104 protein-coding genes, 1 tRNA gene and 3 pseudogenes (2 of these 108 running past the window's edge) are annotated in these 114,055 nt (G+C 73.0%); 44 read left to right on the top strand and 64 right to left on the bottom strand.

Features of this window, described 5'->3' with window-relative positions:
* Window positions 1–211, bottom strand: partial view of an alpha/beta fold hydrolase gene (locus tag H958_RS0117780; protein ID WP_028059654.1) — the 5' end (the start) only. The gene continues 464 nt to the left of window position 1, outside the view; the window shows 211 of its 675 coding nt (coding positions 1–211); the start codon lies at window positions 209–211; its stop codon lies off the left edge, out of view.
* A 45-nt stretch (window positions 212–256) separates the two neighbouring features.
* Here H958_RS0117780 and H958_RS0117785 point away from each other — a divergent pair, with 45 nt between their 5' ends.
* Entirely contained in the window at window positions 257–1,195 is a 939-nt protein-coding gene (locus tag H958_RS0117785; RefSeq protein ID WP_028059655.1) for a helix-turn-helix transcriptional regulator, read from the top strand.
* 732 nt (window positions 1,196–1,927) lie between these two features.
* Here the strand turns inward: H958_RS0117785 and H958_RS38275 are convergent.
* From H958_RS38275 to H958_RS0117810, 5 genes are all read right to left on the bottom strand, one after another.
* Entirely contained in the window at window positions 1,928–2,224 is a 297-nt protein-coding gene (locus H958_RS38275; protein ID WP_037410537.1) for a hypothetical protein, read from the bottom strand.
* On the bottom strand, window positions 2,221–2,625 hold the full coding sequence (locus tag H958_RS0117795; RefSeq protein WP_081686006.1) for an acyl-CoA thioesterase: 405 nt from the start codon (window positions 2,623–2,625) through the stop codon (window positions 2,221–2,223). The genes H958_RS38275 and H958_RS0117795 overlap by 4 nt, the downstream gene beginning before the upstream one ends.
* A gap of 73 nt (window positions 2,626–2,698) precedes the next feature.
* Entirely contained in the window at window positions 2,699–3,019 is a 321-nt protein-coding gene (locus H958_RS0117800) for a translation initiation factor (RefSeq protein ID WP_028059657.1), read from the bottom strand.
* On the bottom strand, window positions 3,016–3,384 hold the full coding sequence (locus tag H958_RS0117805) for an FKBP-type peptidyl-prolyl cis-trans isomerase (protein WP_028059658.1): 369 nt from the start codon (window positions 3,382–3,384) through the stop codon (window positions 3,016–3,018). Before H958_RS0117805 ends, H958_RS0117800 begins: the two co-directional genes overlap by 4 nt.
* 10 nt (window positions 3,385–3,394) lie before the next feature.
* Window positions 3,395–4,294, bottom strand: coding sequence for an aldo/keto reductase (locus H958_RS0117810; protein ID WP_028059659.1), 900 nt, complete (start codon window positions 4,292–4,294; stop codon window positions 3,395–3,397).
* 40 nt (window positions 4,295–4,334) lie between these two features.
* On the opposite strand from H958_RS0117810, the gene H958_RS38280 reads away from it, so the two are divergent.
* From H958_RS38280 to msrA, 3 genes are read left to right on the top strand one after another with little or no spacing between them, the layout of a single operon-like run.
* Window positions 4,335–6,017 (top strand): CocE/NonD family hydrolase, encoded by a 1,683-nt coding sequence (locus H958_RS38280; protein WP_051324452.1) that lies wholly within the window; start codon window positions 4,335–4,337, stop codon window positions 6,015–6,017.
* A gap of 19 nt (window positions 6,018–6,036) precedes the next feature.
* Complete coding sequence (locus tag H958_RS0117825) at window positions 6,037–6,414, top strand: hypothetical protein (RefSeq protein ID WP_028059660.1); 378 nt, start codon at window positions 6,037–6,039, stop codon at window positions 6,412–6,414.
* 43 nt (window positions 6,415–6,457) lie between these two features.
* Window positions 6,458–7,105, top strand: coding sequence for a peptide-methionine (S)-S-oxide reductase MsrA (gene msrA, locus H958_RS0117830; RefSeq protein ID WP_028059661.1), 648 nt, complete (start codon window positions 6,458–6,460; stop codon window positions 7,103–7,105).
* Here the strand turns inward: msrA and H958_RS0117835 are convergent.
* On the bottom strand, window positions 7,102–7,983 hold the full coding sequence (locus H958_RS0117835; RefSeq protein WP_028059662.1) for an alpha/beta fold hydrolase: 882 nt from the start codon (window positions 7,981–7,983) through the stop codon (window positions 7,102–7,104). The genes msrA and H958_RS0117835 overlap by 4 nt on opposite strands.
* A 23-nt stretch (window positions 7,984–8,006) precedes the next feature.
* Here H958_RS0117835 and H958_RS0117840 point away from each other — a divergent pair, with 23 nt between their 5' ends.
* Window positions 8,007–8,906, top strand: a complete 900-nt coding sequence (locus H958_RS0117840) for an alpha/beta fold hydrolase (protein WP_028059663.1) — start codon at window positions 8,007–8,009, stop codon at window positions 8,904–8,906.
* Here H958_RS0117840 and H958_RS46385 read toward each other — a convergent pair.
* Window positions 8,887–9,051 (bottom strand): hypothetical protein, encoded by a 165-nt coding sequence (locus tag H958_RS46385; protein ID WP_156028044.1) that lies wholly within the window; start codon window positions 9,049–9,051, stop codon window positions 8,887–8,889. The two genes, H958_RS0117840 and H958_RS46385, sit on opposite strands and share 20 nt — an antisense overlap.
* Window positions 9,051–9,983, bottom strand: coding sequence for a TIGR03560 family F420-dependent LLM class oxidoreductase (locus H958_RS0117850; protein ID WP_028059664.1), 933 nt, complete (start codon window positions 9,981–9,983; stop codon window positions 9,051–9,053). The genes H958_RS46385 and H958_RS0117850 overlap by 1 nt, the downstream gene beginning before the upstream one ends.
* A 26-nt stretch (window positions 9,984–10,009) precedes the next feature.
* On the opposite strand from H958_RS0117850, the gene H958_RS0117855 reads away from it, so the two are divergent.
* Both H958_RS0117855 and H958_RS0117860 read left to right on the top strand, forming a co-directional pair.
* Window positions 10,010–10,894, top strand: coding sequence for a DMT family transporter (locus tag H958_RS0117855; protein WP_028059665.1), 885 nt, complete (start codon window positions 10,010–10,012; stop codon window positions 10,892–10,894).
* Between the two features lie 13 nt (window positions 10,895–10,907).
* A complete protein-coding gene (locus H958_RS0117860) occupies window positions 10,908–11,741 on the top strand; it encodes a DUF427 domain-containing protein (protein ID WP_028059666.1) in 834 nt (277 codons plus the stop codon).
* Here H958_RS0117860 and H958_RS43590 read toward each other — a convergent pair.
* Window positions 11,731–12,072, bottom strand: coding sequence for an STAS domain-containing protein (locus H958_RS43590; protein WP_051324454.1), 342 nt, complete (start codon window positions 12,070–12,072; stop codon window positions 11,731–11,733). The genes H958_RS0117860 and H958_RS43590 overlap by 11 nt on opposite strands.
* 87 nt (window positions 12,073–12,159) lie before the next feature.
* On the opposite strand from H958_RS43590, the gene H958_RS0117870 reads away from it, so the two are divergent.
* The 5 genes from H958_RS0117870 (at window position 12,160) to H958_RS0117890 (ending at window position 17,540) form a co-directional block, all read left to right on the top strand.
* On the top strand, window positions 12,160–12,567 hold the full coding sequence (locus H958_RS0117870) for a VOC family protein (protein WP_028059667.1): 408 nt from the start codon (window positions 12,160–12,162) through the stop codon (window positions 12,565–12,567).
* A gap of 124 nt (window positions 12,568–12,691) precedes the next feature.
* Window positions 12,692–12,934 (top strand): Ada metal-binding domain-containing protein, encoded by a 243-nt coding sequence (locus tag H958_RS48745; protein ID WP_255325432.1) that lies wholly within the window; start codon window positions 12,692–12,694, stop codon window positions 12,932–12,934.
* A gap of 16 nt (window positions 12,935–12,950) precedes the next feature.
* A complete protein-coding gene (locus H958_RS38290) occupies window positions 12,951–14,132 on the top strand; it encodes a glycoside hydrolase family 3 N-terminal domain-containing protein (protein ID WP_081686009.1) in 1,182 nt (393 codons plus the stop codon).
* Window positions 14,133–14,226: 94 nt separating this feature from the next.
* Window positions 14,227–16,617: an AAA family ATPase gene (locus H958_RS0117885; protein ID WP_028059669.1), complete on the top strand. Its 2,391-nt coding sequence runs from the start codon at window positions 14,227–14,229 to the stop codon at window positions 16,615–16,617.
* Complete coding sequence (locus tag H958_RS0117890; protein WP_028059670.1) at window positions 16,602–17,540, top strand: hypothetical protein; 939 nt, start codon at window positions 16,602–16,604, stop codon at window positions 17,538–17,540. The genes H958_RS0117885 and H958_RS0117890 overlap by 16 nt, the downstream gene beginning before the upstream one ends.
* A 174-nt stretch (window positions 17,541–17,714) precedes the next feature.
* Here the strand turns inward: H958_RS0117890 and H958_RS0117895 are convergent, their stop codons facing one another.
* Window positions 17,715–18,011, bottom strand: a complete 297-nt coding sequence (locus H958_RS0117895; RefSeq protein ID WP_028059671.1) for a hypothetical protein — start codon at window positions 18,009–18,011, stop codon at window positions 17,715–17,717.
* A gap of 80 nt (window positions 18,012–18,091) precedes the next feature.
* Here H958_RS0117895 and H958_RS38295 point away from each other — a divergent pair, with 80 nt between their 5' ends.
* The 3 genes from H958_RS38295 to H958_RS38305 are packed head-to-tail and all read left to right on the top strand — an operon-like array spanning window position 18,092 to window position 23,359.
* Window positions 18,092–19,855 (top strand): ABC transporter ATP-binding protein, encoded by a 1,764-nt coding sequence (locus H958_RS38295; RefSeq protein WP_081686011.1) that lies wholly within the window; start codon window positions 18,092–18,094, stop codon window positions 19,853–19,855.
* Entirely contained in the window at window positions 19,852–21,648 is a 1,797-nt protein-coding gene (locus H958_RS38300; RefSeq protein WP_037410539.1) for an ABC transporter ATP-binding protein, read from the top strand. The genes H958_RS38295 and H958_RS38300 overlap by 4 nt, the downstream gene beginning before the upstream one ends.
* A 25-nt stretch (window positions 21,649–21,673) precedes the next feature.
* Window positions 21,674–23,359 (top strand): DEAD/DEAH box helicase, encoded by a 1,686-nt coding sequence (locus H958_RS38305; RefSeq protein ID WP_081686012.1) that lies wholly within the window; start codon window positions 21,674–21,676, stop codon window positions 23,357–23,359.
* 8 nt (window positions 23,360–23,367) lie between these two features.
* On the opposite strand, the gene H958_RS43595 is transcribed toward H958_RS38305, so the two are convergent.
* The 3 genes from H958_RS43595 to H958_RS0117925 are packed head-to-tail and all read right to left on the bottom strand — an operon-like array spanning window position 23,368 to window position 27,873.
* Window positions 23,368–24,060 carry a class I SAM-dependent methyltransferase gene (locus H958_RS43595; RefSeq protein ID WP_051324456.1) on the bottom strand — a complete coding sequence of 231 codons (693 nt, stop codon included), beginning with the start codon at window positions 24,058–24,060 and terminating at the stop codon, window positions 23,368–23,370.
* Between the two features lie 4 nt (window positions 24,061–24,064).
* Complete coding sequence (locus H958_RS0117920; protein ID WP_028059672.1) at window positions 24,065–26,530, bottom strand: polynucleotide kinase-phosphatase; 2,466 nt, start codon at window positions 26,528–26,530, stop codon at window positions 24,065–24,067.
* Window positions 26,527–27,873 (bottom strand): 3' terminal RNA ribose 2'-O-methyltransferase Hen1, encoded by a 1,347-nt coding sequence (locus tag H958_RS0117925; RefSeq protein ID WP_028059673.1) that lies wholly within the window; start codon window positions 27,871–27,873, stop codon window positions 26,527–26,529. Before H958_RS0117925 ends, H958_RS0117920 begins: the two co-directional genes overlap by 4 nt.
* 59 nt (window positions 27,874–27,932) lie before the next feature.
* Between H958_RS0117925 and H958_RS49110 the strand changes: the two are divergent.
* Window positions 27,933–28,454, top strand: a pseudogene (locus H958_RS49110) (class I SAM-dependent methyltransferase); the annotation flags it as partial.
* A 1,390-nt stretch (window positions 28,455–29,844) separates the two neighbouring features.
* Here H958_RS49110 and H958_RS0117940 read toward each other — a convergent pair.
* Window positions 29,845–29,916 (bottom strand) — tRNA-Gln (locus H958_RS0117940).
* A gap of 338 nt (window positions 29,917–30,254) precedes the next feature.
* Here H958_RS0117940 and H958_RS47645 point away from each other — a divergent pair.
* Entirely contained in the window at window positions 30,255–30,833 is a 579-nt protein-coding gene (locus H958_RS47645) for a helix-turn-helix domain-containing protein (protein WP_037410540.1), read from the top strand.
* Window positions 30,834–31,089: 256 nt separating this feature from the next.
* Here H958_RS47645 and H958_RS38315 read toward each other — a convergent pair whose 3' ends face one another.
* From H958_RS38315 to H958_RS0117975, 6 genes are all read right to left on the bottom strand, one after another.
* A complete protein-coding gene (locus H958_RS38315) occupies window positions 31,090–31,770 on the bottom strand; it encodes a potassium channel family protein (protein WP_051324457.1) in 681 nt (226 codons plus the stop codon).
* Window positions 31,770–32,195: a potassium channel family protein gene (locus tag H958_RS0117955; RefSeq protein WP_028059675.1), complete on the bottom strand. Its 426-nt coding sequence runs from the start codon at window positions 32,193–32,195 to the stop codon at window positions 31,770–31,772. Before H958_RS0117955 ends, H958_RS38315 begins: the two co-directional genes overlap by 1 nt.
* A gap of 10 nt (window positions 32,196–32,205) precedes the next feature.
* Window positions 32,206–34,248 (bottom strand): amino acid permease, encoded by a 2,043-nt coding sequence (locus tag H958_RS0117960; RefSeq protein WP_028059676.1) that lies wholly within the window; start codon window positions 34,246–34,248, stop codon window positions 32,206–32,208.
* The gene (locus tag H958_RS47650) at window positions 34,245–34,403 is read right to left on the bottom strand and encodes a hypothetical protein (protein WP_196807415.1); all 159 of its coding nucleotides are present in this window, start codon (window positions 34,401–34,403) and stop codon (window positions 34,245–34,247) included. The genes H958_RS0117960 and H958_RS47650 overlap by 4 nt, the downstream gene beginning before the upstream one ends.
* Complete coding sequence (locus H958_RS38320) at window positions 34,400–36,313, bottom strand: amino acid permease (protein WP_051324458.1); 1,914 nt, start codon at window positions 36,311–36,313, stop codon at window positions 34,400–34,402. Before H958_RS38320 ends, H958_RS47650 begins: the two co-directional genes overlap by 4 nt.
* Window positions 36,314–36,379: 66 nt before the next feature.
* Window positions 36,380–36,862, bottom strand: coding sequence for a carboxymuconolactone decarboxylase family protein (locus H958_RS0117975; RefSeq protein ID WP_028059677.1), 483 nt, complete (start codon window positions 36,860–36,862; stop codon window positions 36,380–36,382).
* Between the two features lie 47 nt (window positions 36,863–36,909).
* Between H958_RS0117975 and pdxR the strand changes: the two genes are divergently transcribed.
* Entirely contained in the window at window positions 36,910–38,283 is a 1,374-nt protein-coding gene (gene pdxR, locus H958_RS0117980; RefSeq protein ID WP_028059678.1) for a MocR-like pyridoxine biosynthesis transcription factor PdxR, read from the top strand.
* Between the two features lie 375 nt (window positions 38,284–38,658).
* On the opposite strand, the pseudogene H958_RS49115 reads toward pdxR, so the two are convergent.
* The 12 genes and pseudogenes from H958_RS49115 to H958_RS48310 form a co-directional block, all read right to left on the bottom strand.
* Window positions 38,659–38,913 (bottom strand): annotated as a pseudogene (locus H958_RS49115) (alcohol dehydrogenase catalytic domain-containing protein); the annotation flags it as partial.
* A gap of 102 nt (window positions 38,914–39,015) precedes the next feature.
* The gene (locus tag H958_RS0117990) at window positions 39,016–41,058 is read right to left on the bottom strand and encodes a sodium-translocating pyrophosphatase (protein ID WP_028059680.1); all 2,043 of its coding nucleotides are present in this window, start codon (window positions 41,056–41,058) and stop codon (window positions 39,016–39,018) included.
* 87 nt (window positions 41,059–41,145) lie between these two features.
* Entirely contained in the window at window positions 41,146–41,547 is a 402-nt protein-coding gene (locus H958_RS0117995) for a hypothetical protein (RefSeq protein ID WP_028059681.1), read from the bottom strand.
* On the bottom strand, window positions 41,544–42,674 hold the full coding sequence (locus H958_RS0118000; RefSeq protein WP_028059682.1) for a carboxylate-amine ligase: 1,131 nt from the start codon (window positions 42,672–42,674) through the stop codon (window positions 41,544–41,546). Before H958_RS0118000 ends, H958_RS0117995 begins: the two co-directional genes overlap by 4 nt.
* A gap of 6 nt (window positions 42,675–42,680) precedes the next feature.
* Window positions 42,681–43,373, bottom strand: a complete 693-nt coding sequence (locus H958_RS38325; RefSeq protein ID WP_081686015.1) for a redox-sensing transcriptional repressor Rex — start codon at window positions 43,371–43,373, stop codon at window positions 42,681–42,683.
* Complete coding sequence (locus tag H958_RS0118010; RefSeq protein ID WP_028059683.1) at window positions 43,370–43,618, bottom strand: glutaredoxin family protein; 249 nt, start codon at window positions 43,616–43,618, stop codon at window positions 43,370–43,372. Before H958_RS0118010 ends, H958_RS38325 begins: the two co-directional genes overlap by 4 nt.
* Window positions 43,615–46,035, bottom strand: a complete 2,421-nt coding sequence (locus H958_RS0118015; RefSeq protein WP_028059684.1) for a S8 family serine peptidase — start codon at window positions 46,033–46,035, stop codon at window positions 43,615–43,617. Before H958_RS0118015 ends, H958_RS0118010 begins: the two co-directional genes overlap by 4 nt.
* Window position 46,036: 1 nt before the next feature.
* Window positions 46,037–47,020, bottom strand: a complete 984-nt coding sequence (gene tsaD / locus H958_RS0118020) for a tRNA (adenosine(37)-N6)-threonylcarbamoyltransferase complex transferase subunit TsaD (protein ID WP_028059685.1) — start codon at window positions 47,018–47,020, stop codon at window positions 46,037–46,039.
* Window positions 47,017–47,511 (bottom strand): ribosomal protein S18-alanine N-acetyltransferase, encoded by a 495-nt coding sequence (gene rimI / locus H958_RS38330; RefSeq protein WP_051324459.1) that lies wholly within the window; start codon window positions 47,509–47,511, stop codon window positions 47,017–47,019. Before rimI ends, tsaD begins: the two co-directional genes overlap by 4 nt.
* A complete protein-coding gene (gene tsaB, locus H958_RS38335; protein ID WP_051324460.1) occupies window positions 47,508–48,140 on the bottom strand; it encodes a tRNA (adenosine(37)-N6)-threonylcarbamoyltransferase complex dimerization subunit type 1 TsaB in 633 nt (210 codons plus the stop codon). Before tsaB ends, rimI begins: the two co-directional genes overlap by 4 nt.
* Window positions 48,137–48,544 (bottom strand): tRNA (adenosine(37)-N6)-threonylcarbamoyltransferase complex ATPase subunit type 1 TsaE, encoded by a 408-nt coding sequence (gene tsaE, locus H958_RS48305; protein WP_028059686.1) that lies wholly within the window; start codon window positions 48,542–48,544, stop codon window positions 48,137–48,139. The genes tsaB and tsaE overlap by 4 nt, the downstream gene beginning before the upstream one ends.
* Window positions 48,537–48,890 carry an LPXTG cell wall anchor domain-containing protein gene (locus tag H958_RS48310; protein WP_028059687.1) on the bottom strand — a complete coding sequence of 118 codons (354 nt, stop codon included), beginning with the start codon at window positions 48,888–48,890 and terminating at the stop codon, window positions 48,537–48,539. The genes tsaE and H958_RS48310 overlap by 8 nt, the downstream gene beginning before the upstream one ends.
* Before the next feature lie 89 nt (window positions 48,891–48,979).
* Here H958_RS48310 and H958_RS43600 point away from each other — a divergent pair, with 89 nt between their 5' ends.
* The gene (locus H958_RS43600) at window positions 48,980–51,337 is read left to right on the top strand and encodes a glycosyltransferase (protein WP_051324461.1); all 2,358 of its coding nucleotides are present in this window, start codon (window positions 48,980–48,982) and stop codon (window positions 51,335–51,337) included.
* On the opposite strand, the gene H958_RS0118050 is transcribed toward H958_RS43600, so the two are convergent.
* Window positions 51,300–55,601 (bottom strand): alpha-(1->3)-arabinofuranosyltransferase domain-containing protein, encoded by a 4,302-nt coding sequence (locus H958_RS0118050; RefSeq protein WP_028059688.1) that lies wholly within the window; start codon window positions 55,599–55,601, stop codon window positions 51,300–51,302. The genes H958_RS43600 and H958_RS0118050 overlap by 38 nt on opposite strands.
* Window positions 55,602–55,647: 46 nt before the next feature.
* Here H958_RS0118050 and H958_RS0118055 point away from each other — a divergent pair, with 46 nt between their 5' ends.
* Window positions 55,648–56,976: an O-antigen ligase family protein gene (locus H958_RS0118055; protein WP_028059689.1), complete on the top strand. Its 1,329-nt coding sequence runs from the start codon at window positions 55,648–55,650 to the stop codon at window positions 56,974–56,976.
* 60 nt (window positions 56,977–57,036) lie between these two features.
* On the opposite strand, the pseudogene H958_RS48315 reads toward H958_RS0118055, so the two are convergent.
* A pseudogene (locus H958_RS48315) lies at window positions 57,037–58,044 on the bottom strand (acyltransferase family protein); the annotation flags it as partial.
* A gap of 11 nt (window positions 58,045–58,055) precedes the next feature.
* Between H958_RS48315 and H958_RS0118065 the strand changes: the two are divergent.
* Complete coding sequence (locus H958_RS0118065) at window positions 58,056–59,429, top strand: ArnT family glycosyltransferase (RefSeq protein ID WP_028059691.1); 1,374 nt, start codon at window positions 58,056–58,058, stop codon at window positions 59,427–59,429.
* Here H958_RS0118065 and H958_RS0118070 read toward each other — a convergent pair.
* The 3 genes from H958_RS0118070 to H958_RS0118080 are packed head-to-tail and all read right to left on the bottom strand — an operon-like array spanning window position 59,354 to window position 62,774.
* Complete coding sequence (locus H958_RS0118070; protein WP_028059692.1) at window positions 59,354–59,755, bottom strand: hypothetical protein; 402 nt, start codon at window positions 59,753–59,755, stop codon at window positions 59,354–59,356. The genes H958_RS0118065 and H958_RS0118070 overlap by 76 nt on opposite strands.
* 26 nt (window positions 59,756–59,781) lie before the next feature.
* Window positions 59,782–61,293: a hypothetical protein gene (locus H958_RS0118075; RefSeq protein WP_028059693.1), complete on the bottom strand. Its 1,512-nt coding sequence runs from the start codon at window positions 61,291–61,293 to the stop codon at window positions 59,782–59,784.
* On the bottom strand, window positions 61,290–62,774 hold the full coding sequence (locus H958_RS0118080; protein WP_028059694.1) for an oligosaccharide flippase family protein: 1,485 nt from the start codon (window positions 62,772–62,774) through the stop codon (window positions 61,290–61,292). Before H958_RS0118080 ends, H958_RS0118075 begins: the two co-directional genes overlap by 4 nt.
* Before the next feature lie 23 nt (window positions 62,775–62,797).
* On the opposite strand from H958_RS0118080, the gene H958_RS0118085 reads away from it, so the two are divergent.
* Together H958_RS0118085 and H958_RS0118090 are read left to right on the top strand one after the other, a co-directional pair.
* Window positions 62,798–63,808 (top strand): glycosyltransferase family 4 protein, encoded by a 1,011-nt coding sequence (locus H958_RS0118085; protein WP_196807416.1) that lies wholly within the window; start codon window positions 62,798–62,800, stop codon window positions 63,806–63,808.
* Complete coding sequence (locus H958_RS0118090; protein WP_028059696.1) at window positions 63,805–64,683, top strand: glycosyltransferase family 2 protein; 879 nt, start codon at window positions 63,805–63,807, stop codon at window positions 64,681–64,683. The genes H958_RS0118085 and H958_RS0118090 overlap by 4 nt, the downstream gene beginning before the upstream one ends.
* A 28-nt stretch (window positions 64,684–64,711) precedes the next feature.
* Here H958_RS0118090 and H958_RS38355 read toward each other — a convergent pair whose 3' ends face one another.
* The gene (locus H958_RS38355) at window positions 64,712–65,611 is read right to left on the bottom strand and encodes a sigma-70 family RNA polymerase sigma factor (RefSeq protein ID WP_051324462.1); all 900 of its coding nucleotides are present in this window, start codon (window positions 65,609–65,611) and stop codon (window positions 64,712–64,714) included.
* Between the two features lie 274 nt (window positions 65,612–65,885).
* The gene (locus tag H958_RS38360) at window positions 65,886–67,058 is read right to left on the bottom strand and encodes a glycosyltransferase (protein WP_051324463.1); all 1,173 of its coding nucleotides are present in this window, start codon (window positions 67,056–67,058) and stop codon (window positions 65,886–65,888) included.
* A 40-nt stretch (window positions 67,059–67,098) separates the two neighbouring features.
* Here H958_RS38360 and H958_RS0118105 point away from each other — a divergent pair, with 40 nt between their 5' ends.
* From H958_RS0118105 to H958_RS43605, 3 genes are all read left to right on the top strand, one after another.
* Window positions 67,099–68,202: a hypothetical protein gene (locus H958_RS0118105; protein WP_156028046.1), complete on the top strand. Its 1,104-nt coding sequence runs from the start codon at window positions 67,099–67,101 to the stop codon at window positions 68,200–68,202.
* A gap of 36 nt (window positions 68,203–68,238) precedes the next feature.
* A complete protein-coding gene (locus H958_RS0118110) occupies window positions 68,239–69,420 on the top strand; it encodes an MFS transporter (RefSeq protein WP_156028047.1) in 1,182 nt (393 codons plus the stop codon).
* Between the two features lie 291 nt (window positions 69,421–69,711).
* Window positions 69,712–70,917 (top strand): HD-GYP domain-containing protein, encoded by a 1,206-nt coding sequence (locus tag H958_RS43605; RefSeq protein ID WP_051324464.1) that lies wholly within the window; start codon window positions 69,712–69,714, stop codon window positions 70,915–70,917.
* A gap of 7 nt (window positions 70,918–70,924) precedes the next feature.
* Here the strand turns inward: H958_RS43605 and H958_RS0118120 are convergent, their stop codons facing one another.
* Entirely contained in the window at window positions 70,925–71,893 is a 969-nt protein-coding gene (locus H958_RS0118120) for a glycosyltransferase family 4 protein (RefSeq protein WP_028059699.1), read from the bottom strand.
* A gap of 220 nt (window positions 71,894–72,113) precedes the next feature.
* Here H958_RS0118120 and H958_RS38370 point away from each other — a divergent pair, with 220 nt between their 5' ends.
* The gene (locus tag H958_RS38370; protein ID WP_081686022.1) at window positions 72,114–72,728 is read left to right on the top strand and encodes a GNAT family N-acetyltransferase; all 615 of its coding nucleotides are present in this window, start codon (window positions 72,114–72,116) and stop codon (window positions 72,726–72,728) included.
* A 39-nt stretch (window positions 72,729–72,767) separates the two neighbouring features.
* Here the strand turns inward: H958_RS38370 and H958_RS0118130 are convergent, their stop codons facing one another.
* Window positions 72,768–74,531: a uracil-DNA glycosylase family protein gene (locus tag H958_RS0118130; RefSeq protein WP_028059700.1), complete on the bottom strand. Its 1,764-nt coding sequence runs from the start codon at window positions 74,529–74,531 to the stop codon at window positions 72,768–72,770.
* 211 nt (window positions 74,532–74,742) lie between these two features.
* On the opposite strand from H958_RS0118130, the gene H958_RS0118135 reads away from it, so the two are divergent.
* The 6 genes from H958_RS0118135 to H958_RS0118160 are packed head-to-tail and all read left to right on the top strand — an operon-like array spanning window position 74,743 to window position 79,107.
* Complete coding sequence (locus H958_RS0118135) at window positions 74,743–75,357, top strand: DUF2520 domain-containing protein (RefSeq protein WP_231379287.1); 615 nt, start codon at window positions 74,743–74,745, stop codon at window positions 75,355–75,357.
* A complete protein-coding gene (panC, locus tag H958_RS0118140; protein WP_028059702.1) occupies window positions 75,354–76,208 on the top strand; it encodes a pantoate--beta-alanine ligase in 855 nt (284 codons plus the stop codon). Before H958_RS0118135 ends, panC begins: the two co-directional genes overlap by 4 nt.
* A 30-nt stretch (window positions 76,209–76,238) precedes the next feature.
* Complete coding sequence (gene panB / locus H958_RS0118145; RefSeq protein ID WP_028059703.1) at window positions 76,239–77,120, top strand: 3-methyl-2-oxobutanoate hydroxymethyltransferase; 882 nt, start codon at window positions 76,239–76,241, stop codon at window positions 77,118–77,120.
* A gap of 27 nt (window positions 77,121–77,147) precedes the next feature.
* Entirely contained in the window at window positions 77,148–77,774 is a 627-nt protein-coding gene (locus tag H958_RS0118150; RefSeq protein ID WP_051324465.1) for a DUF47 domain-containing protein, read from the top strand.
* Window positions 77,774–78,871, top strand: a complete 1,098-nt coding sequence (locus tag H958_RS0118155) for an inorganic phosphate transporter (RefSeq protein WP_028059705.1) — start codon at window positions 77,774–77,776, stop codon at window positions 78,869–78,871. The genes H958_RS0118150 and H958_RS0118155 overlap by 1 nt, the downstream gene beginning before the upstream one ends.
* Window positions 78,871–79,107, top strand: a complete 237-nt coding sequence (locus H958_RS0118160; protein WP_028059706.1) for a hypothetical protein — start codon at window positions 78,871–78,873, stop codon at window positions 79,105–79,107. The genes H958_RS0118155 and H958_RS0118160 overlap by 1 nt, the downstream gene beginning before the upstream one ends.
* Here H958_RS0118160 and H958_RS0118165 read toward each other — a convergent pair.
* Window positions 79,091–79,699 (bottom strand): acyltransferase, encoded by a 609-nt coding sequence (locus H958_RS0118165; RefSeq protein ID WP_028059707.1) that lies wholly within the window; start codon window positions 79,697–79,699, stop codon window positions 79,091–79,093. The genes H958_RS0118160 and H958_RS0118165 overlap by 17 nt on opposite strands.
* Before the next feature lie 183 nt (window positions 79,700–79,882).
* Between H958_RS0118165 and H958_RS46405 the strand changes: the two genes are divergently transcribed.
* Entirely contained in the window at window positions 79,883–80,806 is a 924-nt protein-coding gene (locus H958_RS46405; RefSeq protein ID WP_028059708.1) for a LysM peptidoglycan-binding domain-containing protein, read from the top strand.
* Between the two features lie 40 nt (window positions 80,807–80,846).
* On the opposite strand, the gene larA is transcribed toward H958_RS46405, so the two are convergent.
* Window positions 80,847–82,136, bottom strand: a complete 1,290-nt coding sequence (gene larA, locus H958_RS0118175; RefSeq protein WP_028059709.1) for a nickel-dependent lactate racemase — start codon at window positions 82,134–82,136, stop codon at window positions 80,847–80,849.
* A gap of 50 nt (window positions 82,137–82,186) precedes the next feature.
* On the opposite strand from larA, the gene H958_RS38375 reads away from it, so the two are divergent.
* Window positions 82,187–83,383 (top strand): multidrug effflux MFS transporter, encoded by a 1,197-nt coding sequence (locus H958_RS38375; protein WP_037410543.1) that lies wholly within the window; start codon window positions 82,187–82,189, stop codon window positions 83,381–83,383.
* 1 nt (window position 83,384) lies between these two features.
* Here H958_RS38375 and H958_RS38380 read toward each other — a convergent pair whose 3' ends face one another.
* The 8 genes from H958_RS38380 to uvrB all read right to left on the bottom strand — a co-directional run bounded on the left by H958_RS38380 (window position 83,385) and on the right by uvrB (window position 96,195).
* The gene (locus H958_RS38380) at window positions 83,385–84,080 is read right to left on the bottom strand and encodes a class II aldolase/adducin family protein (protein WP_051324466.1); all 696 of its coding nucleotides are present in this window, start codon (window positions 84,078–84,080) and stop codon (window positions 83,385–83,387) included.
* The gene (gene uvrA / locus H958_RS0118190) at window positions 84,077–86,974 is read right to left on the bottom strand and encodes an excinuclease ABC subunit UvrA (RefSeq protein WP_028059710.1); all 2,898 of its coding nucleotides are present in this window, start codon (window positions 86,972–86,974) and stop codon (window positions 84,077–84,079) included. The genes H958_RS38380 and uvrA overlap by 4 nt, the downstream gene beginning before the upstream one ends.
* A 46-nt stretch (window positions 86,975–87,020) precedes the next feature.
* On the bottom strand, window positions 87,021–88,559 hold the full coding sequence (locus H958_RS38385) for a carboxypeptidase M32 (protein WP_051324467.1): 1,539 nt from the start codon (window positions 88,557–88,559) through the stop codon (window positions 87,021–87,023).
* Window positions 88,556–89,161, bottom strand: a complete 606-nt coding sequence (locus H958_RS0118200; RefSeq protein ID WP_028059711.1) for a DivIVA domain-containing protein — start codon at window positions 89,159–89,161, stop codon at window positions 88,556–88,558. The genes H958_RS38385 and H958_RS0118200 overlap by 4 nt, the downstream gene beginning before the upstream one ends.
* Before the next feature lie 44 nt (window positions 89,162–89,205).
* Window positions 89,206–89,982: an HhH-GPD family protein gene (locus tag H958_RS0118205; protein WP_028059712.1), complete on the bottom strand. Its 777-nt coding sequence runs from the start codon at window positions 89,980–89,982 to the stop codon at window positions 89,206–89,208.
* Window positions 89,983–89,993: 11 nt separating this feature from the next.
* Window positions 89,994–92,609 carry an EAL domain-containing protein gene (locus tag H958_RS43610; protein ID WP_156028050.1) on the bottom strand — a complete coding sequence of 872 codons (2,616 nt, stop codon included), beginning with the start codon at window positions 92,607–92,609 and terminating at the stop codon, window positions 89,994–89,996.
* A gap of 334 nt (window positions 92,610–92,943) precedes the next feature.
* On the bottom strand, window positions 92,944–94,056 hold the full coding sequence (locus tag H958_RS38395; protein WP_051324469.1) for a lysylphosphatidylglycerol synthase domain-containing protein: 1,113 nt from the start codon (window positions 94,054–94,056) through the stop codon (window positions 92,944–92,946).
* A 129-nt stretch (window positions 94,057–94,185) separates the two neighbouring features.
* On the bottom strand, window positions 94,186–96,195 hold the full coding sequence (gene uvrB / locus H958_RS0118220) for an excinuclease ABC subunit UvrB (protein ID WP_028059713.1): 2,010 nt from the start codon (window positions 96,193–96,195) through the stop codon (window positions 94,186–94,188).
* A 78-nt stretch (window positions 96,196–96,273) separates the two neighbouring features.
* Between uvrB and H958_RS38400 the strand changes: the two genes are divergently transcribed.
* Window positions 96,274–96,696 (top strand): universal stress protein, encoded by a 423-nt coding sequence (locus tag H958_RS38400; RefSeq protein ID WP_051324470.1) that lies wholly within the window; start codon window positions 96,274–96,276, stop codon window positions 96,694–96,696.
* A gap of 13 nt (window positions 96,697–96,709) precedes the next feature.
* Window positions 96,710–98,128: an amino acid permease gene (locus H958_RS0118230; protein WP_028059714.1), complete on the top strand. Its 1,419-nt coding sequence runs from the start codon at window positions 96,710–96,712 to the stop codon at window positions 98,126–98,128.
* A 160-nt stretch (window positions 98,129–98,288) separates the two neighbouring features.
* On the opposite strand, the gene H958_RS38405 is transcribed toward H958_RS0118230, so the two are convergent.
* Window positions 98,289–98,900, bottom strand: a complete 612-nt coding sequence (locus H958_RS38405; protein ID WP_037410544.1) for a TetR family transcriptional regulator — start codon at window positions 98,898–98,900, stop codon at window positions 98,289–98,291.
* Between the two features lie 60 nt (window positions 98,901–98,960).
* Here H958_RS38405 and H958_RS0118240 point away from each other — a divergent pair, with 60 nt between their 5' ends.
* Both H958_RS0118240 and H958_RS0118245 read left to right on the top strand, forming a co-directional pair.
* Entirely contained in the window at window positions 98,961–99,950 is a 990-nt protein-coding gene (locus H958_RS0118240; protein WP_028059715.1) for a daunorubicin resistance protein DrrA family ABC transporter ATP-binding protein, read from the top strand.
* Window positions 99,951–100,026: 76 nt separating this feature from the next.
* Complete coding sequence (locus H958_RS0118245) at window positions 100,027–100,887, top strand: ABC transporter permease (protein WP_028059716.1); 861 nt, start codon at window positions 100,027–100,029, stop codon at window positions 100,885–100,887.
* Here H958_RS0118245 and H958_RS0118250 read toward each other — a convergent pair.
* The 5 genes from H958_RS0118250 to H958_RS0118270 are packed head-to-tail and all read right to left on the bottom strand — an operon-like array spanning window position 100,871 to window position 105,591.
* Entirely contained in the window at window positions 100,871–101,368 is a 498-nt protein-coding gene (locus H958_RS0118250; RefSeq protein ID WP_028059717.1) for an ATP-binding protein, read from the bottom strand. The genes H958_RS0118245 and H958_RS0118250 overlap by 17 nt on opposite strands.
* A gap of 14 nt (window positions 101,369–101,382) precedes the next feature.
* The gene (locus H958_RS38410) at window positions 101,383–102,714 is read right to left on the bottom strand and encodes an MFS transporter (RefSeq protein ID WP_051324471.1); all 1,332 of its coding nucleotides are present in this window, start codon (window positions 102,712–102,714) and stop codon (window positions 101,383–101,385) included.
* A gap of 32 nt (window positions 102,715–102,746) precedes the next feature.
* The gene (locus tag H958_RS0118260) at window positions 102,747–103,490 is read right to left on the bottom strand and encodes an ABC transporter permease (protein ID WP_051324472.1); all 744 of its coding nucleotides are present in this window, start codon (window positions 103,488–103,490) and stop codon (window positions 102,747–102,749) included.
* A 50-nt stretch (window positions 103,491–103,540) separates the two neighbouring features.
* Complete coding sequence (locus H958_RS0118265) at window positions 103,541–104,416, bottom strand: ABC transporter ATP-binding protein (protein WP_028059719.1); 876 nt, start codon at window positions 104,414–104,416, stop codon at window positions 103,541–103,543.
* Window positions 104,413–105,591: an amylo-alpha-1,6-glucosidase gene (locus tag H958_RS0118270; RefSeq protein WP_028059720.1), complete on the bottom strand. Its 1,179-nt coding sequence runs from the start codon at window positions 105,589–105,591 to the stop codon at window positions 104,413–104,415. The genes H958_RS0118265 and H958_RS0118270 overlap by 4 nt, the downstream gene beginning before the upstream one ends.
* A gap of 172 nt (window positions 105,592–105,763) precedes the next feature.
* Here H958_RS0118270 and H958_RS38415 point away from each other — a divergent pair, with 172 nt between their 5' ends.
* The 5 genes from H958_RS38415 (at window position 105,764) to H958_RS0118295 (ending at window position 110,438) form a co-directional block, all read left to right on the top strand.
* Window positions 105,764–106,810 (top strand): LacI family DNA-binding transcriptional regulator, encoded by a 1,047-nt coding sequence (locus H958_RS38415; protein ID WP_407641157.1) that lies wholly within the window; start codon window positions 105,764–105,766, stop codon window positions 106,808–106,810.
* Between the two features lie 18 nt (window positions 106,811–106,828).
* Entirely contained in the window at window positions 106,829–108,157 is a 1,329-nt protein-coding gene (locus tag H958_RS38420) for an ABC transporter substrate-binding protein (RefSeq protein ID WP_156028051.1), read from the top strand.
* Window positions 108,158–108,260: 103 nt separating this feature from the next.
* Window positions 108,261–109,088, top strand: a complete 828-nt coding sequence (locus H958_RS0118285; protein WP_196807418.1) for a carbohydrate ABC transporter permease — start codon at window positions 108,261–108,263, stop codon at window positions 109,086–109,088.
* Between the two features lie 3 nt (window positions 109,089–109,091).
* Window positions 109,092–109,982 carry a carbohydrate ABC transporter permease gene (locus H958_RS0118290; RefSeq protein ID WP_028059722.1) on the top strand — a complete coding sequence of 297 codons (891 nt, stop codon included), beginning with the start codon at window positions 109,092–109,094 and terminating at the stop codon, window positions 109,980–109,982.
* A gap of 159 nt (window positions 109,983–110,141) precedes the next feature.
* Window positions 110,142–110,438, top strand: a complete 297-nt coding sequence (locus tag H958_RS0118295; protein WP_028059723.1) for a hypothetical protein — start codon at window positions 110,142–110,144, stop codon at window positions 110,436–110,438.
* Here H958_RS0118295 and H958_RS0118300 read toward each other — a convergent pair.
* The 6 genes from H958_RS0118300 to coaE all read right to left on the bottom strand — a co-directional run.
* Window positions 110,435–110,944: a PaaI family thioesterase gene (locus H958_RS0118300; RefSeq protein WP_028059724.1), complete on the bottom strand. Its 510-nt coding sequence runs from the start codon at window positions 110,942–110,944 to the stop codon at window positions 110,435–110,437. The two genes, H958_RS0118295 and H958_RS0118300, sit on opposite strands and share 4 nt — an antisense overlap.
* A 49-nt stretch (window positions 110,945–110,993) precedes the next feature.
* Window positions 110,994–111,878, bottom strand: a complete 885-nt coding sequence (locus H958_RS38425) for an MFS transporter (protein ID WP_051324474.1) — start codon at window positions 111,876–111,878, stop codon at window positions 110,994–110,996.
* 49 nt (window positions 111,879–111,927) lie between these two features.
* Complete coding sequence (locus H958_RS0118310; RefSeq protein WP_028059725.1) at window positions 111,928–112,494, bottom strand: TetR/AcrR family transcriptional regulator; 567 nt, start codon at window positions 112,492–112,494, stop codon at window positions 111,928–111,930.
* A gap of 134 nt (window positions 112,495–112,628) precedes the next feature.
* Window positions 112,629–113,324, bottom strand: coding sequence for an SDR family oxidoreductase (locus tag H958_RS38430; RefSeq protein ID WP_037410546.1), 696 nt, complete (start codon window positions 113,322–113,324; stop codon window positions 112,629–112,631).
* A gap of 40 nt (window positions 113,325–113,364) precedes the next feature.
* Window positions 113,365–114,021: a lytic transglycosylase domain-containing protein gene (locus H958_RS38435; RefSeq protein WP_028059726.1), complete on the bottom strand. Its 657-nt coding sequence runs from the start codon at window positions 114,019–114,021 to the stop codon at window positions 113,365–113,367.
* Window positions 114,018–114,055: the final stretch of a dephospho-CoA kinase gene (gene coaE, locus H958_RS0118325; protein ID WP_028059727.1), read on the bottom strand. 541 nt of this gene lie beyond the right edge of the window; only the last 38 of its 579 coding nucleotides appear in the window; the start codon falls outside the window, past its right edge — the gene reads right to left on this strand; its stop codon occupies window positions 114,018–114,020. The genes H958_RS38435 and coaE overlap by 4 nt, the downstream gene beginning before the upstream one ends.

The raw sequence follows: 114,055 nt of genomic DNA on the forward strand, positions 1-114,055 counted from the left end.
CGTCGGTCAGGTCGTGGGCGGCGAGCGTCGCGATGACGTCGGTGATGTGGGTGTCCAGGTTCGTCTCGGGCGTCGCGAGGTGCGCGCGCTCGCCGAGCCCGGTGAGCGTGAGGGCGTGCACGTCGTGGCCGCCGGCGCGCAGGAGGGCGGCGACCCGGGACCAGGCGGCGCCGCCGAGGCAGGCGCCGGGGACGAGGGCGAAAGTGGTCATGCGGTTCAAGGTATGCGAGAATGCGGGCGGTTTCGGTCCGCATTCATGTCTCGTCCCGCCACACGCGTCTTCGCCCTGCTCGAGCTGTTGCAGGACCGCGCCGAGGTCTCCGGGGCGGAGCTGGCGGAGCGCCTGGAGGTCGACCCGCGGACGGTCCGCCGCTACGCGACCAAGCTGCAGGAGCTCGGCATCCCGGTCGAGGCGAGGCGCGGCCGCCACGGCGGCTATCGGCTGCGGCCCGGCTACAAGCTCCCGCCCTTGATGCTCACGGACGACGAGGCGACCGCGGTGGTGCTCGGCCTCGTGGCGGCCGAGCGCTTCGGGCTCCCGACCGCCGACGCGGCGCTTGCGAAGATCCGCCGCGTCCTGCCGGTCGCGCTGCGCGACCGCGTCGCCGCGCTCCAGCAGACGCTCGGGTTCACCCGCGCGGAGACGCCGGCGGCGTCACCGGCCACGCCCACGCTGCTCACCCTCGCCGCGGCGGCGCGGAAGCGGCGGCGCGCGCGGATGACGTACACGACGCACGAGGGCTTGGTGAGCGAGCGCGATGTCGACCCGTACGGGATCGTGTTCCACAACGGGCGCTGGTACCTGGCCGCCCTGGCGGGCGAGGACATCCGCACGTTCCGCGTCGACCGGGTCGCGGCCGTGGCGGTGCTCGAGGACCCGGCCGCGCCGGCACCGCCAGGGTTCGACGCGGCCGCGCACGTCGCGCGGTCACTCGCGCGCGTGCCGTGGCGATGGGAGGTCGAGGTCCTGCTCTCGACGACCCTGGACGAGGCGCGCGCCCGGGTGCCGGCGACGATGGCGGAGCTGTCCGGCGAGGACGGCGCGGTCGTGATGGTGTGCCGCGCCGAGCAGCTGGACGGGATGGCGCAGATGCTCGCGGGGCTCGGGTGGCCGTTCGTGATCCGGCGACCGGACGAGCTGCGCGACGCCGTCTCGGCCCTGGCGCGGCAGCTTGATGCGGCGAGCCGGGCGTAGCGGGTCGCGAGCGAGCATCGCCGGGCACGACGCGCCGCGCATACGCCGAAGCTTCGGCGCACACCCCTTCGCCCGGCGCTCGGGCCCCGCGGCCGCCGAGGGCGACCGCGCGGGATCTCGCGGGCCGGCGAACTGCGCGGGGTGAGGGATGCGGGACGATTTGGCCCGCCGGCCGCGATCGACCACTCGCTCGTCGAGCCCGAGGGGCCCGCGCGACCACTCGGCCGCGCGCACCGCGTTCGGCAGCGCAGGCCTCGCGGGCCCGGCAGGACCGGCGAACTGCGCGGGCGAGGGATGCGGGACGAGTTGGCCCGGCGGCGCGGCGGCCACGATCGACCACTCGCTCGACGAGCCCGAGGGCCCGCGCGACCACTCGGCCGCGCGCACCGCGTTCGGCAGCGCAGGCCTCGCGGGCCCGGCAGGACCGGCGAACTGCGCGGGTAAGGGATGCGGGTCTACGTCGCTGGCCGGGAACGCCGCCCACGAACGACCAGTCGGACGGGCCCAATCGCGCACGAGTGATCACCACCGGCACGAGCCGAGGGGTGCCCTACGAACCTTCGAACTATTCGAAGCTTCGTCGTGCACCCCCTGGCCCGGCGCTCCAAACGACCACCCGGCCTCGCAGACCCCGAAGCCAAATGGACGCCCTCCCTTACCAGCGCAGTTCGCCCGAACCCGGCGGAGAGACCCCACGGAGACCCGCGCCGCCCTCGGCGAACTGCGGCTCGGTCAGCTCGGCGAGCGCGCGAAGGCGAGCGCCTCGTGCGCCAACGGGAGCCAGGCGTCGCTCTCCCGGACCACCACCCACTCGCGCAGAGGCTTCCCCTGCCCGCGATCGAACGGCACCGCGCTCGTCTCCGAGACCAGCGCGGCGCACCGGTCCGCCGGCAGCTTGAAGACGACCGCGCCCTCGTAGTCGATCGCGAAGATCTTCCCCTCGCGCTTGAGGACCTCGCGCGCGAACCCGCGGCCGCGCGTCACGTCGGGCTCGCCCTCGAACGCCCGCGCTACGTCCGCGAAAGTCATGCCAGGGCCTCCAGGGCCGAGCGCAGCCGCCCATCGATCGCCACCGGCCGGCGGCTCGCGCGATCGACGAAGACGTGGACGAACCAGCCCTCGGCCGCGGGATCGTCGGAGCCCTCGCGATACAGGGCGAGCTCATAGCGGACGCTCGAGCGTCCCAGCTCGCCGACGCGCAGCGCGCCCTCGACCGCCTCGGGGAACGCGAGCGCGGCGTGGTAGGTGCAGTGCGATTCCGCGCACACGCCGATCACCTGCCCCGCGTGGATGTCGAGCGCGCCCTGCTCGATCAGGTACGCGTTGATGATGGTGTCGAAGAACGCGTAGTACTCGACGTTGTTGACGTGCCCGTAGACGTCGTTGTCGGCCCAGCGTGTCGAGATCAGGCGGCGGTGGGGATAGCTCACCGGGAGCAGTATCGCTCCCAGGTCTCCCACAGGGGTTCGTCGCGACCGCGCGCCGGAGGCGTCCAGCAGCCGTTCAGCCGCCGGCGAGAACGACGTCGTAGCCCTCGGCGCGAAGCAGCTCGACGACGAGGGTCCGGTGATCCCCCTGCAGCTCGATCATCCCGTCCTTGGCGGATCCGCCCACGCCGCAGCGCTTCTTCAGCCGGCCCGCGAGCGCGCGAAGGCCGGCGTCGTCGAGCGGCACGTTGGAGATCGTCGTGACGGGCTTGCCCTTGCGCCCCGCGACCTCGCGCCGGACCTTCACGCGACCGCCGGACGGAGCCTGCCGCGCGGGCTCCTCCGGGCGCCGCTTGCGCTGGTCGCCGCCCGAGCTCGACCAGACGAGATCGCTCACCGCACGCCGATGAGGTCGACGACGAACACGAGCGTCTCGTCGGGCTTGATCACGGGCGGCGCGCCGCGCTTGCCGTAGCCGAGGTTCGGCGGGATCGTGATCCGCCGCCGGCCGCCGACCTTCATGCCGGCGACGCCCTGGTCCCAGCCCTGGATGACCTGGCCCTTGCCGAGGCCGAACTTGAACGTGTCGCCGCGGTCCCACGACGCGTCGAACTGGTCGCCCGTCGACCACGAGTGACCGACGTAGTGGACTTCGACGATCCTCCCAGAGACCGCCTCGTCGCCCTCGCCGACGACGATGTCCTCGAGCTCGAGCTGGTAGGACGGCGGTCCGTCCGGGATCTCGACAGCGGGCTTGTCCATGCCGCTCACCTTAGTTCCAGGGCAGCGCGGATCGGCGCGCCCAGTACTCGCCGCCGTCCTCGCGCAGCTCGGCAAGGTCAGGCACCTCGCCGACCTCCAGCGCGCGCAGGTTGGACCCCAGCGTGTCGATCGTCGCCGCGCCGGAGAGCACGACGCCCGCCCACGGGCGCGTGAGGATCGCGGCCAGCGCGAGCGCGTCCGGCGTCGTGCCCAGCTCCGCCGCGGCGGCGTCCAGGGCGGGCGCGCGGCCGACCGTCGCGAGCCGCCCGTTCGCGAGCCCCTCCTTCACATACACGGTGAGCCCGGCCGCCGCGGCGCGCTCGAGCGCCGGCTCGGCGCTGCGCTCGTGCAGGTTCCACGTGGCCTGCACGGCGCTGAAGATGCCCAGCTCGCGGGCGCGATCGAGCGTCTCCTCCTGGCTCACGCCGCTGACGCTGACGCCGAGCGGCACGCCCGCCTCGACCATCGCCGACAGCACCGCGTCGTTCTCGAGCACGCCGCTATCCGGGGTCGCCGAGTGGATCTGGTAGAGGTCGAGCCGATCGCCGAGCAGCTCGCGCGACTCCGCGAGCTGGCGGCGGAACGTGTCGGCGTCGTGGTGCTTGACCTCCGGTGGATCGGCCGCGACCTCCCAGCCGGCGGTGTACACGTAGCCCCACTTGGAGCTGATCCGCACGCCGGCCGGGTCGCGCGAGCGCAGCCACTCGCCCAGGAACTCCTCCGCGCGCCCGTACGAGCGCGCGGCGTCGAAGTCGCGCACGCCGGCCGCATAGGCCGCGTCCAGCACCGCGTGGGAGCGGGCGCGCAGGGCGGCGACGGAGCGGTCGGCGCCGAGATCGGCGCCGTGGCCGAGGTTCAGGTAGCCGGGGCGGCCGAGGGCGGCGAGCCCGAGTCCGATGCGAGCGCTCATCGCACCGCAAGCTAGCGGCGGTGCGTGCGTTCACGTATCCATGCGCACCCTGCTCGCCCTCGCCGTGGCGCTCTGCTTCCCGGCCGCTGCCTTCGCCGACGCCCCGCCGCCCGGGGCGACGTGGACCCAGGCCACGATCAAGGAGGCCGACGGCACCAGACTGCACGCCGACGTGCTGCGTCCCGCCGGCCTGCCCGCGGACGCCAGGACGCCCGTGATCCTCTCGATCGGCCCGTACTTCAACCACTCGGGCCAGACGGGTCCCGCCGGGCCCGTCGAGGGCACCCCGTACACGCCCACGGGTGAGGCCGGACCGTCCGCGCGGTTCTACGACTTCATCGAAGGCGCGAAGCTGATGGAGCGCGGCTACACGTGGGTGCAGGTCGACCTGCGCGGCTTCGGCGGCTCGACGGGCTGCCTCGACTGGGGCGGCCCGGGCGAGCAGGCGGACGCGAAGGCGGCGGTCGAGTGGGCGGCGGCGCAGCCGTGGTCGACCGGCAAGGTCGGCATGTACGGCAAGTCCTACGACGGCGCGACCGGGCTGATGGGCATCGCGCAGCAGCCCGCGGGACTGGCCGCCGTCGTCTCGCAGGAGCCGGTGTATGACCTCTACCGCTACCTCTACACCAACCGGGTCCGCTTCACGAACTCGCTCGCGACGCCGCTGCTGTACGACGCGATCGCCGGCACGCCGGGCACGACCGGCGACACGCTCGCCTACAACGCCGACTCGCTGAATGACGTCGCGCGTCCCGGCTGCCCGGCGCTGAACTGGCTCGACCAGCAGAGCTCCGACCACGGCTCGGCGTATTGGAGGGCGCGCGACTACATCGCCGCCACCAAGGGCAAGACGACGCCGCTGTTCCTCACGCAGGGCTTCATCGAGGACAACACCAAGCCCGACGGGACGTGGGACCTCTATAACGGCCTCGCCGGCCCGAAGCGGGCGTGGTTCGGCATGTGGGACCACGTGCGCGGCAACGACGCCGACGCGTCCGGCCGGCTGCTGATGGGCCGCCACGGCTGGTTCGACGAGGTGATGCGCTTCTTCGACCGCTATGTGAAGGGCGCGCAGGTCGCCGACGACCCGCCCGTCGCGGTCGAGAGCAGCGACGGCACGTGGCGCGCGGAGGACGCGTGGCCGCCCGCCGACTCCGCCCCCGCCGGCATCACGCTGAACCGTGGCTCCTACACCGACGACGGCCAGAACGACGGCACCGGGTCAGGCGCCGGCACCGGCATCTGGACGATCTCCAAGCCGCTCGCCGCCGGCGCGCATCTGGCCGGCGTCCCGAAGCTCTCCGTCGACGTGGCGAGCGCGCCGAGCCGCGCCAACCTCGTCGCCGACGTGTACGACATCGACGCCGGCAACCAGGCGACGCTGATCTCGCGCGGCGCGGACCTGCTCAATGGCGCCGGCAGCACCACGTTCGACCTCTACGGGGACGACTGGAAGCTGCCCGCGGGGCACCGCGTCGGCGTACTGCTCACCAGCGCCAACGCCGAGTGGTGGCTGCATGTCCCGACGCTCGGGACGGTGGACGTCGCCGCCGCGCGCATCGAGCTGCCGTTCCTGCGCTGCACCCGCACGGCGACGATCGAGGGCGGCCCGTCGGTGAAGCTCGACTCCTACCGCGCCGAGGCCCCGTTCGCGGTCGGAGCGGACACGGTGGCGGCGGCCGAGCGAGCGGACTTCGAGGTGCCCGCAACGAGCGCCTGCTGACGCGCGCCATACTGGGCGTGTGCCCTCACCGGACGATCTGCTGGCCGAGGCCCCGCTCGGGGCCGCGGTCGCCGCGCTCGCCGAGCGCAACCGCCACCACCTAGCCCAGATGACCGACGAGGAGCGAGCCGACGCTCTGCACCACTGGCACGACCTTGCGGTGGCCGTGCTCACGGCCGCCGGCGCCGCGCTCGGCGGTGAGGAGGAGTCCGAGCGCGAGAACGGCGGCCGCGCCGTCATCGTCCTCGAGGACGCCGGCCAGGACGAGGTCGCGGTGCACGCGAGCTTCTTCCCGCAGCTCGAGGACGTCGGCGGCGAGGTCCTCGTCACGCCCGCCCAGGCCGCCGCGCTCGAGCTGCTCGAGGCGATGACCGGCGCCGACGGCGAAGAGGGCTGAAGACGCGGCGTAACGGAACCGTGCCTGCCCGTACTGTGTAGGCATGTTCCTCCTAGGCTCGAAGTCCCGCATGGTGGCGCCGGAGGACGCACTCCCCGGCCGCCGTGACCCGATCCCCGTGCCCGACCGGCATTTCGTGCTGGGGACGCCCATCAAGCCGCCGTTCCCCGAGAACCTCCAGACGGCCGTCGTCGGCATGGGCTGCTTCTGGGGTGCCGAGCGCGTGTTCTGGCAGGCGCCCGGCGTCTACACCACGGCGGTCGGCTACGCCGGCGGCTACACGCCCAACCCCACCTATGAAGAGGTCTGCAGCGGCCGCACCGGGCACACGGAGGCCGTCCTCGTCGTCTTCGACCCCGAGCAGACCGGTTACGAGGAGATCCTCAGGCTCTTCTGGGAGAACCACGACCCGACCCAGGGCATGCGCCAGGGCAACGACGCGGGGACGCAGTACCGCTCGGCGATCTACCTGACCGACGAGTCCCAGCGCGCCGCGGTCGAGGCGTCGCAGGCGCTGTTCGGCGAGCGCCTGAAGTCCGCCGGCTACGGCGAGATCACCACCGAGGTCGCCCCGCTCGGCGAGTTCTACTACGCCGAGGACTACCACCAGCAGTATCTGGCCAAGGTGCCCAACGGCTACTGCGGCCTGGGCGGCACGGGCGTCTCCTGCCCGATCGGCCTGAACGCCTAGAAGCGCTCGCGCAGGAACGCGTGGACCTCCCCCACGCGCCGCTCGGGGAGCGTGAGGTGCCCGTCGTCGGGCGAGAGGCGGACGTCGACGCGCGGCAGCCGGCGCGCGAGCCAGACGCCGTGCTCGTACGGGACCATGCGGTCCTGGCGGCCCTGCCACACCTGCACCGGCACGGCGATCGCGCCGGGATCGAAGCCCCACGGGCCTACGAACGCGAGGTCGTCGTCGACCCAGCCGTCGACCCCGCCGGCAAGGCCGGCGCGGAAGCTCTCCTGCAGGAAGACCCCGAGCGGGCGGGCGAGCACGGCGGCGTCGGCCGGGCTGAAGACCGATTCGAGATCGCCCTCCGTCAGCTCCTCGGCCTCGTCGCCGAGCATCCCGGCGCCGAGCCGCTCGAGCAGCGGCCGCAGCTCGGCTTCACCGGCGATCGCCGCCTCGAACTCGCGCACGTTGCCCTCGCCCATCCCGGCGAGGAAGTCGAAGCCGTCGACGCGCGGGGCGACCGACGCGATCGTCGCGCATGCGACCACGCGGCTCCCCAGCAGCGCCGCGCAGGCCAGCGCGTGCGGGCCGCCGCCCGACGCGCCCCAGGTCGCGAAGCGCTCGAAGCCGAGCGCATCCGCGATCGCTGCGGCGTCCGCCGCCGCCGACGCGACCGTCCGGCCCGCGTCGCGCGTCGACTCGCCGTAGCCCGGACGGTGATACGAGAGCAGCCGGATCCCGCGCGCGGCGGCGTCGTCCGCCCACGGCGCGTGGAGCAATCCGGCCCCCGGCGTGCCGTGGTGCACGAGCACCGGCACACCGCGTGGGTCACCGTCGTCCACCACGCGCAGGCGCCGCCCGTCCGGCCCCGCGATCGTCTGCCACGTCCCCGCCATGGCGCAGACACTACGCTCGGAGGATGAGTGAGCAGTTCGCACGCGTCGGGGACGTCGACATCTGCTTCGAGACGTTCGGCGACGCCGGCGACCCCGCGATCCTGCTGATCATGGGTCTCGGCACCCAGATGGTCGCCTGGCACGACGACTTCTGCACCGAGCTCGCGGGCCGCGGCTTCTTCGTGATCCGCCACGACAACCGCGACATCGGGCGCTCCACGCATCTGCGGCAGCTCGAGCCGCCGCCGTTGTGGAAGCTCGCGATCCGCAACCGCAACGCGCCCTACACGCTCGCCGACATGGCGGGCGACAGCATCGGCGTGCTCGATCATCTGGGCATCGAGAAGGCGCACCTCGTCGGCGCCTCGATGGGCGGCATGATCGCCCAGACGATCGCGATCCGCCATCCGGAGCGGGCACTCTCGCTTGTCTCGATCTTCTCCAACACCGGCAGCTTCTGGAGCGGCCAGCCAGCGTTGAGCATGTACGCCGTGCTCCTGCGGCCGGCGCCGCGCGATCGCGAGGGCTTCATCGAGCACGGCGTGAAGATGTTCACCAAGATCGGCGGCAGCGGCTACGAGCCGGGCATCGAGGACCTGCGCACGATCGCCGAGCGCAGCTTCGATCGTGGCGGCGATCCCGCCGGCCCCGGGCGCCAGCTGGCCGCGATCGTCGCCGACCGCGACCGCAGTCCGCAGCTGCGCAGGCTCACGCTTCCCACGACCGTCATCCACGGCACCGAGGACAAGCTGATCCGGCGGTCCGGCGGCCGCGCCACGGCGAAGGCGATCCCGGGCGCGCGGCTGATCGAGATCGAGGGCATGGGCCACGGCCTGCCGCGCGGCGCCTGGCCGCAGATCCTCGACGCGATCGAGGCGACGGCGCTGCGCGCCCAGGCGCCGGTCAGCTCAGCACGAGGATGAGCACGATCACGATCAGCACGAGCACGACCGCGCCGGTGATGGCGCGGCCCTGCCACTGACGACCCCAGAACTCGGGCTTGGCGCGGTCGCGGTTGTAGCGGCCCTCGGGCGGCTCGCCGACCCAGTCGTCGTCGTCGTCGGCCATCACGTCACCGCCGGGACGAGCTCGCGCCCGATCAGGTCGATCATGTCGAGGTCGCGATGCAGCAGGCACTGCAGGAACGCGCGCTCGGCGCCCGCCTCCTCGTAGGCGCGCAGCCTCGCCACCGCCTCCTCCACGGTCCCGCCGACGCCCGTCCGCCCGAGCTCGCCGAAGTCGACCTGGGATCCCGACCACGCCGACAGCTCCTGCGCCCGGCGCTCGGCCTCCGCGCGGTCGTGCCCGATCACCGTCATCACCATCACGCTGAACGGGATCGGCTCACGGCCGGCCTTCTCGCACGCCGCGGCGATCGCCGCGCGCCGCTCTCGCACCTCGTCGAGCGTCGGATAGACGGTGTTGTACTCGTCGGCGTAGGCGGCCGCGAGCCGCGCCGCCCGGGGTCCGGCGCCGCCGCCCATGACCAGCGGCGGATGCGGGCGCTGGACCGGCTTGGGCAGCGCGTCGAGGTCGTCGACGGCGTAGCGCTCGCCGCTGAAGCTGAAGCGACCCTCCCGCCAGTGGCCGTGGACGATCCGCAACTGCTCCTCGAGCACGTCCATGCGCTCCTTCATCGGGAGGAACCGGAAGCCGTAGGCGCGGTGCTCGACTTCCGACCAGCCGGTCCCGAGGCCGAGCTCGATGCGGCCGCCGGAGATGTGATCGGCGGTCGTGGCGAGCTTGGCGAGGATCGACGGATGGCGAAAGCTCGCCGGCGACACGAGCGTCCCGAGCCGCAGCGACTGCGTGCGGGCCGCCAGTCCGCAGATCGTCCCCCAGGCGTCGAGCGCGCCGCGCCCGTGCTCGCCCGAGACGGACAAGTAGTGGTCGGAGCGGAAGAGCGCCTCGATCCCCGAGCGCTCGCAGGCATCGGCCAGCGCGACCCAGTCCTCCCAGGTCACGTCCTCCTGGCCTTCGATCATCACGGAGATCCGCACGGGCGGAGTCATACCCTCTCCCACCCGTGCCGCGCTCGCTCGTCTGGATCCTCTACGCCGCGCTCGTGCTCGTGTGGTCGAGCACGTGGGTGGTCATCGCCGTCGGGCTGGAGGATGTCGCGCCGTTCTTCGGCGCCGGGATCCGCTTCACGCTGGCGGGCGCCGGCGTGCTGACGGCGGCGGTCGCCGTGCGCCGGCCGCTGCGCACGGACGCCGCGCTCGCCGCGCTGATCGGCCTCCTGCCCTTCGCCACGACCTACGGCCTGATCTACTGGGCGGAGCAGTACGTCCCGTCCGGCCTGACCGCCGTCCTCTTCGGCGTGCTCCCGCTCTACGTCGCGCTGTTGTCGGTCGCGTTCCTGCCGCAGGAGCGGCTGAGCCCGCGCCTGCTCGCCGGCGTCGCCGTCGCGCTGGGCGGCCTCGTGCTCGCGTTCGGGGAGAGCCTGCAACTCGGCAGCGGGACGCGGACGGCGCTCGCCGCCACCGCGGTCGTCGCCTCGCCGCTCGCGAGCGCGATCGGCAACGTCGCGATCAAGCGCCGCGGCGCCGGCGCCGACCCGCTCGTGCTCAACGGCTGGGCGATGCTCGGCGGCGGGCTGGTGCTGGCGGCGATCTCGGCGCTGACCGAGGACTGGGGCGCGACATCGTGGTCGGCCGCGTCGGTCGGCTCGATCCTCTACCTCGCCGTGTTCGGCACCGCGTTCACGTTCGTGACGCTGACGGTCCTGCTGCACGAGCTGCCGGCGATGACGACGAGCTTCATCTCGCTGATCATCCCGTTCGGCGCGCTCGCGCTCGGCGCGGTCGTGCGCGACGAGGCGATCACCGCCGCGGCGGTGGGAGGCGCGGCGCTCGTCGCCGGCGGGATCGCCGTCGCCCAGGTGCGCCCGAGGCCGAGAGTGCGCGCCTGACACGATCAAGGGCATGAGCTTGACGATCGGAACCGGACCGCTGGCGGGGACTCCCGGCGGCTCGTTCAATTTTGATTTCGCCCTGCGGTCACCGCAAGCGGGGACCTCCGGGCGACGATACACCGACGCACCGAAGCACCGGATCTTCTACGCCGACTTCCCCCGCCGCCTGCGCGCGGTGATCGGCGGGCGCGTGCTGTTCGACACCGAGGGCGCGAAGCTGCTGTATGAGACCGGCATCAAGCCGGTCCCCTACATCCCGCTCGCCGACTTCGACCACTCGCTGCTGCGGCGCACCGACCACTCGACGCACTGCCCGTTCAAGGGCGACGCGTCCTACTACTCCGTCGGCGACGCCGAGAACGTGGTGTGGGAGTACAACGAGCCCAATCCGGAGGCGTCGTGGCTGAAAGGGTACGCGGCGCCCTACTGGAACAGGATGGACGCGTGGTTCGTCGAGGAGGAGCCCGTCTACGGGCACCTTCGCGACCCCTACCACCGCGTCGACGTCCACGAGACCTCGCGCCCCGTCGTGGTGAGGGCCGGCGGCAAGGTGATCGCGCGCTCGGAGCGGCCGAAGCTGCTGTTCGAGACCGGTCTGAAGCCGCGCGTGTACGTCCCCCGCGCGGACGTCGCGGCGGGCGTGTTGAGGCCGGCCGAGAAGCGCACGATCTGCCCGTACAAGGGCCAGGCCACGTACTGGTCCCTGGACGGCATCGCGGACGCGGCGTGGAGCTACGAGGCGCCGCTGGCGGAGGCCGCCAAGGTCCAGGGCCACGTCAGCTTCGACGCCGACGGCGTGGAGGTCGAGCTCGGGCGGCCGAGCGCCGACGTGCCTACCGCGTGAGGGCGACCGGCAGGTCGTTGACCATCTCGAACGCCTCGTCGACCGCCGTCATGGCGAACAGGCGCTGAACCGCGGCCGAGCCGCGGACGAGTACCAGCCGGTGCCCGAGGCGGCGCGCACGCCGGCGCGCCGCCAGCAGCCGCGCGAGGCCGCACGAGTCCAGGAACGTCAGCTGGCGCAGATCGATCACGACGCAGGCCGGGCGCGTCGTCTCGACCGCGCGCAGCTCCTCGTCGAACGTGTACGCGTGAGCGAGATCGAGCTCTCCCCGCAGCGCGAAGCGCACCGCGCCTGGCTCGAGCTCCTCGATGGTCAGTCCGAAGCCGCTCATCCACTCTTCCTCTCTCCCCGAGGCGGGTTTCCGTTCTGACACTTCCCCCATTTCGTCAGGCGTAATCGGTTTGCGTAGCATCCGGGCATGGCCAAGCGCTATGTCCACACCTGCGTCCGCGTGCTCGAGGAGGAGCGGTCGGTGCGCTTCTACGAGCGGCTCGGCTACGAGCGCCGCGGCAAGCTGCAGTTCGAGACGGCCTACAACGTCTACATGGGGCTCCCGGGCGACGGCGACACGCTCGAGCTGACGGTCAACATGGGGCGCGAGGAGCCATACGACGTCGGCGACGGGTACAACCACATCGCGCTCACGGTCGACGACCTCGATGCGCTGCTCACGGAGCTGGCCGGCGCCGGCGTCGAGCCGGAGAAGCCGCCGTTCCATCCCGGCGGGCGCCCCGAGGTCGGGCGCATCTGCTTCGTCCAGGATCCGGACGGCTACCGCATCGAGCTGATCGACGGCGGCGGGTTCCGGACGCCCCAGGACGCGTAGGCCGCGGCGGCGGGTTCCGGACGCCCCAGGACGCGTAGGCCGCGGCGGCGGGTTCCGGACGCCCCAGGACGCGTAGGCCGCGGCGGCGAGTAGCGGTGACCGGAGGGCGAGGCCCATCTACACGCTGCTAGGGACCGACGGGGTCGCGTACGAGAGCGCGGCCAAGGGACGGCTCGGCGGCCACGCGCGCACTCGCGTCTACGGCCGGCTCGACTGCCCGGTCGCGCTCAGCCTGCTGCGGCGCGGCTTGCAGCCGCGCCACCGCGTGTTCTTCGCCGACGAGGCGACGGCCGTCGCCGCCGGCTTCCGCCCGTGCGGCGCGTGCATGCGCGAGGAGTACCGCACCTGGAAGGCGCGCGCGGGGTGACGCCTATGCTGCGCGCGTGCCGCCCGCGAGAGACTCCGCAAGGCGAGTCGCGCGGGCGTCGCGCTCGCGCGCCGTCCGCCGGCGGCGCCTTGTCCTGCTGGCCGGCGCTGCGCTCGCGTTGATCGCCGGCGCGGCGCTCGGCGCGCGGCACGACGACGAGCAGCGGTTCACGGCGTTCATCCACCCGCAGCCGGCGCCGCGCTCGCGGCCGGTGCCGTCGCCCACGCCCGCCGCCGTCGACCGGCTCTCGCTGGCGCAGCAGGTCGGCAAGCTGATCGTGCTGCGCTTCGACGGGACCGAGGCGCCACCGTACGTGCGCCGGGCGCTCAACCGCGGCTGGGCCGCGGGCGCGATCCTGTTCCGCGACAACGTCGCCGCGCCGTCCCAGCTGCGTCAGCTCACGGGCGCGCTGCGCGCGTCGGGCCGCCACGCCGGCGCGACGCCGATCGTGTGCGTCGACCAGGAGGGCGGCCCGATCCGGATCGTCTCCTGGGCGCCACCGGTCAGCGCCGCGGCGGGGCAGCGTCCGGGACCCGACGCGCGGGCCGCGGGGAGCGCGCTGCGCGCGCTCGGCATCAACGTCGCGCTGGCGCCGGTCGGCGACGTCCCGTCGGTCGCCGGCGCCGCGCTCGAGACGCGCGCGTTCTCGCACGACCCGCGGCGTGCGGCGAGCGCGGTCGCGGCCGCCGTGAAGGGCTGGCTCGGGGCGGGCGTCGCCCCGACCGCCAAGCACTTCCCCGGCCTCGGCGGCACGACGGTCAACACCGACCGCGGCTCGACGGTGATCGCCGGCGGCGCCCCGACCGGCCGCGACCTCGCGCCGTTCAAGGCCGCGATCTCCGCCGGCGTCCCGCTGGTGATGAGCGCGCACGCCGTCTACCCCGCGCTCGACCGCGCGCACATCGCTTCGCAGTCGCCCGCCGTCCTGGAGGACCTGCTGCGCGCCAAGCTCGGCTTCAAGGGGGTGGTGATGACCGACTCGATCGAGGCCGTCGCGGTGCGTGCGACCGGCACCACCGAGCAGGTCGCGGTGCGTTCGATCGCCGCCGGCAACGACATCGTGCTCACGACCGGCCAGGGCTCCTGGATCCGGGCGTACCGGGCGCTGCTGGCGCGAGCGCGTGCGTCGAAGTCCTTTCGCGCGCGCGTCCGCGCCTCCGCGGCGCGCGTGCTGGCGCTTCAGGCGCGGCTGCGCTGACCGGCGCCACCGCTCCGTAGGGGACGGTTCGTCATGCCTAAGAGGCGTCTAAAGCCCGACATCCGGGCCAATCCCGGCTGCGTACACTGACGATGTGTCGAGGGAAGAGCCGCCCCGCCTGGTTCAGCGGAGGGTCAACGATCAGGCGATCTCGCTAGCGCGTGAGTGGCGCGCGCTCGGTCGCGCCGCGACGATCGTCGCGATCATCACGTCGCCGGCGCTGTTCGTGCTGCTGCACACGTCGTACGACTGGTCGGTCTTCTGGTCGGTCGTCGGCGCGTTCGCCGGCGTGGTCATCTTCCGCGGGCTGATCGACGTGATCGCCCACAAGCTGATCCCGTCGCCGTCGCTGTACGGCGCCGAGGACGCCCTGAAGAAGCAGGACGTGCTCTCCCGCCGACGCGTCTGGTACTGGCGCCACAAGTTCAAGGTCTGGCTCTGGCTCGGCGGCATCGCGCTGGTGGTCCTCGGGGTGATCGCGCTGATCAAGGGCGAGTCGATCGGCGACGCCGTCACGTCGATCGGCGACAGCTTCCAGGGCTTCAAGGTCTCGAGCATCTTCGGGCTGGCGTTCCAGCTCGTCTTCCTGTTCTTCATCAACTTCGCGATCCTCTTCGGCCCCATGGTCGCCATGGGGATCCAGCAGATCAAGGCCTACGAGCCGGGCGAGGCCGACTGGGGCGTCAAGATGGAAGACGTCCGCGGGCAGGCCGAGGCCAAGCTGGAGATCACGCGCGTCGTGTCGCTGTGGCAGTCCGGCGAGGAGTTCGAGAAGGCCGGCGGCAAGCGCGAGCGCGGCGTCCTCTTCCTCGGCGCCCCGGGCACCGGCAAGACGATGCTCTCCAAGGGCATCGCGACGTCCTTCAACTGCCCGTTCGTGACGATCCCCGGCTCGGGGTTCGCGCAGACGTTCATCGGCATGGACGCGATCATCGTCCGCTTCCTGGCGCGCAAGGCCAAGAAGCTCGCCAACAAGTGGGGCGGCCAGTGCATCGTCTTCATCGACGAGATCGACGCCGTCGGCATGCGCCGCTCCTCGCTCGGCACCGGCTTCCAGCCGCTCAACACGGGCACGATCCACGACACGCACTTCTTCGGCCCGCTCGGCGCGTTCACCAACTCGGGCGACCTCGTGCTGGAGACCGAGGCCTGGCGTGAGAAGCTGTTCGCGATGCGCGCCGACCCGCCGCGGCAGCATTACCCCGCCTTCATCACGCGCGCCGCCGACGCGATCCGCAACGTGATCATGCCCGGCGGCATGGGGATGGGCGGCGGCATGGCGCTCAACCAGCTGCTCGTCGTGATGGACGGCATCGACGACCCGCCGCTGCTCAAGCGCGTGTTCACCCGCCGCTTCAACAGCTTCCTCGACGCGATGTACGTCGTTCCACAGGCCATCGGCCCGCTGAAGCTGCGGCTCAGGCCGCCGCGACCGCGCAAGGACGAGGTCTACTTCATCGGCGCGTGCAACGCGCCGCTGGCGTCGCTGGACCCGGCGCTCACCCGCCCGGGACGGATGGGCCGCCACATCTACTTCCGCACGCCGACGTGGGAGGACCGGCGCGACATCTTCGATCTCTACCTCGCGAAGGTCTCCCACGAGGCGGATCTCGACACCGAGAAGGCGCGCGACGAGCTCGCGCGGATCACCAACGGCTACTCCCCCGCGATGATCGACCAGGCGTGCTCGCTGGCGCTGACCTACGCGCACTCGGACGGGCGGATGGCGTTCAGCCGCCATGACCTCGTGGCGGCGATGACGACGGTCGAGTCCGGCGTCGCGGTCGGCCAGGCGTACCCCAAGCACGAGGCGCGCTCGATCGCGATCCACGAGGCGGGCCACGCGGTCTGCGGCCACCTCTACGCGGAGAACGTGCTCTCGACCCGGCTGTCGATCCGCCGGCGCGGCTCCAGCGGCGGCCATCACCAAGCGATGGCGATCGAGGACCGGCTGGTGTCGTGGCGCTCGGAGGAAGTCGGCACGCTGATCTGGGTGCTCGGCGCGATGGCCGCGGAGCACGTCTTCTACGGGCAGACCACCACCGGCGTCGGCGGCGACATCGGCTCGGTGACCGCCAGCGCGGCGGGCATGGTCGGCTATGCCGCGATGGCGCCGGCCCCGATCGATCTGTCGGACCGCATCGCCGACAAGGAGGAGCGCGAGAAGGAGGAGCAGCGCGTCACCGAGCGCTTCGAGAAGCTCGGCGTGCAGCTCATGCAGCGTGCCAGCACCGACGGCAACCCGTACGCCGCGACGCTCGGCGACGCGGGCAAGCGCAAGCTCGTCGCCGGCCTGCTCGGACAGGCGTTCGTGCTCGCCCACATGACGATCCGCGCGAACAAGCAGGGCGTCGACTACATCGCCGGCCGTCTGGTCGCAGCCGGCGAGCTCTACGGCGACGAAGTGACCGACCTGCTCGACGAGGCCAGGCTCGTCAAGCCCGAGATCGACGTACTGGACGAGGCGACATGGCCCGTGATCTGATCCCACCGCCGTCTCCCGCGGGCCGGCCCGCGCCGGACGGGACCCCGAATCTGATCGAGCTTCCGCCGGAGACGGCGCCCGAGGTCGCCTCGGCGGCGACGAGCGACGCCACGCCGTCGCAGTACCGCAACCGCTTCGGCTTCCTGATGGGCGGGCTCGGCGGCGTCGTGCTCGCGGCCGCCGCCGTCGCCGCGATCCTGATCGCCAACGGCGGCACGCCGAACGAGGGCTTTGCGAGCAACTGGTCGCGCTGGAAGCCGAAGGAGACCTCGCTCACGGGCGGCTCGGCGGAGATCGCGACGCACGTCGGCTCGGAGTATCACGGCGACGACGGGCGCCAGCTCGTCAACGTCACCGGCGGCCCGCTGGAGATCCAGGGCATCCCGCTCGGCGTCCTGCTGCGCAGCGGCCAGGGGAACATCTACGAGTTCAGCGGCAAGCGCGCCGTGCTCTACACGCTCAACGGCCTGGGCGAGGGCGGATCGATCAAGGACGGCACGCCCTCGACCTCGCGTCACCGGCTGCTGCGGCGCGAGGCGCTGGAGCTCTCGCTCTACACGTTCCGCTACATGCACGACGTCGACATGGTCGTGACGCTGCTGCCCCCGCCGCCGCCCAGCGCCGCGCAGGACGGCACCTCCTCGTCCTCGTCCTCGTCCTCGTCTTCCTCCTCGTCATCGTCGACCTCCTCCGACCAGCCGCCGACGCAGGCCGTCTTCTACCGGCCCGGCGACCTCAAGGGCCAGCTGCAGGTGCCGCTCGGCGCGACCGTGCCGGCGAAGGCGCCGACGCCGGACACGATCCCCAGCACCGAAGGCCGCGCGATCGACGCGCTGACGCTGCCCAACCTGTTCCAGGCCGCCCCGCAGCAGACGCCTGACTACAAGGTCAACCTGGTGCTCGATCGCCCCAAGTCGGGTTGATCGCCGCCGGGCTCTGCGACCGCTGCGCTCACCAGCGCCTGATCTCCAACACCCGCGGGTCCAGGTTCTCCATGTGCGAGCGCGGGCTCGCGGACGAGCCGGGCTATGCCAAGTACCCGCGGCTGCCGGTGCTGGAATGCGCCGGGTTCGAGGCCGCCGCCGGGTTCGAGGCCGCTAGATGCGGCGATGCCCCAGACGCGCCAGATCCTCGTGATGACGGGTGACCCGGATCTTCACGGCGTCGTCGTCGGGCCGCGCGTGGACGATGCTCCACATCGCGTCGGCGACCTGCTCGGCCGTCTCCGGCGTGGCGCGCGCCCGCATCTCGTCGACCAGCGCGAGCTCGAGCCGCTCGATCTTCTGCTCGGCGGTGCCTTCGCCGAGGCTCGGGAACGGAGTCCCGCGGAGGTGCTCGTCCCAGGCGCCCTTGACCATGGCGAAGCGGTTGCGGAGCTGGATGGGATCCGTCATGAAGGGCGCGAGTGTACACCTGAGGTCCTAGGGCCAATGACCGTCGAAGGAACCGGCGAGTCTCCCTATCGTGTAGTTGCGTGGACACCTTTGGACGCCTCCTCGGATTCCTGCGCCCGTACAAGCGGGGAGTCGTCTGGTCGCTCCTCCTGGCGGCGCTGGCGATGGTCTGCACCGTCGCCATCCCGTGGCTGACCGGCCGCGCCGTCGACCGCATCTCGGCGCATGACGAGCCGGGGCTGCGCGTGCTCGCCATGGTCGTCGTCGGCGTCGCCGCGGCGCGGCTCGGGCTGTCGGTCCTGCGCCGATTAGTTGCGGGCCAGGTCTCGCTGGCCATCGAATACGACCTGCGCAACCTCCTCTACGCGCATCTGCAGCGGCTGGAGCTGGGCTTCTTCGCGCGCCAGCAGACCGGGCAGCTGATGTCGCGCGCGACCGTCGACCTGTCCTCGGTGCGCTTCTTCCTCGGCTACGGCCTCGTCTTCATCCTCCAGAGCGGGCTGACGATCCTGCTCGCGGCGGTCGCGATGATCGTGCTGCAGCCGTGGCTGGCCGTGCTCGCGCTGCTGCCGGTGCCGCTCGTGGTGCTCGTCGCCTTCCGCTACGGGTACCGCTCGCGGCCGGCGCTGCAGGAGGTCCAGCAGCGCATTGGCGAGGTCACCGCCGAGGTCGAGGAGAACATCTCCGGCGTCCGCGTCGTGAAGTCCTTCGCCGCCGAGGGACGCCAGCTCGAGCGCTTCCGGGGCAAGGTCGCGCGCGTGTTCTCACAGTCGATGTACACGACGAAGCTGGCGGCGTTCTACAACCCGTTCCTCGCGTTCCTGCCCAACATCGGCCTCGCGGTGATCCTGCTGCTGGGCGGGCGCCAGGTCGTCCACGGCACGCTCTCGCTCGGCGACTTCACCGCGTTCTACACGTACCTACTGATGCTGATCGGGCCGATGCGGATGCTCGGCGTCGCGCTCGGCCTGGCGCAGCGCGCCACGGCGTCGGGCGCGCGGCTGCTGGAGATCCTCGACACCGAGCCGCGGATCGCCTCCCCGCAGGACGCGAGCGAGCTGCCGGACGGGAGCGGACGCGTCGAGCTGCGCGACGTCACGTTCGCCTATGGCGACGGCGCGCCTTCGCTGCGCGACGTCTCGCTCGTCGTCGAGCCGGGGAGCACGGTGGCGCTCGTCGGCGCCACGGGGTCCGGCAAGACCACGCTCGTCCAGTTGCTCCCGCGCCTCTATGACCCGCAGCGGGGCTCGGTGCTGATCGACGGCGCCGACGTGCGCGAGCTCGACCTCGTGTCGCTGCGCTCGCAGATCGCGATCGTCGACGATGACCCGTTCCTCTTCTCGGACACCGTCGCGGGCAACATCGCCTACGGGCGCCCGGACGCGACGCGAGAGGAGATCGAGCTGGCGGGCGAGCGCGCGCAGGCGGCGGAGTTCATCGCCGAGCTGCCCGACGGCTACGACACGCCCGTGGGCGAGCGCGGGCTGACGCTGTCCGGCGGGCAGCGCCAGCGGATCGCGATCGCGCGCGCCTTCCTCGCCGATCCCCGCATCCTCGTGCTCGACGACGCGACATCGTCGGTCGACGCCACGACCGAGCGCGAGATCAAGGCGGCGCTGCGCGAGGTGATGGAGGGACGCACGACGTTCGTGATCGCGCACCGGCTCTCGACGATCGCGCTCGCCGACGACATCGTCGTGCTCGAGCACGGCGAGATCGCGGCGCGCGGGACGCACGAGGAGCTGCTCGAGGAGTCCGAGCTCTACGCGGAGATCGCGACCAAGGGGCTGCCGGACCAGGTGTTCCTGCAGCGCGATCCGCAGGAGCGCGTGGCGGGCCTGTGAGCGCTCCGACCACCTCCCGCCGCGACGAGATCGTCCGCCGCTGGCGCGCGACCTCCGGCCGCGGCCGCAAGCTGCGCGGCCTGATCGAGCTGCTGCGCCCGTATCGCGGACGCGTGCTGCTGATGTTCGTCGCCCTCGTGCTCGGGACCGCGGCGCAGCTCGCGCCGCCGCCGCTGGCCAAGCTGGCGATCGACCAGGGCATCACGCCAGGTGACCTGACGACGCTGACGTGGGTCGTCGTCGCCTTCCTCGCCACCGCGTGCGTGTACTGGGGAGCGACCTACGTGCAGACCTACCTCGTCGGCTGGGTCGGCCAGCGCGCGTTGCAGGACCTGCGGATCCAGCTGTTTGCTCACCTGCAGACCATGTCGGTCGGTTTCTACTCGCGCCGGCGTGCCGGCGTGCTGATCTCGCGCCTCTCCAACGACGTCGAGGCGCTCGACACGCTCGTCTCGGACGGCGTCGTGACGCTGTTCGGCTCCTCGCTGATGCTGGTCGGCACGGCGGTGATCCTGTTCGTGCTCGACACCCAGCTCGCGCTGCTGACCTACCTCGTCTTCCCGTTGCTCGGCATCGGCTCGCTCGCGTTCCGGATCATCTCGGCCGACGCGTACCGCGCTACGCGCGAGAAGGTCGCGCAGATCACGGCGTACCTGCAGGAGTCGCTGTCGGGCATCCGGGTCGTGCGCGCGTTCGCGCAGGAGCCGCGCCACCTGGAGCGGTTCGCGCAGCTCAACGAGGAGAACCGCGGCGCGAACATGAAGACGGTCCACCTCAACGCGGCGTACTTCCCCGGCGTCGAGCTCCTGAGCGCGCTGATGAGCGCCGGGATCCTGCTCTACGGCGGCATCCAAGCGCTCCACGGCGACATCACGATCGGCGTCCTGGTCGCCTTCCTCGCCGCGCTGAACAACTTCTTCGACCCGATCCAGCAGCTCTCGCAGCTCTACACGACCTACCAGGCGGGGATGGCGGCGCTCGACAAGATCTTCGACCTGCTCGACGAGGAGCCCGAACTGGTCGACAAGCCCGGCGCGATCGAGCTGCCGCGGCTGCGCGGCGACATCGTGCTCGACGACGTCACGTTCGGCTACGGCACCGGCGCCAACGCGCTCGAGGACGTGACGCTGAAGGTCCCGCCCGGGCAGACGGTCGCGCTCGTCGGCACGACCGGCGCGGGGAAGTCGACGCTCGCCAAGCTCGTCGCGCGCTTCTACGACCCGACCGCCGGCCGCGTCCTGGTCGACGGGCATGACCTGCGCGACGTGACCGCCGAGTCGCTGCGCTCGCAGATGGGGATCGTGCCGCAGGAGGCGTTCCTGTTCAGCGGCACGGTCGGCGAGAACATCGCGTTCGGTCGCCCCGACGCGACGCAGGAGGAGGTCGCCGCCGCCGCCCACGCGGTCGGCGCCGACGAGTTCATCGCCGGGCTGGAGAAGGGCTACGACACCCCGGTCGGCGAGCGCGGCGTCCAGCTCTCCGCCGGGCAGCGCCAGCTCGTCGCGTTCGCCCGCGCGCTGGTCGCCGACCCGCGCATCCTCGTGCTCGACGAGGCGACGTCCAACGTCGACGTCCACACCGAGGGCCGGATCGAGAACGGCCTGCGGCGGCTGCTCGCCGGCCGCACCGCGATCGTGATCGCGCACCGGCTCTCCACGATCGAGCGCGCGGGCCAGATCGTCGTGCTCGAGCACGGCCGGATCGTCGAGCAGGGCACGCACGAGGAGCTGCTCGCGGCCGGCGGTCACTACTGGCGCCTGCACCAGGACTGGCGCGAGCAGGCCGCCGCCTAGGAGTCTGTGGATCTTTGATCCGTCGATGCGAGGTGGTGCGCCCGCGGCGGGGAAAGATCAACGGGCTCCTAGTCTGAGTGGAGTGAGTGACACCTTCTCCGACCTCGGGCTGCGCCCGGAGCTGCTCGACGCCGTTGCCGCGCTCGGCTACGAGGAGCCGACGCCGATCCAGCGCGAGGCGATCCCGCCGCTGCTGACCGGGCGCGACCTGCTCGGGCAGGCCGCGACCGGCACCGGCAAGACGGCGGCGTTCGCGTTGCCGGTGCTCGAGCGGATCCCGCATGGCGGGTCGGGGCCCGAGCCGGCGGCGCTCGTCCTCGTGCCCACGCGCGAGCTCGCCGTGCAGGTCTCCGAGGCGATGCACAAGTACGGCCGCAAGCTCGGCACGCGCGTGCTGCCCATCTATGGCGGCCAGCCGATCGTGCGCCAGCTGCGCGCGCTCGCGCACGGCGTCGACGTCGTGGTCGCGACGCCCGGCCGCGCGCTGGACCACATCGGCCGCGGGACGCTGAAGCTCGACAAGCTGCGGATCGCCGTGCTCGACGAGGCCGACGAGATGCTCGACATGGGCTTCGCCGAGGACATCGAGGCGATCCTCGACGCGACGCCGGACGAGCGCCAGGCGGTGCTCTTCTCGGCCACGATGCCGCCACGGATCGAGCAGATGGTGCGGCGGTACCTGCGCGATCCCGTCCGGATCCAGATCGAGCGCGCGCCGGCCGGAGCCGGGGAGGCGCCGCTCGTGCGCCAGAGCGCGTACGTCGTCGCCCGTGCCCACAAGCCGGCGGCGCTCGGCCGCATCCTCGACGTCGAGGCGCCGTCGGCGGCGATCGTGTTCTGCCGCACGCGCGCCGAGGTCGACCAGCTCACGGAGACGCTCAACGGCCGCGGCTACCGCGCCGAGCCGCTGCACGGCGGCATGAGCCAGGAGCAGCGCGACCGAGTGATGGCGCGCCTGCGCGGCGAGACCGCCGATCTGATCGTCGCGACCGACGTCGCGGCGCGCGGGCTCGACATCGAGCAGCTCACCCATGTCGTCAACTACGACGTCCCATCGGCTCCCGACGCGTACGTGCACCGGATCGGACGCGTCGGCCGGGCGGGGCGCGAGGGCGTCGCCATCACGCTCGCCGAGCCGCGCGAGCACCGGATGCTCAAGACGATCGAGCGCGTGACCGGGCACAAGATCGCGATCGAGCGCGTGCCGACCGTCGCCGACCTGCGCGCGCGGCGGCTGGAGATGACGCGCGCGGCGCTGGAGGAGACGCTGCTGGACGGCGACCTGGAGCGCTACCGCGTCGTGCTCGACGCGCTGTCGGACGAGTTCGACGTCGTCGAGATCGCGCTCGCCGCGGTCAAGCTGACCCACGAGGCGACCACCGGCAACGATGCCGACGACGACGAGGAGATCCCGGAGATCGCGGCGCGACCGGACAGCCCGCAACGTCCGCGGCGCGGCGCCTCGCGCGAGCGCGTCGCGCGCATGTTCATCGGCGCGGGGCGCAGCGCGAAGATGCGCCCGGCCGACCTCGTCGGCGCGATCACCGGCGAGACGCGGCTGAGCGGGCGCGAGATCGGCGCGATCGAGATCTCGGACCGCTTCTCGCTGGTCGAGGTCCCCGAGTCGGCGATCGACGAGGTGATCGTCGCGCTGCGCCGCGGGACGATCAAGGGCAAGAAGCCGACGATCCGGCGCGATAAGGGCCGCTAGTCAACCATCTAGCCGCGCCGGAGGACCAGCAGCGCGAAGCCGAGCGTGTTCCTGCCGTCCGGGTGGTTCCAGCGGGCGCTCGAAGCGTCCAGCCAGGCGCGCAGCTGCGGGTCGGGGCGCTCGGCGTACGCGCGTTCGCCGTTGGCGGCCAGCGTCTCCTCGTATTCGGCCCAGTCCTCGCGTGAGGAGATCGCGTGCCGGACGAGCGCCCAGCCGGCGTCGATCGCGCCCGCCTCGAGATGGTCCCAGTCGGGCAGCTCGTCCGCGGTGGCGCCGAGCGCCGCGAGGTAGCCGCGGCTCGGCGGGCGCGCCCAGAACCCCTCGCCGACGAGCGCGTAGGCGAGCGGCCGTGCGAGGTCCGCGAGCACGCGCAGGGCGTCGTTCCAGCGCCCGATCGCGTGCGAGGAGCCGACGCAGCAGACGAGGTCGAAGGAGCCGGGCTCGAGCGTGACCTCCTCGAAGCGCGCCTCGTGGACCTCGTCGAGGCGCTCGCGCGCCTTCGCCGCGCGCTCCGGGTCCGGCTCGATGCCCACGCGATGGACGCCCGGCACGCGCGCGAGCAACTCGCCCGTCCCGCAGCCGATGTCGAGCGCGCGGGCGTGCAGCGGGAGCTCGAGCGCGGCGATGGCCTCGGCGATCGCCGCCTCCGAGAGCGGGTTGGCGAACGGGCGGTCGCCGTGGGTGATGACGCTGGGATTCATGGCCTCACAGGCGCGGGTCGACGGGCTCTGACTCGAGCGCGAGCACGGCGAACACGCATTCGTGCACACGGTACAGCGGCTCACGGCGGACGAAGCGCTCGAGCGCCTCGATGCCGAGGGCGAACTCGCGCGCGGCCAGCGAGCGCTTGCGGCCCAGCGAGCGGGCGCGCAGGCGGTCGAGCTGAGCCGGGTACTCGGGGCCGTAGATGATGCGCAGGTACTCGGGGCCGCGGCACTTGATGCCGGGTTGAGCGAGGCCTTTGCGACCGGTCGCGACGAACGAGGCCGGCTTGACGACCATCCCCTCGCCGCCGGCCGCGGTCAGCTCCTCCCACCACGCCGTGGCCTCGGCCTCCTGCGCGGGATCGGTGACGTCGACGAAGCGGCGCTCGGTCCGGCGGATCCACTCGGGGTCGGCCGCGACGAGCGCATCGGCGTGCTTCAGGTGCCACGCGTGCTCGCGGCCGGCGAACGCGCCGGACTCGGCGGCGAGCACGTGGAACGGAGCCACGCGCAGGTCCTCGAGGCCGGCGACGGGCCACGTGTAGCGACGGTACGCGTCGCTGTAGCGCTCCACGTGCTCGGCCCGGGTGCGCTGCCGGTCCAGGAGACCGCCCGCGTCCATCCCGCGCGCGACCGCCAGCTCGAGCGCCTGCGCGGCGGCGCCAAGGCTCGCGCGCGCGGCCGCGCCGACGGCGGCGTACTGGCGGCGGATCAGGTCCATTGCCTTCGCCGACCAGGGCAGCAGCTCGCAGTCGAGCACCACCCAGTCGGTCTGCAGGTCCTCCCACAGGCCGGCGGCGCCGATGGCCGCGCGCAGGCGCGCGAGCGCAGGCTCGGCGTCGTCGAGGAACGGCCGCCCGGTGCGGGTGTAGATCGCGCCGCTGCCGGCCGGCATGCCGAAGCGCTCGAGCGCGGCGCTCTCGTCGCGGCAGACGACCGCGATCGCCCGCGACCCCATGTGCTTCTCCTCGCACACGACGTGCGGGACGCCGGCCGCGCGGTACTCGGCGAAGACCTCGGCGGGGTGCTCGAGCAGGCCGGGGCGCGAGGAGGTGGCGGGCGGTGCCATCGTCGGCGGCAGGTACACGAGCCAGCGCGGATCGGTCGCGAAGCGGCTCATGGCCTCCAGGGCGCCCGCGGCATGCTCCTCACGCACCGTCACCTGGCGGCCGAGGCGCGTCTGCACGATCCGCTTGCCCGCGACGTCCTCGACGTCGAGCAGGAACGCGGGGCGCTCTGCCGGCGCGAGCGGCTTCGCCGGCTCGTAGTACATGCGCCGTGCGGGCACCGAGACGAGCTCGCGCTCAGGCCAGCGCAGCGCCGTGAGCGCGCCGCCGAACACGCAGCCGGTGTCGATGTTGATCGTGTTGTTGAGCCACTGCGGCTCCGCGACCGGCGTGTGGCCGTAGACGACCGCCGCGGGACCGCGGTAGTCGGCCGCCCAGGCCCCGCGGACCGGCAGGCCGTACTCATCCGTCTCGCCGGTGGTCTCGCCGTAGAGCGCGAAGTCGCGCACGCGGCCGGAGGCGCGGCCTTGGTAGGCCTGCTTCATGCCGGCGTGGGCGACGACGAGCCGTCCGCCGTCGAGCACCGCGTGGCTGACGAGGCCGTCCAGGAAGTCGCGCGCCTGGTCGCGGAAGGCGTCCGGCTCGCGCTCCAGCTGGGCGAGCGTCTCGGCGAGGCCGTGCGTGATCTGCACGTTGCGGCCCTTGAGCTTGCGCACGAGCTTGGCGTCGTGGTTGCCGGGCAGGCAGATCGCGTCCGGCATGCCCATGACGAGCTTGAGCACGTCCGGGGTCGCGGGCCCGCGGTCGACGTAGTCGCCGACGAACACCGGCCGGCGGCCGTCCGGGTGGCGCCCGTCGACGTAGCCGAGCTTGGTCAACAGCGCCTGGAGCTCCGCGTGGCAGCCGTGGACGTCGCCGATGACGTCGAACGGCCCGTGCTCCGCGCTGCGGTCGGTCCACAGCGGGCTGCGCGAGATCACGGCGTCGTCTGTGTCCGTGAGCACCCACGTGCGGCGGAAGCCCTCGCGCTGGAGGTTGCGCAGCGAGCGCTCGAGCTCGGCGCGCTTGCGGCGCACGACGTGCGGGCCAAAGACGCGGTCGGGACGAGCGGCGTTGCGCTCGTGGCACAGGCGCTCCGGCGCGTCGAGCGCGATCGCGACCGCGAACAGGTCGTGCTCGCGCGCGAGCTCCAGCAGCGGCTTGCGCGACTCACGTTGCACGTTCGTCGCGTCTATCACCGTCAGGCGGCCGTTGCGCAGCCGCCGGCGCGCGATCTCGTGGACCGCGAAGGCGTCCTTGGTCGCGCTCTGGTCGTTCTCGTCGTCGGCGACGAGGCCGCGGCAGGAGTCCGACGAGATGACCTCGGTCGGCTTGAAGTGGCGCTTGGTGAAGGTGCTCTTGCCCGAGCCGCTGGCGCCCATCAGGACGACAAGGCTCGGGCTGGGAAGGTCGATCCTCATCGCTCGAACACCGCCATCTGGGTCGGAGGGCCGGCCTCGGGGTCCTCCGGGCCGACGGGGAGGTGACGCACGCGGTAGCCGTGCCGGCCGGCGACGCCGTCCGCCCACGCGGCGAACTCCGCGCGCGTCCACTCGAAGCGGTGGTCGGCGTGGCGGAACCGCCCGGCCGGCAGCGTCTCCCACATGCGGTTGTACTCCGCGTTGGGCGTCGTCACGACGACCGTGGCGGGCATGGCGGACGCGAAGACGTTCAGCTCGGCGGCCTCCAGGCGCGGCGGATCGAGGTGCTCGATCACCTCCACCAGGGCGGCGGCGTCGAAGCCCTGCAGGCGCCGGTCGCGGTACGTGAGCGGGCTCTGGATCAGGCGCACGCGGTCGTCGTGGCGCAGGTCGAGCTTGAGCCGCCGCGCGGCGATCTCCAGTGCCCGCGCGGACACGTCGACGCCGACGATCTCGTCATAGCCGTCGCGCAGCAGGCGCTCGAGCAGGGCGCCGGCGCCGCAGCCGAGGTCCAGGACGCGGCGGGCCCCGGAGGCCTTGAGCACCGCCTGCACGCTGCCGAGCCGCTGGTCGCGCAGCGAGACGCGCTCCTCGAGTTGCTCCTCGCGCGGATCCTCGGTGACCGGCGCCGCCTCGTCGAGCGCGGCGAGCGCCGAGTGGTACAGCCGCCGCTCGTGCTTGAGATAGCGGCGCGCGATCAGATCGCGCTCGGGGTGCGCGGGCAGCCAGCCCTCGCCGCGACGCAGCAGCTTCCCGATCTCGCTCTCGTCGACCCAGTAGTGCTTCTCGTCGTCGAGCACGGGAAGCAGCACGTGGAGGTGGGTGAGGAGATCGGCGAGGCGGACGGTCGCGGTGAGGCGCAGCGCGACGTGGCGGCTCACGCCCCAGTCGAGCTCGAGCGCGAGCGGGGTGACCTCGACGCCGTAGCCGAGCGGCTCGAACAGCCGGCGCACGAGGCTTTCGCCGCCGCGGGCGGGGACGGCGGGCAGCTCGGCGACGAGCGGGATGGCGGTGCGCGCCAGCTCCTCCCGGCCCTTGCACGTGCCGTCCAGCGCGCTCTTGTACACGTGCGTGAGCGCGACGCTCAGCAGCGACGACGCGACGTACGGGCGATCATTGACGTACTGCGCGAGCGCGAACGAGCTCCTGCCTCTGCGCACCAGGCCGACCGGGTCGACCTCGAGCAGCAGCGCGGCGGTGCACCGCTCCTCGGACGCCTCGGGGTAGAAGACGTGGGCGGCGCCGAACGGCACCGTGAATCGCTGGACGCGGTCCGGGTGCTTGTGCAGCAGGTACCCGAGGTCGGTCGCGGGCCGATGCGTAGTGGTGAGCGAGAGCAGCACGGCCCGGGACCGTAGCGGGCGTTTTGCCCTGGGACCGGGTTCGAGCCATGATTGCCGTCATGGCGGACCATCGCGAGACGACGCGGCGGCAGTTCGCGCTTCAGGCGGCGACCTTCGAGAGCCCGACGTACCTCTTCACCGACGAGCGCATCCTCGAGTGGATCTCGAGCCATGTGGACGTGCGCTCCGGCGACCGGGTGCTGGACGTCGCCGGCGGCACCGGTGCGCTCGGGCGGCATCTGGTCGGTCGTGCGTCCTCCTGCGTGGTGCTCGACCTCGTCCCGGAGATGCTCGCCGCGGCGCCGAAGCGGCCCGACGTCCTCTACGTGCTCGGCGACGCCTCGGCGATGCCGTTCGCAGACGCGCAGTTCGACCTGGTCGTCTCGCGCTTCGCGGTCCACCACCTCGACGATCCGGTCGCGGCGTTCCGCGAGATGGCGCGGGTCGGGGTGGCGCGAGCGCGGGTCGCGATCGTCGACATGGTCGACGGCGGGTTCGCACACAACGAGCTCGAGCGCCTGCGGGACCCGAGCCACGTCGCGGCGCTGAGCCGGGAGCGGCTGCTGGAGCTGGTGGGCGACGCGGGCTTCGACGCGGCGGTGGTCTCCGAGCACGAGCACCGGATCGACGCCGAGCGCTGGCTCGCGCAGGCACACGGCGCTCCGGAGCCTGTCCGCGAGGCGCTGCGGGCCGAGGCGTCGGGCGGCGCCGAGACGGGGTTGCGCGCACGGTTCGCCGGCGACGCGCTCGAGATCACGCAGACGTGGTCGTGGCGGGCGGGGTCAAGGCCGCGCGGTAGGTGGGTGGTGCGTCGCTTCGACCTCGGGCGCGCGTTCCGGGTCGGCCGGCTCGGCGGGCTCGCGGCCACGGTCGGCCCACGCGCGGATCGTCCGCTCGTGCGCGGACCTCGGGCGCGGGGCGTTCCGGGATCGGCGAACGGCGCGGGTAAGGGATGCGGGTCGATCCGGCTCGGCGGGCCGACGGTCGCGGACGGTCCGCTCGTGCGGGAACCTCGGGCGCGCGCGTTCCGGGATCGGCGAACGGTGCGGGTAAGGGATGGGGGCGGGCTGACGATCACGATCGATCATCGCGGTGGTGGGTTCGCGCATGTTCGATCATCCTCGCGCGGGTTCTCCGAGGGGTGCCTCACGAACCTTCGAACTATTCGAAGGTTTGTGAGGCACCCCCTCGCCTCGCGCCCCCGAACGATCATGAACCGATCACGCGGCCCCGCGAACCCCGCCGGCAACCTGACCCGCTCCCTTACCAGCGCAGTTCGCCGGACCTGCCGGGCCGCGGGGAGAAGAGGCGCCGCACGCCGGGGGGTCGCGACGTGGCGAGCCGCGGCCGCGCGTGCGTCCGGCCACGGCCAGGCGGCGCGAGCGCAGCGAGGCGAGACGAGCGCGGCCGAGGCGCCACCCCGGCGCAGCGGACGAGACGAGGCGCGGCGCGCCCGGAGATCGGGACGCCGCGAGATCACCGCGCGCGAGGAGCGCGCGACCCGCGGCGCAGCGGACGAGACAAGGCGCGGCGCGCCCGGACATCGGGGCGCGGCGAGATCACCGCGCGCGCGGAGCGCGCGACTCGGACGCAGCGGACGAGACGAGGCGCGTTGCGCCCCGACATCGGGACGCGGCGGGAATCACGCGCGCGCGAGGAGCCGCCCGCGGAGCGCGACGGACCGCGCCGCCTCCCGGGTCAAGGTCGGCGTCTTCGCCGGGTCCGCGTCGGAGCACCGCCACCGCCCCGGCACCTGGCCGACCGCGGCTCTCGCTGCCGTCGCCGCTCGGCCTGGACATCGCGCCGGCACACCGGCGCGAACGACGCGCTGCGGGCTGGCGAACTGCACGCTGTCACCCACGAACCGCTCGGTACTGCATAGCGCCCCCGGTCGAGTCGGCGGCGGCTCCTCACCACTCGAGAAAGGCGAACGGCCCCGGAGACGGGGCCGTTTCTCTGTCTGCATGGGAGCTGCCGGGCAGGGACTCGAACCCCAACTACCAGAGCCAGAATCTGGCGTGCTGCCAATTACACCACCCGGCAACGTGTCGGCCGAGCAGTATAGGACCCAGGTACCCGGACGGTGCGGTCCGAAGTGCTTCCTGGAAGGTATGCTCAGCGCTACATTGGTGGAGGGAAGTGCCTTGGACGGTGAACAGGGCGCCTACACCTTCCGACAACGAGGGACGGCTCGAATGGCGGACGCCGGAAACGGCTCAGTACAGCTCTTGGAGGCAGACCCTGAGCTCGCGCGTGGGCTGGATCCACGGCGCGTGCGCGAGGTCAGCCAGCGCTTGTTCGCGCGCGCGATCGACGTGCCACGTGGAACGTGGTCACCAGGCAGGGCACTCAGCGGCGGAAGCCAGCCGATAGGCCTGCTCGTGCTCGACGGACTGCTCGTGCGCGAAGCGATCGTCGGCGACCATCCGTGCGCGGAGCTGCTGGGTCCGGGCGACCTGCTCCGCGCCTGGGACGACCGCGACGCGGAGGTCCTGCTCCCGCGCACCGTCGAGTGGGCCGCGCTCAGCGCCGTCCGCCTCGCCGTGATCGACCAGGCCCTCGCGGTGCGGGCCGCGCAGTGGCCTGAGATCTTCGCCTCGCTCGTGGAGCGCGCCGCCCGGCGCGCGGAGCGGCTGGTGGTGATGCAGGCGATCGCGCATCTCACGCGCGTGGACGACCGCCTGCTGGCGCTCCTGTGGTGCCTGGCGGAGCGCTGGGGCCGCGTGGCGCCAGGCGGCGTGGTCGTCTCGCTCCGGCTCCCCCACCGCACGCTCGCGGGCATGGTCGGCGCACGCCGGCCCTCCGTGACGACCGCGCTGGGCCAGCTGATCAGCCGCGGGGAGATCGAGCGCCGGCCCGACGGTGGCTGGCTGCTGCGCGGCGAGCCGCCCGAGGCGCGCCAGCGCCCGACGCACGACGCGCCGGGCACCACGTTCCACCCTCACTCCGCCTCCGCCTAGCTCGCGGAGTCAGAGAGACGCGCGAGTTCGCAACGGCGTTGCGAGCTCGCGCGGCGCCGGCCGAACTCGCCGCCGCATCGCCCCCTGGACGATGCGGCGGTGGCGACCCGCTCCCGGAAGGAGCGGGCCGCCGGCCGCTCGCGTCGCCAATGCCCACTGGGCCCAGGGCGGAGGGGTGCCCTTGTTTGCAGGCCGGACGCCTTGCGTCCGGGCGACGGCGAGATCGTCTCGTAGCGAATGGTACGGGACGGACGCCTTATCCGCGTCCGTTTCCGCCCACAAATTGCGCCGTAATGTCTTGCTCGATCCCCGGATCGAGCACGACGAGGACCTCATCACCCGCCTCGACGACCGTATCGGCCTTCGGAACGAAGCCGGATCCGTTGCGCAGGACCGAGATCACGAGCGCTCCCTCGGGCAGTCCCATCTCGGCCACCGCGCGGCCCGCGGCGGGCGCGTCCTCGCTCACCACCAGCTCGATGATCTCGAGCCGCTCCTCGGGCAGGTCGAGCAGGTGGACGAGGCCGTAGCGCGGCACCTCGTGCTCGATCAGGCGCAGGATCAGGTCGGTGGCGCTGACCGCCGGCTGGATCCCGAGCAGCTTGAAGTGGTCCAGGTTCCGCGGGTTGTTGACGCGGGCGATGATCCGCTCGCACAGGTACTTCTCCTTCGCGACCTGGCAGATCAGCAGGTTGTCCTCGTCGTCGCCGGTCACGGCGACCACCAGGTCGGCGCGCTGGATGCCGGCGCGCTCGAGCACCCACAGCTCGGTCGCGTCGCCGTACTGCACCGCGTGCTCGAGCTCCTGCTCGACGGTGAGGTAGCGGCGCCGGTCCTGCTCGATGCAGGTGACCTCGTGGCCCTTCTCGAGCAGCTCGCGCGCGAGGTTCCAGCCGACCTTGCCGGCGCCGGCGATGATCACGTAGAGACCGGCCATCAGCGGTCCGCGAGCGCCGCCTGTTGAAGCTGCTCGATCGCGATCTGCGTCGGGCAGATGGTCTGCAGCCCCTGCTCGGAGTACCAGGCGGCGCGACGCGGGTCGAGCACGCGCGCGATCACGCGGTCGACGCGGAAGCGCCGCTGCGCGATCTGCGCGACCACGAGGTTCGTATTGTCGCCGTTGGTCGAGGCGATGAAGACCTCGGCGTCCTCGATCCCGGCCTCGAGCAGCGCGTCGACCTCGAGCGCCGTCCCGATCGTGAAGCGGCCACCGGCCTCCTCCCAGGAGCGCCCGAGCTCCACGTCCAGGCGCTCATGCGACAGCGGATCCTCGTCGAGGACCGAGACGGTATGACCTTGTTGCAGCGCAGAGGTTGCGAGCGCCGACCCCACGCGGCCCGCTCCGACGACCAGCACGAACACGAGCGAGAGCCTAGCGTCCCGCCGCCGGATCGGACACGCCGTCGCTCTCAGGCGCCGCGAGCGGGTGGCCGAGCGGCGTGGGGAGCTGCTGGGGCACCGGCCCCATCGGATCGATCTGGATCGGCCTGCCGTCCGTGCGCGCGGGCGGGGCGGTCAGGATCACGCGGCAGGGCGCCTTGTTGACGACGTAGCGCGTCGTCTCCCCCACGACCGTGTCGTGCAGCCCCGGCTTGCCGCCGAGCCGCAGGCCGCCGCCCACGCGCGTCGGCTCCTCGGCGGCCAGGACGACCGCCTCCACGCCGCGCCGCTTGGCCTCGTGGACGATCGCCTCGCCCGCGCGCCGGGCGCGCACGACCGCCGTCGCGACCTCCACGCCCTCGTACTCCTCGCCCACCGCCTTCGCCCGCTTGAGCGCGCCACGGGCGCGCTTGAGCTCCTCGTCGGGCACGCGGGCGTCGAGCGGGAGCGCCATCGGCACCTCGAAGATCCACAGCGCCTCGATCACCGCGCCGCCCTCCCCCTCGCCGGCGTCGTCGGCGGCGAGCCGGCCGGCGGTCTGCATGATGTCGTCGTCGAGCGGCGTGCCGAGGATCGGGACGAGCATCGAGCCGTACTCGGCCTCGGCGGAGCGCCGCGTCAGCGCCGTCTCGGGGACGGTCACGCGCTTGAGCACCGGCTTGCCCTGCGAGGTGCGGTAGCCGACGTAGAGGGCGATCCCGGACCCCATCCACACCAGGCCGACCCAGCGGGCGCCGCCGTGCTCGGCCAGCAGCGCGACGAACGCGAGCGCCGACAGCACCACGCAGAGCGCGCCGAGGACGGGCAGGTCGCCCCCCATGAAGCGCACGTTGAGCGGCATCCGATACGGGCGGTCGCGGTCCGGCTCCTTGTAACGCAGCCGCACGACCGACAGCCCGACGATGAAGAACGCGAGCGTCGCGCCGAACGCGCAGATCGCGGCGAGGAACTCGAGGTCGGCCGGGATCAGCAGCCCGATCGCGGCGATCGCGCCGAAGCAGATGATCACCACGGGCGTCGCGCGGCTCGACTGCAGGTAGCCGATCCGCGAGGGGATCTGGCGGTTGACGGCGAGCGAGTAGCCCAGGCGCGAGAGCCCGAGCATCGCCGACTGGGCGGCGGCGGTGAGGATCGCCACGGCCGAGATGGCGACGACGTAGCGCAGCACGTCGCGCAGCCACGCCTGCTCGAACGCGTCGGCGATGCCGACCATCGGCGCCTCGACCCAGCGCCCGCCGGTCTGCGGCAGCACCGAGGAGGCGACGAGCGCGATCCCGACGTAGGGCACGACCGCGGCGATCAGCCGTACGCCGATCAGCCGCCGCAGGCCCTTACGGCCGATCGCCACCTGGCCGGCGAGGCCGGACGACGCATCGATGCCGCTGAACGCGACCAGCACGAGCGGGAAGGTGAACACGACGTCCTGAAGGTCGGGCGAGCCGGCCACCTGGGCGGGGTGGGTGAGGACCTGCGGCTCGAACAGCAGCGCGAGCCCGAGCACGACGAACAGCAGCTGCACCAGCAGGTCGGCGAGCACGATCACGGCGACGCGGTCATAGCGGCGCGGCCCGGCGCCCCGGATCGCCACGAGCGCGACGTACAGGACCACCACGGCGGCGGTGCCGAACTCCACCAGGCCCGAGTCGAAGCCGTGCCAGAACGTGCCGAGGTAGTCGGTCGTTGCGAACGCGCACAGCGCGACCAGGATCAGGTAGTCGAGGCAGATCGCCCAGCCGGCGATGAAGCTCGCCAGCTCGTTGAACGCGTAGCGTGCGAGCACCGTCACGCCGCCGCGCTCCTGGTGCAGCGACGCGCCTTCGACGTAGCAGGGCACGATCACGGCGAACATCAGCGCGCCGACCAGGAACACGACCCAGGTCAGCCCGAGCGCGCGCTCGGCGACGAGCCCGACCGAGAAGTAGATCGAGGCGGCGATGAAGCCCTGGACGATCCCGAACAGCGCCGGGCTCCCGAGCTGCCGGCGCAGGCCGGGCGGCTCGAGCGCGTGGTCGAGCTTGGTGAAGTGCTCCCTCACCGCCGCAGCTCCATGAACAGCCGCGCGGCCCCGGCGGCCATGAAGAGGACGCCGAAGATGATCCCGACGGCGAGCGCGCCGCCGCCGAGGGAGACCGTGCGCACGATCAGGACCACGCCGATCAGGATCATCAGGCTCGAGAGTGCGCGCGTCATGCATGCACCTGCTGCAGCGCCGCCCGGTGCTTGTAGTCGCTCGAGTCCGGCTGGCTCTCGATGATCACGCGGCACGGGCGCTCGGCCAGCACCGTCTCGAGCGTCTTGCCGAACAGCGATGCGCCGTTGATTCGCCGCGGCAGCGGCATCACGATCGCCGCCGCGCGCATGTCGACGGCCTCCTCGATGATGCGCCGGCCCGCCTGTCCAGAGCGGATCTTCTCCATGTGCCCGGACACGCGCGCGCCCGCCTGCACCCTGGCCTGCTCGATCAGCGACTCGGCGGCCGCCTCCGCCTCCGGCATCCGCGCGCTGATCGGCAGCGTCGCCGGCACGGTGACGAGCGCGAGCACGTGGATCCCGCGCCGCCGGCGCGCCGCGAGCTTGGACGCCGTCGCCATCACCGACCCGTCGTAGACGCCGTCGGCGAGCGGGACCAGCACGGAGTCGTACTCCGCCTCGTGATCGACCACCGGCTGCGGGATCGCGACCTTGTGCGTCGAGGTCAGGTCGAGCCCGTGGCGACGGCGGAAGAGGTAGTAGACGATGACCCCGAGGATCAGCCAGCCGGTGCCGAAGGCCGCGACCGGCAGGTTCAGCACGACGACCACCACGAAGGAGATCGCGGTGAAGGCGCCGCCGACGATCGCGAACAGCGGCAGCTCCACCCCGTGCCACGTCACGTTCCCGGGACCCTTGTAGGAGCGTGGGAAGTCGGGCTTGGAGAAGCGCAGCCTGATGACCGAGACGTGCGCCATCGTGAACGACAGCAGCGCGCCGAACGAGTACACGCTGCCGAGGAACCTCGCCTGACCGGGCAGCGTGACGAGGATCGCGAACCCCGAGAAGACGACGATCCCGATCCATGGGGTGCGGAAGCGCGGGTGCAATCGGCGCAGGGCGTCCGGCATCTGGCGATGGATGCCCATCGAGTAGACGAGCCGGCTGATGCCGATCAGGCCCGCGTTGGTCGCGAGGAAGAGGATCGTCGCGGCCAGCAGGCCGACGTAGATCTCGAGCGGGTGCTGGAGCGCGCCGAGGTCCAGCTGGCGCACGACGCCGAGCACCGGGTCGCCCGCGAAGCCGCCCTTGTCGTCCGGCAGGCCGAGCAGCGTCTGGTACTCGCCGTCGACCAGCTTGACCGGCAGCGCCGAGAGCGCGACGGCCGGAAGCGTGAAGTAGATCGCGAAGACGGCCAGCCGCACGCGCGCGATCGCGCTCGGGATCGTGTGCGCGTAGTCCTTGGCCTCCTCGGACATGTTGGAGACCGTCTCGATCCCGGTGTAGGCGAGCATCCCGATCGGGATCGCGAGGATGAAGTTCGTCCACGTCGGCGCGCTGCCCCAGTGGATGTTGTCGACCAGCGTCGACGGCGAGAACACCAGGATCACGCCGAGGATCACCAGCAGCACCTGCGTCAGGAAGTCGATCACCGCGAGCAGGACGTTGACCCCGGTGGACTCCTTGACGCCGACGATGTTGATCAGCCCCAGCACGGCGATCATCGCGCAGGCGAAGACCGTGTCGCCGGGGCCGTGGCGCAGCGCCTCCCAGAACAGTCCGCCGAGGTAATGCGGGACGAAGAACGCCGAGGTGGCGATCGTCGCCACGTAGGTCAGCATCTGCGCCCACGCGGCGAAGAACGACCAGAACTCGTTGAAGGCGCGCCGCGCGAAGCTCGAGGAGCCGCCCGCCTCCGGGTACATCGTCGTCGCCTCGGCGTAGCTCGCGGCCGTGCAGAGGAAGAAGAACCCGGTGATGATGAAGACGATCGGGGTCAGGCCCAGCGCGTAGGAGGCGACCAGGCCCAACGCGTAATAGATCGACGAGCCCACGTTCCCGTAGGCGGTCGAGAAGAGGGCGTTGACCCCCAGGACCCGTTCGAGGCCTTCCAGCCGGCGTCTAGCCATCCGTGCCGGCGATTCTAGGATCAGGACCGGCTGCGCGGGCGCGCGGGGCGCAACCGGCCGCGGAGCCTAAGGTTCGTAGGAGCCCGGCACCCACGCCCGCGACGCCACTGCGAGTGCGTTCCAGGCGTTGATCGTGACGATCAGGCTCAGCAGCGCGGCGACCTCGCCCTCGCCGTACTCCGCCGCCACGGCGTCGTAGGCCTCCGGCGGGACGTGGCCGTCCGCCACCAGCGTCACGGCCTCGGTGAACGCCAGCGCGGCGCGCTCGCGGGCACTGAAGAACGGCGTCTCCCGCCACGCCGGCAGGGCGTAGATGCGCTGCTCGGTCTCGCCGATCGCGCGCGCGTTCTTGGTGTGCATGTCGATGCAGTACGCGCAGCCGTTGATCTGCGAGGCGCGGATGCGCACCAGGTCGCGCAGCTTCGGGTCGAAGTCGACCTTGTCGAGCTGCTTCGTGGCGGCGTTGTCCAGGTGCGACATCGCGCGATAGAAGTCGTGCGCGTGCGCGTCGAAGTCGAGCCGGACCGGAACTTCCGTCGTCGTGGTCATGGCCTCCACGTTAGGCCTCCGGCGGCCCAGCGTTAAGGTCCATTCACGTGACGAGATCGTGGGCCATTTCCGGCGTCGACGTGCACCTCGCGGTCTCCGGCCCCGGCGTGCGCGCAGGGCTGGAAGCGGCGCTGCGCGAGGCCGTGCGGACGGGCCGGCTGACGCCCGGCACGCGCCTGCCGTCCTCGCGCGCGCTCGCGCACGACCTCGGGGTCGCCCGCAACACCGTCGCCGACGCCTACGGCCAGCTGGTCGCGGAGGGCTGGCTGATCGCCCGCCAGGGCTCCGGGACCCGCGTCGGCTCGCGCGCCGCGGACGCGCGCGGCGAGAAGACGGGCGCGCCCGAGGCCGCCTCCCCCGCCCCGCGCTTGGACCTGCGCCCCGGCACGCCCGACCTCGCCGCGTTCCCGCGCGCAGCCTGGGTCGCCGCCACCCGCCGGGCGCTGGCGACCGCGCCGTACGACGCGCTCGGGTACGGCGACCCGCGCGGGCGGCCGGAGCTGCGCGGCGCGCTCGCCGCCTATCTGGCCCGCGCCCGCGGCGTCGACGCCTCCGCCGACCGGATCGTGATCGTCTCCGGCTTCACGCAGGGCCTGGCGTTGCTGTGCGACGTGCTGCGCGCCCGCGGCGCCCGCACGCTGGGGCTCGAGGCGTACACCCTTCCCGACCACCGCGATGCCGCCGCCGCGCACGGCTTCGGGATCGCGCCGCTGACGATCGACGACGGCGGTGCCGTCCTGCAGGACGCCGACGCGGCCGTGCTGACGCCCGCGCACCAGTTCCCGCTCGGTCCGCCGCTCGCGCCGGAGCGGCGCGCCGCCGCGGCCGCGTGGGCGCGCGACCGGCTGGTGATCGAGGACGACTACGACGGCGAGTTCCGCTACGACCGCCAGCCGCTCGGGGCGATGCAGGCGCTCGCGCCCGAGCACATCGTCTACGCGGGCACGGCGAGCAAGACGCTCGCGCCGGGCCTGCGGCTGGCGTGGCTGGTCCTCCCCGCGCGGCTCGTTGACGACGTGGTGGGCGCGAAGCTGCGCGCGGACCGCAACTCGAGCGCGCTCGACCAGCTCGTGCTCGCGGAGCTGATCGCCTCCGGCGGCTACGACCGTCACGTCCGCCGCGCCCGGCTCGCCTACCGGCGCCGCCGCGACCGGCTCGTGGCGGCGCTGCGGCGCGACGCCCCGCGGGTACGGATCGCGGGCGTCGCCGCCGGGCTGCACGCGCTGCTCGAGCTCCCGCCCGGCGAGCACGAGCAGGAGGCCGTCGCGCGCGCCGCGGCGCACGGCGTCGCGGTGATGGGGCTCGACACCTTCCGGATCGGCGGCCCGCGGCACGGGCCCGCGCTCGTCGTCGGCTACGCGACGCCGCCCGAGCACGCGTTCACGTCCGCGCTCGCCCGGCTCACGGCGGCCGTCAGCTAATCGACACGCGGCGATCGCCGCCGCCAGGCTCGCGCCGCCGGCGGACTCGAGGATCAGGTCGTAGGGACCGCCTCCGGCCTCGGCGATCACCTCCGCCGCCCCGCGCTCGCGCAGCCGCTCGGCCTCGGCGGCGCGCGCGACGGCGGTCACGCGCGCGCCCGACAGCTTCGCGAGCTGGACGGCGAACGTGCCGACGCCGCCCGAGGCGCCCGTCACGAGCACGCGGCGGCCGAGCAGCGAGCCGCCGCGGCGGATCGCGTTGACCGCGGTCGTCGCCACCATCGGGATCGCCGCGGCGGCCGTGAACCGGACGCCGTCGGGCAGCGGCGCGATCCGGTGCGCAGGCACGGCGGCGTACTGCGCCCAGCCGTGCCAGTCGGCCAGCGCGGCCACGCGCGTGCCGGCGGGCGGGCCGCTGCCCTCGGCGGCCGGGCGCTCGACCACGCCCGCGATGTCCTGGCCGGGGATCCAGTCCTCGCGCGCGGCCAGCAGCCGCAGCTCGCCGCGGTTGAGCGCGAAGGCGCGGACGGCGATCAGCGCCTCGTCGGGCGCGGGCTCGGGGACGGGCACGTCCTGGAACTCGATCCACCCGGGACCGTTGGGCGTGGAGACGGCGGCTTGCATGCTCATGCCCCACAGGAGACCAAGCCCGCGCCGCGCGACCAAGAGCCGCGCCGGCTCGACCTCGCGGACGAGGTCGAGCCGTTGCCGCGCTGCGCAGCCTGCGCAGGGCTACGCGATGAGCGGGATGATTAGGAGGGCGACGATGTTCGCCACCTTGATCATCGGGTTGATGGCAGGCCCGGCGGTGTCCTTGAAGGGATCGCCCACCGTGTCACCGGTGACCGACGCGGCGTGTGCCTCAGAGCCCTTGCCGCCGTGCGCGCCGTCCTCGATCAGCTTCTTCGCGTTGTCCCACGCGCCGCCGCCCGAGGTCATCAGCACGGCGAAGAAGAGCCCGACGACGATGACGCCGATCAGCAGGCCGCCGAGCATGGTGTCCGAGAGGAGGCCGACGATCAGCGTGATCACGATCGGGATCAGCGACGGGATGATCATCTCGCGCTGCGCCGCGCGGGTCACGATGTCCACGCACGTGCCGTACTCCGGCTGCTCGGTGCCGTCCATGATGCCCGGCTTCTCGCGGAACTGGCGGCGGACCTCCTCCACGACCGCGCCGCCGGCGCGGCCGACCGCCTCCATCGAGAGCGAGGCGAACAGGCAGACCATCATGCCGCCGATCAGCAGGCCCATGAGGACGTGCGGGTCGTCGAGCAGGAACTGGATCGGCCTGCCGAGCTCGTCCTGAAGCTCGATCTTGAAGGCGGCGAAGAGCACCAGAGCGGCGAGCGCCGCGGAGCCGATCGCGTAGCCCTTGGTGACGGCCTTGGTGGTGTTGCCCACCGCGTCCAGCGGGTCCGTCACGTTGCGGACGTCCTCGGGCATCTCCGCCATCTCGGCGATGCCGCCGGCGTTGTCGGTGATCGGGCCGAAGGCGTCGAGCGCGACGATCAGGCCGCAGAGCGACAGCTGCGCCATCACGGCGACGGCGATGCCGTAGATGCCGGCGAGCTCGTTGGAGCCCCAGATCGCGAGGACGATCACGATCGCCGGCGCGGCGGTCGCCTGCAGGCCCTGCGCGAGGCCCTGGATGATGTTCGTCGCGTGGCCGGTCTCGGACGCGCGCGCCGTCGACCGCACCGGAGCGAAGCGCGTCGAGGTGTAGTAGTCGGTGATGACGAACAGCGCGCCGGTCACGGCGAGGCCGATCAGCGCGCAGAAGTAGATGTCGGTCCACGCCGGCGCGCCGGCGCCGGGCAGGTCGTCCATCATCCAGTTGGTCACCGGGATGAACAGCAGCGCCGAGATGACGCCGGCCAGGATCACGCCCTGATAGAGCGCGCGCTCGACATTGCCCGAGGCGGACTTGACCGCGAACGTGCCGATGATCGACGCGATGATCGAGACGGCGCCGAGGATCAGCGGGAACATCACGACCGTCGAGGCGCCCGGGAACGTCAGGACGCCGAGCAGCATGACGGCGACCGCCGTCACGGCGTAGGTCTCGAACAGGTCGGCCGCCATGCCGGCGCAGTCGCCGACGTTGTCGCCCACGTTGTCGGCGATCACGGCCGGGTTGCGCGGGTCGTCCTCGGGGATGCCGGCCTCGATCTTGCCGACGATGTCGGCGCCGACGTCGGCGCCCTTGGTGAAGATGCCGCCGCCCAGACGGGCGAACACCGAGATCAGCGAGCCGCCGAAGCCGAGGCCGATCAGCGCGTCGACGGCCTTCTTGGTCTCGACGTCGAAGATCCAGGTGAGGATCCCGTAGTAGCCGGCGACGCCGAGCAGCGCGAGCCCGACGACGAGCATGCCGGTCACCGCGCCGCCGCGGAACGCGACGTCGAGCGCCTTGCCGATGCCGCCGCGCGCCGCCTCGGCGACGCGCGCGTTGGAGCGCACCGACACGTTCATGCCGATGAAGCCCGCCGCCGCGGACGAGAGCCCGCCGATCGCGAACCCGATCGCGACCTCGATGTTCTGCAGCGGGATGAGCGCGATGAACAGGATCACGCCGACGATGCCGATCGTCGTGTACTGGCGCCGCAGGTAGGCCTGCGCGCCTTCCTGAACGGCGGCGGACAGCCGCTGCATGGTCTCGTTCCCTGGCGACAGGGCGAGCAGCGAGCGCGTCGTCAGCACGCCGTACGCCACGGCGAGCAACGCGCAGACGACGGCGATCAAGGCGCCGTGGTCGGACAGGAAATCTGACAAAGGAACCCCTCTGGACTCAGACAAAGCAGAAACGGCAGCCCGGGGAGGGCCGCCGTGGAGCGCGGGGAGTCTACCGTGGAGGCCGGACTACTGCCCCGGAACCCAGAGGCGGCCGGACGACTGGGCCGGCCCCGGACCTCCGGGATCTGCAGGCTTTTCCGGCTCCGGCTCCGCTCCGGGCGCATCGCCCGAAAGTTGCACATAGGCCATCTGCAGGCGCGACAGCGCGTCCTTGAACGGGCCCAACTCCGCCCCGTGCGTGTCCTCGACGAGCGGCAGCAGCGCGCGGGCGCCGTCGATCGCCTTCTTCGTCTGCGCGAGGTCGCGCCTGGGCTCCTCGTCGCCCGGCGGCGAGGCCAGGCCGGCCTTGCGGGCGCCGAGGTTGATCAGCGTCACGAGGGTCTGGAGCAGCACGTCTTCGACGCTGAGCTTCTCCATCTCGGCCTCGAGGGCGCGGATCTCGTCTTCGGAGAACTGGCGTTGGCTCATGGGATCGCTCTCTCCTGTGCCGGGTACGTCGCGCGGGTCTCCTCCACGCACTGCTTGAACACTTCGTAGGGTGACGCGCCGGCGTCGATCATTCGACGCTGCCGCTGCGCCCCGTTGAGCTCCGGCAGCGCGATGTCGGCGCCCGTCCAGGCCCTGAGGCGGTCCACCGCCTCGGTGGCCGGGTACTCCTCGATGCGCTCCGCCTCGAGGTCGAGCAGCTTGCCGTCCTGCCCGTAGCGGATGGCGCGCCACATGTTCTCCTCGATCAGGCGGCCGGGGACATCGGGCGGCGTCTCGCCCGCGTCGACCTCGCGCAGCGCCTGGGCAACGCACGCGACGACCAGCTCCGCGATGGCGTCGGCTTCCGGGCCCGTCGTCTGGGCGTCGCAGATCCGGACCTCGATCGTGCCGTAGCTGTGATGCGGGCGGACCGACCACCACAGCTGGGTGAACTCGACGATCGAGTTCGTGCGCAGCAGCAGCTCGACGTACTCCTGCCAGCTCGGCCACGAGCCGTAGACGTCCGGGATGCCGCAGCGGGGGAAGGATTTCGTGAACGTCTGCGTACGAGCGGAGTGTAGGCCGGAGTCGCGGCCGTCCAGAAACGGCGAGTTCGCGCTGATCGCGAGCAGCAGCGGCAGGACGGGGCGCAGGCGGTCGCACGCCTTGACGGCGCGGTCGGCGCCCTGGACGCCGACGTGGACTTGCAGCGCGAACGTGTTGTTGCGCCACGCGACGTACTTCAGGCCCTCCTCGACGCGGTGGTAGTGCTCCGTGTCGATGATCTTCTGGTCGCGGTAGTCGCTCAGCGGGTGCGTGCCGGTCGCGGCCAGCCCGACGCCGTTGGCCTCGGCGATCGCGAACAGGCGCCGGCGCGCCTCGTGTTGCAGCTCGCGGGCGTGGGCGAGCGTCTCGCCGCGGCCCGAGCGGATCTCGATCTCGGAGGAGATCAGCTCGCCGGAGATCGCATCGGCGAGCACCGGGTCGCCGGCGCCCGCGGCGCGCAGGTCCTCGAAGCGCGGCGTCAGCAGGAGCGTGTGGGGATCGATGATCGCCCACTCCTCCTCGATGCCCACCGTCAAGTCCTGCGAGCTCTCGAAGATCTCGCGCGCCGCAACCAGATCCATGCGTCCTCAGGTCAGGTAGAAGTACAGCGCGTACAGCAGGTCGACGGCGGGGCTGGAGGTGTGCACCGTCACCTCTGGTGGGACCTGCAGGAGCGCCTCGGAGTAGTTGAAGATGATCTTCACGCCCGCGTCGACCAGCAGGTCGGCGAGCCCTTGGGCGGCGGCCGTCGGGACAGCGAGGACGCCGACCACGATGTCCTCCTCCTCGACGATCTGCTTGAGGTCGTCGGTGTGGCGGACCGTCGTGGAGCCGACCTTCTCGCCGATCTTCTCCTGCGCCGTGTCGAAGATCGCCACGACGCGGAAGCCGTGGTCGGCGAAGATGTCCGACGAGGCGATCGCGCGGCCGAGGTGGCCGGCGCCGAACAGCGCGATGTTGTGCTGGCCGCTGGTGCGCAGGATCTTGCGGATCTGGCTGACCAGCGAGTCGACGTTGTAGCCCACCCCGCGCTTGCCGAACTTCCCGAAGCCCGACAGGTCGCGACGGATCTGGGTCGAGTTGACGTGGGTGTACTCCGAGAGCTCCTGGGAGGAGATCGTCTCCTTGCCCATCTTGCGTGCCTGGGTGAGCACCTGCAGGTAGCGCGAGAGACGGGCGGCCACGCCGAGCGACAGGCGGTCCGAGAGAGGACCCAGCCCGCCATCGCCCTGCTGTGCGCCGCCGCCGCCAGCCTTAGTCGCGACGTCGCCGAAGCTCATCTGTGCCCACGATAGAGAATGCGCCGCTGGAGGGCGTCCTCATCGACGACGTAGTCGAAGAGCTCTTCGCCGTCGACCGCGATCACGGGGATCCTCTCCAGGTAGCGGGCGTGCAGGACGTCGTCCGCCGTGATGTCGATCTCCTCGATCCGGAACGGCGCGCGCAGCCGGACGCGATCGAGGGCTTCGCGCGCGTCGTCGCAGAGATGGCAGCCGGGGCGGCCGTAGAGGGTCACGGTCGTCATCGGGCGAAGGACTTCGAGCGCCCGGTGACCGGCTGGTTGCGGTTCGGCGCCCAGGCTCTCGCGCGGTAGGCGTAGCGGCCCGCGGGAAGCGCGTCGAAGTCCGCCTTCGGCAGCGTGTAGCCGTATTCGGCGGGCATCAGCTCCGTCGCGCCGCCGGGGACGGTGAGCGTGCGGACGGTCTCGCCCTGGGCGTTGACGAGGTCGAGCTCGAGCTTGTCGGCGAAGCGGATGCTGCTTCCGTCGCCGAGCGGGTCGCCGCGGCTGAACGAGCCGAGGGTGAAGCGGACGCCGCGGCCCGCGGCGGTGAGGCTGAGGCGGCCGAGCGGGACCGCGGGCGGGCTCTGGGGGCGGATCAGGTACGGAACCGAGGCGACGGTGCGGTTGCGCGAGTCGAGCGCGACGAGCCGTCCGGCGCCCTGGGTCGGTGTGCGCACGGAGACCTCGGCGGGCGCGCCGGGCGTCAGCGTGAGCGTCGGGGGGTCGATCTGCGCGTTCCCGCTCCCGCGGAGCCGGAGCGCGGTCGACGCGGTGGCGCTCAGGGTGAGCTCGAGCGGGTCGAGCGGGCCGGAGGCGGGCGACGTGGGGTCGGCGGTGATCCCCGCGGCACTTTCGGGGGGTCGCAGCGCGCCGCCGCCGGTCCGCTCCGGTGGCAGGTTCGCCGGATCGGCGGCGGCGATGATCTGCGCGCGCAGCTGCGCGGGCGAGAGCTCGGGGTGGGCGCGGAACAGCCGCGCGGCCGCGGCGGCGACGCGCGCGGCGGCGATCGCGCTGCCGCCCGCCACGGCGGTCGCGCCGCCGGCCGTGACCGTCAGCGCGCTCCCCGCCGCGGCGACGTCGGGCTTCGCGAGGCCGCCCGCGGACGGGCCTTCGGACGTGTACGGCGACGCGTGCAGCGACGGCTCCTCGCCGCGCGGCGAGCGCTCGACGTGGCCGAAGGCGATGCTTGTGCCCGGCTTGACGCTCAGGAGCCTCTTCGCGGCATCCCCGGTGACGCCGACGACCGGCGCGGCGGCGCGGCCGGCGGCCATCGCCGGCAGCGGGCGGTCGGCGCGGGGGTCGGCGAGCAGCACGACGCGCGCGCCGATGGCGGCGGCCGCCGCGGCCTGCGCGGCCGGGTTGGCGCCCGCCTTGACGATCAGCGCGGTGCCGCGCAGCTTCGGCGCCTGGTCGCCGAAGGCCGCGGGGTCGGCCGCCGTGACGGGTCCGGCGCTCTTGGCGGCCGCCGGCGAGCCGCCGAGCACGGCGGCTTCGGCGATCGTCTCGCCGTCCGCCTCGAGCTCGACGCGCGGCGCGGGCTCAGGGCCGGCGAGCGCGCCGACCGCCAGCGCGTCCGCCGCGGCCGCGGGCGAGCCGATCGTCCCGCTGCCCTCGCGCGCCGCGCCCTCGTTGCCGGCGGGCGCGACGACGAGCGTCCCGAGCCCCGCCGCGCCGCGCACGGCCTGCGCCTCGGGCGAGCGCTCGAAGCCCGCGTAGGGCGAGTTCACGCCGACCAGCGCGATCGCGGCGTGGTCGGAGCTGTCGAGGTCGCCGTTGGGGTCCACGGCCCGCTCGAGCCCCGCGAGCAGCTCGTCCGTGGTCCCGACCGCCTCCACCGAGGGCGACGCGCGCAGGCTCGCGACGCGGATCGGCATCACGCGCTCCCCGAGCTGGGCGAGGACCCCCGCCAGCGCCGTCCCGCTGGTCTCGCGCCGGCCGGTCCCCGCCGGGTCGCGGCCCGGCGAGGGGTCGGTGTCGCGGTCGACGGCGTCGTAGCCGGGATCGGCGTGGGCCTTGAGCGCGGTGAGGTCGACGCCGGTGTCGAGCAGCGCGACCGGCGGCTGGCCCTGGGCCGCCTCCTTCTCCTTGGGCCGGGAGTCCTCGACCGGCACCGGCTCGCCGCTGGCCGGGTAGGTGCGCCGCACCGTCCGCACGCGGGCGCCGCGCGAGTTCAGGCGCCCGACGTCCTGCGTGCGCACGGTCGCGGCGAAGCCGTCGTAGACGCGGTAGTAGGAGACGACGTCGCGCAGCACGATCCCGTTGGCCTGCAGCGCGGACCGCAGCGTGATCTGCTCGCGCTTGAGCGACTTGATGTAGACCGCCTGCGCCTCGGCGCCCATCGCGCGGGCGTCCTTGAGCTCGCCCAGCGGCCTGCGCGGGAGCTGGACGAGGACGCGTGTCTCGTCGCCCGCCGGCTGGCCCGGGCTGCGCCCGTCGTAGGGCACCGGGTCCGCGAGCGTGCCGGGCGGGGCCGCGGCGCCGGGGAGCGACGCCTTCCCGCCGGAGAGGACCACGACGGCGACGGCGATCGCGGCGAGCACGAGCGCGCCGAGCGCGATCCGGCCCCACGGCGGCCGCCGCGGCGGCGCCTCGGCCGGCGGAGGCTCGGTGATGACGCGCTCGCCCGCGGCGGGCGCGGCGCTCTCGTCGCCGCCGGGCACCTCAGGCCGCGCGCCGGGTCGCGTAGGCGTCCAGGGCGAGGTAGTGCGGGAACGCCGCGGGCTGCACCCAGCGGGCGGCCGACGCGATCATCGCGGCGTTGTCGGTGCAGAGCTCGGGCGGCGGGATGTGCACCGGGACGCCGAGCGCGGCGGCCCGCTCGCGCAGCAGCCGGTTCGCGGCGACGCCGCCGCCGATCGCCAGCCGCGGCTCGCGTTCGGTCTCCAGCGCGCGGGTCACGCGGGCGATCAGCGCCTCGACGATCGCGTGCTCGTAGCTTGCGGCGAGGTCGGCGGCGCGGCGGGCGGTCTCCTCCTCCCCCAGCTCGCGCACCTTGTACAGCAGCGCGGTCTTGAGGCCGGCGAACGAGAAGTCCAGCCCGGCGACGCGCGCGCCGGTCGGGAACGCGAACGCCTCGCGGTCGCCCGAGAGCGCGAGCTTGGACAGCGCCGGGCCGCCCGGATAGCCGAGCCCGAGCAGCCGCGCGCCCTTGTCGAACGCCTCGCCGGCGGCGTCGTCGAGCGTCTGCCCGAGGGTCGTGTAGCCCTCGTGGTCCTGCACGCGCGCCAGCAGCGTGTGGCCGCCCGACGCCAGCAGGCACACGAACGGCGGTCCGAAGGGGTCCGGGGCGAGGAAGTTGGCGGCGACGTGGCCCTGCAGGTGATCGACCGCGGCGAGCGGCAGGCGCCGGGCGCCCGCGATCCCCTTGGCGGTCGCGACGCCGATGAGCAGCGCGCCGACCAGTCCGGGGCCTTGCGTCACGGCGACGGTCTCGACGTCGGCGAGCGTCGCGCCGGCCGTCGCGAGGGCGTCGTCCACGACGTCGTTGGCCAGCTCGAGGTGGTGCCGCGACGCCCATTCGGGCACCACGCCGCCGAAGCGCGCGTGCACGCCCTGCGAGGACACGACGTTCGAGCGGATCTCGCCGTCGCGCGTCACGACCGCCGCGCACGTGTCGTCGCACGACGTCTCGATCGCCAGGATCACGGCATCCCGGGGACGTCGTCGAGCGAGCCCCGCTGCGTGGCCGGCGTGCGCCACATGATCAGGGCGTCCTCGCCGTTGTCCTGGTAGTAGCGTCGGCGGACGCCCGCGGCGCGGAAGCCGAAGCGCTCGTACAGCGCGATCGCGCCGTCGTTGGACTTGCGTACCTCGAGCGTCAGCTGGGAGTCGGGCGCGACCCGCTCCAGCAGCCGCTCGAGCAGAGCGGTCGCGATCCCGCGGCGGCGCGTCTCCGGGTCCACGGCGACGTTCATGATGTGCCAGACGGTGTCGTAGCGCGAGCAGATCGTGTAGCCGACCAGCTCGCCCTCGATCTCGGCCGCGAGGCAGATCCCTGACGCCTTGGAGAGCTCGAGCACGAACATCGCGAGCGACCACGGGCTCGTGAACGCGCGGCGCTCGATCGCGACGACCTGCGGGAGGTCGGCGTACGTCAGGCGACGGACCTGGATGGCGGCGGCGGGGGGAGCGGTCACTGTGGCTTGGCGTCCGGCTCGCGGCGATAGTCCGGGAGCAGGGCGTCGCGGTCCACGGGCTCCTTCGCCCGACCCAGGCGGCACACCATCAGGGCACTCACACGGTGGGCGTCGGAACCGTCGGCCGGGACGTCCGCTCCGGCCCGCTCGAGCTCCATCCGAAAGCGTACCGCCCCGTCGCCGACGGCCAGCGTGCCGCGTGAGAGCCGCCCGGCGAGCGTCTCGGGCGCCAGCGCGACCGGCTCCAGCGTGCGCTCCCCGTCCTCGTAGAGCGCGGCGAACACCTCGCCGCGGCGGGCGTCGATGACGGCGGCGACGCGGCCGTGGTGGGGCGCGGCGAGGGCGTCGAGGCTGGAGACCGGCGCGAGCGGGATCTGGCGCGCCTGCGCGATCGCGCGGGCGGTCGCGACTCCCAGCCGCAGTCCGGTGAAGCCGCCCGGGCCGACGCCGACGCACAGTCGCTCGATCTCGTCCCAGCTCGCTCCGGCCTGCTCGAGCACCCGCTCGAGCAGCGGCTGGAGCGTCTGGGCGTGGCGCGGCTTCTCGCCGTCGTCGTGCAGCTCGAGCTCCCGCGGCCCGAGGACCGCGACGGTCGTGACCGGCGTCGAGGTGTCCAGCCCGGCGATCACGCGATCTCGATCCTGCGATCGTCGCCGCCGGCGTGCGCGAGCCGGACGCGGTGCGCGATCCGCTCCGGCGGGACCGCGTCCTCGGCGTGCTCGGGCCACTCGACGAACACGATCGCCTCGGGCGCGAAGAACGGGTCGAGGATGCCGGGGTCCTCCCCGCCCATGCCCGCGAGCCGGTAGAGGTCAAGGTGCGCGAGCGGGCCGTCGTAGAGATGGCCGACGACGAACGTCGGCGACGTGATCGGGCCTTCGACGCCGAGCGCGCGCAGCGCCCCGCGCACGAACGTCGTCTTGCCGGAGCCGAGCTCGCCCGAGACGAGCACGACGTCGCCCGGCTTCAAGGTCTGCGCGAGCACGGCCCCTGCGCGCTCGGTCGCGCCCGGCCCGTCGCTGATCTCAGTCACGGACGCGCGCGCGCAGCGCGAGGCCGGCGCCGAGCAGGAGCGCGCCCCCGGCAGCCAGGGGCCACGCGTCGATGCCGGTGTAGGGCAGCTGCGGCTGCGACGACGGTGCGGGCGTGGTGGTCGCGGTCGCCGCTGCCTGGGCGGGCGCCGGAGGCGCGGCGGGCTGGGCCGGCGGCGGCGTCGCGGTCGCCTTCGGGCGCGGCGTGGCGGTCGGCGTGGCGTCGCCGCCGAACGGGTCCGAGTACTGGTCGTCGCCCGCGCCCTGGGCGCGGGCGCCGGCGGGCAGGACGGCGAGCGACACGAGGGCGACGGCGAGACCCTGCCGGATTCGCGAGGCATACGGCATCGGCGGGCCAGTCTAGTGCCGCGAGTCTCGCCTCGCCGCGGCCGGGCGGGCGGCGGATCCGGCACCGGCGACATTTAGAGTGCCGCGCGATGGGCCACATCCTGCTGTTGACCGACCGCGATTGGACGCATCCGCAGGGCGGCGGCACGGGCGCGAACTTGTATGGGCAGGTCGCCCACTGGCTCGAGTGGGGCCATCAGGTCACGGTCGTCGCGGGCGCGTACGCAGGGGCGGCGCCGGTGGAGCGGCCGGCGCCGGGCCTTGAGCTGCACCGGATGGGGAACCGGCTGACGGTCTTCCCGCGCGCCGCGTGGGCGGTCCGGCGCGGCCTGGGGCGGGACGCGGACGTGGCACTGGAGGTCATCAACGGGATCGCGTTCTGCTCGCCGCTGTGGCTGTGCAAGCCGCGCGTCGCGCTCGTTCACCATGTGCACCAGGACCACTACGTGACCGAGATGGGCGCGCTCGGGCGCGTCGCGGGGCTGCTCGCCGAGGCGCTGCCGCTGAAGCTCCTCTACCGCGGGACGCCGTTCGTGACGATCTCCGACTCCGCGCGCCGGGACCTCGCCAGGCTCGGGGTCCCCGGCGCGTCGGTCGTGTACCTCGGGGTCGAGGACGTGGTGGGCGCGGGCGCTCGCTCGGCCGAGCCGCGGCTGCTCTACCTCGGCCGCCTGAAGCGATATAAGCGGATCGAGCTGCTGCTCGACGTCGTGGAGGCGCTCCCCGAGGTGGTGCTCGACGTCGCGGGCGACGGCGATCACCGAGGCGAGCTCGAGGCCGAGATCGCGCGCCGCCGCCTCCGCGAGCGGGTGGTCCTGCACGGACATGTGAGCGAGCAGGAGAAGGCGCGGCTGTACGGGAGCGCGTGGGTCAACCTGACCGCCTCCTCGGCCGAGGGCTGGTGCCTGACCGTGATGGAGGCGGCGACCTGCGGGACGCCGAGCGCGGCGCTGCGCGTCGGCGGGTTGCCGGAGTCGATCGAGGACGGCGTCACGGGGCTCGTGGCCGACGATGGCCCGGGGCTGGTGGAGGCGGTCCGGCGGCTCGTGCGCGACGACGCGCTGCGCGAGCGCATGGGGTCGGCGGCGCGCGAGCGGGCGCGGGAGTTCACGTGGGAGCGGACGGCGCGCGGGACGCTGCGGCAGCTCGAGGCGGCTGCCGCGGCGCCGGTGATGGGCGCGCGGGCGGCGCTGGCGGGGTCGGAGACGATCAAGGCGGCGGGGATGGCGGCGGCGACGCTCGCCGCCAACGCGTTCGGGCTGTTGTTCACCGTGCTGTTCGCACGGATCCTCGGCGCGACCGACTACGGCTCGCTCGCCGCCCTCGTGTCGACGTTCCTGATCCTCGCGGTGCCGGGGTCGGCGCTGCAGGTCGCGGTGGCGCGCGAGACGGCGCTGGGACGGCTCGGGTCGGGCGCGGAGCTCGCGGCGACGATGTCGGCCTGGCGGCGGCGGCTGTGGCTGGGCGGGCTGGCGCTGACCGCGGTCGCGGTGCTGCTTCGCGACCCGATCGCCGACCTCGTGTCGGTGCCGGAGGCGTGGGCGGCGGCGGCGACCGCGCCGACGGGATTCCTCTGGCTGCTGCTCTCGGTCGAGCGGGGTGCGCTCCAGGGACTGCACGCGTACCGGCCGGTCGCCTGGTCGGTCGTCGCCGAGAACGCCGGCCGGGTGGTCTTCGGCCTCGTGCTCGTGGGCGCCGGTCTCGGCGTCACCGGCGCGTACCTGGGGACGCCGCTCACGATGCTCGCGGTCGCGCTCGGGCTGCGGTGGCTCACGGCGCGCAGGCTCGCGGCGGAGGCGCCCGCGGGCGATCGTGCCGTCGCCCTCGCGGCGCGCGGCTTCGGCGACCTGATCGGCCGTGCGTGGCCCGCGGTGCTCGGCCTCTTCCTCGTCGCCGTCCTCCAGAACGTGGACGTGATCATGGTCAAGCGGCAGATCGGCGGCGACGCCGCCGGCGCGTACGCCGCGGCGGCCGTCGCGGCCAAGGCGGTCGTCTGGGTGGCGATCGGGATCGGCCTCTATCTGCTGCCGGAGGCGGCCCGCGCCTCGCGCACCGGCGGCGACCCGCGGCGCGTGCTCGTGCGGGCGCTCGCCGTGGTCGGCGCGGTGGCGGTGCCGATGCTGGTCGTCTACGCGGCGGTCCCGGAGACCGTCCTGCGCCTCGCGTTCGGGGAGGACACCGTCCAGGCGGCCGGCGCGCTGCTCGTGCTCGGGCTCGCGATGACGCTGCTCGCGGTCGGCTACCTCGGCGTCCAGTACATGCTCGCGCTCGGCCGGCTCTCGTTCCTGTGGGCGCTCGGACTCGTCGCGGGGGCCGAGGTCGTGCTGCTCGGCGGCGCCGACCTGCGCTCGCTCGTCGGCTTCGCGGGCGTGGTCCTCGCGCTGCAGGCGGTCGCGGCCGCCTGCGTGCTCACGCTCGGGCTCGCCCGCCGCGCCGCCGTGCCGTGAGCAGCCGCGCGAGCGCGACGATCAGCAGCGCCACGGCCGCCGCCGCGATCCAGTGCACCGCCACCCGCTCATCCGCGTAGTCGGAGTCATAGCCGCCGCGGTCGTCGACGGCGATGACGAGCGTGAGGACGGGGACGCCGACGACGAGCAGCGCGCCGGCGAGCGCGAGCAGCGGCGCGGCGGGGATGCCGCGCCAGAGGATCAGGAACAGCCCGAGCGCGAACAGCGGCGTCGCGCGCGCGGCGAAGACGAACCCGAACGCGAGCGACAGCGGCAGGGCGACGAGCGCGGCACGCGTGGCCCGCATCCGCGCGGCCTCGCCGCCCGACAGCGCGGCGGCGCCGCCGCCGTCCACGATCGCGGCCTCGCCGCGCGCCGCCACCGCGGCCTCGCCGCGCGCCGCCACCTCGGCCTCGCCGCCCGCCACCGCCGCGTCTCCCCGCGCCGGCGCGGTCTCCGCGCCCGCTCGCCCTCGCGCGCCTCTCCGCCGCCCCACGAGCACGAGCGCGGCGAGCGCGAGTGCGGCGGCCAACGAGGTGATCCCCGCGGCGGTCACCAGCCGGTCGGGGCCGAACGAGAACGCGACGTCGCGGCACGTCTTTGACACGTGCCAAGCCATCGCGTAGCCGTCGACCGGGCGGGCCGCGCCGAGGTCGTGCCCGTCGCATTCCGCCGTCCAGCCCCGGTTGAACGCTTCGGCGAACACGAGCTCCGCGGGCGCGTCGAGGTCGAGCCGCGCGCCCCGCCGGTCTTGGGAGACCACCCGCCCCGGAGGCTGCGCCGCGAGCCGCGGGGCCGGCGCCGCGCTGCGCAGGCGGAGCAGGTACGGCGCGAACGTCCCGGCCGGCAGCGACAGCCGCGTCTCCCCCGCGCCGAGCGCGACGCTCCCGCAGCCGGCCGCGCGCAGCGGGCGCCCCGCGTCGAGGTCGGCGATGTCGCCGTCGACGCGCAGGCGCAGCGGGCGCCCGCCCGCGGTCCCGGCGAGGTCGCACGACGCGTGGATCGGCCCCGAGCGCGGCACATGGATCCGCGGGATCCCCGGCCCGGCCAGCTCGGCGATCCCGACCGCGCGCGCCTGCCGGTCCTGCCCCGGCGCGCCCGGCGCGAACGCGGCCCGCAGCACCTCGAGCCTGAACGCGCGGCCGCGCACCGCGCGCGGGAGCGCTACCCGCCCGCCGGCGCCGACCGTCGCGACCACGCTCGCGCCGCCGTCCGCGGACACGCGCACTTCGGTCGGCGCCCGCACCCGCGGCGCCGACGCGATCGTGAGCTCGCGCACCGTCGCGGAGCGGGGCGCCGTCCACTCCAGCCACGTCCGGCGTCCCTGCATCCACGATCCGATCCATGGTTCCGGCGTCCCGTCGAACGCACTGGACGCCCGCCAGCCCGCCCGGCCCTGGAAGCGCGCCGACGAAGCGAAGACCCCCTTCACGCCCGCCAGGCGGTCGAGCGCGGGGTCCCGTGCGTCGGGGGCGACGCTCGCCCACCCGTCGGCCGTCCATTCGCGCGCCGCCGGCGGCGAGAACACGCGCTCGAGGCCGGACTCGGCGTCGCCGCGGTCGCGCGCGAGGCCCGCGGTGCCGGGACCGTGCCAGGGGTCGCGGCGGAACGGGTCGTCGCCGGTCGTGCGCTGGAACAGGTAGGTCAGCGCCGTGTGCGACACGTCGCGCCCGGCGAGCGCCCGCTCGGCCACGACCGGCGGCCGCAGCGCCTCGCTCACGCGCACGCCGGGGATCGCCAGCTCGCGGATGCCGCCCGCCCGCTGGCGCACGCCGGGCGCTTGCCGCACCGCGGCGATGCTCACGCGCAGCGAGCGCACGCCGTGCAGGTCCAGTGGCAGCCGGTTGACGCCGCCGCGCACCGCGAACCGGCGTCCCGCGATCTCGACCGCGAGCACCTTCATGAGGTGGTCCGAGTACGGCGTCAGGTCCACGTACGGGACGTCTCGCGGGGCCGTGAAGCGGACCTCGAGCCAATGGCGGTCGGGCTCCAGCGCGCGGTCGGACTGCCAGTAGGTCGCCGGGTCGCCGTCCAGCGCCGCGGAGGGCCGGTGCTCTGGGAACTGCGTGAAGCCCGGTGAGAACGGCGCGCGGATCGACGCGACGCCGCGGAGCACGGCGACCGTCTGCGTCTCCGCCCCGCCGAACGGGTCCAGGACCGCGGCGTCCTCGGAGATCGGGTCGTCGGCCGCGAGCGTCGCCCCGGCGTTCTGCACCAGCCGCGAGACGACGAGCACGCGGCGCCGGTTCCCGTCGGCGATCACGACCTCCGGCGCCCGGCGGATCGCCGCGACGCCGGCGTCAGGGGCGAAGACGAACGATGTCGAGTGCTCACTCAGCTCAGCCTCCGAGACGCCGAAGTCCGTGGCGACGCCCGAGGCCGCCACCGGCGTCGTCGTCCCGGGCAGCGCGCCCAACGCGGCGAGGCCCGCGACCGCGTCGGCGCCGCCGTCCACCACCGCCGGCGGCGTGTCGGGCACGACCCGCACCAGCGGAGCGGCGGGCACGTCCCAGGCACGGACCTGCGGCAGCGCGCGGGCGGCGCCGAGCGTTCCGGCCGCCCGCGGGCGTGTCTTCACGGCGCCCCACTCGTGCTGCGGCGGCCCCAGCTGGTCGAGCGAGTCGGCCGCATCGGCGGCCGGAGCGGCGCCGCTCAGCGCGCGGTCGTCGTCGGCGCCGGCGACCACCGTGCGCGCGCCCATCAGGTCCAGCAGAGGCGCGAGCTGGCCCGGGAGCGCGCGCCGCTGCTGCACGAGCGCGTCGGTCGTCCACAGCAGGTCCGTCGCGCGCAGATCCGCGTACGGCACCGCGAACCGCGTGGCGACCGGCGCCTTCGCGATCGCGGGCAGGAGCGCGTCGACGGTCCCGCCCCAGTCGTAGTTCGCATACAGCTGACCGGGAAGGACCACCGCCCGCCCGCCGTTGGCGTCGACCTGCCGCGCGGCGGCGTCCCACGCCGCGGGGACGCGCTCGAACGTCAGCTGGTCCTCGACCGCCCGGCCGCGGACGAGCGGCCAGACGGTGAGCGCGACGAGCGCGGCGCCCGCGACGAGCGCCGGAATCCGCCACGGCTTCAGCCGCCGCGCCGCCTCCCCCGCCGCCATCCCGGCGAGCAGCGCGACCGCGAGCGCCACGAGCGGCCCCGCCTTGTGCGTCGTGCGCAGGAACTGGAGCGCGGCGACGTGGTTGTAGGCGAACGTCACGCCGCGCCGCAGCGGCGTGCCCTCCGGGAACCCCGCCGACATCACCAGCAGGCCGGTCAGCAGCAGCCCGAGGCAGAACGGCGCGTAGCTGCGGCGGCGCGTCCACACGAGGCCGGCGACCGCCAGCGCCGGCACGAGCAGCTGCGCCAGCACGACCGGGAGCGAGAACAGCATCACGCCGGCGTCGCCGAAGTACGGCCGCAGCGTGCCCGAGTAGCCGACGCCCAGGTAGGAGACCCAGTAGCCCATCAGCCGCAGCGACTCGGACAGGCTCGTCGTCGACCAGATCGTGCCCGGCTGCTCGGTGAAGGCGAGGAAGTCGACGCCGTAGCGCGACTGCACCAGCAGCGGCGCGATCCACCACGCGCTGACCAGCGCCGCGAGCGCGGCCGTGCGCCAGCCGAAGCTCCACAGCGCCCGCCACGGCACCGCGCGGACCCACGCCTCGTACACCCCGAGCAGCACCGGCCCGAGCAGCACCCACGCCGTGACGGCCGCGTTCACGCCGCCTCCCGAAGACGTCACCACCAGCGCGAACGCCGCCGGCCAGAGCCATCGCCGCGGCTCGCGCAGGCCGCGCCAGGCGCACAGCATCAGCCACGGCAGCGCGGCGTAGGCGAGCAGCGTGATCGACGTCCGGTTCGTGAAGATCACGACGTAGGGGTTGAGCAGGTACAGCGTCCCGGCCACCGCGCGCTCCCACGTCCCGCCGCCGCACAGCACGCCTGCCAGGCGGACCGCGCCCCAGGCCGCGAGCGCCAGCACGAGCCCGAGCCACAGCCGCTGCACCAGCCAAGGGGCGCCGAGCGCGTGCCCGAGCGCGAAGAACGGCGCCATCGGGAACGCGTAGCCGCCGTACTGGCCGCCCTGCACGTGCCCGAGGTCGCCGGTGTCCGACCAGGCCGAGAGCACGTCGCCGAGGAAGCCGGCCGGGTCGACGTGCAGATCGATCTTCGTGTCCGTGACCGCGAGCCCCGGCCGCTGCGCCAGGGCGAGCAGGAACGCGAGGGCGGCGAGCGCGGCCTCGACGGCGCGCCCGCGTATCGGGCGCGGGACCGGCACGCGCGGGCAGGATATGCCCGCCGCTCCGAATAGGCTCCCGCCGCTCATGCGCCGCCGCGTCTCAGCCGTCGCCGCCGGCGGGCTGCTCCTGCTGCCCGTCGTCCTCGCCTTCAGCCGCGGCGGCTACTTCGACGCGGCCCGGATCCGCGCGGCGATCGCCGCCTGCGTACTCGCGGCGGTCGCGGCCGCGCTGGCGCCGCTCCCGCGCTCCGGCCGGGTCGCGATCGGCGGCATGGCCGCGCTGACGGCCTGGACCGCGCTGTCGCTCACCTGGGCGCCGATGGGCGGACCGGCGCTCGACGACCTCGAGCGGCTCGTGCTCTACCTCGCGGCGCTCGTCGCGGCAGCGCTGCTGCTCAGGACCCGCTGGACCGAGCCCGCGCTGCTCGCCGGCATCACCGCGGCGGCGGCCTACGGCGTGTCGGAGCGGCTGCTGCCCGGGCTGGTGCACCTGACCCGCTCGGCGGCGGCGGGAGACCGGCTGTCGCAGCCGCTGACCTACTGGAACGCCCAGGGCGCGCTCGCGGCGGTGGGCCTCGTCCTGGCGGCGGGGCTCGTGGCGCGCGGCCCGGAGCGCGGCGTGCGGGCCGCGGCGGCGGCCACCGCCCCGCTGCTCGGGCTGGACCTCTACCTGACTCTCTCGCGCGGCGCCCTCGGCGCCTTCGCCGCCGGCCTGCTCGTCCTGCTCGCGCTGCGCCCCACGCGCGTGTCCCTGCACGGCGTCATGCTCGTGCTCGTCGCCGCGGCGCTTCCCGCGATCGCGGCGGAGACGGCGTTGCACCCCGTCCTGCACGCGGACTCGAGCGCCGGGGACGGGGCGGGGATGCTCGCCCTGCTCGCCGTCCTCGCGCTCGGCGCCGCGCGCATCGCGGCGCCGCCGGCCGATGACCCCTTCCCGCGCATGCGCCCGCTCGCCGCCGCCGCGCTCGTCGCCGCGCTCGCGATCACCGTCGTCGCCGCCGCCCACGGCGGCCGCGCGGCGGTGCCGCAGGGCGCCTCCCGGCTCGCCTCGGTCGAGAGCAACCGCTACGCCTACTGGCGCGCGGGGCTCGGCACGTTCGCCGACCATCCGCTGAAGGGCGTCGGCAGCGGCGGCTACCGCGTCGAGTGGCTGCAGCGGCGCGACTTCGCCGAGACGGTCCGGGACGCGCACTCGCTCTACGTCGAGACGGCGGCCGAGCTCGGCATCGTCGGGCTGCTCGCGCTGGCCGCGCTATTCGGCGGCGTCGCGGCCGCCGTCCGGCACGAGGCCGTCGCCGGCGCCGCCCTCGCCGCCTGGGCCGTCCACGCCGGCGTGGACTGGGACTGGGAGATGCCCGCGCTCACGCTCGTCGCCGTGCTGCTCGCCGGCGCCGCGATCTCGCGCCGGGCGTGAGGCCCGGCGCAGCAGCGGGCGCTCGGCGAGGTACCAGCTCGCCGCCGCGACCGCGCAGCTGAGCACCAGCGCGAGCGCGGTCACGACGAGGAACGGGTGGAAGTGCAGCGAGCGCTGGAAGCCGAGCTCCTCGCCGATCTGCAGCACCGTCACGTGCCACAGGTAGATGCCGTAGGAGATCAGGCCGAGCCACAGCGCCAGGCGATTGCCGAGGACGCGGCCCACCACGCCCTCGCCCGGCGTCGCGAGCACGGCGGCCGCCACCAGGGACCCGCCGACGACCGCGTAGAGCACATGCTTGGCCATGTACTGCCAGCGTGTGTACGGCTCGAACAGGGCGTGGCCGATGCCGATCCGCACGCTCACGAGCCAGAACGCGAGCGCCGCGAGCACCCACAACAGGACCGGGTAGCGCGCCCTGACCGGCTTCAGGCTCGCGATCGCCAGCCCCATCCCGAGGGCGAACTGGTCCAGGTAGGCGGGCAGCGAGTGCAACCACGGCGAGTCGACGACCTGGCGCGGCGATCCGGTCCACACGAACGCCGCCTTCCAGGCGAGCGAGGCCGCCGCGAGCGCGGCGAGCGCCCACGCCTGCCGGCGCAGCGAGGCGCGCCGCAGCAGCCACGCCCAGACCGGCACGAAGACGTAGAACGTGACCTCGATGTCGAGCGTCCAGGCCTGGATCAGCCCGCCCACGAGCGTGTCCTGCGAGTAGATCTGGCCGAAGCCGTAGAACGCCAGGGGGCGGTCGAAGACGCCGTGGCCGAGGACGACCGCGGTCACGGTGAGCGCGATCCAGTAGGCCGGGACGATGCGCAGCGCGCGCCGCCAGGCGTAGCGCGCCGTGTCGACCCGCGCGAGCAGGAACGGGCGGTAGAGGACGAAGCCGGAGATGACGAAGAAGATCGTCACGCCGACCTCGAGCCGCTGCGCGTAGCGGAACCCGGTGGCGCCCGTGGTCACGAGTCCCGACGAGATCGCGGAGTGCGTCAGCAGCACGCCGATGGCGGCCACCGCGCGCAGGCCGTCGATCAGCGGGAAGCGCTCTCTCCTCATCCGCCCCGGCATACTGCCAGCCGATGGAGCGCTTCCCGGCCCGGCTCGGCACCCTCCGGCGCTCTCAGGGATTCCCTGTCGGCACGCTCGGCACCCTCCGGCGCTCTGAGGGATTCCCTGTCGGCACGCTCCGCATCCTCCGGCGCTCTGAGGGATTCCCTGTCGGCACCCTCGGCACCATCGTCGCGGCCGGCGTGGCGCTCCGCGCGCTCTACCTCTTCACCGTGGCGCGCCATGTCTCGGGGGTCGGCGACTGGTGGTTCTACCACTGGCAGGCCAACGACCTGGCCTCCGGGCACTTCTTCGTCGAGCCGTTCCGGCTGCGCTTCAACCACCAGGAGTTCCCGTCGGCCGGGCATCCGCCGCTGTACCCGGCGCTGCTGTCGGTCGTGTCGTGGCTCGGCGGGACGAGCGTGATGTGGCATCGCGCGTTCGGACTCGTCTGCGGCGCGGCGTCGATCGCGCTGATGGGCGTCCTCGGCCGCCGCGTCGGCGGCGACCGGCTCGGCCTGGCCGCGGCGGGCGTGTGCGCCGCCTACCCGCTGATGGTGGTCGTCGACGGCGCGCTGATGAGCGAGACCGCCTACACGCCGCTCGTGATCCTGGTGCTGCTGGCGGCGCTCGCACGGCGGACGTTCTGGCTCGGCGCGGCGATCGGGCTGGCGGCGCTGTGCCGCTCGGAGGCGCTGCTCCTGCTCCCGGTGCTCGCGTGGCCCGTGCTGTGGCGGCAGGGGATCGCGAAGCCGGCGCTCGCGACGCTCGGCTGCGTCGTCGTGATCGCGCCGTGGACGATCCGCAACGCGGTCGCGCTCGGCCACGTGGTGCCGATCTCGACCAACGACTCGACGGTCCTGACGGGCGCCAACTGCCCCAAGACCTACTCGGGCCCGGACATCGGCTTCTGGCGCTTCGACTGCCTGGCGCCGCGCAAGGCCGACAACGAGGCCGAGCAGTCGGACATCTGGCGCGCCGACGGGCTGCGCTACGCCCGCGAGCACGCCTCCCGGCTGCTGGTCGTGATCCCGGTGCGGATCCTGCGGACGGTGTCGCTCTACCAGCCGCGACGCCAGGTCCTGTTCGCCGAGGGGCGCTGGATCCACGGCGAGCAGATGGCGGTCGCGGCCTTCTACCTGCTCGCGCTCCTCTCGTTCGCCGGGGCGGTGATGCTGCGGCGCGGCGGGACGCCGTTGTGGGTGCTGCTGGCGCCGGCCGTCGTCGTGCTGATCACCGTCGTGATCGGCTACGGGCACCCGCGGCTGCGACACGTGTTCGAGCCGTCGCTGATGCTCATGGGCGCCTCCGGCGGGCTGTGGGCGTGGGATCAGTTGAGGGCCCGCACGGGCGGCGCGAGCGCGCGGGCGCGCGAGCGGGCCCGGGTCGCGAGCGCGTCGTCGTAGCCCTGCGCCGCCTGGGCGAGCGCGGCCCACAGCTCGGCGTTGCGCGGCTCCTCGCGCGTGAGGCGGGCGAAGGTCGCGGTCGCGCCGGCGCGGTCGCCGGTCCGCAGCTGCAGGACGCCGACCGACTCGTCGACGCGCACGTCGGGATTCAGGCGGCGGGCGCGCGGCGCGAGCCGCTGCGCCTCCACGAGATCGGCGTTCGACGGCGTCCGGTTCGTGAACGCGAGCGCGACCATGCGGTCCTGCGCGTCGCTGCTGCGCAGCTCGACGGCGAGCCACGCGGCGCCGGTCAGCGCGAGGACGACGATGGCGACGCGGATGGCCACGGCTGGAGTATCGCCGCCAGGGCCGGTCAGCGCGGGGCGAGCACGAGGTAGTCGCCGAAGCGCGCGGCGGGGCGGTAGGCGCGGGCCAGGTACGCGTCGAGCGCGCGGTCGCCGGTCGGGCGGCCGCGCCGGTTGGGCTCGCGGACCGGCGGCTCCAGCCAGCGGATCACGACCTTCGGCCTGGCCCGCCGCAGCGCCGCGACGATCCTGCGCTGCTCCTCCGGCTTGGCCTGGAGGAGGAAGTCGCGGTGCAGGACGTTGGGGCGGCGCGTGAGGAAGTGCAGCAGCGGGTCGTTGAACGGCACGAGGTCCGAGCGCGCGGGCGCGACGTAGATCGGCTCGCCCGGAGGCACCATGCGCTGCGTGTAGGCGACGAGCCTCGGCAGGTCGCGCGCGTCGGCGGGCGGGACGCGGGCGCCGCCGGCGCCCTCCACGTGCAGCGGCGCCAGGTCCGGCGGGCGCAGCAGCGCGGAGGCGCGGCTCCCGGCGCCCGTGACGAGCAGGAGCGCCAGGACCGCCGCGAACAGCGGCTTCGGCTTGGTCGCGAGCGCGGCGATCGCGGCGGCGATCACGAGCAGCGTCTGCGCATGCTCCTCGTCGGCGCGGGACAGGAGGTAGGCGGTCGCGCCGAGCGCGAGGACCAGGAGGCCGACGAGCTTCGGCCGGCGCGCCGTGATGGCCGCGGCGATGACGGCGGCGAGCGCGGCATATGGCAGCAGCCAGCGGAGGAAGTCCAGCGGGTCCGATCCGTCGAAGCCGGCGGGGAACGGCAGCCGCCACCACTCGCCGTCGCGGGTGCCCTGGACGACGAGCGCGTCCCAGACCCGGGCGGGCCCCGAGGCGATCGCGAACGGCGCATACAGGACGGCGCCGGCGAGCACCGCCGCGGCGAGGGCGACGAGCCCCGCCCGGGCGGCACGACGGGGCGCCCCGCCTCCTCCCGCCGCCAGCGCGGCCGTCGCCGCCGCGGCGAGTCCGGCGGCGGCTCCCATGTCCGGGCGCCAGAAGGCAGCGGCGGCCGCGGCGGCGCCGGCCCACGCGGCCTGGCGACGCGATGCGAGCAGGACGGCGGCGAGCGCGAAGGCGAGCGCCGGGCCGGCCGGGTTCGCGCTGGTTGGCTGCGCGGCGGTGACGGCGGCGGCGGCCCATGCCGCGAGCGCCCAGCGCGGCCGCTCGCCGCGGACCAGCGCCCAGATCAGCAGCGCCGCGGTCGCGTCGGCGGCGACGCGGAGCAGGCGCCACCACAGCAGCGACGGCCCCAGCAGCTTGCCGGCGGCCATCACGACGAGCGGCTCGCCCGGCCCGTAGGCCCAGCTGAAGTCGCGCCACGGCCATTGGCCGCCGCCCATCCGCGTCGCGGCCTGCATCAGGATGCCCTCGTCCAGCGGTCCCAGATAGCGGCGCAGGGTGAAGCCCGAGATCAGCGCGCCGGCGAGCCACAGGACGGCCGGAAGCGCGAGGCGCCGGCCGCGGGACGGGGCGCCGGCGACGACCGGCCCGCCCGCGGGCTCCGCGGCGACGGCCGCGCCCGTCCTCACCGCGCGACCTCGCCGGCGGCGCCCGGGTTCGCCGGCCGCAGGTACCCCTGGAGCTCCGCCAGCAGCCCGCGCTCGAGGCGGCGGGTGGCGAGGGCGAGGGTGGCGAGCCAGAGCGTGAGCTCCAGCGCGGCCTGGGCGAGCGGCCGGTGCCCTCCCCACAGCGCGAGCCGGAGCGCCAGCACCGGCGCCGAGGCCAGCGCGACCGGCGCCGCCGCGCGGAGCGCGACCGGCAGCATCCGCACGCCGGGAAGCAGCCGCTGCACGTACACGTGCCGGACCGCGAGCACGCAGGCCGTGCAGCCGAGCCGGCCGGCGACGAACCACCAGGCGCCGCCGAGCAGCGCGCCCGGGACCGCGAGGGCGGCGAAGGAGGCCGCGAACGCTCCCGCCTCGACCGCTTGCGGCCAGGACTCGCCGCGCGCCCGGTAGAACGCGAACCAGTTGTACCCGACCTGCTGGATCGCTCCGGCCACCGCGAGCCCGCCGAGCAGGACGATCGCGCCGTCCCACTCGTCGCCCAGCACGAACCGCACGAGATCGGCGCCGAAGAGCGCGAAGCCGGCGCCGAACGGGAACGCCCACATCAGCGTCAGCCGGTTCGCCTTGGCGAACAGCTCCTCGAGCACGTCCACGCGCTCGCGGACGCGGACGATCGCCGGGTAGATCGTCGTCGCGAGGATCTGGTCAGCGCGGTCGACGTAGCGCGTGAGCGTCGTCGCCAGCGTGATGTAGCCCGCGGCGGCGAGCCCGTCGGAGACGCCGAAGACGGCGATCTGGCCCTGCGCGACGAGCAGCGCCGTCGCGGCGGTCACGAAGACCGGCCACGAGAAGCGCAGGTAGCGCCGCGCGGCATCGCGCTCGGGCCGCAGCCGCAGCCGGTACGGCGACACCCGCCACGCCGCCGCCACCGCGGCGGCGTTCCCGCACAGCGGCCCGATCACGAGCGCCCAGACGCCGACGCCGGCCAGCAGGAGAGGCACCGCGACCAGCACCGTCCCGAGCGGCACGATCGCCTGCAGCGACCGCAGCCGGACGTAGTCCATGCGCTTGAAGAAGACCCATTGCGGGGCCTGCAGCGCGAACGCGACGGGCAGGTACGCCACCGCGAGCGTGAGCCCGAGCAGCCGGTCGTCGTCGTAGAGCGCCGCCAGCAGCGGCGCCAGCGCAGCGATCAGCAGCGCGCAAACCAGCCCCAGCGCCAGCTCGACCGTGAACGCCCGCTCGAACTCCGCGCGCTCGTCGGCCGCCTGCTCCTGGACGAAGGCCTCGTCGATCCCGACCCGGCGCAGCGCCACGATCGTCATCGCGGTCGTGCTCACCACGCCATAGAGGCCGATCGCGTCCGGGCCGAGCAGCGCGGTGGCGAGCAGCCCCTGCACGAGCACGAGGCCTTCGGCGCCGGACAGGAACGCCGCGTTGACGACCCCGCCGCGAGCTGTCGCGACGCGCAGGCCATCGCCGGGACTGCGTCGCGTCGTCATGGGGCGCGATGCTAATGCCGCCCTTGCACGGAACCGTCGTCATCGCTTCCTACTCCGGTGTGCTCGGAGGCGCCGAGCGCGTCCTCGTGGACTGCGCGACCCGTCTCCCCCGCCCGGCGGTCGTCGCGTGTCCGGACGGTCCGCTGGCGGAGGCGGTGAGAGCGGCGGGACTGGCGCACGAGGAGATCGCCGGCGGGACGCTGCGGCTGCGCGGCAACGGCGCGCTCCATGGCGCCGCGCTGGCGCGGATGGCCTGGGAGGTCGGCGGCCTCGTCCATCGCCGCCGCCCCGCGGCGCTCGTCGCCTGGAGCTCGCGGGCGGCGCTGGCTCTGGCGGCGATCCCGCGGCGCCCGCCGCTCGTGAGCGTGCTGCACGACCTCCACGACGGCGCGGTCGCCGCCGCCGTCGGGGCCGCGCTGCGCCGGGCGGACGCGGTCGTCGCGACCTCCCGGGCCGTCGCCGCGAGCCTGGCGCCCGGCGCGGTGATCCTCCACCCCGGCGTCGACCTCGCGGCCTTCACTCCCACGCCCTTGCCGGAGGGGCCGCCGCGCGCGCTGTACCTCGGCGCGCTCGTCCCGTGGAAGCGCCCCGACCTGGCGATCGAGATCGCCCGGCGGATGCCCGAGCTGCACCTGACGCTCGCCGGCGAGCCGCTGCCCGGCGAGGAGATCGCGCTCGATCCCCCGGGCAACGTCACGCTCGCGGGCCGCGTCGAGGCCGCAGAGGCCCTCGCCCAGGCCCACGTGCTCCTGCACTGCGCCGGCGCCGAGCCGTTCGGCCTCGCGCTCGTCGAGGCGCTCGCCTGCGGCCGGCCCGTGGTCGCGCCCGCCGCCGCCGGACCGCTCGAGATCGTCGCCGCCGGCTGCGGGCGGCTCTACCCGCCGGGCGACGCCGATGCGGCGGTGGCCGCGCTGCGAGCGGTGATCGCGGATCCGGAGGCGCCCGCCGCCGCCCGCCGCCGCGCGGAGGCCTTCGGCGTCGACGCATCCGCCGCGCGGATGGCCGCCGCGATCGAGGCGGCGATCGCGCGATGACGCGCCCGTACGCGGCCGTCGTCGTGCTCCACGAGTCGCGCGACGAGCTCTCGGCGCTGCTGCGCTCGCTGGAGCCCATCGCCGGCCCGCGCCTGATCGTCGTCGACACCGGGGCCGACGACGGCGGCGCGCAGCTCGCTCGCGAGCACGGCGCCGAGGTGATCGAGCGCCGCGACAACCCCGGCTTCGGGGCGGCGACCAACCTCGGCCTCGAGCGCGTCAGCGAGGACGTGGCGGTCCTGCTGAACCCCGACGTCGAGGCGATCGGCGACTCGCTGCCGCGACTCGCCGCGATCGCGGCCGAGCACGACGGGCTGCACGCGCCGCGGCTGCTGAACCGGGACGGCTCGGTGCAGCGCAGCGCGCATCCGCTCCCCGGCACGCTCGGCGCCCTCCTCCCGGCGGTGATCCACCCGCCGCTGCTCCCCGCGGCGATAAGAGACCGCGCGGAGCCGTACCGGAGCACACGAGCGCGCAGCGTGGGCTGGGCGATCGCCGCGTGCCTGGCGGCGCGCACGGACACGCTGCGCCGGTTCCCGTTCGACCCCGCCACCCACCTCTACGCGGAGGACATGGAGCTGTGCCTGCGGGCGCGCGACGCCGGTGTCCCGACCGTCTACCACCCGCAGCTGATCCTCCGCCACGCCGGCGGCCACAGCCTCTATCGCCAGGGCGAGCCGCACGAGCGGCTCGCAGCGCGGCGCCGCGAGGCGATCGAAGCGACCCGCGGAGGGCGCGCGCGACGGCTCGACGACGCCGCGCAACTGCTGACGTTCGCCATCCGCGCGGCCGTCAAGCGCCCGAACCAGCGCGAGCGCGCTCAGCTGAACGCGCTCCTTAAACAGCGCGACCCGGGAGGTCCCGGGTCGAACTGATGAACTGCTTCGCCTTCGGCGACGTTCCCTAGGCGGCCTCGCGCAGAGCGATCAGCTCCGGCCGCTGCGAGAGGCGCTTGAGGGCGCGCTCCTCGATCTGGCGGGCCCGCTCGGTGGATACACCGAGCTTCCGGCCGGCCTGCGAGAGCGTCTGCGGCTCCTTGTCGCCGGCGCCGAAGCGCATCTCGATCACGTCACGCTCGGGCTCGGGGAGCTCGGCGATCGCGGTCAGCAGCGTCTCGGACTTGAGCGCCTCGTGGACCTCCTCGTCCACCGCCGGCGTCTCGATCGCCAGCAGGTCGCCGAAGGCGGTGTCGCCATCGTCCCCCACCGGCTTGTCGAGGCTGACCACGGCGCGATCGGCCTTGCGGATCTCGATCACGTCCTCGAGCGGGAGGTCGGCGGCCGAGGCGATCTCCTCGTCCGACGGCTCATGCCCGAGCTTCGTCGTCAGCTCGCGCTCGATGCGCCCGACCTTGCGGGAACGCTGCGCCACGTGGACGGGAAGGCGGATCGTGCGGCTCGTGTTCTCGAGACCGCGCTGGATCGCCTGCCGGATCCACAGCGTCGCGTACGTGGAGAAGCGGAAGCCCTTGCGCCAATCGAACTTCTCGACCGCTCGGATCAGCCCCAGCATGCCCTCCTGGATCAGGTCGCCGAGGGCGAGGCCCTGGCCCTGGTAGCGGCGCGCGTTGGCGACCACCAGGCGGAGGTTGGAGTTGATCATCCGCTCCTTGGCGGCAAGGTCTCCCCGCTCGATGCGCTTAGCGAGCTCGATCTCCTCGCTCGGCTTGAGCAGCGGGTACCGACCAGCCTCGCGCAGGAGCAGCTGGAGCGAGTCGAGCGTGGGATCGGCGGCGTGCTCGGCCTCGGTCTTGCGGCGCGGGGTATCGGTGATAGTGGGCGTTTTGGGGTCCTTCCGTATCAAATTCCAACTCGTGTAGTAGGAATTTTAGCTCGATATCGTTGATCTTGCAACTACAACCAGCAAGCCCTGCGTCACTCGCCGGCGCCGGCAGGCTGTGCGTTGCGTGGTGGGCGACCAGTCCACGATCGGACGACCGTCCCCCCGAGGGGTCCCGGTAGGCCGCTAAGCTTGTGACCGAAGCGACACACCAGGGGCGCAGGGCGGCGCCCGCGCACAACAGACAACCCGAATCATGCCACGGGGTTACGCTGATTGTGCCCGCGGCCAGTGTGTTTTAACGAATCCTCATGAGATGTGCGTCGCGACGTGCAACTCGCCGGGGCAAAAGGCCCCCGATCGGGCGCTCCGGATCCCGCGGCCCACGGTCCTCCGCGACGGTCTCCGCGACGATGGCGCGAAGCCGCTCCTGGAAGCGCGCGACGCTGAATCGGCGGGCCGAGGCGACGCACTCCGCGGGGTCCACGAGCGCAGGTTCGAACCGCGCGACGACCTCGGCCAGCGCCCGCGGATCGTCCCCGTCGTCGTAGAACGCGCCGGTCACCCCTTCGCGCACCGTCTCCAGCACTCCGCCGCGGCGCAGCGCGATCACGGGGCGTCCTGAGGCCAGCGACTCGACCGCGGCGATCCCGAACTCCTCCTCCGCCGTGACCACCAGCGCGCGGGCGCTGCGCAGCAGGTCGGCCACGTCCTCGTCGCCTAGCCGGCCGGTCAGCCGGACCGTCGGTCCGGCGAGCCTGCGAAGCGACCGCCACTCCGGTCCGTCCCCCACGACCACCAGCGGAGCGCCCAGCGCGTTGAACGCCCGGATCGCGACGTCGATGCGCTTGTGGGACATCAGCTCCGCGAGCACCAGGTAGTGCGCTCCCACCGGGCCCGGGGCGAAGCGCCCGAGCTCCACGGGCGGGTGGAGCACCTGCGCCTCGCGCCCGAAGTAGCGACGCACCCGCGCCGCGGTGATCGCCGAGTTGGCGATGTAGGCGTCGACGCGCCGCGCGGCGACCGAGTCCCACTGGCGCCAGCGCGAGAGCAGCACACGCAGCGCCGGGCGCGTGAGCGGGCCGCGCGCGGCGAGCGTCGCCTCGCGCTCGGACCACGCGTACCGGAACGGGTTGTGGCAGTAACAGACGTGGACGGCTCCAGGATCGACGAGCACGCCGTGCGCCCAGGCGCTCGAGGACGAGACGATGACGTCGTAGCCGCGCAGGTCCAGCGACTCGATCGCGTGCGGATACAGCGGCAACAGCGGCCGGAACGTCCGTGACGTGGGACGCACGCGTTGCAGGAACGACGTCCGCGGCGAGCGCGCCGCGAAGCGCCCCTCGGTGCCGCGCTCGTCATAGACCGCCGTGAAGACGTCGGCGTCCGGCCAGGCGTCGCAGATCGCGGCGAACACGCGCTCGGCGCCGCGGACGTCGAGGAGAAAGTCATGAACGAGCGCGACGCGCATGGCGCGGCATCCTAAGGTCCCGCGCTGGCAGACTCCGCCGATGCCTCGCGCCGCGCTTCTCGCAGCGATCGTCTGCCTGCTCGTTCCCGCGCCCGCGTCAGCCGCCGCGCGGAAGGTCCCGCAGGGGTGGCTGGGGGTCGTCGCCGACGGCCCGCTGACCGCTCCGGGATTCGCCGCGAGCGAATGGGACCTGCTCGCGACGAGCGGCGCGGAGTCGGTGCGGACCGCCTTCTACTGGCGCGACATCCAGCCGGCGGGGCCTGCCGGCGCCGACTTCTCGCGCACGGATCCCGTCGTGCTCGCCGCCGCGCAGCGCGGCCTGAGCGTGCTGCCGGTCGTTCAGGGGACCCCTGTATGGGCCGCTCAGAACCCCGGTGACCTTGCCTCGCCCCCGAAGGATCCCAAGCATCTTGCGCAAATACTGACCGCACTGGTCACGCGCTATGGACCGAAAGGGTCATTCTGGTCGTTGCATCCGGAGCTGCCGCCTCGTCCGGTCAGGGACTGGCAGATCTGGAACGAGCCGAACCTCACGCGTTACTGGAACGTCGCTCCATGGGCCCCTCCCTACGTGACACTGCTGAAAGCTGCGCACGCGGCGCTCAAAGCGGCGGATCCCGGGTCGCGGACGGTGCTCGCCGGCCTGCCCAACGAGAGCTGGCTCGCGCTGCGCGAGCTCTACGAGCAGGGCGCCGGCGGCGCGTTCGACGTCGTCGCTCTGCACCCGTACACGGGCCGGCCCGCCAACGTGATCAGGCTGATCCGCTACGCGCGGCGCGAGATGCGTCCGCGCGGGGACGCGCGCATGCCCGTGTGGGTCACGGAACTGTCCTGGCCCGCCGCGGTCGGCAAGACCAGGACCACGGCGGGCTTCGAGACGACCGACCGCGGTCAGGCGAAGCGGCTGACGTCCGGGCTCGCGCTGCTGGCCAAGGAGCGCCGGGCGCTGCGGATCGGGCGCGTGTACTGGTACACGTGGCTCTCCGCCGAGGCATCGACGCCCAGCTCGTTCGACTATTCCGGCCTGCGCCGGCTGCGCGCCGGCCGGGTCGTGACGGCGCCCGCACTGGCCGCGTTCCGGCATGCCGCGCGGCGCCTGGAAGGGTGCGCCAAGCGCCGCGGGAACGCCGCGCGCTGCCGATGATCCCCGAGCGCCTACGCGCCTCGTAGGCTTCGCGTCGTGGCGGTCCTCGGGGGGTATGGAACGGTGTGGGCGGAGCGGCCGGTCCGCCGGCTGCTGGTCGCCTCCCTCGGCGGCCGCGTCGCCTTCTCGATGCTGCCGCTGGGCGTCGTCCTGTTCGCGACCGACGCGACCGGGTCGAGCGCCACGACGGGCGCGCTCGTCGCCGCCTTCCTGCTGGCCAGCACGCTGGCGCCCGTGCGCGGGCGGATCGTCGATCGCCGCGGCCCCCCGGCGCTCGTGGCCTTCGCCGCCGCGTGCTCCACGGGCCTGATCGCACTCTGGGCCGCGGGAGCCGGCGGCGCGCCTCCGGCGCTGCTGCTGGTGCTCGCCGCGGTCACCGGCGCGGTCGTACCGCCGCTGGGCCCGTTCACGCGCGCGGTCTGGGGCGCGTCGCTGCGGGGGCGCGGCGAGCGGCTCCAGCACGTGTACGCGCTCGACTCCGCCGGGGAGGAGGCGGCGCTGATCGTCGCGCCGCTGATCGTCGCCGCGATCTTCGCGGCGGGCTCCGCCGGCGGCGCGCTGCTGGTCGCCGCGCTCGGCCTGCTCGCGGGCACCGCCGCCGCGGCCCGGAGCTCGCTGACCGGCGCGCTCGCACCCGCGCGCGACTCGTCGCAGGAGGAATCGGCCTCGGGCCTTCCTCCCGCGCTATGGCTGGTGATCGCCTCGCTGCTCGGGCCGGGAGCGGCGCTGGGAGCGCTCAACATGGCGGTTCCCGCATTGACGCGTGCGGCCGGCGTACCGGCAAGCGCCGGGCTGCTGCTCGCGGCGCTCGCGATCGGCACGGCGACCGCGAGCCTGATCGCGGGCAGGCGCGCCTGGCGGCGCCCGCCGATGCAGCGACTCGGGTTGCTGCAGCTCGTCCTCGCCGCCGCGCTGGCCGGCGCGGCGGTTGCCGTACATCGGCCTGAGATCGTCGCGCTTGTGCTCGTGATCGCCGGCGGCGCCGTCGGCGCGCTGTTCGTGACGGTGTACGTGCTCGTCGATGAGCTCACGCCCCCAGGGACGGGAACGAGCACCTTCGCGTGGCTTGCGGCGGCGAACAACGCGGGCGTGGCCGCCGGAGCGGCCGGTGCCGGAGCGCTGATCGGGGGATCCAGCGGGGGCGCAGGGCTGTGGCTGGCGGCCGGATGCGCACTCGCGGGCGTGGGACTCGCGGGTATTGCGGGGGCGACGCGGTGAGGGCATGTGGCTTCGCGAACCGCTCGACTTTCGTTACCTTCCCGCAACACACCGTCTGTTGGTCGCAGGCGGCTGCGGAAAGTCGTCGACCACGAAGGGCATTCCAGCGCGGACCCGATCGTGGATCTTCCGCCATTCAACGACAAACGGTCGTATGAGCCGACGCGAAGGGGGTGCATGATGCAGAACTGGCGTTGCTAAACGGGTTCTTCCCGACAGACGGTCGTTTTCAGACCCTCTGGCCAATTGATCTATGAGCATTCCCTGCGGACGGTATGTACGCTGCCCGACGTGCAGTCGTTGACGACATCGGCTCGTCGCCGTTTCTCGCTTGCCTTACACGGCTCAGCCGTCGTCGCGCTGATCCCTGCGTTCCTATGGATTGCGCCTCCCTCGCGGTGGGACCGCCCGGAGCTCCTGCTGGCGCTGCTCGCGCTGGCCGTCATCGCGCGCTTCCACGACGTCCCACTCTCCGCGGGCATCCACTTCGACGCCGGCATGGCCCTGGCGCTGATCGCGCTCGCCGTCGCAGGCCCCTTGCCCGCATTGCTCGTCGACCTCTTCCCGATGGTCGTCGGCGCTGTCGTGCTGCGCGAGCCGCTGGTGCGCGCCGGCAACCTGGCGAACGTCGCCGCCTATGGCTGGAAGGCCATCGCCGCCGCGCTTGTACTTTCGCTCGGCGCGGTCGACGGGCTCGCCGCCACGGCTGCCCCCTGGCTGCTGCTTGCGGCTGCGACGCAGATGCTCGTCAACGTCGCGGTCGGCCCCGCGATCTACATCCCCCTGTGGCTTGGACGCCCATTTGCGGCGTTCCTCGAGATGTTCGCCGCCACCGTCCCGGCGGCGGCCGTGATGATGTCCCTCGGGACGCTCACGGCGGTGCTCACGGGGTGGATCGGCGTGCTCGCCCTGGCGGTCTTCGCGCTGATCGCCGTGCTGCCGCAGAGCGCCCTGACCTACGCGGCGCGCACGAAGCCCGCCGGCCGGCTCGAGCCGCTGGTGGCGACGCAGCGCTACGCGTACGCGCTCGCCCTGCACCTCGGGCTGGACCGGCACGAGCGCCGGCACCTCGCGCGGGTCGCGAACGTGGCCTTCCTGCGCCGCGCCGAGGCGGGCGACCCGATCGCCTACGCCTGCGCCACGCTGCGCGACCCCAGCCGCGCGAGCTGGGAGGCGGGGCACGTGAACGAGTGGTGGAACGGCGCCGGCGGACCCGCCGGTCTACGCGGCGCTGTCACACCTCTGACATCTCGGATCGTCGCGGTGGCGGATACCTGGAGCGCGTTGACCGCCCGCGGCGGCCCGCAGCTCTCGCACGCCGAGGCGCTCGAGGAGCTCGAGAACGCGAGCGGCGCCCGGTTCGACCCGCAGATCGTGCTCGCGGCTCATTCCGTGGTCGCCGAGGAGCGCGTCTCGGAGACCGAGCCGGCTCCGGAGCCGCGGCTGCACACACTCCGCCTCCCCGCACAGCTGCGCCGCGCGCTGGCGTCGGTCTGAGCGCCGCTCAGCGCACGAGCGCGTCGATCGCCCGCGCCGTCGCGTCCCAGGTGAACCCCGCCGCGCGACCAAGCCCGGCGTCGCGCAGGCGGGCGAGCTCCTCGGCGTCGCCGAGCAGGGCGGGGAGCGCCGTCGCCCACTCCCCCGGCTCCACCAGCCGCGCGGCGCCGCCGCACGCCTCCGGCAGGGCGGTGGCCGCGGCGGCGAGGACCGGCGTGCCGGATGCCATCGCCTCCAGCACTGGCAGCCCGAAGCCCTCGTAGCGCGACGGGAGCGCGAACGCGAGCGCGCCGGTGTAGAGCCCGGGCAGCCGCGCGTCGTCGACCGGGCCGAGGAGCCGGAGGCCGTCGAGGCCGCCCTCGGCGGCGAACTGCGGGCGATGGCCGCCGGCGACGACGACGTCGATCCCCTCGCGCGCGAGGACCCGCGCCGCCGGCACGAGCGCCGCGAGGTTCTTGCGCGCCGTGTGGGAGGCGACGCAGAGGACGTACGGGCGGCCGAGGTCCGCGGGGGCGGCGTCGGGCGTGAAGCGGGCATCGACGCCGCCGTAGACCACGTCGGCGTCAACGCCGAGCAGCTCTTGCAGCTCACCGCGCGAGAACTCGCTGACGGTGACGACGCGGCGGGCGCGGCGCGCGATCAGCGGAAGGACGCGGCGCTGGAACGCCGCGTAGGCCGGCGAGTACCAGCCGGGATGCCGCAGCGGTGCGGCGTCGTGGATGACGACGACGGCGTGGCGCGCGGCCAGCGGCGCGAGGTTGGCGGGACAGAGCAGGGCGGCGGCGTGCTTGGCGCGGACCGGCAGGACGAGCTGCTCCCACACGTGGCCCGCGCGGTGGACCAGCCGAGAGCGCGGACGGATGACGTCGTAGTCGCCGAGCGCCGGAAGCCGCGCGCACAGCTCGCGCGCCCAGCGCTCGACCCCGCCCAGCTCCGGGCGGGCGGCGGCGCGCGCGTCGATCGCCACGGGCGGCATCGGCGCGCGAGCCTAGTGCACGGGCAGAAGCTCGCGCGCCACCGCCACCTCGCCGAGCCGGCTGTCGGTCCGCGGCGTGCGGGAGCTGGCGGACGCGCCGGACCGGGCCACCGCCCAGGGTCGCCGTCGCCCGCCGCGTGCGCCGCCGAACGCGGGCCCCGTCCCCGCTCGCCCGCGCTGCGTGCGGTTCCGGCCGCGGTGCGCTTTGATCTGTACGGCCATGAAACGTCCCGCGCTCCGTCGTCGCCTCCCGGAGGGCGTGCTCCGGCCGTCTGACCTGCAGCCCGCCGAGGCGCCGCCGAACATGCGAGTCGGGCTGCGGGTGCTGGCGCGCGAGGACCGGCAGGAGTTCCTCGCGCTGGCGCGCAAGAGCCACCGGCTGCACCGGCCGTGGACGTACCCGCCCGAGCGGACGGACCAGTTCGACGAGCTCTATCGCCGCTCGCGCCGCGAGGACTTCCTCTGCCTGGTGTCCTGCCGCCTCGACACGGGCGCGATCGCCGGCGTCTTCACGATCTCGCAGATCGTCCGCGGCGCCTTCCAGTCCGCCTATCTGGGCTACTACGCGCACGAGGCCCACTCCGGCCAGGGCCTGATGCGTGAGGCGATCGAGCAGGTCCTCGACCACGCGTTCGGCGCGCTCGGGCTGCACCGCATCGAGGCGAACATCCAGCCCGGCAACGCCCCCTCGATCGCGCTCGCCCGCGGCGCCGGCTTCCGGCTCGAGGGCTTCTCGCCGCGCTACCTGCTGATCGGCGGCCAGTGGCGCGACCACGAGCGCTACGCGATCACCGCCGACGAGTGGGCGGCGATGCGGGCCTCCGAAGCGGCGTGAGCCACGCCCGGCTGCCTCGCGGCGGGATGCTCCGGCTCGCTAGAAGAGGCCGAGCTGCCGCGGCTGCTCGGGCTCCGGCTGCGGTTCCGCCGCTGGTTCCGGCTCCGGCTCCGCGGGCACCAGCGCAAGCTCGGGCTCGAGCTCAGGCTCGGGCTCGACCTGCGCGGGCGCCGGCAGCGCGAGCAGCTCCGGGATGCGGCTGAAGTCCTCGCGCAGCGTCGCCAGCATCGACGGTGTGTAGAGCGCGGCCGCCGGGTGGAACAGCGGGTACAGCCGCACCGTCCGCGGCCCGATCTGCCGCACCTCCGAACGCCCATGCAGGCGCGTGATCCCCAGCGGATCCCCGCGCAGGAGCTTCGTCGAGAAGTTCCCGAGCGTGCACACGACCCGCGGCTGGATCAGCTCGAGCTGCCGGAACAGGTACTCCTGGCAGCTCTCGATCTCCTGCGGCAGCGGGTCCCGGTTCCCGGGCGGACGGCAGTTGTGCACCACGCCGCCCGCCGTGACGAAGTTGTGCGTCTCCTCGACATCGATGCAGAAGAACGCGGTGTCCTCCCCCGGACGGTCGCTGACGTCCGAGATCTCGACCTCGTCGAAGAGCACCTCGGGCGCGCCCACCTCCCAGCCCGACGGATCGAAGGGCACCTGCGCCTCGATGTCCGGATGCAGCTTGTGGCGCATCGACGGCGGCACGAACGGGGCGATCAGGCGCGACAGATCGCGCGTGCCCGCGACGTCGAAGTACAGCCGCCGCCGGCTCGCCTTCGCGGAAAGCCCGAGCCTCCGGAGACCGGCGAGAAGCACCTGCAGATCGTCGTCATCGAAGCCTACGGTCGCGATCTCGGCGACGGGCGGGCGCGCCGGACGAACGCGCGTGCATCCGTCGTCCATGAACCAGATCGCGAGCCGGCGCGCGTTCAACGTCGTCGCGACGTGCTGCGGCACGCCCTTGCGCGGCCGGTAGAAGTCGCGCCGTACGACGTCCAGCGCACGATTGGCGGCGGTGCGCACGTTGACGGCGTCATCCTGCGGAGGGCCGCCGGCCACAGCGGCGACCCGCCGCTGATCGAGCACGGTCCCGAGCTCACCGACGAGCGCCGCCTTGAAGCACGCGTACTCCAGCTCCTCCGGCGGATGGCCCAGCTCGAGCGTCGGTCGCCCGGGCGCGATCGAGCCGGCGCCGAGCAGCGTGCCGTAGATCGCGTCCCTCGCCGTGGCGCTGAGGCCCTGGCCCGTCGCCACGCGGTCGCCCGCGCGCAGCTCCGCGGCGGGCACGTAACCGCGCTCGGTCAGCACGGGATGATCGCCCGTGAGCCGGATGCCGGCGCCCCGGGCGGAGCGATACGTGAGCTCGAGCACACGCCGCCCCCCGAGCGGCGTCGCATGCCATCCGGTGACGCGGCGGGGCACGAGCTTCCCGCCTTCACCGACGGACATCACCGTGCCGGAGTAGCGGTCGCGCGCGAGGCGCCCGATCGGCGCCCACGTGCCGTCCCCGAGCTGGACCTCGGCATCGTGGCTCAGGCACTTCAGGACGTTCGCGATGAAGACGTCGGCGCGCGCCAGGCCGATCTCACCGAGCAGCTGCTCCAGCAGCCTTCCCGCCTGGCCGACGAACGGCAGCCCCTGCTTGTCCTCGTTGGCGCCCGGCGCCTCGCCGACGAACATCAGCTCGGCGTCCGCGTTGCCGGAGCCGAACACGACCGTGGTGCGGCTGGATGCGAGCTGAGCGCAGCGCGTGCACGCCGCGGCCTGTTGGAAGACGCCCTTGAGCTCCTCGCGCCGTTCCGCTGCGGAGGCCATGTGCGTGACGCTAGCGAGCGGTTCGGCGCATGTCCCGGAGATGGCCGCAATCTCCGCAGGTATCCTGGGTCCCTGAGCCGGTATCTCGATGCGAGAACTGGACCCGCCACCCACCGATTCCCCTGTCTGCGCCGTCGTCGGCGCGGGTCGAATGGGCACGGTCATGGCGGCGGGGCTGCAGGCCGCAGGCCCGTTGAAGCGAGGCGAATCCGTGCCCGCCGACGTCGACGTCGTGCTGCTGTGCGTGCCGGACTCCCAGATCGAGGCAGCCGCGGCGACCGTGCCGGCGGGCCCGCTGATCGGCCACTGCAGCGGCGCGACCGGCCTCGACGTCCTCGGCGACCGCGAGGGGTTCTCGCTGCACCCGCTGATGTCGGTGCCGGCCGGCAGCGCGCCGGACGTGCTCGAGGGCGCGGGCTGTGCGATCGACGGGACGACCCCCCGAGCGCTGGTCACCGCGACGCACCTCGCGCACCGCCTTGGCATGAAGCCAGCCCGCGTCCCGCCCGAGGACCGCGTCGCCTACCATGCCGCGGCCGCGATGGCGTCGAACTTCCTCGTCGCGCTCGAGGGCGTTGCCGAACGGCTCGCCGCGACCGCAGGTGTGACGCGCGACCAACTGGCGCCGCTCGTGCTCGCCACCGCGCGCCAATGGGCCGAGAGCGGCCCGCAGCGCGCCTTGACCGGGCCCATCGCCCGCGGCGACGAGGCCACCGTCGAGCGCCACCGCGAGGTCGTCGCGGAGCGGATGCCCGAGCTGCTGCCGCTGTGGGAGGCGCTCGCCGAGGCAACACGGGCCCTGGCGGGTACGACGGTGTCGGGATGAGGACGATCCGGACCATCGCGGAGCTGCGCGGGTACCTGAAGCGCGCCCGCGGCCAGGAGATGACCGTCGGGCTGGTCCCGACGATGGGCGCGTTCCACGCCGGCCACCACTCGCTGATGCGGGCCGCCCGCGCCGAGCACGACGAGGTCATCGTGTCGCTGTTCGTCAACCCCGCGCAGTTCAACGACGCGGGCGACCTCGCCGCCTATCCCCGCAACGAGTCCCAGGACGCCGCCGAGGCCGCGGAGCTCGGCGTCGACGTCCTGTTCGCCCCGCCGGTCGCGGAGATCTACCCGCCGGGCTTCTCCACCAGCGTCCAGGTCGCGGGCCTGTCGGAGATCCTCGAGGGCGCCGAGCGCGGCCCCGGCCACTTCGCCGGCGTCTGCACGATCGTGACCAAGCTGCTGAACATCGTCGGGCCCGACGTCGCCTACTTCGGCCAGAAGGACGCGCAGCAGGTCGCCGTCGTCAAGCGCATGGTGCGCGACCTCGACATCCCGGTCCGCCTCGAGGCGCTGCCGACGGTCCGCGAGCCGGACGGCCTCGCGCTGTCCAGCCGCAACGTCCACCTCGGCCCGGACGACCGCATCCGCGCCCTCGCCCTCTCGCGCGCGCTCAAGGCGGCGGAGGATGCCGTCGCGGGAGGCGAGCGCGACGCTCGCCGCGTGCACGAGATCGCCGCCGCCCAGCTTCGCGACGTCGACGCCGAGTACCTGGCGATCGTCGACCCCGCCAACTTCGATGCGCTCACGACGATCGACGGCCGCGCCCTCGTCGCGGTCGCGGCGCACGTGGGCCCCGTCCGACTGATCGACAACGTCGTCCTGCAACCCGTTCCGGTGGCGACCTGATCGCAGGCGCCAACCAGTAAGGAGCACCACGTGTCCACCCCGCCCCGTCAGGACCAGCGCAAGCGCGTCACCCTCACCAAGCTCGCCGAGATGCGCGCCCTCGGCGAGCCGATCGTGATGATCACCGCTTACGACCACCCGAGCGCGCTCGTCGTGGAGCAGGCCGGCGTCGACATCGTGCTGGTCGGCGACTCCGCCGCCAACAACGTGCTCGGCTACCCGGACACCGTGCCCGTCACGGTCGAGGAGCTGCTGATGCTCACGCGCGCCGTCCGGCGCGGGCTCAAGGCGCCGCTGCTGATCGGCGACCTGCCGTTCGGCTCCTATGAGGCCTCCGACTCGCTCGCGATCGAGACCGCGCAGCGCTTCGTCAAGGAGGCCGGCTGCGACGCCGTCAAGCTCGAGGGCGGCGGCGCGTCCGCCGAGCGGGCCCAAGCCATCGTGCGCGCCGGCGTCCCGGTGATGGGCCACGTCGGACTCACGCCGCAGACCGCGACGATGCTCGGCGGCTACCGCGCCCAGGGCCGCACGGCGGCGCGCGCCCAGCAGGTGCTCGACGACGCGCTGGCGCTGCAGGAGGCGGGCTGCTTCTCGCTCGTCTTCGAGGCGATCCCCGCCGAGGTGACCGACGCGATCATGACCCGGATGGAGATTCCGGTGATCGGAATCGGGGCAGGATCGAGCACCGACGGCCAGGTGCTCGTGCTCCACGACCTGCTCGCCATCCACGATGACTTCCAGCCGAAGTTCGCCAAGCGCTTCGCCGCCGTCAAGGAGGAGATGCTGCGCGGCGTCACGGCCTATGCCGACGAGGTCCGCGGCCGCCGGTTCCCGGCGCCCGAGCACACCTACGGGATCGCGCCCGAGGAGCTCGAGCGCTTCCGCGCCGCGCTGGCGCCGATCCGGCGATAACAGGGCGTTCACATACACTGGCGGCCGATGAGCCGGCTGTCAGCGATATTCGCCCCGAAGGAACGCGAGTTCTTCGACCTGTTCGAGGAGGCGGGCAACAACTGCGTGCTCGCCGCCGAGCTGCTCGAGCGCATGCTCGAGCAGTGGCCCGACCACGGTGAGCTGAGCCGTGACGTGGTCGTCTGCGAGCAGGAGGGCGACCGCATCACGCACGACATCATCCAGCGGCTCAACCAGACGTTCGTCACGCCGTTCGACCGCGAGGACATCCTCGCCCTCGCGTCCGGCCTGGACGACATCGTCGACTACGTCGAGGAGGTCTCGGACTTCCTCTCGCTGTACCGGATCGAGGCGCCGATGCTCCAGGCGCAGGAGATGGCGCGCGTGCTGCGCGACGCCACGCGCCAGATCGCGCAGGCGATCCCGCGCCTGCGCTCGCTGCGCGACATCCACCACTACACCGTCGAGGTCAACCGGCTCGAGAACGAGGGCGACCGGATGCTGCGATCCGCGCTGGCGTCGCTGTTCGAGCAGGGCATCGACCCGATGATGGTGATCCGCTGGAAGGACATCTTCGAGCGGCTGGAGGATGCGATCGACTCGACCGAGACGGCCGTGAACATCATCGAGGGCATCATCATCAAGAACCGCTAGTGCACTCCGACGCGGTCCTGATCATCGTCGTCGCGACGGCGCTCGCGTTCGACTTCACCAACGGCTTCCACGACACCGCCAACGCGATCGCGACATCGGTCTCCACGCGGGCGATGTCGCCGCGCGTGGCGGTGGCGATGTCCGCCACGCTGAACTTCGTGGGCGCCTTCCTGTCTCTGGAGGTCGCCGCGACGATCGCCAAGGGCATCGTCCAAGCCGGCGACGTCACGCCGCTGGTCGTCTTCGCGGGGCTGATCGGCGCGATCGCCTGGAACCTCGCGACCTGGTGGCTCGGCCTCCCGTCGTCCTCCTCGCATGCGCTGATCGGCGGCGTCGTCGGCGCGATGATCGCCGCGGCCGGCCCGGACGCGGTGATCTGGAGCGGCCTGGTGCAGAAGGTGGCGATCCCGGGCCTGGTCGCGCCCGTGCTCGCGCTGGTCGCCGCCGGGCTGTCGATCCTCGTGGCCTACAGGATCGTCGGGCGCCAGTCGCCGGGCGTGGTCTCGCGCGGCTTCCGGCTCGGGCAGCTCGCGTCGGGCGCGCTCTTCTCGCTCTCGCACGGCACCAACGACGCGCAGAAGACGATGGGGATCATCTTCCTCGCGTTGGTCGCCAACGGGAACCTGGCGAGCGACGCCGGCGTCCCGGCGTGGGTGGTCGTGGCCTCGGCGAGCGCGATCGCGGCCGGCACCTACGCCGGCGGCTGGCGCATCATCCGCACGATGGGCTCGCGGATCATCAAGATGGATCCGGCCCAGGGCTTCGCCTCCCAGACGGTCGGCGCGGCCGTGATCCTCTCGGCCTCGCACGTCGGCTTCCCCCTCTCCACGACGCACGTGATGTCGGGCGCGATCATGGGCGCGGGCGCCGCCAAGCGGATCTCCGCGGTCCGCTGGGGCGTCGCCGGGAACATCGTCGTCGCATGGATCCTCACGCTGCCGTGCTCGGCCGCCGTGGGCGCGCTGACCTACGGCGTCGTGCGGATCTTCGGCACCGGCTCGGCCGGGCCGGTGGTGGTGATCGTGGTCTTCGCCGCGGGGCTGGTCGCGTTCGCGCGCCGCGCCGCCGTGGCGCGTGAGGCGGGCGAGGCGACCTGATGCAGTTCGCCGTCGAGCTCTCGCAGCTGCTGGAGGTCGTCTGGGTCTCGCTTGCCGCCGGCGTCGGGATCACGACCGCATACTCGCTCGTCGTCTACGGGTCAGGCCGCTCCATGGAGGCGCAGCGCCACGGGCGGCGCACGGCCGCGGCCGGCTACGCCGCGCTCGCGGGGCTCTCCCTGGTGCTCTTCGCGGTGACCGTCGTGTTCGGCGTGCACATCATGCTGGCGAAGTAGCGCCGTAGTCGATCGTCCGCAGCACGCGCGCGGGCGCGCCGGCGGCGATCGAGAACGGCGGCAGGTCGGTCGTCACGACCGAGTTGGCGCCGATCACGCAGCGCTCGCCGACGGTCACGCCGCTCGTGATCACGACGTTGGCCCCGCACCACACGTTGTCGCCGACGCGGGTCGGGCCCTTCGTCGTGAAGCCCTGCCAGGTCACGGGCTTGTCGGGATCGTCGAAGCGGTGGTTGCCGTCGGTGACGAAGCAGCCGTTGGCGAACATGCAGTGCGCGCCGATCTCGACCAGCTCGACCGCGGCGACCATCACGTTGAGGTTCAGGAACGTGCCGGCGCCGATGCGGATCCGCCCGGGCGCGGGCGCCGTGAGCCAGACGTTCGGCTCCAGCAGCGCGTGCTCGCCGATCTCCAAGCGCCCTTCGCGCAGCATCTCGAGCACGTTGCCGTGGATCGGCCAGCGCGAGTAGGCGCGCCGGCGCGCGAGCTCGTAGTGCAGGCGCGCGCGGTTCCACGGGAACGAGGAACGCTCGTACCAGCGCCATTTCTGGAAGTAGAGGCGGAGGTCGCCGTAACGTCGCCCGGAGGTCACCGTGGGGCGATCACTGTCGCAGAGTCGGCCGAATCCGGGCGCGCGGAGGACGAAACTTCCATTGCAGGGTCACGTAAGCCCGCTCGCGGCGCTTGGCAACCGCCCCGTGCTGGGCAAGTGTCGGTGGCGACAGACCCTACGCACGGAGGCTTTGCCTTGCGTCTCACCCAGCTTTGCGCCGTCTTGTTCGCCGTCCTCGCCCTGATTCCTTCCACCGCGGGGGCCGCCGTCCCCCACGTCGTCCAACCGGGCGAGAGCCTCTGGTCGATCGCGGCGGCGAACAACCTGACCACGCGCACCGTCGCCGCCTACAACGGCTTGTCCGAGAGCTCGCCGGTCGTGCTCGGCAGCACGATCCAGATCCCGTCGACGGCGGAGGGCTACGCCTCGCTGCAGAAGGCCGGCCTCGTCGCCGCCGCGCCGCTGCAATCCGCCGCGGCGCCCGCGCCCGCGGCCGCGAGCAGCACGAGCGCGGCGCCCGCGGCCCAGGGCGCCTACACGGTCCGGCCGGGGGACACGCTCTCCGGCCTCGCCGCCGGCGCGCGCGTTCCGGTCAGCGCGATGGCCGCGATCAACGGGCTCGACCCGAACGGCGTCCTGCTCGCCGGCACGGTCATCAAGCTCCCGGCGGGCGCGCCCGCCCCGGCGCGCGCGTCGCAGCCGACGCCGGTCGCGACGGTGGTCCCGAGCGCCGCCCCCGAGCCCACCCCCTCGCGCGTCGACGCGAGCTCGATCCAGAGCGCCGCGGCCGCCGGCGGCGTCTCCCCCTCGCTCGCTGCCGCGATCGGCTGGCAGGAGAGCGGGTTCAACAACGCGATGGTGTCCGGCGCCAACGCCCGCGGCGTGATGCAGATCACCCCGGGCACGTGGGCCTTCGTCCAGAACAACCTCGCCGGCCGCAGGCTCGACCCGAACTCGGCGGCCGACAACGTCAGCGCCGGAGTGCTCTACCTCAAGCACCTGATCCAGCAGACCGGCGACGAATCGACGGCGATCGCGTGCTACTACCAGGGCTGCGGCTCGGTCCGCTCGCGCGGGCTCTTCGACGACACCAAGCGCTACGTCGCCAACGTGCAGGCGCTGCGCGCGCGCTTCGGCGGCTCGTAGGTTCTTCGTCTCATGGGCCGGCGCCGCACGGCGCCGGCCCTCAGCGGTCGACGTACGCGATCGTCTGCGGGCCCTCCGGGAGCACGCAGACGGTCGCGTCGGGGCCTTCGGCGGCGACCGTCGCCGCGATGTCGCGCGTCTGGCGCAGGTGGACCGCGCCGAGCTCCTCGTCGGTCAGGCGCTCCGTGTGCATCACAAGGCGCGCGTGGTCCTGGACGTTCGCCTGGATCTGGACCTGCCACTGGTCCGGCGTGACGTGGTCGGACTGGGCGATCGTGCGCAGGAACTCGCGCGGCGAGGGGTGCGCGTGCAGCAGCTCGCGGTATGAGCCGTGGCCCGGGAAGCCGTCGCGGCACTCGGCGGCGCAGACGATCAGCCCGCCGGGCTTGACGACCTTCGCGGCCGCCGACATCCCCTTCACCGCCTGGTAGAGGTTCTGGTCGAGCGGATAGCCGGAGTTGCTCGTGACGACGACGTCGAACGGCGCCTGCACCGGCCGCATCGCGAGCTCGCGCGCGGCGTCGCAGGCGACGGCGTGCATCGCCGCCAGCTCGCCGGCGAAGGCGGCGATCACGCGCTGCTCGCGGTTGAGGACCACGTCGAAGGAGAAGTGCGGCGGCGCGGCGGCCGCGGCGGCGCGGATGTCGGCGTGGACCGGGTTGTCCTCGAGCACGCCCCAGGTCGCGCGCGGGTCGCCGATGCGCTTGGCGTCGTGCAGCACGAGCACGGTCTCCAGCCCTGCCAGGCCGGGCGCGACGAGCTTCGGGCCGCCGCTGAAGCCCGCGAAGAAGTGCGGCTCGACGAAGCCGGTGGTGATGCGGACGTCGGCCTCGACCCAGCGGCGGTTGAGCCAGACCGGGACGCCTTGCCCGTGCTCGCCGAGGAAGACGAGGCTGTCGCGGTCGCGCGCGTCGTGGTTGACGACGCCGATCCCGCCGGCGCGGCCGCCGCCCACGCGGATGCGGCCGGCCAGCGCCTCCCCGAGCATGGCGCGGATCTCCTCCTCGGTGTTGCCGCGGTGCGTGCCGGTGGCGACGAGGATCGTGATGTCCTCGTCGCCGACGATGCCGGCGAGCTCGTCGAGCACTGCCGGGATCATGCTGTGGCGCGGCTGCGCGCGGGTGCCGTCGCAGATCGAGATCGCGACGCTCTGGCCCGGTGCGACGAGCTCGCGCAGCCTCGGGCCGGCGACGGGGCTCTGGAGCGCGGTCCGCAGGACCGCCGCCTCGTCGGCCGCCGCCGGCTGGTAGGCGGGCTCGACCACCGTCGTGCGGTCGTCGGGGAGCTCCACCTCCAGACCACCTGTGCCGTACGCGAGCCGGACGCGCATGCCTCGCAGGCTACTGTCTTCCGGATGTCGTTCGGCATCGAAAGGACCAGTTGGAGCGCGGCTTCCGGCTGTTCCTGATCCTCGGGGCGCTCTCCGCCCTGGGACCGGCGTCGATGGACATCTACCTTCCCGGCCTCCCGACCCTGACGCGGGAGTTCGGCACGACCGAGTCGACCGCGCAGCTGACCGTGTCGCTGTACCTCGTGGGCCTCGGCGTCGGCCAGCTGATCGCCGGGCCGATGAGCGACGTGCGCGGTCGGCGCAGCCCGCTGATGGCCGCGCTGGCGGTCTACCTCGTCGCGACCGTGCTGTGCGCCGTCGCGCCCGGCATCGAGGTGCTGGTCGTGAGCCGGCTGCTGCAGGGCGCGACCGCCGCCGCCGGGGTCGTCATCGGCCGCGCGATGGTCCGCGACCTGTTCGCCGGCAAGGCTGCGGCGCGCTACCTCTCGCGCCTCGTGTTGATCTACGGGCTGGCGCCGATGCTGGCGCCCTTGGTCGGGAGCCAGATCCTGCGGTTCACGTCCTGGCAGGGCGTCTTCGTCGTGCTGGGCGCCGCGGGCGGCGCGCTGCTGCTCGTGACGGCGTTCGCGCTGCCCGAGACGCTGCCGCCGGAGCGCCGGCAGCCGGCATCGGTGCGCCGGACGGTGACGTCGCTCGGCGACCTGCTGGGGCACCGGCGCTTCCTCGGCTACGCGCTGGCGCTCGGCTTCGGGACGGCGGGCGTCGCGGCGTACGTGTCCGGCTCGCCGTTCGTCGTCCAGGATCACTTCGGCAAGTCGCCGCAGGTGTTCGGGTTGCTGTTCGCGCTCAACGCGACCGCGATGGTGGTGGGCAGCCAGCTCAACGCGCAGCTGCTCGGGCGCTACGAGCCGCGGCGGCTGCTGGCCGGGGCGCTGGCGGTGATGATCGCGGCCGCGTTCGCGCTCACGCTGGCGGCCGTCAAGGATCTCGGGCTGCTCCCGTACGCGGGCAGCCTCGTGCTCTTCATGGCGACGTGGGGCTTCGTGCCGGCCAACGCGATCGCGCTCGCAAGCGCCGATCACCCCGACGTCGCCGGCTCGGCGTCGGCGCTGCTCGGGCTCGCGCAGTACGGCATCGCGGCGGTGGCGGCGCCAGTGGTGGGCGTCGGCGGGTCCTCCCCCACGCCGATGGCGCTCGTGATCCTCGTGCTCGCGATGCTCTGCACGGTGTCGGCGCTCGCCATCGCGCGCCCCGCGCGGCGCCCGCCGATCAGCGTCCTGCGCTGAGCTACTCGTCCATGCGATGCAGCGCGCCCTCGCGCTGCTCCTCGGGGATCGGGAGCAGCGGGAAGCCCTGCGTGCGGGCGACGAGCATGCGGCACATCAGCTCGAGCGCCTCGGCGACGTTGACCGCCGCGGCGAGGTCCCGGCCGACGACGACGGAGCCGTGGTTGCCGAGCAGGATCGCGTCGTGCTCGCGCGCCGCCTCGGCGACCGCACGCGCCAGCTCAGGCGAGCCGGGGACGAGGAACGGCAGGCGCGCGATCCGGCGCAGGTAGTAGAGCGTGTCCGTGCTCGCCGCGGTCTCGAGCTCGATCGCCGAGCACGCCACGAGCGTCGTGTGGAACGCCGAGGAGTGCAGGACCGCGCCGGCGTCGGGCCGCGCCGCATAGATCCCGCGGTGCATCGCGGTCTCCACCGATGGGCGGCACGAGCCCTCCCACGCCTCGGATGCGATGTCGCACGCGACGATCGACGCGGATTCCAGCTCGTCGAGGCGGTGGCCCGAGCCCGAGATCGCGAACCGGCCGTCGGCGAGCCGCACGGACACGTTCCCGGCGGTGCCCCACGTGAGCTGCTTTGCGCCGACCCGGCGGCCGGCCGCGATGAGCGCGGAGATGTGCTCGCCGGCCGGGGGCGCCGAGGCGCCGGGGTCGCCGGCGGCGCCGTTCGCCGTCGCGGCGCGGTCGCCGGCGGCGCTCACGCGGCCGCCGCGACCTTGGCCCGCCTGGCGCGCGGCTTCTTCGCCGGCGGCGTCCCCTGCAGCCCGATCTGGCGCAGGAAGCGGCCCGTGTAGGACTCCTCGACCGCGGCGACCTCCTCGGGCGTGCCCCAGGCCATCAGCGTTCCGCCCTCCTCGCCGCCCTCGGGGCCCATGTCGATCACGCGGTCCGCCGTCTTGATCACGTCGAGGTTGTGCTCGATCACGACGACCGAGTTGCCCTGCTCGACCAATGCCTGCAGGACCTCGAGCAGCTTCTCGATGTCCGCGAAGTGCAGGCCCGTCGTCGGCTCGTCGAGGATGTAGAGCGTGCGCCCGGTCGCGATCTTCGACAGCTCGCTCGCGAGCTTGACGCGCTGCGCCTCGCCGCCGGACAGGGTCGTCGCCGGCTGGCCGAGCCGCATGTAGTCCAGCCCGACGTCGTGCAGCGACTGCAGCCGCCGCTTGATCTTCGGGATGTGGGCGAAGAACTCCAGCGCCTCCTCGACCGGCATGTCGAGCACCTCGGCGATGTTCTTGCCCTTGAAGCGGATGTCCAGCGTCTCGCGGTTGTAGCGCTTGCCGTGGCACTGCTCGCAGGGGACATAGACGTCCGGCAGGAAGTGCATCTCGATCTTGATCTGCCCGTCGCCGCGGCAGACCTCGCAGCGCCCGCCCTTGACGTTGAACGAGAAGCGGCCCGGCTTGTAGCCGCGGGCGCGCGCCTCCTGCGTCTTGGAGAACAGGTCGCGAATCTGATCGAAGAGCCCGATGTACGTCGCCGGGTTCGACCGCGGCGTGCGGCCGATCGGCGACTGGTCGACCGAGATGATCTTGTCCAGGTGCTCCAGCCCGCGGATGCGCTTGTGCGCGCCCGGCCGCAGCTTCGCGCGGTGCAGCTTGTTCGCGACCGCCTTGTAGAGGATCTCGTTGACCAGCGTCGACTTGCCCGAGCCCGACACGCCGGTCACAGCGGCGAAGACGCCGAGCGGGATCTTGACGTCCACGTCCTTGAGGTTGTGCTGGGCGGCGCCGACGATCTCCACGTAATCGGACGGCTTGCGGCGCTGCTTGGGCACCTCGATCCTGCGCCGCCCCGACAGGAACGCGCCGGTCGGCGACTCCTCGACGCGCATGATCTCCTCGGCCGTCCCCTGCGCCACGACGTGCCCGCCGTGCTCGCCGGCGCCCGGCCCCATGTCGAGCATGTAGTCGGCCGCGCGCATCGTGCCCTCGTCGTGCTCGACCACGAGCACGGTGTTGCCGAGGTCGCGCAGCCGCTCCAGCGTCCCGATCAGCCGCTCGTTGTCGCGCTGGTGCAGGCCGATCGACGGCTCGTCGAGGATGTAGAGCACGCCGACCAGCGAGCTGCCGATCTGCGTCGCGAGCCGGATCCGCTGCGCCTCGCCGCCCGACAGCGTCGCCGACGCGCGCTCCATCGACAGGTAGCCGACGCCGACGTTGTCCAGGAACCGCAGCCGCTCGTCGATCTCGCGCAGGATCAGCCGCGCGATCGCCCGGTCCTGCGCCGAGAGCTCCAGCCCCTCCAGCCACTCCAGCGCCCGCCGCGCGCTCATCGCCGTGAACTCGTGGATCGGCAGCTCGCCGACCGTGACCGCGCGCGACTCCGGGCGCAGGCGCGCGCCGTTGCACTCCGGGCACGGCCGCACCGACATGTACTCCTCGATCTTCTCGCGCGACCAGTCGGAGTCGGTCTCCTTGTAGCGGCGCTCGAGGTTGGGGACGATCCCCTCGAAGGTCGTCATGTACGACCGCTTGCGCCCCATCCGGTTGCGATAGGTGACGTACAGCTTGTCGCCGTTGGTGCCGTACAGGAACAGGTTCTGCTGCTCCTCGGGCAGCTCCTCCCACGGCGCGTCGACGTCGACCTCGTAGCGATCCGCGATCGCCTGTGTGATCTGCTCGTAGTAGCCCGTCGCGCCGCTCGACCACGGCAGGATCGCGCCCTCGTTGAGCGACAGCGACGGATCCGGCACGACCAGCTCGGGATCGATCTCCATCTGGGAGCCCAGGCCGGTGCAGCGCGGGCACGCGCCGTGCGGGGCGTTGAAGGAGAACGAGCGCGGCTCCAGCTCCGGCATCGAGATGCCGCAGTAGAGACACGCGAAGCGTTCGCTGTACGTCAAGATCGACGGCTCCGCCCCATCCCTGGGGACCGTCTCGATCTCGATGATGCCGTCGGCCAGCGCCACCGCCGTCTCCACGGAGTCGGCCAGGCGCTTGCGCAGGTCGGGCCGCATGACCAGGCGGTCGACCACGACCGAGATGTTGTGCTTGTAGCGCTTGTCGAGGACGATCTCCTCCTCGAGCTGGCGCAGCTCGCCGTCCACCTTCACGCGCGTGAAGCCCTCGCCGCGCAGCTCCTGCAGCTGCTTGCCGTACTCGCCCTTGCGCCCGCGCACGATCGGCGCCATGACCATGAACCGGGTGCCCTCCTCCAGGCCCATGATCTGATCGATGATCTGCTCCGCCGACTGCGCCGCGATCGGCCGCCCGCAGTTGAAGCAGTGCGGCTTGCCGACCCGCGCCCACAGCAGGCGCAGGTAGTCGTAGATCTCCGTGACGGTCCCGACCGTCGACCGCGGGTTGCGCGACGTCGTCTTCTGGTCGATCGAGATCGCCGGCGAGAGCCCCTCGATCGAATCCACGTCGGGCTTGTCCATCTGTCCCAGGAACTGGCGCGCGTAGGCGCTCAGCGACTCGACGTAGCGGCGCTGGCCCTCCGCGTAGATGGTGTCGAACGCGAGCGACGACTTGCCCGAGCCCGAGAGGCCGGTGATGACCGTCAGCGAATCGCGCGGCAGCGCGACCGTGACGTCCTTGAGGTTGTGCTCGCGGGCGCCGGTGACGACGATGGAGTTCTGACGAGAGGACATAAGACCGCCACTGATTCTACGGAGGCGGCGGACGCCTTCGTCGAACCTATGTTCGCCCGAGCGGCTCGGCCAGCTGGCCCGTGTCGACGAGCTTGGCGCGCAGGTAGTCGAGGAACGGCTCGACGCGCAGCTCCTCCCCCGTCGCGCGGCGCAGGAGCTCGCGCGAGTCGTACTTGCGGCCGTGACGGTGGATGTTGTCCCGCAGCCATTCGCGCAGCGGCGCGAAGTCGCCCGCGGCGAAGTCGGACTCGATCGCCGGCAGCTGGGCCGAGAGCGCGCCCCACAGCTGCGCCGCCATCAGGTTGCCCAGCGTGTAGGTCGGGAAGTAGCCGATCATCCCGGAGCCCCAGTGGATGTCCTGCAGCACCCCGTGGACGACGTCGGGCACCTCGAGGCCGAGCAGCCGCTGCGTCGCCTCGTCCCACGCTTCAGGAAGATCCTTTACGTTCAAACGACCCTCTATCAAGGCAAGCTCGAGCTCGAAGCGGAGCGCGATGTGGAGGTTGTAGGTCGTCTCGTCGGCCTCGATCCGGATCAGCGAGAGCTCGACGCGGTTGACGGAGCGGTAGAGCCGGTCGGCGTCGAAGCCCTCGAACGGCTCGCCGAGATGCGCGCGCAGCCGCGGCAGCGCCCACTCGGCGAACGGGCGCGAGCGGCCCACGACGTTCTCCCACAGCCGGCTCTGGGACTCGTGCACGCCGAGCCCGGCCGCCTCGGCGAGGGTCGTGCGGTAGTGGCGGGGATCCATCTGCGCCTCGTAGAGCCCGTGGCCGAACTCGTGCAGGCAGGAGTAGAACGCCATCGCCAGGTCGTCCTCCTCCCAGCGCGTCGTCAGCCGGATGTCGGTGTGGGCCATGCTGCGCGCGAACGGGTGGACGGTGGAGTCGAGACGCCAGTGCTCGCGGTCGAAGCCGACGGCGGGAAGGATCTCGTCGATCAGCGCCTTCTGGGCGGCGGCCGGGTGATGGCCGGGCAGCACGCGCTCGCCGTCGGGGGGCCGCGCGGACGCCGCCACCAGCGGCACGAGCTCGCGCTGCAGGCGCTCGAACAGCGTCCGCAGCTCGGCCGTCGTGAGCCCGGGCTCGAAGTCGTCGAGCAGGACGTCGTAGGGATGCGCGAACTCGCCGGTGCCGTCGAAACAGGCGGCGTAGCGGTGGCTGAGCTCGATCACGCGCTCCAGCGCCGGCCGGAAGCGCGCGAAGTCCTTCGCCTCGCGCGCGTGGTGCCAGGCCTCCTGGGCGTGCGAGGCGGCGCTCGACTGCTCGGCGGCCAGCTCGGTCGGCACGCGGACCGCCTTGCGATGGTCGCGGCGCAGCGCGGCGACCATCCGGACCTCGTCGGAGTCGGGGTCCGCCGACTGCGCCCACGGCTCCAGCGCGTCGAGCAGCCGGCCCAGCTCAGGATCGGTCAGGCGGTCGTGCACGATGCGTTCCAGCGCCTCCAGCTGGTCGGCGCGCGCGCCGGCGCCGCCGCGCGGCATCAGCGTGTTCTGATCCCACAGCAGCAGGCCGGCGACGCCGTTGATGTCGGCGATCTCCCCGGCACGCTCGCGCAGGTTCGCGAGCTCCTTCGGCGCTTCGCTCACTGGCCCGCCCTCGTGTAGACGTCGTCGAGAAGCGCTTCGAGGTCGCCGAGCGCGAAGTGCTCCGCCAGATAGCGGGCCGTCTCCTCGCGCGGCGTGCCGCCGAGCGCCATGTTGAGCGCGATCAGCCGCGCGCCGGCCTCGTCGGCGCCGGAGTCGACGAGCGGGGCGTCGAGGACGGAAGGCTCCGCGGGCCCCGGCGGCGGCGCGGAATCGCCCTGGTCCGCGACGCGCTCCTGCAGCTCCGCGAGCCCGGCGCTCAAGCGCTCGCCGCTCGTGCGCAGCGCGTCGAGCAGGCCGCCCAGCTCGCGCTCGAGCTCGTCCAGGCGCCCGAGCAGCCCGTCGGCGGCGCCGCGCACGCGCGCGACGTGGTCGCCGGCCTCCTCCCCCGCCTTCGCGCGCAGCTCGGCGGCGCTGCGCTCGGCGGCCTCGAGGATCACGCGCACCTGCTCGGACGTGCCGCTGGAGAGCGGCCGCGCGGCCGCCGGCGCGACGGAGCGCTCGAACTCGTCCGCGACCCGGCGCAGGTGCTCGTCGACCGCGGCAGGGTCGTACCCCTTGCGTCCGGTCGGGAAGTCGCGACGCTGGATGGAGTCACGGTCCACGGCTGCGCAGGATAGGACGCAGAGCGCACATGCGCGCCGCGCGCTCAGGGCAGGCGGACGCTTCCGTCCGTCCCGCGCACGACGAGCCCGTCCCGCTCGAGCCCGGCGAGCGCCCGCTCGCGCCGGTCGCCGGCGACGGGGAGCGGCTCGCCGGCCAGCAGCGCCGCGACGATCCGGCCGCGCGCCCAGCGGTCGGTCTGCTCGAACGGCGTCGTGGCCGCGCGGCGGGCCGCCGGGCCTGGGTGGCCGCCACAGCCGGGCGCGACCGGGCACGCGTCGCAACGCGGGGCGCGCGGGCGGCAGACGGTCGCGCCGAGCTCCATCATCGCCTGGTTGAACGTCGCCGCGCGCCCGGCCGGCACGAGCTGCTGCGCGCGGGTGCGCAGGGCCGCCTCCGGACGCGGCCCCTCGCGCCGCGCGAGCACGCGGCGGACGTTCGTGTCGACTGCCGCGACCTGGCGATCCCAAGCGAACGACGCGACGGCGGCCGCGGTGTAGGGACCGACTCCCGGCAGCCGCGTGAGATCCTCCGGCCAGCCGCGCTCGGCCACCTCATGCGCCGCCGCCTGCAGCGCGAGCGCACGCCGGTTGTAGCCCAGCCCGCTCCAGTGGGCGAGGACGTCGCGCACCGGCGCGGCGGCGAGCGCGCCGGGGTCCGGGAAGCGCGCGAGCCAGCGCTCGTAGTACGGGACGACGCGCAACGCCTGCGTCTGCTGGAGCATGACCTCGGAGACGAGCAGCGCGTAGGGATCGCGCGTCTCGCGCCACGGCAGGGGCCGGCGGACGCGGTCGTACCACGCGAGGAGCGCGTCCGTGTCCATGAGAGCGGACGCTAGCGGTGGCGGCGGCGGCCGGCGCTCGTGGCCGGCGTCGCGCGGGCGGCGCACCACTCGGCGAGCTCGCCGGCGGGCACCGGGCGGCTGAGGTGGTAGCCCTGCGCGTACGTGCAGCCCAGGGCGGCGAGGCGGTCCCAGACCGCCTGCGTCTCCACGCCCTCGGCCACGACGTCGAGCCCGAGGCTGCGCCCGAGCTCGATCGTGGAGCGCACGATCGTCGCGTCGTCCTCGTCGCGGTCCATCCCACTCACGAACGAGCGGTCGACCTTGATCTCGTCCACGGGCAGCCGGCGCAGGTGCGCAAGCGACGAGTAGCCGGTGCCGAAGTCGTCGATCGAGACGCGGATGCCGAGCGCGGCCAGGCGCTCGAGCACCTGCCGGGTGCGCGCCGGGTCGGCCAGCACGGCCGACTCTGTGATCTCGATCTCGAGCAGCTCGCCCCCGACGCCGTGCCGCGCGAGCAGCGTCTCCACCTGGGGCGGGAAGTCGGCGTCCATCAGGTTGCGCGTGGAGAGGTTGACGGCGACCGCCAGCCGCAGCCCGCCGTCGAGCCACGCGCGGCACTGGCGCAGCGCCTCGTCGACCACGTACAGCGCGAGCGGCATGATCAGGCCCGTCTGCTGCACGATCGGGATGAACTGGTCGGGCGGCACGAGCCCTCGTTCCGGGTGCTGCCAGCGCAGCAACGCCTCGACCGAGCTGACCGAGCCGTCCGCGAGGCTCGCCTTGGGCTGGTAGTGCAGCGTCAGCTCGTGGTCCTCGAGCGCGCGCCGCAGCTCCCCCACGAGCGTGAGGCGGACCGGGTCGTCGTCGTGGCGGCTGGCCTCGTAGAACGCGACGCCGACGTTCTCCTGCTTGGCGTGGTACATGGCGCCGTCGGCGTGCTTGAGCAGCGTCTCGACCTCGAGCCCGTCGCGCGGGAACAGCGCGATCCCGATCGAGGCGTCGACCGACAGCGGGAGCCCCTGCACGATCACCGGCTCCTGGATCGCCGCGCGCACGCGGCGGGCGGCCGTGATCACGTCGCCGACCGACGTCGGGTCGGGCAGCAGGACGCCGAACTCGTCGCCGCCGAGGCGCGCGACGGTGTCGGAGGCGCGCAGCATGCCGTCGAGGCGGCGGCCGATCTCGACCAGCAGCGCGTCGCCCGCCGCGTGCCCCAGCGAGTCGTTGACGTCCTTGAAGCGGTCGAGGTCGAGCATCAGGACGGCGAGGGTCCCGTCCGCGCGACGCGCGCGGTGCAGCGACTGCTCGATGCGGTCGCGGAACAGCGTGCGGTTCGGCAGGCCGGTCAGGCCGTCGTGCAGCGCCTGGTGGTGGTTGAGCTCGGCCTGCGCGCGCAGCGCCGCCTCCGCCGCCTTGCGCCGCGTCAGGTCCTGCAGGACGCCGATGATGAAGCCGTCGCCGCCGTCGGTCGCACGGACGACCGACAGCGAGACATCCACCCACACGTCGCCGCCGTCGGGGCGCACGTAACGGTGCTCGAGCGTGGACCTCAGATCGCCGGCGAGCACGCGATGCGCCCGGTCGGTCGCGGCCTGACGGTCGTCGGCATGGACGAACACGTCCGCCTTGACGCCGACGAGCTCCTCCTCCGGGCGGCCGAGGAGCTCCTGCAGCGCGCGGTTGGCGCCGAGGATCGTGCCGTCGAGCGCCATCACCATCATGCCGGTGAGCGCGTTGGCGAAGACGGCCTCGAAGCGCGCCTTCGCGCGGAACTCCGACGCGCGGCTGACGGCGGCCGAGAGGCCGACGGCGAGCAGCTCGAGCGCGCGGCGGTCGTCCTCGCCGAGCCGCTCTGTCTCCGAGGCGCTCATCACGTCGAGCGTGGCGACGGGCTCGTCGCCGGTGAAGAGCGGGACGCAGATGTGCGACCGGTCGCCGATCTCGGCCTGCCAGCGGCGGTTGATGCGCTCGTCGGCCGCGGCGTCCTCGATCAGCAGCGTGTCGCGCGCGGCGAATGCGAACCGCGCGACGGACTCCGCGATCGCGCGGCGCTCGCCGATCCTCGTCGCGATCCCGCGCGCCGCGGCGACGGCCAGCTCGTCGCCGTCGATCAGGCTCACCATCGCGCCGTCGGCGTTGGTGAGGTCCATCGCGCGCTCGACGATCAGGTTCATCACGCGATCCAGGTCGAGCCCGGCGGCATCGATGTCGCGCTGGGTCTCGACCACGCGCGCCAGCCGCTCGTTGTGCATGCGCGCCTCGAGTGCCGAGGACAGCACGCCGGCGAGCAGCTCGAGCACGGCGACGTCGCGCTCGCCGAACACGCCGGGGTCGCGGGAGGAGACGATCAGCAGGCCGGCCGGATGCGAGCCGGCGCTCACGGGGACGATCACGACCGAGCGCATGCCGTACTCGCGGCCGCCCGGGAGGTACGCGCGCGGGTCGGTCTCGACGTCGCGCGAGAGCACGGGCCGGCCCGTGGAGAGCGCCACGCCGCAGAGCCCGCGGTCGCGCGGGGTGCGGGCGATGCGCTCTTGGATGCCGCACGCGGCGCGCTGCACGAGCTCGCCGTCCTCGAGCATCAGGACGTGCGCGGCGGTGGCGCCGGTCAGCGCGCGCATGCGCTCGACGAGCAGGTCGAGCTCGGCCTTCATCCGCGGGTCCACGTGACCGCGATGATCGGCCGCTCGGACGCTCGGTTGAGGAGTCGGGCGCGATGGACGTGTCGCGGGGCGCGGCGCCCCTTGGGCGGCGCCGCGCTCCCGCTGTGCATGAGGCCGACCACGCGGCGGAGGAGAGAGGACCGAGCCGAGGGCCTCGTGCCCGACGCACTCAAGCAAGTCCGGCCGCCGGTCCTGTTACCGGATTGTTCTTCTGATCAACGTCGACACAGGACCTTCACCGTGCGGATCGGGCTCGGCGGGCACTCTCGGAGGGCGGCGATCGCGCCGGGCGCCGCGCCGGGGCGCGAACGGCGGCGCGCCCTCGCGCGCTCATGCGTCAGCTGACCGGGATCGTGCGGCGCACGGTCCCGCGGCCGAGCACGTCGACGGTCTCGCCCGGCGCGCAGGTGGCGATGTCGTGGGCCTCGTCGCGGAGCCGCCTGCGCAGCACCGCGAGCGCCGGGAGGCCGAGGATGGCCGGGATCGCGAGCAGGAGGCCGCGGTAGGCGAGCACGGCCACGGCGGCGTCGGTGGCGCCGACGCCGTAGAGCACCAGCGTGCCGATCAGGCCGCCGTCGACGCCGCCGATCCCGCCCGGGATCGGGATCAGGCTCCCGAGCTGGCCGATCAGGTACGCGACGAGGAGCACGCCGACGGCCGGGACGTCGTTCCCGAACGCCTTGAAGCATGCGCCCAGCATCGCGACGTCGAACAGCAGATACGCCGAGGCGCCCGCGAGGATCGCCCAGTCGCGCGAGCGCAGGAGCGCGAGTGCTTCGTCGACGCCGTTGCCGACTGCCTCGGCCGCGGCGACGATGCTCGTGCGCATCGAGCGCCGGGCGAGCGCGGCGGCCAGGTGTCCCGCGGCGAGCGCGAGCGCGATCGCCGCGACCGCGGCGACGGCGGGAATCAGGCCGAGCAGGAAGCTCGGCGAGTGACCCAGCAGACCGGTCGCGAGCCCGATGCCGCCGAGAGCGAGAAAGCCCACGTTGGCCAGGCTGGTCAGGAGGAAGAAGGCGACCGTCCGGCGGGCGATGTACCGGGCCGGCAGTCCCCCGCGGCGGAGGATCCACGCGCCGAGCGCGAGGCCGCCGGCGCCACCCACCGAGAGGACCGAGTTGGCGGCGAGCTCGGACAACCCGATCTCGGTGCTCGTCCGCCAGCTCATGCGGCGGCAGAAGACGCCGCGGAACGCCAGCACGTACCCGGCGCAGGACCCGAGCTGGAGCACCGCCGCGACCGCGAGCCAGCCGGGCCGGGCGCCGCTGAAGCGATCCCGCAGCGACGCGAGCCCCGGCACGAGCACGACCACCGCCACGACGACGATGACGATCGCCCCGAGGATGAGCAGCGAGCGCCGCAGTGTGGACGGCGAGAACTCCTCGGGCAGCGGCTCGGCTTCGACGTCGGGCTCGAGATACTCCACGGTCAGGGCCCGATTGCCGGTCATGAGGCGGCCACCGACTGTAACGCGACGCGCCGCGCCGGCCGGCGGCAACGCCCGAGCGGGCGATGACTCGCGGGCCGGCGGCAAACGCCCGGGCGGGCGGTGACCCGCGGACGGGAGCCGCGCGGCGGGCTACTCGGCCGCCGGCGCCGTCGCCAGGTCGAGCTCGCGGCGGAGGTCGCGGATCTCGTCGCGGAGCTTGGCGGCGTACTCGAACCGGAGCTCCTCGGCGGCCGCGAGCATCTCCTCCTCGAGCTCGCGCATCGTCTGCTCGATCTCGGCGGGCGCCATGTCGGTGCGCTTCTCGCGCCTGCGGCGGCCCTTCGTGGGCACCTTGGAGTCCGACATCAGGAACTCCGTGATGTCGGAGATCCCCTTGACGATCGTCTCCGGCGTGATGCCGTGCTCCTCGTTGTACGCCCTCTGGATCGCGCGGCGGCGGTCGGTCTCCGTGATCGCCTTGCGCATCGCGTCGGTCTCCTTGTCGGCGTACATCAAGACCTTGCCGTCGACGTTGCGGGCGGCGCGCCCGATCGTCTGGATCAGCGAGGTCTCGCCGCGCAGGAAGCCCTCCTTGTCGGCGTCGAGGATGGCGACAAGGGAGACCTCCGGCAGATCCAGCCCCTCGCGCAGCAGGTTGACGCCGACCAGCACGTCGTACTCGCCGAGCCGCAGCTCGCGGATGATCTGGATCCGCTCCAGCGTGTCGATCTCCGAGTGCAGGTAGCGCACGCGGAAGCCCATCTCGAGCAGGTAGTCCGTCAGGTCCTCGGACATCTTCTTGGTGAGCGTCGTCACCAGCACGCGCTCGTTGCGGTCCACGCGCTGGCGGACCTCGCCCATCAGGTCGTCGATCTGGTTCCGGGTCTCGCGGACGTCGATCTCGGGATCCACGATCCCCGTCGGGCGCACGATCTGCTCGACGATGCGCGACGAGCGCTCGCGCTCATACGCCCCCGGCGTCGCCGACACGAACACCATTTGCGGCGTGATCGAGAGGTACTCCTCGAACGTCTGCGGCCGGTTGTCCAGCGCGCTCGGCAGGCGGAAGCCGTAGTCCACGAGCGTCTGCTTGCGCGAGCGGTCGCCCTCGTGCATGCCGCCGATCTGCGGCACCGTCTGGTGCGACTCGTCGATGAAGCAGACGAAGTCCTTCGGGAAGTAGTCCAGCAGGCAGTACGGCCGCGCGCCCGGCTCACGCCCGTCGAGGATGCGCGAGTAGTTCTCGATGCCCGAGCAGAAGCCGACCTCCTTGAGCATCTCCATGTCGTACTGCGTGCGCTGGCGCAGGCGGTGCGACTCCAGCAGCTTGCCCTCGGCCTCGAGCTGCGCGCAGCGCTCGTTGAGCTCACGCCCGATCTCCGCGACCGCGCGGTCCAACGTGCCTTCCTTGACGTTGTAGTGCGTCGCGGGCCACACGGCGACGTGCTCGAGGTCGTCCTTGATCAGCTCGCCCGTCAGCGGGTCGAAGTTCTGCAGCCGCTCGACCTCGTCGCCGAACAGCAGGGCCCGGAACGCGGTCTCCTCATAGGCCGGGAAGACCTCCAGGGTGTCCCCGCGCACACGGAACGTGCCCCGCCCCAGCGCCGTGTCGTTGCGGTTGTACTGCAGCGAGACGAGCTTGCGCAGCAGCTCGTCGCGGTCCACGTCGCCGCCCTTGACCAGCACCTGGCAGTTCGCGTTGTAGGTCTCCGGCGAGCCGAGGCCGAAGATGCACGAGACCGAGGCGACGATGATCACGTCGCGGCGCGCGAACAGCGACGCCGTGGCGGCGTGGCGCAGCCGGTCGATCTCCTGGTTGATCGCCGAGTCCTTCTCGATGTAGAGGTCCTTCGACGGGACGTAGGCCTCGGGCTGGTAGTAGTCGTAGTAGGAGACGAAGTACTCGACCGAGTTGCTCGGGAAGTAGGTCCGGAACTCGTTGCAGAGCTGCGCCGCGAGCGTCTTGTTGTGGGCGATGATCAGCGCGGGCCGCTGCACCGCCTCGATCGTCGCCGCCATCGTCATCGTCTTGCCCGTGCCGGTGGCGCCGAGCAGCGTCAGCGCGCGCTCACCCGCCTCTATCCCCTCGGCGAGCGACGTGATCGCGGCCGGCTGATCCGCCGCGGGCGAATACACGGAATCGAGCTTGAAGGGCGGCACCCCGGAAACGATAGACCGCCCAGCCGACGGAACGTATGTTCGTGCGCTTCGGCACGCGAACGCGGGTATAGACGGCACATGCAGACGATCGTGGTCGCGGCCAAGGCGGGCGCGAGCCAGCCGTGGTTGGCCGACGCCGCCGCCGAGCTGGCGCTGCAGACGGGTGCGCAGGCCGAGGTGGTCAGCGTCGACGGCGTCGAGATGGAGGCGCTGTCGCCGCTGCCGCGCAGCGAGTACCAGCAGGAGGCGCGCCGCAGCGCGCAGGAGGTCGCCGAGCGGCTCGCCGGCCAGGGTGTCGAGGCGACCGCCGACGTCCGCCCCGGCAAGGTCGTGCCCGGCATCCTGCTCTACGCCGAGGAGCAGGACGCCGACCTGATCGTCGTCGGCGCCTCGACTCGCGGCCGGGTTGCGCGCCGGATGCTCGGGGATGTGCCGCTCGAGCTCGTGCAACGCTCGCGCCGGCCCGTGCTGGTCGTGTCGGCTCCGGTCACCAAGGGGTAGGAGGAGGCACCTAATGGCAGGCGCTCTGTTCGCCACGAAGCCCGTCGACCGGCTCGTCGCCGACACCGAGGTCGAGGCGGGCCAGCTGCGACGGGCCGTCGGGCTGCTCGACCTCACCGCGCTCGGCATCGGCGCGATCATCGGCACCGGCATCTTCGTGATCCTCGGCGAGGCGATCGGGGACTCGGGGCCCGCGATCATCCTCAGCTTCGTCCTGGCCGGCGTCACCTGCGCGTTCTCCGCGCTCTCCTACGCCGAGCTGGCGAGCACCATCCCGGTCTCCGGCAGCGCGTACACGTACGGCTACGCGACGATGGGCGAGCTGCTCGCGTGGATCATCGGCTGGGACCTGATCCTCGAGTACGCGGTCTCCGTCGCCGCGATCGCGGTCGGCTGGGGTCAGTATTTCAACGACCTGATCGACGACCTGTTCGGCTGGAAGCTCCCCGCCGCGATCGCGAGCGCGCCGGGGGAGGGCGGCTCGTTCAACGTCCCGGCCGTCGTCATCGTGCTCGCGGTAGCGACGCTGCTGATCGTCGGCGTCCGCGAGAGCGCGCGCACGAACACGATCATGGTCTTCACGAAGCTCGTCGTGATCGCGCTGTTCATCGTGCTGGCGTTCACCGGCTTCCACTCCGGCAACCTCACGCCGTTCGCGCCACACGGGTTCGACGGCGTGGTGACGGCGGCGTCGCTGATCTTCTTCGCCTACATCGGCTTCGACGCGATCTCGACATCCGGCGAGGAGACGAAGAATCCCAAGCGCGACCTGCCGATCGCGATCATCGGCTCGCTCGCGGTCTGCACCGTGCTCTACATCCTCGTCGCGCTGACCGCGTCGGCCGCGGTGCCGTACAAGGACATCGCCGGCCAGCAGGCTCCGCTTGCGTACGTGCTGCGGACGCTGAACTTCGATTGGGCGGCGACGCTGATCTCGTTCGGCGCGCTGGTGGCGATCACCAGCGTCGTGCTCACGATCCTCTACGGCCAGACGCGAATCACGTTCGCGATGTGCCGGGACGGACTGCTTCCAGCGTCATGGGCGAAGCTGAGCCCGCGCCAGACGCCCGCCCGGATCACCGCCGTGTTCGCGGTCCTGATCGCGATCGTCGCCGCGTTCTTCCCCCTCTCGGAGATCGCCAAGCTGGTCAACATCGGGACGCTGTTCGCGTTCGTCATCACCAACATCGGGGTGATCGTGCTGCGGCGCACGCGGCCGGACCTGGACCGCTCGTTCAAGGTGCCGTTCGTGCCGTGGTTCCCGCTGATCGGCGCCGCGCTCGCGATCTTCCTGATGAAGTACCTCGAGCGCGCCACATGGTTCCGGTTCGTCGGCTGGCTCGTGCTCGGCCTGATCGTCTACTTCCTCTACGGGCGCCGCCATTCGCGCCTGCAGCGCGGTCAGGTGCTCAACCCGGAGGCCGAGATCTAGTGTCGCGGGTCGTAAGTTCGCACGCGCGTTGCGGGATGCATCGTCGTGGCTGGCGTTCGCCGGCGACCTGGCTCGTACCGGGCGTACTTGCGAGGTCGCCGGCGGGCGTCAGGCGCGGCGAGGCGCCCGCAAGGCGCCTGCGACCTTCCGAATCGCGGCACTAGCCGAAGCCGCGCTCGAGCCTGTCATACGCCCGCGCGGCCTCGATCCGCAGCGCGGCCGCGACGTCGACCTGGTCCTCGCCCGCGAGCAGCCGGGTGAAGGCCGCGCGGAAGATGAGCCGGTGCGTCCAGGACAGGACGCGCGCCATCATCGCCCCGACGAAGTCGTCCGGCTCCAGCCCCGCCCGCTCGGCGATCACCGGCGCCAGCGCGGCGGCCTCCTCCTCCCAGCCGAGGTACAGCCGCTGGCGCAGGGTCTGGGAGCCCATGACCAGCCGCGGGACGGCGACGATCGACTCGACCGGCTCGCGCTCGACCGCGTCGAGCAGCGCCTCCGTCATCTGCCGGAACGGCACGATCACCGACACGCCGGGCGGCTGCTCGCGCACGGCGTCGATCAGCGCCTTCGTCAGCTCCGCGCCGCGGTGGGCGACGAGGTCCTCCTTGGCCGGGAAGTAGTTGAACACCGTCTTCTCCGACACCTCGGCGGCGCGCGCGATCTCCGCGACCGTGACGGCGTCGAACCCGCGCTCGCGGAACAGCGCCATCGCCGCGGCCGAGATCTCCTCGCGCGTCTTCTGCTTCTTGCGCTCGCGCAGCCCGCCTTCCATGAGACGGCAGTTTACATACGGTTGCTAGAAACTTACCGTCGCTGTACATTTTGCCCCCACATGACGATTCCTGCCATCGAAGTCCGGGACCTGAAGAAGTCCTTCGGTGACGTAGAGGCGGTGCGCGGCGTCAGCTTCGAGGTCGCGACGGGCGAGGTCTTCGGCTTCCTCGGCCCCAACGGCGCCGGCAAGACGACCACCATCAACATGCTCTGCACGCTCGCGCGGCCGACCTCGGGCGCCGCGTACGTGGCGGGCCACGACTCCGTCAGCGAGCGCGACGACGTCCGCCGCAACATCGGCCTGGTCTTCCAGGATCAGACGCTCGACGGCTACATGACGGCCGAGCAGAACCTGCGCCTGCACGCCGAGCTCTACGGCGTCGAGTCCGCGCTCGTGCCCGCGCGGATGGAGCAGGTGCTGCGGATGGTCGGGCTGTGGGAGCGCAAGGACGGCGGCGTGATGACGTTCTCCGGCGGCATGCGCCGGCGCCTGGAGATCGCGCGCGGGCTGATGCACTCGCCGCGCGTGCTGTTCCTCGACGAGCCGACGATCGGCCTGGATCCGCAGACGCGCAGCTCGATCTGGCGCTATATCCGCGAGCTCAAGGAGCGCGAGGAGATCACGATCTTCATGACCACGCACTACATGGACGAGGCGGAGTTCTGCGACCGCATCGCGATCATGGACAACGGCCTGATCGTCGCGCTGGACACCCCCGAGGCGCTCAAGGCCGAGGTCGGCGCCGACCGCGTGCGGATCCAGACCGAGGACGACGACGCGGCGATCGCCGCGCTCGCGGAGCGCTTCGAGCTCGAGGCGACGCTGTCCGAGGGCGCCGTGACGTTCTTCGTGCCCTCCGGCGAGGAGTTCGTGCCGCGCCTGTTCGCCGAGCTCGGCGTCGGCATCCGCTCGGTCAGCGTCTCGCGCCCGACGCTCGACGACGTCTTCATGAGCTACACCGGCAGCACGATCCGCGACGCCGAGGAGAACACCGCGACGGCCCGCAACCGGCGCGTGATGCAGGTGATGGCGGGAGGCCGCCGATGAGCGGCGAAGCCTCGCGCTGCGCGACCGTTTCGCTCGGAGCGTTCGCCCAGGGGGCGAAGCTCCCGGAGGTCTTGCGATGAGCGCCGTTTCGGAGGTCGTACGGGTCCGCGTCCCGCCGCGCAGCTGGCGCAGCGAGGTCCGCGCGGTCAAGATCGTCTGGCAGCGGGAGCTGATCCGGTTCAAGAGCGACCGGATGCGGATCGTCACCTCGCTGATCCAGCCGCTGCTGTTCCTGTTCGTCCTCGGCTCCGGACTGCAGCAGCTGTCGGCCGCGAGCACCGGCGGCGTGGACCTCAAGACGTTCATGTACCCCGGCATCCTCTGCATCGCCGTCATGTTCACGGCGATGTTCAGCGCGGCGTCGATCGTCTGGGACCGCGAGTTCGGGTTCCTGCGCGAGATGATGGTCGCGCCGGTGCGGCGCAGCTCGATCGTGATCGGCAAGTGCCTCGGCGGCGCGACGGTGGCGAGCTTCCAGGGCGTGATCCTGATCGCCCTCGCCGGCGCGGTGCACGTGCCCTACGACCCGCTGCTGATCCTCGGCATCTTCGGGCTGCAGCTCATCCTCGCGTTCAGCATCACCGCGTTCGGCGTGATGGTCGCCGCCCGGATCAAGCAGATGCAGTCGTTCATGGGCGTGATGCAGATGATCGTCACGCCGATGTTCTTCATCTCCGGCGCGTTCTATCCGGTGGCCAACCTGCCGGCGTGGCTGAACTTCCTCAACCGGATCGACCCGCTGACCTACGCGGTGGACCCGATGCGCCGGCTCGTCTTCAATCACCTCGACATGAGCGAGGAGGCGCGGCGGACGCTGGACCCGGGCGTGACCTGGTTCGGCTGGCGCGTGCCGAGCCTGCTCGAGGTCGCCGTCGTGCTCGTCCTCGGGCTCGCGATGCTCGGCATCGCGATCCTCGAGTTCAACTCCACTGAATAGCGAGCCGGAGGAGGCTCCCGTCCACGCCGCGGCCGTGCCGGCGGCCGCGCTCCGGCTTCTCGGTCCCCGCGGCCTGCGGCGCCTCGGCCGCGGGCAGCGCGAGCTCGAACCACATCACCACGTTCGGCTCGTGCTCGACGCCCCAGCGCTCGGAGATCCGCGAGACGAGCACCATCCCGAAGCCGCCGCCGCCGGTGAAGTCGGGCGTTCGCAGCCGCGGGTCGGCCTGGATGCCGGTGTCGCGCAGCTCGACGCGCACGTGCCGGTCGCCGACGCTCACGCGCAGGTCGAGCTTCCCGTCCTCCCCCACGCCGCCGTGGCGGACGCTGTTCGCGACGATCTCCGTCACCAGCAGCTGCAGATCGCCCAGGAGGCCGGCCGGGAGGTGCGACGCGAGGTGGTCTGCGAGCACGCGGCGCGCGTGCCCCGGAGCCGCTTCGCCGCCGTCGAGCACGACGCGCAGGTCCTTGGGGCGGGTCATCAGGCGGGCGGAAGCTACACGATCTTCGTCTTCAGCCGGTACTCCGGCAACCACGCCACGACGAGCAGGGCGAGCGCGGCGAGCGGCGCCGCGCACAGGAAGACGATCCGGACGCCGCCGGCGACGTCGCCGTCGTGGGCCGCGAAGACCGCACCGAGCACCGCCGCGCCCGCCGCGCCGCCGAGCGCGCGGAAGAAGCCGGTGGCGGCCGTCGCGGTGCCGAGGCGGGTGCGCTCGACGCTGTTCTGGACGGCGACGACGAGCACCTGGGTGACCAGGCCGAAGCCGGAGCCGAAGACGAGCAGGCAGACGTCGGTCAGCGCTCGCGAGCCGCTTCCCGATGCCGCGGCGAGGCCGAGCAGCGCCGCCGTCATGAGCCCGAGGCCGGCGAGTGGGTAGCGCTTGTAGCGACCGCTGCGCGCGATCTCGCGGCCGGAGAGCACGGTCGCGACGGTGGTCCCGAGCATCATCGGGACCAGCAGCAGACCGGCCTCGGTCGGCGTCGCGCCGGTCGCGACCTGCAGGAACACCGGGACGAAGACGGTCACGGAGAACAGCGAGGCGGTCGCCAGGAACAGCGCCAGGCTCGCGATCCCCACCGCGGGCGCGGCGAGCATGTCGAGCGGGACGATCGGGTCGGCCGCGCGGCGCTCGCGGGCGACGAAGGCGGCCGCCAGTACGGCCGCCGCGGCGGCGAGCGGGACGCCCGGATCCAGGCAGAAGAGCATGAACGCGGTCGTCGCGCCGGCGAGCAGCGCGGCGCCGGCGGCGTCCAGCCGCGAGCCGGTCCCCGCGGGCGCGGCGGGAAGCGCGGCGCCGAGCGCGACCAGGGCGGCGGCGCCGAGCGGAAGGTTGACGTAGAAGACCCAGCGCCAGCCCGCGTGCTCGACGAGCAGCCCGCCGGCGAGCGGGCCGGCGACGGTGGCGGCCGAGAACGCGGCGGCGATGTAGCCCTGGTAGCGACCGCGCTCGCGCGGCGCCACGAGGTCGCCGACCGAGGCCATCGCGAGCGTCATCAGGCCGCCGGCCGCGACGCCCTGGAGCGCGCGCAGCAGGATCAGCTGGGTGATGTCGCCGGCGAGGCCGCACAGCGCCGAGCCGAGCACGAACCAGGCGAGCGCGATCTCCAGCAGGCGCTTGCGGCCGTGGCGGTCGCCGAGCTTGCCCCACAGCGGCGTCGCCGCGGTCGCGGCGACGACATAGGCGGAGACGACCCACGAGACGTCCTGCAACCGGCCCAGATCACGCGCGACGGTCGGCAGCGCGGTCGCGAGGATCGTCTGATCCAGCACGGCCGGGAGCATGGCGAGGACGAGCGCGGCGAAAGGGAGGCGTGTCGCGTGCATGCGACAAAATTAGACCTCTAATCGTTAGATGTCTAGCTCTGACGGACCCAGCGGAACCTCCGCACCGCGACGACCAGTCCGGCGAGGCCCCACGCGACCACCACGGCGAGGTGGCCCAGCTGCAGCGATCCGTCCGGCGCGAACAGGTCGACCATCGCGACCGCGAGATGCCGGATCGGAAAGGCGTCGGCGACGCCCAGCAGCCAGCCCGGGATCTGGTCCGACGGGACGAAGACGCCGGAGATGAAGTACAGCGGCAGCACGATCGCCTGCACGACCGGCGTCGCGCTGTCGGCCGAGCGGATCACCGCCGCCAGCGCGAAGCCGAGGCAGCAGAACGAGAGCGAGCCGACGGCGACCACGAGGATCAGCGCGGGGACCCGCGACGCGGGCAGGTCCACGCCGTAGAGGATCAGCCCCACGGCGATCAGGATCGCCACCGTCGCCAGCGCGATCGCGACGCAGCTCAGCGCGCGGCCGGCGATCAGCGCCCAGGCGCCGACCGGCGTCGCGCGGCGGCGCTTGAGCACGCCGGTGTCGCGCTGGGTGGTGACCGTGATGACGAGGTTCACGAGCGAGGCGGAGACGATGCCGAGGGTCGCGAGGCCCGGCACGTAGTACTGCTTCGGATCCACCTCGCCGCCGGGCACCTCGATCGTGCTGTCGCCGAACACGGCGGCGAAGATCACGAGGAAGATCAGCGGCATCAGCACGGTGAAGAACCGCGCCTGGCCGTTGCGCCAGAAGACGAGCAGGTCGTAGCGGAACTGGTGCAAAGCCCGGCTCTGGGCTCTCCAGCGCGCTGAGGGACTCCCTGACGGCACGTTCATGCGACGAGCTGGAGGTAGACGTCCTCGAGCGTCGGGCGGCGCACCTCGAGGTCGCCGAGCTCGGCGCCCGACTCCTCGGCCCAGTCCGCGAGCGCGCGCAGGACGGGCAGTGGCCGCTCGGCGCGGATGACGGCGCGGCCGTCGCGCTCGGCCGCGCCGAAGCGGGCCGGCAGCGGCGTACCGGACGGCGACGTGAACGCGATCACCGCGGCCTCGCGGTCGCGCCCGCCGAGCGAGCCCGGCGTCCCCTCGGCGACCACCAGCCCGCGCGCCAGCACGACGATCCGGTCCGCGAGGCGCTCCGCCTCGTCCATGTAGTGCGTGGTGAGGACGATCGTCGTGCCGAGGTCGCGCAGCCCGGCGATCATCTGCCAGGCGGCGCGGCGCGCCGAGGGGTCGAAGCCCGTGGTCGGCTCGTCGAGGAAGATCAGCTCGGGGTCGCCGACGAGCGCGAGGCCGACGTCGATCCGGCGCTGCTGACCGCCCGAGAGCGCGCCGCAGCGGCGGTCGCCGAGGTCGCTCAGGCCGACGAGCTCCATCACCTCCTCGACCGGGCGCGGGCGCGCGTAGTAGCCGGCGTACTGGGCCAGGCACTCGCGTACGGTCAGCTGCGGCTCGACGACCGGCTCCTGCAGCACGATCCCGACCCGCTCGCGCCAGCCCTTGGGCGGGTCGCCCGGGTCCGCTCCGAGCACGGTCACCTCGCCGCCGGTGCGCGTGCGGAAGCCCTCGAGGATCTCGACCGTCGTCGTCTTCCCGGCGCCGTTGGGGCCGAGCAGCGCCACGACCTCGCCCGTGGCGACCTGGAGGTCCACGCCGCGCACCGCCTCCACGTCGCCGTAGGTCATCCGCAGGCCCCGGACGTCGATCATGCGCGGCCGTCCCACTCGTGCTCGAGCGCCCAGCGGGCGCCGACCGTCCACGCCTGGACGCGGTTGGCGATCGGCAGCGGCTCCAGGTCGTCGGTCACCGCGTACAGCTCGGGGTGGTGCCCGAGGCGATCCAGCGCGGCGAGCACGCCGGTGCGCACGCGCTCGGCGGCGTCGTGGCGTCCTGCGGCGCGCAGTCCGCCCCAGCCGAGCCACGAGTCGAAGGGCCAGACCGACCCGCGGTGATACGCGTGCGGGGAGAACTGCGGCGCGTCCGAGGACAGCGTGCGCAGGCCGTACGCGGTCAGGATGTCGGCCCGGCAGAGGCGGTCGGCGACCGCGTCGACGGCGGCGGGCTCGAGCGCATCCGCCCACAGCAGCCAGCCGAGCTGCGAGCCCGCGCCGGGCACGGGGGTGCCGGCCGAGCTGACGACCTGCCCCGGCGGCGGCGCCGCGGGCGTGCCCTCGATCGCCATCACCTCCGGGCCGAAGGCCGCGGTCACCGCGGCGCGCAGCTCCTCGGCGCGCCACGCCCACGCGTCGTCGCCGCTAAGCCTGGCGGCCGCGCGCAGCGCCGCGACCGTGACCGCCTGCGTGTCGGCGTCCGCGAGCGGCGGCTCCGCCGGCGTCCCGTCCGGGCGCGCGATGCCGCCGCCGTTGCCGCCGTCGATCGTGTCGCGCCAGCCCTGCTGCGTGAGGCCGCCCTCGAAGGCGCCCGGCGAATGGCGCAGGAGCCCTCCCCCGCGCTCCAGCTCGCCGGTGAGCCACCCGGCGGCCTCGCGCCAGCCGGGGACCGACGGGTCGCCGAGCGCGCCGGCGACGACGAGGAACCACGACGTGGCGTCGGCCGTGCCGTAGTAGGAGAACTCGCCGCGGCCGGGCCAGCCCGACGCGAGAAACGACTCCGGCGGCGCGTCGCGGAACTCGTGCCCGATCTTCCCCGGCGCCTCCTGCGTGCCCGGGTCCTCGCGTCTTCCCTGCCGGCGCGCCAGCGCGCCGAGGGTCGCGCGGGCGACGTCGGGACGCACCGGCAGCAGCTGCAGCGACGTGATCAGCGAGTCGCGCCCGAACAGCGCGTGGAAGCGGCCAGGATCGCCGGGCTCGACCGAGTCCGACGACGCGTACGGCCATCCCTCGCGCGAGAGAACAGACCGCAGACCCGGCACGTCGTCGTCCATCGGCCCGAGGATGGCAGTCGCGGTCTGGACGTGTCGCGAGGCGCCCCAGCCGCGCGATCAGGTAGCGCCGGGGCGCCCAGCACGGTTGGGCGTTGACGTCCGTCCACGCCATGTGAAACGATGGAAGCGGTTCCAAGGCCCATTCGGGCTATGGAGGAGAGACCGCTTGAAGGTGACGATCGCAGAGGTTGCGAGCCGTGCGGGCGTAGGCGTCGCGACGGTGTCGCGGGTCCTGAACGGTTCACCGGCCGTGTCCGAGACGACCCGCCGCAGGGTGCGCGCGGTGATCGACGAGCTCGGATACGAGCCCAGCGCGGCGGCCCGGGCGCTTTCGACCGGCCGCACCCGCACCGTCGGGGTCGTCACTCCCTTCTTCACCCAGCCCTCGGCCGTCGAGCGCCTGCGTGGCGTCTCGCGCGCGATCTCCGAGGGCGGCTACCAGCTCATCCTGTTCGACCTCGCCCAGCCCGACCGCTTCGCCCGGCTGCCGGTCGGCGGCAGGATCGACGGCCTGCTGTGCGTCTCGATGTGCCCGTCGGAGTCCGACCTCGCGCGCCTGCGCACGGCGGGCATCGCCGTCGCGCTGGTCGACTTCGAGCACCCTGAGCTGCCGAGCGTCGCGATCGACGACACGGCCGGCGGCCGGCTCGCCGTCGAGCACCTGCTCGAGCTCGGCCACCGCCGGATCGCGTTCGTCGGCGACGACGAGGAGAGCCCGTGGGCCTTCCAGTCGAGTGCCCGCCGCCGCGTCGGCGCGGCCGCCGCGGTCGCCGAGGCGGGCGGGCGGCTGATCGTCCGCCGCGGCCCGCACGACCGCGAGCACGCCCGCTCGCTGGCCGCGCGCCTGCTGGCGCTCGACGATCCGCCGACGGCGATCTTCGCCGGGTCCGACCTGCAGGCCGTCGGCGTGCTCGAGGCCGCCGACGCGGCCTCGGTGGACGTCCCAGGAGATCTTTCGGTGATCGGCTTCGACGACGTCGACCTCGCACGGTACGTGGGCTTGACGACCGTCGCACAGCCGTTGGAGAGCAGCGGCGCGCAAGGCGCACGGCTGCTCATGGAGGCGATGGGCGGCGCACCGCGCCGCACCTGCCGCCTCGATCTACGCCTTGTAAGGCGTTCAACCACCGCGTCCCGGGGTAAGAGTCCGGGCACGCGTAACCAGATGGCGGCGGCAGGAAGCCGCCGCGGTTTCATAGCCAGGATGGCATCGGCGTAAACGGACGAGGGGGAGCTCGTGTCCAGACGTCTTGCAGCAGTTCTCGCCGCAGCCCTGATGGGCGGCGGCATCGTCGCCGCATGTGGCAGCGACAACAACTCAACTGGAGGAGGAGGAGGCGGCGGCGGCGGAGGCGGCGGCGGTGGCCAAACCGCCAAGATCGAGGGCGCGAAGGCGATCGACGTCAACTCGATGAACGGCGCCAAGGGCAACGTGACCCTCTGCATGGGCAAGGACACGTCCGGCGACAAGACCGCCCTCGTGAAGCAGTTCAACGCCCAGAACCCGGGCATCACCGCCAAGCTGCTCGAGTTCTCGACCTCGGCCGACGAGCAACGGGCGCAGTTCGTGCAGCGCCAGGAGGCCAAGTCGGGCGAATGCGACGTCTTCTACTCGGACGTCATCTGGACGGCGGAGTTCGCGTCGCAGAAGTGGCTGTACGACATGACGCCGTACCTGCAGAGCAAGAAGTCGGAGCTGATCCCGGCGACGCTGAAGACCGTCGACTACGCCGGCAAGCTGTGGGGCGTCCCGCAGCAGACCGACGCCGCGTTCCTCTACTACCGCGACGATCAGGTCAAGACGCCGCCGACGACCTGGCAGCAGGTCTACCAGGAGGCCAAGGCCAACGACGGCATCGTCTATCAGGGCGCGCCGTATGAGGGCCTGACCTGCGACTTCCTCGAGCTCGCGTTCGCGGCGGGCGGCAAGGTGCTCTCCGACGACGGCAAGAAGTCCGAGATCAACTCGCCGGCCAACGTCAAGGCGCTGCAGTTCATGGTCGACGGCGTCAAGGGCGGAATCGCCGCCAACGGCGTCACGACCTACATGGAGGAGGAGTCGCGCCGCTACTTCGAGAGCGGCAAGGCGACGTTCATGCGCAACTGGCCCTACGCCTACAGCCTCGGGGAGAAGAAGGGCACCAAGGTCGCGGGCAAGTTCAAGGTCATGCCGTTCCCGCAGTTCGAGGGCGCCGGCAAGGCGGCCATCCTCGGTGGCCACAACTTCGTCATCTCGGCGTACTCCAAGAACCCTGGCGCGGCGCTGAAGCTGACCGACTTCTTCATCTCCCCCAAGGTGCAGAAGACCGAGTTCACGGACTACTCGCTCGCACCGACGCTGGCGTCGGTCTACGACGACCCGGCCGTCCAGAAGAAGTACGCGTTCGCGTCCGAGCTCAAGCAGTCGGTGGCGCAGGCGCAGGCCCGGCCGGTCTCGCCGGTGTATCCGCAGATCTCGCAGGCGATCTACAACAACGTCAACGCGGCGCTGTCCGGCAAGGTCTCGCCCGCTGACGCGATGAAGGCCGCCGACGGGCAGATCAACAAGGCGTTGGCGACCTTCTAACGCTATGGCCGCGGCCCCTGCAACAGCCGGTTCCGTACCGGCGCGGCGGCGCTCCCGGGGCATCCCGGAGCGCCGCCTGGCCACGCTGATGGTGGCGCCCAGCATGGCGCTGATCGCCCTGGTGGCGCTCTACCCGGTCATCTACGGCGTCTGGGTGTCCCTGCATCAGTACAGCCTCATCACGGCCGGTCTGTCGCGCTGGGCGTCGCCGGCCGGCCTCGGCAACTACAAGGAAGCGCTCACGAGCTCGGAGTTCTGGGACGCCACGCGCGTGACGGTGATCTTCACCGTCGCGTCCGTGTTCCTGGAGACGATCATCGGGCTCGGGATGGCGATGGCCATGAAGGAGGCCTTCAAGGGCCAGGGGGTGCTGCGCACGGTCGTCCTCGTGCCGTGGGCGGTCCTGACGGTCGTCACCGCGATCATGTGGAAGACGATCTTCGACCCCAACCTGGGCTTCGTGAACACGCTGCTGGGCGGCAGCACCGTCTGGCTCGGGCAGGAGCCGCAGGCGCTGATCGTCATGATCCTCGCCGACACGTGGAAGACGGCGCCGTTCATGGCGCTGCTGCTGCTCGCGGGATTGCAGGTGATCCCGTCGGACATCTACGAGGCGGCAAAGGTCGACGGGGCGACGGCGTGGCAGCGCTTCGTGCGCATCACGCTGCCGCTGCTGACCCCGGCGCTGCTCGTGGCCCTGATCTTCCGCACGATGGACGCGCTCAGGGCGTTCGACCTACCGAAGGTGCTGACCAACGGCGCCAACGGCACCACCACGCTGTCGCTGCTCGCACAGCGAACATTCCAGGAGAACCGGCTCTACGGACCCGGTTCGGCGATAGCCATCTTGACCTTCATCCTGGTCATGATCGTCGCCTTCCTGTACATCCGCCTCGTCGGCGGCAACCTGCGCGGGATGACGGAGGAGTAGGAGATGGCTGCCACCACCGTCCCGCAGGCCACCACGGCGGACACGACCGCCACGCGCAAGCAGGCCGTGAAGGGCCCCAGCACACCCTGGTGGCTGTGGGTATGCGTGTTCGGGATCGTCGTGTTCTGCCTGCTGCCGTTCTACTGGCTGGTCAACATCAGCCTCAAGACGGGCCCGGACCTGTCCTCGTCGGACCTCATCCCGCCGCACCCGTCGCTCGACAACTACACGTCGATCTTCCAGAACTCGAGCTTCACACGCGCGCTGGCAAACAGCGCGATCGTGAGCCTCACGACCACGTTCATCGGCGTGATCGTGGGCTCGTTCGCCGCCTACGCGCTCGCGCGGCTGCGGATGAACGGGAAGTTCCTGCTGCTCGGCATCGTGCTCTCGATCACGACGTTCCCGCAGATCGCGATCGCCGCGCCGCTGTTCCGGCTGTGGTCGAACATCGGCCTCTACAACACGCTGATCGGCCTGATCATCCCGTATCTGACGTTCGCGCTGCCGCTCTCGATCTACATCCTCGTCAGCTTCTTCCGCGAGATCCCGAAGGACCTCGAGGAGGCGGCGCTCGTCGACGGCGCGACGAACTTCGAGGCGTTCCGCAAGGTCGTGGTGCCGCTCGCGGCGCCCGGCCTGGCGACGACCGCGATCCTGACGTTCATCGCGGCGTGGAACGAGTTCCTGCTCGCCACCACGCTGACGTCGTCGACGACGGCGCGCACCGTGCCGGTCGCGATCTCGCAGTTCACCGGCTCCTCGGAGTTCGAGGTGCCGCTGGGCACGCAGTCCGCGGCGTCGGTCGTGATCTCGATCCCGCTGATCATCCTGGTCCTGCTCTTCCAGAAGCGGATCGTCGCCGGCCTCACCGCCGGCGCGGTCAAGGGCTGAGCAGGACGCCCTCGCCGGGCGCAGGACGAGGCCTGGGGCCTCGTCCTCCGCCCGGCCGTCGGCGTCGGCGAACGAGCGCGGGTGGAACCGCGAGATGGCGCGCCGCCGCCACCATGCCGGTCCTGACATCGGCGGCGTTCTCACATAGGGTCTTGGGGGATGATGCGCCAGGCAGCAGCTCCGCTCGCCCTGCTCGTGGCGGGGATCGTGGTCCTGATCGCGGGCGGCGGGTCGACGGCCACGCAGGCGGCCGCGTTCGCGCTGATCGGGGTGGCGTGCGTCGTCGCGGTCTCGCTGACGTTCCTGGCGATCGGCCGCGCCGAGGACCGCGAGCGCGAAGAGGCGATGCGCGCGCGTCACAGCGAGCCCGAGCCGCCCCCTCCCCCGCCCGAGCCGCCGGACCACGACCAGGCGCGGCGCCGCCGGCGGCCGCTTCCGCCGCGGCGGCCGGGCTAGCCCAGGATCAGGCAGCTCGTCGACGCGTGCGCGAACAGCGTGCCGTCGGCCTCGCCGAACAGGCGTCCCTCGGCCGTCGCGAGCCGGCGCCCCGAATGCACGACGCGGCTCTCGGCGAGCACGCGGCCGGACGTCGACGACAGCGCGCGCACGTAGCGGACCTGGAGATCGGAGGTCGCGTAGCCGACGCCCGCGTCGAGCGTCGTGTGCACGGCGCAGCCCAGCGACGAGTCGAGGATCGTCGCCGCCACGCCTCCGTGGACGGAACCGATCGGGTTGTACATCCACTCCGCCGGCTCGAGCGCGAACACGACGTGCCCGCGGTCCACGTGGGTGATCGACATGCCGAGCAGCTCCGCGATCGGCGGCGGCGGGAGCTCGCCCGCGGCGACCATGCGGATCGCATCGAGTCCGGGAAGGTCGCGGACGGCGGTCGCGGTGGCGAGCGGGTCCGACCAAGTGAAGGTTCGGGTCCGCTCCCCCGCGTCAGTAATCGGTTGCGTCACGCAACCGATCTTACGGCGACTACGGCGCGTCGTGTCGTCTCCGGCAGCGTCAGCGCGAGCGCGATGCCAGCACCAGCAGCGGCAGCTGGAGTGCCATCGAGCCGACGAGCACGCGGCGGCGGCCGATCCGGTCGACCATCCGGCCGCCGACGAGCGTGCCGAGGGCGCCGGCCACGAGCATCGCCGTCAACGCGCCGTTGCCGGCCGCGTCCGACGTGCCGAAGTGGTGGATGAACCACACCGGCACGAACGACTGCAGCCCGAAGTAGACGCCGGAGCGGACCGACACGGCGGCGGTCAGACGGCCGAACGCGCCCCATTCGTCGCGACCCTGCGCGAGCTGCTCACGGCCGCGGCGCGCGACCTCGGCCGTGCGGCTGCGCAGGTGGGGCACCTCGAGCGCGAGGATCAGCGCGGCGAGCGCCGGGAGGATGGCGACGACCAGCGTCCCGTGCAGGCCGAGCGCGAGGACGGCCGGCGTGACCAGGATCGGAGCGAGCGCGAAGCCGGCGTTGCCGCCGACCGAGAACAGGCTCATGCCCGTGCCGCGCCGGGGGCCCGACGCGTAGTTCGCGTAGCGCGCGCCCTCCGGGTGGAACGCCGCGACGCCGAGGCCGCCGACGCCGACCGCGACGGTCGTGAGCGCGAAGCTCGTCGCGAGGCCCGTGCCCGCGATGCCGGCCGCGGCGAGCGCGACGCCCACCGGCATCAGCCACCACAGCGAAAGGCGGTCGCTGACCGCGCCGAACAGCGGCTGGACGATCGATGAGCCGACGGTGACCGCCAGCAGCAGGACGCCGGCCGCGCCGTAGGAGTAGCCGCGCTCGGAGATCAGGAACGGGATCAGCGCCGGGATCGAGCCCTGGCAGAGGTCCGCGGCCGCGTGCCCGGACGCCAGCGCGGCGAGCCCGCGGCGATCGAGCGCGGAGCTCACGGGCGGCGACCGCCGCCTGCGGTCGCTTCGAGCATCGCTTCCGGGATGCTCACGTCGTGATCCCGTCCAGCGCGAGCTGCAGGACTCCGCGGCGGGCGCGCTCCGGCGGCCAGCCGTGCCCGCGGCGCAGGTGGCGGTACGTGTGGCTGACGAGGTTGAAGAGGATCGTGGCGGTCTCGCCGGGGTCCTGGACCCCGCGCAGCGTCCCGTCGGCGGCGCCGTCGCGCAGGATCCGCTCGACCGGCTCGGTGAAGACGCTGCGGGTCAGCACCGCGTCGCCTTCGTCGTGGAAGATGCCCCGGCGGGTGGACTCCCCGAGCGCGGCGAGCAGCTCGACGTTCGCGTCGCAGACGTCGCAGAGCGCGTCGAGCGCCTGCTCGAGGCGCTCGCGGGCCGTGCCGGGGCCGGTGAGGGCGGGCCACATGGCGCGTCGGTAGTCGGTCTCGAGCGCATGCGCGAGGCCCGCAAGGACCGCCTCGCGGGTGACGCCGCGGCGGTGCAGCGTCATCCGCGAGAGCCCGGCCTCGCCGGCGATCCGCTCGAGCGTCGCCTCGCGCCAGCCGTGGCGCTCGATCGCTTGGCGGGCGGCGGCGAGGATGTGCGGGTCGGTGGCCATAACTGTTACACGAGCGTAACAGCCGGGGAACAACGGCGGCGGCCGCGACGTCGAGAAGGGCATGTTCCGATTTCGCCCCACCGTCCGGCAGCTCCCGTCGCCGAAGTCACCGAAGAAGCCCAACCCGGATCAGGTCACGGTCCCCCGCCCGCTGACGTGATCACTTGACCGGTCACCCACGCGGCGTCCTCCGAGCACAGGAAGGCGATCAGGCGCGCGGCGTCCTCCGGTTGACCCCAGCGGCCGAACGGCTGGCGCTCGAGCACCCACTCGCGGATCTCCCGCGTCGGCCAGCCCGTGTCCGTGGCGCCCGGGTCGACGGTGTTGACCGTGATGCGCTTCGGCGCAACGGCGGCCGCGAGGCTCGGCGTGAGCTGGTGCAGGGCGCCCTTGCCCGCGATGTAGGGCAGCTCGCCGGGCATCGGCCCGCGGTGCTGACCGGAGGTCATCATCACGATCCGCCCGCCCGGGCGGCCGTCGTGGCGCTTCTCGAAGGCCTCCACGAGCAGCAGCGACGCGCGCACGTTGACCGCCAGCGCGGCGTCGATCTCGGCGGCGTCGAGCTCGCCGAGGCCCTGGTTGACCGAGCGCGCGTGGTTGACGACCAGCACGTCGAGGTGCCCGAGCGCGTCGGCGGCCTCGGCCACGACCCGCTCCGGCGCCGCGGGGTCGATGAAGTCCGCGCGGATGTGGACCGCGCCTTCGAGCCGCGGGGCGTCCTCCTCGTGCGCGTGCAGGGCGAGCCGGTGGCCGCCGGCGGCCAGGCGAAGGGCGACGGCGTAGCCGATCCCGTTCGGGCGCCCGACGCCTGTGATCAGGGCATTTCGCATCTTCGACCGGCGGGAGACTCGCCCCCCTGCGCGATCCGCCTCAGAGTCCGAGCTCCGGCGCGTAGGTGCGCCGGTACTCGGTGCGGGCGGAGAGGACGCGATGCACGTAGTTGCGCGTCTCCGGGAACGGGATGTGCTCGGCGACGTTGAAGGTCTCCCCCTTGTCGGACGCCTTGCGCCACCACTCGTCCACCTTGCCCTCGCCGGCGTTGTAGGCCGCGAGGGTCAGCACGGTGTTGCCGTGGTACTTGGTCAGCAGGTAGCGCAGGTACCACGTGCCGTAGGAGATGTTGATCTGCGGCGTGGCGAGATCCTCTCGCTCGAAGCGCGTGCCGCCGGACTTGCGCGCGATGTAGTCGGCCGTGTCCGGCATCAGCTGCATCAGGCCCTTGGCGCCGGCGTTGGACGTCTGGTCGCGGAAGTGCGACTCGGTGTAGATGACGGCCGCGATCAACGACGGATCGACGTTCTTCTCCAGCGCCTGCTGGCGGATGATGTCCTCATGGCGCAGCGGGAGCTGGATCTCCTGCACCGCCTTGTCCACCGGGTGGACGAGGCTGAGCACGGCGACGACCGTGAGCGCGAACCCGGCGACGAGCGTCAGCCTGCGGCGCAGCACCTGGCGCCTGCGCGCTCGCGACGGCCGACGGCGGGAACGGCCGGTCGTCGTGCGTGCGGTGGCGGTGCGCGCGCTCATCTCGTCAGCTTCGCAAGGACCCCCGACAGCTCCT

This window comes from Candidatus Solirubrobacter pratensis (genome assembly GCF_000425945.1).
GTDB classification, from domain to species: domain Bacteria; phylum Actinomycetota; class Thermoleophilia; order Solirubrobacterales; family Solirubrobacteraceae; genus Solirubrobacter; species Solirubrobacter pratensis.

Coding starts and splice junctions, on each gene's coding strand:
- uvrA (WP_028059710.1), bottom strand. CDS start 86,974: ATGTCCTCTCGTCAGAACTCCATCGTCGTCACCGGCGCCCGCGAGCAC.
- H958_RS0118150 (WP_051324465.1), top strand. CDS start 77,148: ATGAGCCGGCTGTCAGCGATATTCGCCCCGAAGGAACGCGAGTTCTTC.
- H958_RS47650 (WP_196807415.1), bottom strand. CDS start 34,403: ATGACGCGCGCACTCTCGAGCCTGATGATCCTGATCGGCGTGGTCCTG.
- H958_RS43590 (WP_051324454.1), bottom strand. CDS start 12,072: ATGAGCGGCTTCGGACTGACCATCGAGGAGCTCGAGCCAGGCGCGGTG.
- H958_RS0117810 (WP_028059659.1), bottom strand. CDS start 4,294: ATGAGCGCTCGCATCGGACTCGGGCTCGCCGCCCTCGGCCGCCCCGGC.
- H958_RS0117975 (WP_028059677.1), bottom strand. CDS start 36,862: ATGACCACGACGACGGAAGTTCCGGTCCGGCTCGACTTCGACGCGCAC.
- H958_RS0118130 (WP_028059700.1), bottom strand. CDS start 74,531: ATGGCCTCCGCAGCGGAACGGCGCGAGGAGCTCAAGGGCGTCTTCCAA.
- H958_RS0117840 (WP_028059663.1), top strand. CDS start 8,007: ATGAGTGAGCAGTTCGCACGCGTCGGGGACGTCGACATCTGCTTCGAG.
- H958_RS0118295 (WP_028059723.1), top strand. CDS start 110,142: ATGATGCGCCAGGCAGCAGCTCCGCTCGCCCTGCTCGTGGCGGGGATC.
- H958_RS0118000 (WP_028059682.1), bottom strand. CDS start 42,674: ATGGATCTGGTTGCGGCGCGCGAGATCTTCGAGAGCTCGCAGGACTTG.
- H958_RS0117995 (WP_028059681.1), bottom strand. CDS start 41,547: ATGAGCCAACGCCAGTTCTCCGAAGACGAGATCCGCGCCCTCGAGGCC.
- H958_RS0118285 (WP_196807418.1), top strand. CDS start 108,261: ATGGCGCTGATCGCCCTGGTGGCGCTCTACCCGGTCATCTACGGCGTC.
- H958_RS43600 (WP_051324461.1), top strand. CDS start 48,980: ATGGGCCACATCCTGCTGTTGACCGACCGCGATTGGACGCATCCGCAG.
- H958_RS38430 (WP_037410546.1), bottom strand. CDS start 113,324: ATGCGAAATGCCCTGATCACAGGCGTCGGGCGCCCGAACGGGATCGGC.
- H958_RS0117895 (WP_028059671.1), bottom strand. CDS start 18,011: ATGACGGATCCCATCCAGCTCCGCAACCGCTTCGCCATGGTCAAGGGC.
- H958_RS38410 (WP_051324471.1), bottom strand. CDS start 102,714: ATGCACGCGACACGCCTCCCTTTCGCCGCGCTCGTCCTCGCCATGCTC.
- H958_RS0118265 (WP_028059719.1), bottom strand. CDS start 104,416: ATGATCGACGTCCGGGGCCTGCGGATGACCTACGGCGACGTGGAGGCG.
- H958_RS46385 (WP_156028044.1), bottom strand. CDS start 9,051: ATGGCCGACGACGACGACGACTGGGTCGGCGAGCCGCCCGAGGGCCGC.
- H958_RS0118105 (WP_156028046.1), top strand. CDS start 67,099: ATGCCTCGCGCCGCGCTTCTCGCAGCGATCGTCTGCCTGCTCGTTCCC.
- H958_RS38315 (WP_051324457.1), bottom strand. CDS start 31,770: ATGGCCGGTCTCTACGTGATCATCGCCGGCGCCGGCAAGGTCGGCTGG.
- H958_RS0118065 (WP_028059691.1), top strand. CDS start 58,056: ATGGAGCGCTTCCCGGCCCGGCTCGGCACCCTCCGGCGCTCTCAGGGA.
- H958_RS0118080 (WP_028059694.1), bottom strand. CDS start 62,774: ATGACGACGCGACGCAGTCCCGGCGATGGCCTGCGCGTCGCGACAGCT.
- H958_RS38320 (WP_051324458.1), bottom strand. CDS start 36,313: ATGGCTAGACGCCGGCTGGAAGGCCTCGAACGGGTCCTGGGGGTCAAC.
- H958_RS0118205 (WP_028059712.1), bottom strand. CDS start 89,982: ATGGACACGGACGCGCTCCTCGCGTGGTACGACCGCGTCCGCCGGCCC.
- H958_RS38275 (WP_037410537.1), bottom strand. CDS start 2,224: ATGACTTTCGCGGACGTAGCGCGGGCGTTCGAGGGCGAGCCCGACGTG.
- H958_RS0117890 (WP_028059670.1), top strand. CDS start 16,602: ATGGCCCGTGATCTGATCCCACCGCCGTCTCCCGCGGGCCGGCCCGCG.
- H958_RS0118055 (WP_028059689.1), top strand. CDS start 55,648: ATGCGCCGCCGCGTCTCAGCCGTCGCCGCCGGCGGGCTGCTCCTGCTG.
- H958_RS43595 (WP_051324456.1), bottom strand. CDS start 24,060: ATGAATCCCAGCGTCATCACCCACGGCGACCGCCCGTTCGCCAACCCG.
- H958_RS0117920 (WP_028059672.1), bottom strand. CDS start 26,530: ATGAGGATCGACCTTCCCAGCCCGAGCCTTGTCGTCCTGATGGGCGCC.
- H958_RS0117805 (WP_028059658.1), bottom strand. CDS start 3,384: ATGGACAAGCCCGCTGTCGAGATCCCGGACGGACCGCCGTCCTACCAG.
- H958_RS0118250 (WP_028059717.1), bottom strand. CDS start 101,368: ATGACCCGCCCCAAGGACCTGCGCGTCGTGCTCGACGGCGGCGAAGCG.
- H958_RS0117785 (WP_028059655.1), top strand. CDS start 257: ATGTCTCGTCCCGCCACACGCGTCTTCGCCCTGCTCGAGCTGTTGCAG.
- H958_RS38405 (WP_037410544.1), bottom strand. CDS start 98,900: ATGGAAGGCGGGCTGCGCGAGCGCAAGAAGCAGAAGACGCGCGAGGAG.
- H958_RS38395 (WP_051324469.1), bottom strand. CDS start 94,056: ATGACCGGCAATCGGGCCCTGACCGTGGAGTATCTCGAGCCCGACGTC.
- H958_RS0117860 (WP_028059666.1), top strand. CDS start 10,908: ATGAGCTTGACGATCGGAACCGGACCGCTGGCGGGGACTCCCGGCGGC.
- H958_RS0118310 (WP_028059725.1), bottom strand. CDS start 112,494: ATGGCCACCGACCCGCACATCCTCGCCGCCGCCCGCCAAGCGATCGAG.
- H958_RS0118270 (WP_028059720.1), bottom strand. CDS start 105,591: ATGGACGACGACGTGCCGGGTCTGCGGTCTGTTCTCTCGCGCGAGGGA.
- H958_RS38360 (WP_051324463.1), bottom strand. CDS start 67,058: ATGCGCGTCGCGCTCGTTCATGACTTTCTCCTCGACGTCCGCGGCGCC.
- larA (WP_028059709.1), bottom strand. CDS start 82,136: ATGCGCGTCCGGCTCGCGTACGGCACAGGTGGTCTGGAGGTGGAGCTC.
- H958_RS0118160 (WP_028059706.1), top strand. CDS start 78,871: ATGCAGTTCGCCGTCGAGCTCTCGCAGCTGCTGGAGGTCGTCTGGGTC.
- H958_RS0118240 (WP_028059715.1), top strand. CDS start 98,961: ATGACGATTCCTGCCATCGAAGTCCGGGACCTGAAGAAGTCCTTCGGT.
- H958_RS48310 (WP_028059687.1), bottom strand. CDS start 48,890: ATGCCGTATGCCTCGCGAATCCGGCAGGGTCTCGCCGTCGCCCTCGTG.
- H958_RS0117835 (WP_028059662.1), bottom strand. CDS start 7,983: ATGGCGGGGACGTGGCAGACGATCGCGGGGCCGGACGGGCGGCGCCTG.
- H958_RS38305 (WP_081686012.1), top strand. CDS start 21,674: ATGCGAGGTGGTGCGCCCGCGGCGGGGAAAGATCAACGGGCTCCTAGT.
- H958_RS0118010 (WP_028059683.1), bottom strand. CDS start 43,618: ATGACGACCGTGACCCTCTACGGCCGCCCCGGCTGCCATCTCTGCGAC.
- H958_RS0118290 (WP_028059722.1), top strand. CDS start 109,092: ATGGCTGCCACCACCGTCCCGCAGGCCACCACGGCGGACACGACCGCC.
- H958_RS38280 (WP_051324452.1), top strand. CDS start 4,335: ATGCGCACCCTGCTCGCCCTCGCCGTGGCGCTCTGCTTCCCGGCCGCT.
- H958_RS0118120 (WP_028059699.1), bottom strand. CDS start 71,893: ATGCCGCCCGTGGCGATCGACGCGCGCGCCGCCGCCCGCCCGGAGCTG.
- H958_RS0118230 (WP_028059714.1), top strand. CDS start 96,710: ATGGCAGGCGCTCTGTTCGCCACGAAGCCCGTCGACCGGCTCGTCGCC.
- H958_RS38435 (WP_028059726.1), bottom strand. CDS start 114,021: ATGAGCGCGCGCACCGCCACCGCACGCACGACGACCGGCCGTTCCCGC.
- H958_RS38370 (WP_081686022.1), top strand. CDS start 72,114: ATGAAACGTCCCGCGCTCCGTCGTCGCCTCCCGGAGGGCGTGCTCCGG.
- panC (WP_028059702.1), top strand. CDS start 75,354: ATGAGGACGATCCGGACCATCGCGGAGCTGCGCGGGTACCTGAAGCGC.
- H958_RS38400 (WP_051324470.1), top strand. CDS start 96,274: ATGCAGACGATCGTGGTCGCGGCCAAGGCGGGCGCGAGCCAGCCGTGG.
- H958_RS0118090 (WP_028059696.1), top strand. CDS start 63,805: ATGACGCGCCCGTACGCGGCCGTCGTCGTGCTCCACGAGTCGCGCGAC.
- H958_RS38325 (WP_081686015.1), bottom strand. CDS start 43,373: ATGAGCTTCGGCGACGTCGCGACTAAGGCTGGCGGCGGCGGCGCACAG.
- msrA (WP_028059661.1), top strand. CDS start 6,458: ATGTTCCTCCTAGGCTCGAAGTCCCGCATGGTGGCGCCGGAGGACGCA.
- H958_RS0118245 (WP_028059716.1), top strand. CDS start 100,027: ATGAGCGCCGTTTCGGAGGTCGTACGGGTCCGCGTCCCGCCGCGCAGC.
- H958_RS0117870 (WP_028059667.1), top strand. CDS start 12,160: ATGGCCAAGCGCTATGTCCACACCTGCGTCCGCGTGCTCGAGGAGGAG.